The organism is Nitrospirota bacterium, from assembly GCA_040752355.1.
Classification (GTDB): Bacteria; Nitrospirota; Thermodesulfovibrionia; order Thermodesulfovibrionales; family Dissulfurispiraceae; genus JBFMCP01.
Genome location: JBFMHE010000011.1, coordinates 1 through 112843, shown reverse-complemented (window position 1 = coordinate 112843; position 112843 = coordinate 1). Strand labels below are relative to the sequence as shown.

At 59.9% G+C, this 112843-nt stretch carries 117 protein-coding genes, 1 tRNA gene and 1 riboswitch (1 of these 119 cut by a window edge); of the genes, 81 read left to right on the top strand and 37 right to left on the bottom strand.

The window, feature by feature from the left end; all coding sequences use genetic code 11:
• The 3 genes in view from AB1805_09810 to AB1805_09800 are tightly spaced (at most 12 nt apart) and all read right to left on the bottom strand, a layout consistent with a single transcriptional unit that may run on beyond the window.
• A protein-coding gene (locus AB1805_09810; GenBank protein ID MEW5745714.1) for a response regulator crosses the window boundary here: on the bottom strand, positions 1–319 show its 5' portion. 47 nt of this gene lie to the left of the window's left edge; only the first 319 of its 366 coding nucleotides appear in the window; its start codon is at positions 317–319; the stop codon falls past the left edge of the window.
• Positions 319–663 (bottom strand): STAS domain-containing protein, encoded by a 345-nt coding sequence (locus tag AB1805_09805; protein ID MEW5745713.1) that lies wholly within the window; start codon positions 661–663, stop codon positions 319–321. The genes AB1805_09810 and AB1805_09805 overlap by 1 nt, the downstream gene beginning before the upstream one ends.
• A gap of 12 nt (positions 664–675) precedes the next feature.
• Complete coding sequence (locus AB1805_09800) at positions 676–2577, bottom strand: methyl-accepting chemotaxis protein (protein ID MEW5745712.1); 1902 nt, start codon at positions 2575–2577, stop codon at positions 676–678.
• Positions 2578–2909: 332 nt separating this feature from the next.
• Here AB1805_09800 and AB1805_09795 point away from each other — a divergent pair, with 332 nt between their 5' ends.
• Positions 2910–3791 (top strand): isoaspartyl peptidase/L-asparaginase, encoded by an 882-nt coding sequence (locus AB1805_09795; GenBank protein ID MEW5745711.1) that lies wholly within the window; start codon positions 2910–2912, stop codon positions 3789–3791.
• Positions 3792–3824: 33 nt separating this feature from the next.
• On the opposite strand, the gene AB1805_09790 is transcribed toward AB1805_09795, so the two are convergent.
• Positions 3825–5267: a caspase family protein gene (locus AB1805_09790; GenBank protein MEW5745710.1), complete on the bottom strand. Its 1443-nt coding sequence runs from the start codon at positions 5265–5267 to the stop codon at positions 3825–3827.
• Between the two features lie 104 nt (positions 5268–5371).
• Positions 5372–5459, bottom strand: a riboswitch (cyclic di-GMP riboswitch).
• 295 nt (positions 5460–5754) lie between these two features.
• Here AB1805_09790 and AB1805_09785 point away from each other — a divergent pair.
• Both AB1805_09785 and AB1805_09780 read left to right on the top strand, forming a co-directional pair.
• A complete protein-coding gene (locus AB1805_09785; GenBank protein ID MEW5745709.1) occupies positions 5755–6396 on the top strand; it encodes an L-threonylcarbamoyladenylate synthase in 642 nt (213 codons plus the stop codon).
• Positions 6397–6535: 139 nt separating this feature from the next.
• Complete coding sequence (locus AB1805_09780) at positions 6536–7084, top strand: winged helix-turn-helix domain-containing protein (GenBank protein ID MEW5745708.1); 549 nt, start codon at positions 6536–6538, stop codon at positions 7082–7084.
• A gap of 257 nt (positions 7085–7341) precedes the next feature.
• On the opposite strand, the gene lpxC is transcribed toward AB1805_09780, so the two are convergent.
• A complete protein-coding gene (lpxC, locus tag AB1805_09775) occupies positions 7342–8226 on the bottom strand; it encodes a UDP-3-O-acyl-N-acetylglucosamine deacetylase (protein ID MEW5745707.1) in 885 nt (294 codons plus the stop codon).
• Between the two features lie 214 nt (positions 8227–8440).
• Complete coding sequence (locus tag AB1805_09770) at positions 8441–9829, bottom strand: TldD/PmbA family protein (protein ID MEW5745706.1); 1389 nt, start codon at positions 9827–9829, stop codon at positions 8441–8443.
• 260 nt (positions 9830–10089) lie between these two features.
• Here AB1805_09770 and AB1805_09765 point away from each other — a divergent pair.
• The 11 genes from AB1805_09765 to katG all read left to right on the top strand — a co-directional run bounded on the left by AB1805_09765 (position 10090) and on the right by katG (position 21601).
• Positions 10090–10177, top strand: a tRNA-Leu gene (locus AB1805_09765).
• 37 nt (positions 10178–10214) lie between these two features.
• The gene (gene galU / locus AB1805_09760) at positions 10215–11102 is read left to right on the top strand and encodes a UTP--glucose-1-phosphate uridylyltransferase GalU (protein MEW5745705.1); all 888 of its coding nucleotides are present in this window, start codon (positions 10215–10217) and stop codon (positions 11100–11102) included.
• A gap of 18 nt (positions 11103–11120) precedes the next feature.
• Positions 11121–11480: an Hsp20/alpha crystallin family protein gene (locus AB1805_09755; protein MEW5745704.1), complete on the top strand. Its 360-nt coding sequence runs from the start codon at positions 11121–11123 to the stop codon at positions 11478–11480.
• 75 nt (positions 11481–11555) lie between these two features.
• A complete protein-coding gene (gene lon, locus AB1805_09750; GenBank protein ID MEW5745703.1) occupies positions 11556–14120 on the top strand; it encodes an endopeptidase La in 2565 nt (854 codons plus the stop codon).
• Positions 14062–15120: a thiamine-phosphate kinase gene (thiL, locus tag AB1805_09745; GenBank protein MEW5745702.1), complete on the top strand. Its 1059-nt coding sequence runs from the start codon at positions 14062–14064 to the stop codon at positions 15118–15120. Before lon ends, thiL begins: the two co-directional genes overlap by 59 nt.
• A complete protein-coding gene (locus AB1805_09740) occupies positions 15107–15538 on the top strand; it encodes a DUF2062 domain-containing protein (GenBank protein ID MEW5745701.1) in 432 nt (143 codons plus the stop codon). Before thiL ends, AB1805_09740 begins: the two co-directional genes overlap by 14 nt.
• Positions 15531–16979, top strand: a complete 1449-nt coding sequence (rimO, locus tag AB1805_09735) for a 30S ribosomal protein S12 methylthiotransferase RimO (GenBank protein MEW5745700.1) — start codon at positions 15531–15533, stop codon at positions 16977–16979. Before AB1805_09740 ends, rimO begins: the two co-directional genes overlap by 8 nt.
• Positions 16976–17833, top strand: coding sequence for a site-2 protease family protein (locus tag AB1805_09730; GenBank protein ID MEW5745699.1), 858 nt, complete (start codon positions 16976–16978; stop codon positions 17831–17833). Before rimO ends, AB1805_09730 begins: the two co-directional genes overlap by 4 nt.
• A complete protein-coding gene (locus AB1805_09725) occupies positions 17830–18636 on the top strand; it encodes an RNA methyltransferase (GenBank protein ID MEW5745698.1) in 807 nt (268 codons plus the stop codon). Before AB1805_09730 ends, AB1805_09725 begins: the two co-directional genes overlap by 4 nt.
• A 193-nt stretch (positions 18637–18829) precedes the next feature.
• Positions 18830–19288 (top strand): Fur family transcriptional regulator, encoded by a 459-nt coding sequence (locus AB1805_09720; protein ID MEW5745697.1) that lies wholly within the window; start codon positions 18830–18832, stop codon positions 19286–19288.
• A 114-nt stretch (positions 19289–19402) separates the two neighbouring features.
• Positions 19403–21601 (top strand): catalase/peroxidase HPI, encoded by a 2199-nt coding sequence (gene katG, locus AB1805_09715; protein MEW5745696.1) that lies wholly within the window; start codon positions 19403–19405, stop codon positions 21599–21601.
• 198 nt (positions 21602–21799) lie between these two features.
• Here katG and AB1805_09710 read toward each other — a convergent pair whose 3' ends face one another.
• The 3 genes from AB1805_09710 to AB1805_09700 form a co-directional block, all read right to left on the bottom strand.
• Positions 21800–22444, bottom strand: coding sequence for a cytochrome b/b6 domain-containing protein (locus AB1805_09710; GenBank protein MEW5745695.1), 645 nt, complete (start codon positions 22442–22444; stop codon positions 21800–21802).
• Positions 22441–24279 carry a multiheme c-type cytochrome gene (locus tag AB1805_09705; GenBank protein MEW5745694.1) on the bottom strand — a complete coding sequence of 613 codons (1839 nt, stop codon included), beginning with the start codon at positions 24277–24279 and terminating at the stop codon, positions 22441–22443. Before AB1805_09705 ends, AB1805_09710 begins: the two co-directional genes overlap by 4 nt.
• A gap of 102 nt (positions 24280–24381) precedes the next feature.
• Positions 24382–24729: a hypothetical protein gene (locus AB1805_09700; protein MEW5745693.1), complete on the bottom strand. Its 348-nt coding sequence runs from the start codon at positions 24727–24729 to the stop codon at positions 24382–24384.
• Between the two features lie 305 nt (positions 24730–25034).
• Between AB1805_09700 and AB1805_09695 the strand changes: the two genes are divergently transcribed.
• The 27 genes from AB1805_09695 to AB1805_09565 all read left to right on the top strand — a co-directional run bounded on the left by AB1805_09695 (position 25035) and on the right by AB1805_09565 (position 46765).
• A complete protein-coding gene (locus AB1805_09695) occupies positions 25035–25694 on the top strand; it encodes a rhomboid family intramembrane serine protease (GenBank protein ID MEW5745692.1) in 660 nt (219 codons plus the stop codon).
• 216 nt (positions 25695–25910) lie between these two features.
• Positions 25911–26354 (top strand): 50S ribosomal protein L9, encoded by a 444-nt coding sequence (rplI, locus tag AB1805_09690; protein MEW5745691.1) that lies wholly within the window; start codon positions 25911–25913, stop codon positions 26352–26354.
• Between the two features lie 54 nt (positions 26355–26408).
• Positions 26409–27776, top strand: coding sequence for a replicative DNA helicase (gene dnaB, locus AB1805_09685; GenBank protein MEW5745690.1), 1368 nt, complete (start codon positions 26409–26411; stop codon positions 27774–27776).
• Positions 27776–28579 (top strand): AmmeMemoRadiSam system protein B, encoded by an 804-nt coding sequence (gene amrB / locus AB1805_09680; GenBank protein MEW5745689.1) that lies wholly within the window; start codon positions 27776–27778, stop codon positions 28577–28579. The genes dnaB and amrB overlap by 1 nt, the downstream gene beginning before the upstream one ends.
• Positions 28576–29262, top strand: a complete 687-nt coding sequence (locus tag AB1805_09675) for a molybdenum cofactor guanylyltransferase (GenBank protein ID MEW5745688.1) — start codon at positions 28576–28578, stop codon at positions 29260–29262. The genes amrB and AB1805_09675 overlap by 4 nt, the downstream gene beginning before the upstream one ends.
• Positions 29263–29274: 12 nt before the next feature.
• Positions 29275–29496 carry a twin-arginine translocase TatA/TatE family subunit gene (locus AB1805_09670; GenBank protein ID MEW5745687.1) on the top strand — a complete coding sequence of 74 codons (222 nt, stop codon included), beginning with the start codon at positions 29275–29277 and terminating at the stop codon, positions 29494–29496.
• Positions 29497–29567: 71 nt separating this feature from the next.
• Positions 29568–30680, top strand: coding sequence for an alanine racemase (alr, locus tag AB1805_09665; GenBank protein ID MEW5745686.1), 1113 nt, complete (start codon positions 29568–29570; stop codon positions 30678–30680).
• Positions 30681–30703: 23 nt separating this feature from the next.
• Positions 30704–31093, top strand: a complete 390-nt coding sequence (locus AB1805_09660; protein MEW5745685.1) for a PA2779 family protein — start codon at positions 30704–30706, stop codon at positions 31091–31093.
• Positions 31094–31234: 141 nt separating this feature from the next.
• Entirely contained in the window at positions 31235–32785 is a 1551-nt protein-coding gene (locus AB1805_09655; GenBank protein MEW5745684.1) for a tetratricopeptide repeat protein, read from the top strand.
• Positions 32786–32803: 18 nt separating this feature from the next.
• The gene (locus AB1805_09650) at positions 32804–33496 is read left to right on the top strand and encodes a Crp/Fnr family transcriptional regulator (protein ID MEW5745683.1); all 693 of its coding nucleotides are present in this window, start codon (positions 32804–32806) and stop codon (positions 33494–33496) included.
• Positions 33497–33615: 119 nt separating this feature from the next.
• A complete protein-coding gene (locus AB1805_09645) occupies positions 33616–34899 on the top strand; it encodes a FecR domain-containing protein (protein ID MEW5745682.1) in 1284 nt (427 codons plus the stop codon).
• Between the two features lie 107 nt (positions 34900–35006).
• The gene (locus AB1805_09640; GenBank protein MEW5745681.1) at positions 35007–35618 is read left to right on the top strand and encodes a C39 family peptidase; all 612 of its coding nucleotides are present in this window, start codon (positions 35007–35009) and stop codon (positions 35616–35618) included.
• Entirely contained in the window at positions 35615–36112 is a 498-nt protein-coding gene (locus AB1805_09635) for a tetratricopeptide repeat protein (GenBank protein ID MEW5745680.1), read from the top strand. Before AB1805_09640 ends, AB1805_09635 begins: the two co-directional genes overlap by 4 nt.
• A 72-nt stretch (positions 36113–36184) precedes the next feature.
• Positions 36185–37375 (top strand): pyridoxal phosphate-dependent aminotransferase, encoded by a 1191-nt coding sequence (locus AB1805_09630; GenBank protein ID MEW5745679.1) that lies wholly within the window; start codon positions 36185–36187, stop codon positions 37373–37375.
• 35 nt (positions 37376–37410) lie between these two features.
• Positions 37411–38295: a GTPase Era gene (gene era / locus AB1805_09625; protein MEW5745678.1), complete on the top strand. Its 885-nt coding sequence runs from the start codon at positions 37411–37413 to the stop codon at positions 38293–38295.
• Positions 38296–38748, top strand: coding sequence for a bifunctional nuclease family protein (locus AB1805_09620; protein ID MEW5745677.1), 453 nt, complete (start codon positions 38296–38298; stop codon positions 38746–38748). It abuts the gene before it with no gap.
• Positions 38749–39002: 254 nt separating this feature from the next.
• Positions 39003–39806: a DNA repair protein RecO gene (gene recO, locus AB1805_09615; protein ID MEW5745676.1), complete on the top strand. Its 804-nt coding sequence runs from the start codon at positions 39003–39005 to the stop codon at positions 39804–39806.
• Positions 39807–40044: 238 nt separating this feature from the next.
• On the top strand, positions 40045–40464 hold the full coding sequence (locus AB1805_09610) for an Hsp20/alpha crystallin family protein (GenBank protein MEW5745675.1): 420 nt from the start codon (positions 40045–40047) through the stop codon (positions 40462–40464).
• Between the two features lie 19 nt (positions 40465–40483).
• Positions 40484–41587, top strand: coding sequence for an inositol-3-phosphate synthase (locus tag AB1805_09605; protein ID MEW5745674.1), 1104 nt, complete (start codon positions 40484–40486; stop codon positions 41585–41587).
• Positions 41588–41615: 28 nt separating this feature from the next.
• Positions 41616–42191 (top strand): CDP-alcohol phosphatidyltransferase family protein, encoded by a 576-nt coding sequence (locus AB1805_09600; protein ID MEW5745673.1) that lies wholly within the window; start codon positions 41616–41618, stop codon positions 42189–42191.
• A 153-nt stretch (positions 42192–42344) separates the two neighbouring features.
• Positions 42345–42635, top strand: coding sequence for a hypothetical protein (locus AB1805_09595; GenBank protein MEW5745672.1), 291 nt, complete (start codon positions 42345–42347; stop codon positions 42633–42635).
• Entirely contained in the window at positions 42632–43486 is an 855-nt protein-coding gene (locus AB1805_09590; protein ID MEW5745671.1) for an HDOD domain-containing protein, read from the top strand. The genes AB1805_09595 and AB1805_09590 overlap by 4 nt, the downstream gene beginning before the upstream one ends.
• Before the next feature lie 70 nt (positions 43487–43556).
• Positions 43557–43979 carry a DUF948 domain-containing protein gene (locus AB1805_09585; protein MEW5745670.1) on the top strand — a complete coding sequence of 141 codons (423 nt, stop codon included), beginning with the start codon at positions 43557–43559 and terminating at the stop codon, positions 43977–43979.
• Positions 43969–44277 carry a YtxH domain-containing protein gene (locus tag AB1805_09580; GenBank protein MEW5745669.1) on the top strand — a complete coding sequence of 103 codons (309 nt, stop codon included), beginning with the start codon at positions 43969–43971 and terminating at the stop codon, positions 44275–44277. The genes AB1805_09585 and AB1805_09580 overlap by 11 nt, the downstream gene beginning before the upstream one ends.
• A 163-nt stretch (positions 44278–44440) precedes the next feature.
• Positions 44441–45349, top strand: coding sequence for a tRNA adenosine(34) deaminase TadA (tadA, locus tag AB1805_09575; GenBank protein ID MEW5745668.1), 909 nt, complete (start codon positions 44441–44443; stop codon positions 45347–45349).
• 50 nt (positions 45350–45399) lie between these two features.
• Positions 45400–45714 (top strand): hypothetical protein, encoded by a 315-nt coding sequence (locus tag AB1805_09570; GenBank protein MEW5745667.1) that lies wholly within the window; start codon positions 45400–45402, stop codon positions 45712–45714.
• Positions 45715–45871: 157 nt separating this feature from the next.
• Positions 45872–46765, top strand: a complete 894-nt coding sequence (locus AB1805_09565; GenBank protein MEW5745666.1) for a diguanylate cyclase — start codon at positions 45872–45874, stop codon at positions 46763–46765.
• Here AB1805_09565 and AB1805_09560 read toward each other — a convergent pair.
• Positions 46762–48246, bottom strand: coding sequence for a DUF438 domain-containing protein (locus AB1805_09560; GenBank protein MEW5745665.1), 1485 nt, complete (start codon positions 48244–48246; stop codon positions 46762–46764). The genes AB1805_09565 and AB1805_09560 overlap by 4 nt on opposite strands.
• A gap of 114 nt (positions 48247–48360) precedes the next feature.
• Complete coding sequence (locus tag AB1805_09555; GenBank protein MEW5745664.1) at positions 48361–49122, bottom strand: 4Fe-4S dicluster domain-containing protein; 762 nt, start codon at positions 49120–49122, stop codon at positions 48361–48363.
• A 234-nt stretch (positions 49123–49356) separates the two neighbouring features.
• On the opposite strand from AB1805_09555, the gene AB1805_09550 reads away from it, so the two are divergent.
• On the top strand, positions 49357–50043 hold the full coding sequence (locus AB1805_09550; GenBank protein MEW5745663.1) for a Crp/Fnr family transcriptional regulator: 687 nt from the start codon (positions 49357–49359) through the stop codon (positions 50041–50043).
• Between the two features lie 92 nt (positions 50044–50135).
• On the opposite strand, the gene AB1805_09545 is transcribed toward AB1805_09550, so the two are convergent.
• The 5 genes from AB1805_09545 to AB1805_09525 all read right to left on the bottom strand — a co-directional run bounded on the left by AB1805_09545 (position 50136) and on the right by AB1805_09525 (position 53522).
• Positions 50136–50300 carry a DUF1328 family protein gene (locus tag AB1805_09545; protein MEW5745662.1) on the bottom strand — a complete coding sequence of 55 codons (165 nt, stop codon included), beginning with the start codon at positions 50298–50300 and terminating at the stop codon, positions 50136–50138.
• Between the two features lie 276 nt (positions 50301–50576).
• Entirely contained in the window at positions 50577–51233 is a 657-nt protein-coding gene (locus AB1805_09540) for an ATP-binding cassette domain-containing protein (GenBank protein MEW5745661.1), read from the bottom strand.
• Positions 51230–51937: an ABC transporter permease gene (locus AB1805_09535; GenBank protein MEW5745660.1), complete on the bottom strand. Its 708-nt coding sequence runs from the start codon at positions 51935–51937 to the stop codon at positions 51230–51232. The genes AB1805_09540 and AB1805_09535 overlap by 4 nt, the downstream gene beginning before the upstream one ends.
• Positions 51938–52230: 293 nt before the next feature.
• Complete coding sequence (locus AB1805_09530) at positions 52231–53049, bottom strand: substrate-binding domain-containing protein (protein ID MEW5745659.1); 819 nt, start codon at positions 53047–53049, stop codon at positions 52231–52233.
• Positions 53046–53522, bottom strand: a complete 477-nt coding sequence (locus tag AB1805_09525; protein ID MEW5745658.1) for a helix-turn-helix domain-containing protein — start codon at positions 53520–53522, stop codon at positions 53046–53048. Before AB1805_09525 ends, AB1805_09530 begins: the two co-directional genes overlap by 4 nt.
• Positions 53523–53633: 111 nt before the next feature.
• Between AB1805_09525 and AB1805_09520 the strand changes: the two genes are divergently transcribed.
• Together AB1805_09520 and AB1805_09515 are read left to right on the top strand one after the other, a co-directional pair.
• Positions 53634–54026 carry a response regulator gene (locus AB1805_09520; protein MEW5745657.1) on the top strand — a complete coding sequence of 131 codons (393 nt, stop codon included), beginning with the start codon at positions 53634–53636 and terminating at the stop codon, positions 54024–54026.
• Between the two features lie 74 nt (positions 54027–54100).
• The gene (locus AB1805_09515) at positions 54101–54304 is read left to right on the top strand and encodes a zinc ribbon domain-containing protein (protein ID MEW5745656.1); all 204 of its coding nucleotides are present in this window, start codon (positions 54101–54103) and stop codon (positions 54302–54304) included.
• Positions 54305–54378: 74 nt separating this feature from the next.
• Here AB1805_09515 and larB read toward each other — a convergent pair whose 3' ends face one another.
• From larB to bioF, 4 genes are all read right to left on the bottom strand, one after another.
• A complete protein-coding gene (gene larB, locus AB1805_09510) occupies positions 54379–55140 on the bottom strand; it encodes a nickel pincer cofactor biosynthesis protein LarB (GenBank protein ID MEW5745655.1) in 762 nt (253 codons plus the stop codon).
• 98 nt (positions 55141–55238) lie between these two features.
• Positions 55239–55874, bottom strand: a complete 636-nt coding sequence (locus AB1805_09505) for a YkgJ family cysteine cluster protein (protein MEW5745654.1) — start codon at positions 55872–55874, stop codon at positions 55239–55241.
• A 297-nt stretch (positions 55875–56171) separates the two neighbouring features.
• Positions 56172–57176 (bottom strand): NAD(P)H-dependent glycerol-3-phosphate dehydrogenase, encoded by a 1005-nt coding sequence (locus tag AB1805_09500; protein ID MEW5745653.1) that lies wholly within the window; start codon positions 57174–57176, stop codon positions 56172–56174.
• Positions 57177–57219: 43 nt separating this feature from the next.
• On the bottom strand, positions 57220–58377 hold the full coding sequence (gene bioF, locus AB1805_09495) for an 8-amino-7-oxononanoate synthase (GenBank protein ID MEW5745652.1): 1158 nt from the start codon (positions 58375–58377) through the stop codon (positions 57220–57222).
• A 173-nt stretch (positions 58378–58550) separates the two neighbouring features.
• On the opposite strand from bioF, the gene mraZ reads away from it, so the two are divergent.
• From mraZ to AB1805_09400, 19 genes are all read left to right on the top strand, one after another.
• Positions 58551–59006, top strand: coding sequence for a division/cell wall cluster transcriptional repressor MraZ (gene mraZ, locus AB1805_09490; GenBank protein MEW5745651.1), 456 nt, complete (start codon positions 58551–58553; stop codon positions 59004–59006).
• Between the two features lie 3 nt (positions 59007–59009).
• Positions 59010–59879: a 16S rRNA (cytosine(1402)-N(4))-methyltransferase RsmH gene (rsmH, locus tag AB1805_09485; protein MEW5745650.1), complete on the top strand. Its 870-nt coding sequence runs from the start codon at positions 59010–59012 to the stop codon at positions 59877–59879.
• Positions 59876–60229, top strand: coding sequence for a hypothetical protein (locus AB1805_09480; protein MEW5745649.1), 354 nt, complete (start codon positions 59876–59878; stop codon positions 60227–60229). The genes rsmH and AB1805_09480 overlap by 4 nt, the downstream gene beginning before the upstream one ends.
• Before the next feature lie 26 nt (positions 60230–60255).
• The gene (locus AB1805_09475; GenBank protein ID MEW5745648.1) at positions 60256–60405 is read left to right on the top strand and encodes a hypothetical protein; all 150 of its coding nucleotides are present in this window, start codon (positions 60256–60258) and stop codon (positions 60403–60405) included.
• 16 nt (positions 60406–60421) lie between these two features.
• Positions 60422–62143 (top strand): penicillin-binding protein 2, encoded by a 1722-nt coding sequence (locus AB1805_09470; protein MEW5745647.1) that lies wholly within the window; start codon positions 60422–60424, stop codon positions 62141–62143.
• Between the two features lie 29 nt (positions 62144–62172).
• Positions 62173–63843, top strand: a complete 1671-nt coding sequence (locus tag AB1805_09465; GenBank protein MEW5745646.1) for a UDP-N-acetylmuramoyl-L-alanyl-D-glutamate--2,6-diaminopimelate ligase — start codon at positions 62173–62175, stop codon at positions 63841–63843.
• A 23-nt stretch (positions 63844–63866) separates the two neighbouring features.
• Positions 63867–65354: a UDP-N-acetylmuramoyl-tripeptide--D-alanyl-D-alanine ligase gene (gene murF, locus AB1805_09460; GenBank protein ID MEW5745645.1), complete on the top strand. Its 1488-nt coding sequence runs from the start codon at positions 63867–63869 to the stop codon at positions 65352–65354.
• Entirely contained in the window at positions 65351–66433 is a 1083-nt protein-coding gene (gene mraY, locus AB1805_09455) for a phospho-N-acetylmuramoyl-pentapeptide-transferase (protein ID MEW5745644.1), read from the top strand. Before murF ends, mraY begins: the two co-directional genes overlap by 4 nt.
• A 149-nt stretch (positions 66434–66582) precedes the next feature.
• The gene (locus AB1805_09450) at positions 66583–67638 is read left to right on the top strand and encodes a D-alanyl-D-alanine carboxypeptidase family protein (protein MEW5745643.1); all 1056 of its coding nucleotides are present in this window, start codon (positions 66583–66585) and stop codon (positions 67636–67638) included.
• Between the two features lie 100 nt (positions 67639–67738).
• Positions 67739–69148, top strand: a complete 1410-nt coding sequence (gene murD / locus AB1805_09445) for a UDP-N-acetylmuramoyl-L-alanine--D-glutamate ligase (GenBank protein ID MEW5745642.1) — start codon at positions 67739–67741, stop codon at positions 69146–69148.
• Positions 69145–70455: a putative lipid II flippase FtsW gene (ftsW, locus tag AB1805_09440; protein ID MEW5745641.1), complete on the top strand. Its 1311-nt coding sequence runs from the start codon at positions 69145–69147 to the stop codon at positions 70453–70455. Before murD ends, ftsW begins: the two co-directional genes overlap by 4 nt.
• The gene (gene murG / locus AB1805_09435) at positions 70452–71558 is read left to right on the top strand and encodes an undecaprenyldiphospho-muramoylpentapeptide beta-N-acetylglucosaminyltransferase (protein MEW5745640.1); all 1107 of its coding nucleotides are present in this window, start codon (positions 70452–70454) and stop codon (positions 71556–71558) included. The genes ftsW and murG overlap by 4 nt, the downstream gene beginning before the upstream one ends.
• Before the next feature lie 34 nt (positions 71559–71592).
• A complete protein-coding gene (gene murC / locus AB1805_09430) occupies positions 71593–72960 on the top strand; it encodes a UDP-N-acetylmuramate--L-alanine ligase (protein ID MEW5745639.1) in 1368 nt (455 codons plus the stop codon).
• A gap of 77 nt (positions 72961–73037) precedes the next feature.
• Positions 73038–73988 carry a D-alanine--D-alanine ligase gene (locus tag AB1805_09425; GenBank protein MEW5745638.1) on the top strand — a complete coding sequence of 317 codons (951 nt, stop codon included), beginning with the start codon at positions 73038–73040 and terminating at the stop codon, positions 73986–73988.
• An 18-nt stretch (positions 73989–74006) separates the two neighbouring features.
• Entirely contained in the window at positions 74007–74804 is a 798-nt protein-coding gene (locus AB1805_09420) for an FtsQ-type POTRA domain-containing protein (GenBank protein MEW5745637.1), read from the top strand.
• Entirely contained in the window at positions 74782–76086 is a 1305-nt protein-coding gene (ftsA, locus tag AB1805_09415) for a cell division protein FtsA (protein ID MEW5745636.1), read from the top strand. Before AB1805_09420 ends, ftsA begins: the two co-directional genes overlap by 23 nt.
• A gap of 62 nt (positions 76087–76148) precedes the next feature.
• Positions 76149–77468, top strand: coding sequence for a cell division protein FtsZ (gene ftsZ, locus AB1805_09410; GenBank protein ID MEW5745635.1), 1320 nt, complete (start codon positions 76149–76151; stop codon positions 77466–77468).
• A gap of 266 nt (positions 77469–77734) precedes the next feature.
• Positions 77735–79426: a radical SAM protein gene (locus AB1805_09405; protein MEW5745634.1), complete on the top strand. Its 1692-nt coding sequence runs from the start codon at positions 77735–77737 to the stop codon at positions 79424–79426.
• Positions 79427–79604: 178 nt separating this feature from the next.
• On the top strand, positions 79605–79832 hold the full coding sequence (locus AB1805_09400) for a hypothetical protein (protein ID MEW5745633.1): 228 nt from the start codon (positions 79605–79607) through the stop codon (positions 79830–79832).
• Positions 79833–79880: 48 nt separating this feature from the next.
• Here the strand turns inward: AB1805_09400 and AB1805_09395 are convergent, their stop codons facing one another.
• On the bottom strand, positions 79881–80393 hold the full coding sequence (locus AB1805_09395) for a RidA family protein (protein MEW5745632.1): 513 nt from the start codon (positions 80391–80393) through the stop codon (positions 79881–79883).
• A 3-nt stretch (positions 80394–80396) separates the two neighbouring features.
• Positions 80397–81656 carry a 3-isopropylmalate dehydratase large subunit gene (gene leuC / locus AB1805_09390; protein MEW5745631.1) on the bottom strand — a complete coding sequence of 420 codons (1260 nt, stop codon included), beginning with the start codon at positions 81654–81656 and terminating at the stop codon, positions 80397–80399.
• Positions 81657–81771: 115 nt separating this feature from the next.
• Between leuC and AB1805_09385 the strand changes: the two genes are divergently transcribed.
• Positions 81772–83007 carry a GGDEF domain-containing protein gene (locus AB1805_09385; GenBank protein ID MEW5745630.1) on the top strand — a complete coding sequence of 412 codons (1236 nt, stop codon included), beginning with the start codon at positions 81772–81774 and terminating at the stop codon, positions 83005–83007.
• A 42-nt stretch (positions 83008–83049) separates the two neighbouring features.
• Here AB1805_09385 and AB1805_09380 read toward each other — a convergent pair whose 3' ends face one another.
• A complete protein-coding gene (locus AB1805_09380) occupies positions 83050–83364 on the bottom strand; it encodes a c(7)-type cytochrome triheme domain-containing protein (protein MEW5745629.1) in 315 nt (104 codons plus the stop codon).
• 275 nt (positions 83365–83639) lie between these two features.
• Between AB1805_09380 and AB1805_09375 the strand changes: the two genes are divergently transcribed.
• Positions 83640–83840 (top strand): 4-oxalocrotonate tautomerase family protein, encoded by a 201-nt coding sequence (locus AB1805_09375; GenBank protein MEW5745628.1) that lies wholly within the window; start codon positions 83640–83642, stop codon positions 83838–83840.
• A 16-nt stretch (positions 83841–83856) separates the two neighbouring features.
• Positions 83857–85320, top strand: coding sequence for a D-alanyl-D-alanine carboxypeptidase/D-alanyl-D-alanine-endopeptidase (gene dacB / locus AB1805_09370; GenBank protein MEW5745627.1), 1464 nt, complete (start codon positions 83857–83859; stop codon positions 85318–85320).
• A gap of 112 nt (positions 85321–85432) precedes the next feature.
• Here the strand turns inward: dacB and AB1805_09365 are convergent, their stop codons facing one another.
• Both AB1805_09365 and AB1805_09360 read right to left on the bottom strand, forming a co-directional pair.
• Positions 85433–85819 (bottom strand): YbgC/FadM family acyl-CoA thioesterase, encoded by a 387-nt coding sequence (locus AB1805_09365; GenBank protein MEW5745626.1) that lies wholly within the window; start codon positions 85817–85819, stop codon positions 85433–85435.
• A 77-nt stretch (positions 85820–85896) separates the two neighbouring features.
• Entirely contained in the window at positions 85897–86952 is a 1056-nt protein-coding gene (locus AB1805_09360; GenBank protein MEW5745625.1) for a hypothetical protein, read from the bottom strand.
• A 181-nt stretch (positions 86953–87133) separates the two neighbouring features.
• Between AB1805_09360 and AB1805_09355 the strand changes: the two genes are divergently transcribed.
• The 3 genes from AB1805_09355 to AB1805_09345 all read left to right on the top strand — a co-directional run bounded on the left by AB1805_09355 (position 87134) and on the right by AB1805_09345 (position 88771).
• Positions 87134–87385, top strand: a complete 252-nt coding sequence (locus tag AB1805_09355) for a type II toxin-antitoxin system PrlF family antitoxin (GenBank protein ID MEW5745624.1) — start codon at positions 87134–87136, stop codon at positions 87383–87385.
• Complete coding sequence (locus tag AB1805_09350) at positions 87382–87777, top strand: type II toxin-antitoxin system VapC family toxin (GenBank protein ID MEW5745623.1); 396 nt, start codon at positions 87382–87384, stop codon at positions 87775–87777. The genes AB1805_09355 and AB1805_09350 overlap by 4 nt, the downstream gene beginning before the upstream one ends.
• Positions 87778–88105: 328 nt before the next feature.
• Entirely contained in the window at positions 88106–88771 is a 666-nt protein-coding gene (locus AB1805_09345; protein ID MEW5745622.1) for a PEP-CTERM sorting domain-containing protein, read from the top strand.
• Positions 88772–88960: 189 nt separating this feature from the next.
• On the opposite strand, the gene AB1805_09340 is transcribed toward AB1805_09345, so the two are convergent.
• The 8 genes from AB1805_09340 to ilvC all read right to left on the bottom strand — a co-directional run bounded on the left by AB1805_09340 (position 88961) and on the right by ilvC (position 95148).
• Positions 88961–89452, bottom strand: coding sequence for an N-acetyltransferase family protein (locus AB1805_09340; GenBank protein ID MEW5745621.1), 492 nt, complete (start codon positions 89450–89452; stop codon positions 88961–88963).
• Between the two features lie 17 nt (positions 89453–89469).
• On the bottom strand, positions 89470–89709 hold the full coding sequence (locus AB1805_09335) for a nuclear transport factor 2 family protein (protein ID MEW5745620.1): 240 nt from the start codon (positions 89707–89709) through the stop codon (positions 89470–89472).
• A gap of 22 nt (positions 89710–89731) precedes the next feature.
• Complete coding sequence (locus AB1805_09330; protein ID MEW5745619.1) at positions 89732–89857, bottom strand: nuclear transport factor 2 family protein; 126 nt, start codon at positions 89855–89857, stop codon at positions 89732–89734.
• Between the two features lie 3 nt (positions 89858–89860).
• Entirely contained in the window at positions 89861–90619 is a 759-nt protein-coding gene (locus AB1805_09325) for a class I SAM-dependent methyltransferase (GenBank protein ID MEW5745618.1), read from the bottom strand.
• A 436-nt stretch (positions 90620–91055) separates the two neighbouring features.
• Positions 91056–92561: a 2-isopropylmalate synthase gene (locus AB1805_09320; protein MEW5745617.1), complete on the bottom strand. Its 1506-nt coding sequence runs from the start codon at positions 92559–92561 to the stop codon at positions 91056–91058.
• Complete coding sequence (pssA, locus tag AB1805_09315) at positions 92558–93370, bottom strand: CDP-diacylglycerol--serine O-phosphatidyltransferase (GenBank protein ID MEW5745616.1); 813 nt, start codon at positions 93368–93370, stop codon at positions 92558–92560. Before pssA ends, AB1805_09320 begins: the two co-directional genes overlap by 4 nt.
• A gap of 6 nt (positions 93371–93376) precedes the next feature.
• Complete coding sequence (locus AB1805_09310) at positions 93377–94027, bottom strand: phosphatidylserine decarboxylase family protein (protein MEW5745615.1); 651 nt, start codon at positions 94025–94027, stop codon at positions 93377–93379.
• Positions 94028–94134: 107 nt separating this feature from the next.
• Positions 94135–95148 (bottom strand): ketol-acid reductoisomerase, encoded by a 1014-nt coding sequence (gene ilvC, locus AB1805_09305; GenBank protein MEW5745614.1) that lies wholly within the window; start codon positions 95146–95148, stop codon positions 94135–94137.
• 191 nt (positions 95149–95339) lie between these two features.
• On the opposite strand from ilvC, the gene AB1805_09300 reads away from it, so the two are divergent.
• The gene (locus AB1805_09300; protein ID MEW5745613.1) at positions 95340–96218 is read left to right on the top strand and encodes a DMT family transporter; all 879 of its coding nucleotides are present in this window, start codon (positions 95340–95342) and stop codon (positions 96216–96218) included.
• Positions 96219–96299: 81 nt separating this feature from the next.
• On the opposite strand, the gene AB1805_09295 is transcribed toward AB1805_09300, so the two are convergent.
• The gene (locus AB1805_09295) at positions 96300–97223 is read right to left on the bottom strand and encodes a histone deacetylase (protein MEW5745612.1); all 924 of its coding nucleotides are present in this window, start codon (positions 97221–97223) and stop codon (positions 96300–96302) included.
• Between the two features lie 98 nt (positions 97224–97321).
• Between AB1805_09295 and trxB the strand changes: the two genes are divergently transcribed.
• The 10 genes from trxB to AB1805_09245 all read left to right on the top strand — a co-directional run bounded on the left by trxB (position 97322) and on the right by AB1805_09245 (position 108427).
• Positions 97322–98968, top strand: a complete 1647-nt coding sequence (gene trxB, locus AB1805_09290) for a thioredoxin-disulfide reductase (protein MEW5745611.1) — start codon at positions 97322–97324, stop codon at positions 98966–98968.
• Positions 98969–99131: 163 nt separating this feature from the next.
• On the top strand, positions 99132–99713 hold the full coding sequence (locus AB1805_09285; protein ID MEW5745610.1) for a TetR/AcrR family transcriptional regulator: 582 nt from the start codon (positions 99132–99134) through the stop codon (positions 99711–99713).
• 46 nt (positions 99714–99759) lie between these two features.
• Positions 99760–101127 (top strand): TolC family protein, encoded by a 1368-nt coding sequence (locus AB1805_09280; GenBank protein MEW5745609.1) that lies wholly within the window; start codon positions 99760–99762, stop codon positions 101125–101127.
• Between the two features lie 43 nt (positions 101128–101170).
• A complete protein-coding gene (locus AB1805_09275; protein MEW5745608.1) occupies positions 101171–102157 on the top strand; it encodes an efflux RND transporter periplasmic adaptor subunit in 987 nt (328 codons plus the stop codon).
• A 174-nt stretch (positions 102158–102331) separates the two neighbouring features.
• Positions 102332–103255, top strand: coding sequence for an ABC transporter ATP-binding protein (locus AB1805_09270; GenBank protein ID MEW5745607.1), 924 nt, complete (start codon positions 102332–102334; stop codon positions 103253–103255).
• On the top strand, positions 103252–104178 hold the full coding sequence (locus AB1805_09265) for an ABC transporter ATP-binding protein (GenBank protein MEW5745606.1): 927 nt from the start codon (positions 103252–103254) through the stop codon (positions 104176–104178). The genes AB1805_09270 and AB1805_09265 overlap by 4 nt, the downstream gene beginning before the upstream one ends.
• A 79-nt stretch (positions 104179–104257) precedes the next feature.
• Positions 104258–105367 (top strand): ABC transporter permease, encoded by a 1110-nt coding sequence (locus AB1805_09260; GenBank protein MEW5745605.1) that lies wholly within the window; start codon positions 104258–104260, stop codon positions 105365–105367.
• Between the two features lies 1 nt (position 105368).
• Positions 105369–106490, top strand: a complete 1122-nt coding sequence (locus tag AB1805_09255) for an ABC transporter permease (protein ID MEW5745604.1) — start codon at positions 105369–105371, stop codon at positions 106488–106490.
• Between the two features lie 36 nt (positions 106491–106526).
• Positions 106527–107147 (top strand): DUF6448 family protein, encoded by a 621-nt coding sequence (locus AB1805_09250; protein ID MEW5745603.1) that lies wholly within the window; start codon positions 106527–106529, stop codon positions 107145–107147.
• A 68-nt stretch (positions 107148–107215) separates the two neighbouring features.
• Positions 107216–108427: an anaerobic nitric oxide reductase flavorubredoxin gene (locus AB1805_09245; GenBank protein MEW5745602.1), complete on the top strand. Its 1212-nt coding sequence runs from the start codon at positions 107216–107218 to the stop codon at positions 108425–108427.
• Between the two features lie 11 nt (positions 108428–108438).
• Here AB1805_09245 and AB1805_09240 read toward each other — a convergent pair whose 3' ends face one another.
• Positions 108439–108783: a cupin domain-containing protein gene (locus tag AB1805_09240; GenBank protein ID MEW5745601.1), complete on the bottom strand. Its 345-nt coding sequence runs from the start codon at positions 108781–108783 to the stop codon at positions 108439–108441.
• A 393-nt stretch (positions 108784–109176) separates the two neighbouring features.
• Here AB1805_09240 and AB1805_09235 point away from each other — a divergent pair, with 393 nt between their 5' ends.
• Entirely contained in the window at positions 109177–110280 is a 1104-nt protein-coding gene (locus AB1805_09235; protein MEW5745600.1) for a PEP-CTERM sorting domain-containing protein, read from the top strand.
• 106 nt (positions 110281–110386) lie between these two features.
• On the opposite strand, the gene AB1805_09230 is transcribed toward AB1805_09235, so the two are convergent.
• Both AB1805_09230 and AB1805_09225 read right to left on the bottom strand, forming a co-directional pair.
• A complete protein-coding gene (locus tag AB1805_09230; protein MEW5745599.1) occupies positions 110387–112243 on the bottom strand; it encodes a hypothetical protein in 1857 nt (618 codons plus the stop codon).
• Positions 112244–112313: 70 nt separating this feature from the next.
• Complete coding sequence (locus AB1805_09225) at positions 112314–112688, bottom strand: hypothetical protein (GenBank protein ID MEW5745598.1); 375 nt, start codon at positions 112686–112688, stop codon at positions 112314–112316.
• Positions 112689–112843: the final 155 nt, after the last annotated feature.

Sequence of the window (112843 nt, the reverse complement as noted above, 5' to 3'; positions counted from 1 at the left end):
AGGGCTTGACGATCCAGCCCGTGGCGCCGGCGGCCTTTCCTTCCTGCTTCTTGCCATCCTGCGACTCGGTAGTCAGCATGATGACGGGCGTGAACTTATGGGCAGGGTTCCCCCTCAATTCACGGATGAGGCCGATGCCGTCGAGGTTGGGCATGTTGAGGTCGGTAATGACCATGTGTATGGAGGCCCCGTTGAGCTTCGAGAGAGCGTCCCTGCCGTCCACCGCTTCGATCACCTCGTAGCCGGCCTCTTTAAGCGTAAAGCTCACCATCTGCCGTATGCTCGCCGAATCATCCACGGTCATGATGCTCTTTCCCATCAGCCGTTACCTCCTAACCAGATACAGTTTCTGTAGGTATCAAAGGAACACCCGATATGCCGTCCATACCCTGCTGCGGCGACCGCCTGGCGGAATGCCTCGGGACGGCTGTTGGCTACCGTCAGCTGCTTGTTGAGCCGCGCCGAGGTGCGGTGGGCGGAGCAGAGCAGCTGGAGACAGGAGAGGTCGACCTCGCCCACCCCTTCGAGATCGAGCACCAGGTGGTCCACCTTTTCGAGCGAATTCATCAGCGCCGACTTGAGCGCCCCCGAGGTTATGACGGTAAGGTCTCCCGCGATCTTCAATACCCCGACTGCTCCCGACTGCTCCAGAGTGCATTCCATACGTACCCCCTCCTAGAAGAGCTCCACGTTGCTCCCGAGGTCTGCAGACGCCTTTTCCCTGCCCGCGCCGGAAATCCCGGAAGTCCCGTTGCCGTTATCGTTATGTGCTTTCAGCGTCGTCTCGTGGACCGCACGCTCGCTCTGCATGGTGTACCGGTGGGTCAATGCATCGACGCCTGAAGAGAGGGCCATCGTTCCGGGGAGAGCATTATCCCGGGTATGCATACTGATGGCGGCCTGCATCGCCTCGAGATCGCCGATCCCCCGCTGGAGGCTGCTCCTGACGAGCGAGTCGAACCGTATGCTCTGTATAATGCGCGTGATCTCCGCCTCGAGCTCTCTGGTCTTGTCCGATAACGCCCCGAGGGCCTCCCTCATCGCTGTATCCGCCTGCATGAGCTCCTTTGCGGTCTCCTGCGTCCTGCCGAGTATCGCATCGGTTGAAGCGAGCTTTTTATTGAACTCCTCGGAAAGGGACTGCTTGAACTCTTCCGCAGCGGCGAGGACGGCGGTTATGGTCTCCGCACCTTTCCCGATTTTCTCGTTGGCGCTGACGGCGAGCTTGCGGATCTCGTCCGCGAGGACCCCCAGCCCCCGTCCGGCCTCACCGGTGCGGGAGACCTTGATGATGGTATTGAGCGCCAGGAGATTGATGTTTTCGCTGATGGATTCTATATTCGCCACCTGGCGGGACATGACGCCGATATTTTCGCCCGCTGCGGATACGGCATTGACCATCTCGGTAATCATCTCCCTGCTCTCGGAAAGCAGCCGTGAAAGCGATTCGAGATTGCTTCCTATGTTCGTGATGCGGTCGCCTCCTGAAACGTCGCCGCTGAGGAGCGCCGTCACCTCCCCGGCTTGGGCCCGGGCGAGTGAGGCGATGGAGGCGAGGTGCTCGGATATCCCCCGCGCCGAAGCGTCGGTCTCGTTGATCACATGCCTGAGCTGGGAAATCTGGATGCGGAGCGCATCGGCGACCCAGGCGCCAAGCGCCGCCTGCTCGGCGCTGCTCAGGGCGCGGTACGCGGCGACCTTCGCCGCTGCTTCCTGGAGCACCTCGGCGACATGCTCGATCTGCTGACGGCAGATATCGTGGTATTGAAGGGCCGCGACCACGCTGCCCGTCTCAGGAGCAATACGGCCGACGCGCTCTTCGATCTGCCGGCATGCTCCTCTCGCCTGCGCCGCCATCGCATCCATCTCTTTGAGGACGTTCTGTATCTGCCCGCGGTTGGCTGCGAGCGCCTCTCCGAACGTAGCGAGCCCCGCCGTCATCCGGTCGCTGATAGCCGTCAGCCGCAGCTTCACCGCCTTGGCAATGGACGCGATCTCGGCATTGTGCGTCTCGATCTCCTGGGCGAGGGTATCGACGACAGAGGTCATGACGGTGAATTCGCTCTCGCCGACGCGGGCGGTCTCGATGCGCATGACTGTGCCGAGGATGGTAATGGAGCGGGAGAGCTTCCGGAGAAACTCCTGCAGGCCGACGATATCCTCGATTTTCGCATTCAACGCGCCCACTCCTGCAACGCCCCCGGCAATGGCCCGTGCGCAGGACTCGACCTCCGCATGGGCCTCTTCGAAGAGACGCTTGAAGGCCGCGGCATCGAAGCCGCTGCCGCCGTCGATCATCGAGACGATCGAGGTTGCGGCAGCGGAGCTCCGGGTACACCCCGAGGAAAAGGTCTGGAGGCTCATGCCGAGGGAGAGGAACTCGTCTTCCGTGCTCTTCGAGACGCTGCTCAAACCTTCCGCTGCCGCGGTCAGCCGGGATGGCCACTCCTGCAGCGCGCTGCCGAGGGCAGCGAGCGCCCGCTCCCGGCTCCCATCGACGGGGTCGGCTGCCGGGATGCCGGCTCCGCCCGGCGGCTCCTTTCTTTCTTTCCTCAAGAAATGCGCTAAAGTTATCATTATCACCTTATCTGTTATCGTCGCTTTTATTCATTTGATGAGCACTGCACCGATTGCGGCAGTAGAGGCGCCTTATTGAAGAGTGCAGGCTGCTAAAGGCATATGAGAAAACGCAAGAACAATGCCAACGGTCAGGATGCTGATTAACAATCAGAATTCAAACAGGAACAGCCCCGCCGTTCTGGAATGGATTCCATAGGTATGGAATTTTTTCCAGACACTATGCCCCGCCCCAGGCCATCAATCATTATTAGAGAGCTTTGCTCGTGAGCAGGACCGGTTACGAAGCCCTATAATTAAAAGAGGAAAACAGGCACGAAGGGAGGGAAGTTATGATACTCGTCGTTCACGGAGGCGCCGGAGACCGCGCACCGGGGCCGCGGGCGCTGAATATGCTCACCCGGGCGCTTACCGCCGGCTATCGGCTGCTCGAGCAGGGCGGAAGCGCCCTGGATGCGGTGGTGGAAGCGATCGTTCTCCTGGAGGATTCGGGCGTGTTCAATGCAGGAAGGGGCGGCAGGGTGCAGCTCGACGGAACGAGAAGACTGGATGCCGCTCTCATGGAAGGAAAGCAGTCAGGGGCAGGAGCGGTCATAGGGCTCGAAGGGATACGGAACCCCATCCGCGCCGCCCGCGTCGTAATGGAGCTCCCCAACATCGTCTTTACCCATATCGGTGCGCGGAGGATTGCCGAGGCTGAGGGGCTCGAGCTCCTGCCCGAGCCGGAGAGGGAGGACCTCGCCATGGCGGCTCGCGACAAGAAGAGACGGAAAGAGGCGGCGGCGCTCTTCGAGAAGTATTTCTCCACGGTCGGCGCCGTCGCCTGCGACCTGCAGGGGACCGTTGCCGCAGGCTCTTCCACCGGGGGGGTCGCTGCCATGCTTCCGGGGAGGGTCGGGGATACGCCGGTCATCGGAGCGGGAATCTATGCGGAGAACGGCGCCGGCGCGGTCGCCTGCACCGGTACCGGAGAGGCCATCCTCCGGCGCGCCCTTGCAAAGGAGCTCTGCATGGAGCTCCGGCAGATGACGGCGCGCAGGGCAGCCGCGCTCTCGCTCAAACGCCTCGGCGCCCTCGGCGGGAGCGCAGGCGTTATCGTGCTCGACCATAAGGGACGCCCCGAGCTGGCCCACACGACGGCGTATATGGCCTCGGGCTATATCAGCGAGCGGGGAATGAGGGTAGGGGAGGCGTTCAGGAGGATAGCGACCTGAAACGGCACGCCGTTTCAGGTCGTGAGTGCTGCCCTATTTCGCCCCCAGAAGAAAATCGCTGCCCCGGATGAGGCTGTTGGGCGCCTGGGTCTTTCCCCGGTAGTGCTTTATCAGCTCGGGCACCTTGGCGGTGAGATACGCCTCGAGCTCACGGACGGTGATCTTTCCGTCCGGCGTCGCCGTGCTGTCTGCCTCGCCCCCCAGTCCCTTCAGAAGAGCGTAGGTGAATACGCCGTGGCCGAGCTGCCTGAATTCGGTAGCGGGCTGCCAGGTGCCGGCTGCCGCGAGGACGGTTATCCCCTTGTCCTTTCCTTTGAGCTGGCCCGAAGTCTCCTCCGGCGCATGCTGCAGCGCGAAGCTCTCGAGCGCGCCGCCCGAGTGGCAGGTGTCGAGCACGATGAGCTGCTTCTGCGCCTTTATGGATGAGCTGAGCTCTCTCAGCAGCCGGGCGGGAAGTCCCCGCTCCTCCAGCATGCGGTTGTCGCCGTTGAGCTTGGTGACCTCGGTCAGCGCCATATAGAATTCAGGCGTCCTCTGCTCCTCGCGCTGGCTCATGACCCCGTGTCCTGCGTAGTAGAAGACGAAGACATCATCGGGCCGCACCTCGGCCGCTATCCGGGCGAAGGCGGCCTCGATATTCTGGCGCGTGGCCTGCGTATCGAAGATGGTCTGTTTGACGATCTGCTTGAAGACCTTCTGTCCGTGCTGCTCGACCGCCTGCACGAAGGCTTCCGCATCCGACCTGCCGTATTTGAGCCGCAGCTTCGCGTTCTTGTATTCATTGATACCGACTGCGAAGATGTACAGGCGCGCCTCGTCCGATACGGCGCCGTCGGTGATCCCCGCTATAGCATCGATCTCCCTGCCGGTCCTCACATCCCACCGTTTCATCACCGTCCCCTGTTCCCCTTCGGTGAAGAGGTAGCCTTCGGGGCTGAAGGCCACCGACGAGACCCTCCCGGCCATCCCGGAGCGGTCGGTGATCGTGCGCACCTCGCCGCCGGTCCTGAGATCCCAGAGTTTGATCGTATAGGCTCCCTTTTCCGCCGTTACCGGATCGGCGATCGATGCGGAAGCGAGCAGCGTCCCGTCGGGACTGAAGGCCGAGGAGGTGATCCAGCCGGGCATTCTGGAGAGAGTGCGGACCTCTCTTCCCGTACGCACCTCCCAGAGCTTAACGGAACGGTCGCCGCTGCCCGAGGCGAGGTGGGCGCCGTCAGGGCTGAAGGCGAGCGAGGTGATCCATCCGGTGTGGCCCGCCAGGGAGCGCAGCACCTTGCCCGAGGCGATGTCCCAGAGCTTAACGGAGAAGTCGCTGCTGCCGAAGGCGAGTACCGTGCCGTCGGGGTTTACGGCGGTCGCCTGCGCGCCGATGTAGTGGGGAGGGGCGCTGGGCGGTGACTTTTGTGCGAGCACGTCCTGACCCGAAGCGAAAAGGATCGCGACCGCTACGAGTGCTCTGCATAAACGCTTCATTATCGTTAGTCCTCCTTGTGCACGGGTTCGACAAACAAAAAGCCCGTTTCCGCGAGGGGGAAACAGGCTTCCGTCACTAGAGGACTAACGACGTGTACTGCTTCTTCGGCAACCCGGCTATCCCCTTCTTCTCATAGAACGGGATCCGTGGCTTTGTGTCCCCTGGTCACCCAGGGTTTACCCTTTCGGAAACATCAGAGCGTTTCTGCTGTCAAATAGCTTGCGTCGGGGAGCGCTCTCCGCGAAGGCGCGGAGCCGCCGGTCGAGAGGAGTAGAGAGGCATTGGTAATCACAGGAGAACAGCGCGAGGAGTACCACCGGAGACGAAACCGTAATCAACATCCACGACAGGTGTATTATAATGGGTAGAGCATCGCGTTTGCAACCTTCGCAGAGAGCGCCTGCAGAGAGAGCTCGTGACGAAACGCGGTGCGTACACGACCCGGCCCCCACTTGTCCGGCTGCCAGGAGGCGAGGAGGAATCACGGTGACCACGACGATAGTGAAACTGACCCCTGATACGGCGCAGGAGGCCGTGAGCGCCGCGCTCTCGGTGCTCGAGCGCGGCGGGGTCATCGCCTACCCTACCGAGACCTTTTACGCCCTGGGCGCCTTCTACGACCGCACGTCCGCCCTGGAGCGCATCATCGCCCTGAAGCACCGGCCGCACGAGAAGGCCATGCCGCTCATCATCGGCCGCCCCGACCACCTGCCGCTGCTCACCACCCGCATCAGCGCCGCCGCCGCCGCGTTGATGGCGTGCTTCTGGCCCGGGCCGCTCACCCTGCTCTTCCCCGCCCGGACGGACCTCCCCGGGCTCATCGTCTCCGGGGGGACCGTCGCCGCGCGCATGCCCGGCGAGTCCTTCGCCCTGCGCCTGGCTCAGGCGTCCCCCCTTCCCCTGACGGCGACGAGCGCGAACGTCTCGGGACAGCCCCCCGCGTCGAGCGCGGCGATGGTGCGGGCCGCGTTCGGTGACCGTCTCGATTTGATTGTTGACGGAAGTGAAACAAAAGGCGTGCTGCCGTCGACGATCGTGGATGCGTCGGGAACGGCGATCGCGATCGTCAGGGCGGGCGCGGTGCCTCCCGACGCCGTTCACGAGTGTCTCTCCCGTCCTGCTCGGTAATCCCGGAACAGATATTCACTAATCAGGAACGACCGTTCACTAATAGTGAATGTTCATAAGAAGGCAACTTTCGTTCTAAAAAGTAAATTATCTGTTGACAAAAATAAAATTATCGTTTATAGTTTACCCAAGGAACCGGATGATGCTGAAGAACCTCTTTTCCTCATCGATACGAGCCGACGTGCTGTCGCTGCTGCTGAACAGCCCGGATGAAAGGTTCTATGTACGGGAGATTGCAAAGCTCCTGCGGAAGAATCCCTCGGGGGTGAAGAGGGAGCTCGACCGCCTGGAAGAGATGGGGATCGTGGTCAGCGAGAAGATCGCGAACCTGAAATACTTCCAGGCCAACAGCGACTCGCCCCTTTTCTCGGAGCTGAAGAACCTGATCGCCAAATCGCTCGGCCTGCCCGGGGCACTCAAGAGCCTCCTGCGCGCGAACGACATAAAAACCGCGTTCATCTACGGGCCGTATGCCGAAGGTGAAGACCCTCCGCTTGTCGATCTGTTTGTGATAGGACCGTCCACACCGGCCCTCCTCATGGGGCTGCATGACATCGAGAAGAAGTTTTCGAAGAAGATAAACTGCACGGTGATCGAGGAGTCCGAGTACAAACTGAAGAAGAGGAAGGATTCGAACCTGAAGCGCATCCTTCAGGAGAAAAGGATTACGCTGCTGGGACGGGCGTAAGAGCACATCTTCCCGCGGACCAGAGGGAGTACGCAGGGGTTGCGGCGGGAGCGAAAGGAGGTGAAGGTCATGGCAACAGCAAAAAAGGCTCCGGCGAAGAAGACTGCAGCGAAGTCTTCCGCGAAGAAGACAGCGAAGAAGAAGTAAGGAACGCTGACGAAGACAGTAGCAGTATAAGGGAATACCCAAAATAGTAATGACCGCTCATTCATTACCATCGAGATTTTGGGTATTCCCCTTTTTTTTGTCGGTTAGCGTTAGCGGTAGGTGAGGGCCTGCGTGCCCACCAGATCGACATCCGAGACGATGCGGTAGCAGTCGACGGAGGCGAGGAGCTTCTTCAGGAACCTGAAGTTCGCCGTGTGCCCGGCCTTTTCGAGCAGCAGGTGCCCCTGGAGGGGGAGGCCGAGAATCGAGAGGTCTCCGACGGTGTCGAGGATCTTGTGCCTGACGAACTCGTCGGTAAACCTGAGGCCGCTCGCGTTCAGGATGCCCTCGTCGCCGATGACGACGGCGTTGTCGAGCGAGCCGCCTTTGGCGAGCCCGTTGGCCCGGAGCATCTCCACATCGCGCAGGAACCCGAAGGTCCGCGCCGGAGCGACCTCCTTGAGGAACGTCGTCTCGTCCAGGTCGAGGGTCAGCTCCTGCTGTCCCAGGAAGTGGTGGCCGAAGTGTATCGAAAAGGATATCCGCATGCCGTCATAAGGGAGGGCGACCACCCGGGCGTGAGCGTCTTCGTAAATCACCGGCCTGGTGATCTTCACGAAGGATATTCTCTTGCCCTGTTTCGCGATCCCCGCCTCGAGCATCATGCCGACGAGCTCCGTGGCGCTGCCGTCGAGTATCGGGATCTCGGGGCCGTCGACCTCGACGAGGAGGTTGTCGATGCCGAGCCCCGCAGCCGCCGCGAGGAGGTGCTCGACCGTCCTGATCCTGACGCCGTCGAACCCTATGGTGGTAGCGAACGCGGTATCGAGGACCGCGCCTACGTTCGCCCGAACGATAGCGCCTTTATCGACCCGGTAAAAGACGATCCCCGTATCGCGCGAAGCGGGCTTCAGCCTCACCGTCGCATGCCGTCCGGTATGGAGACCGATGCCGCTGAACTGGACCTCTTTCTTTAGAGTGCGTTGCAACCTCATGACAGCATCGCTAATGCAAAAAGAATACCACTTTAAAAGCTGCGATAAAACAATGACGTCTCCAGGGAGGGGTGTTGTTTAATTGCGAGGTTGTGTGATATTTGCTACACCCGAAGCGATAAGCCCGAAGAACGAATAGCTGAGTTTCGAGCAAAAGTGTCTTTGAAAACACGCCTGTCCTGCGGGGAGGCGCTCGTGGTTGGAGCTGAGCAGCTCACTCCCTGACTTCCCCTCCCACTACCATCTCCGGTATCCGCAAGGTCGGCATGGCGTCGGACACCGGGGCTCCCTGTGAATCCTTGCCGCAGGTGCCTATCGAGAAGCCCAGGTCCGAGGCGACCATATCGATGGACTGCAGCACTGCGGGGCCGCTCCCCGTCAGCGTCGCGCCGCGCACGGGTTCGAGGGCTGCGCCGTTCTCGATGAGATATCCCTCCTGTACGTCGAAGACGAAATCACCGGTCACGGTATTGACCTGGCCGCCCCCCATCTTCTTCACCAGGAGCCCGCGGGGGACCGACCTGATGACCTCCTCCGGCGACACGGCGCCGGAGGCGATATAGGTGTTGGTCATCCGGGGAATGGGCTTGTGCTCATAGGACTCCCTCCTGCCGTTTCCCGTGGATACCGTACCGTCGACCGCCGCCGTGGCGCGATCGTACATGAACTGCTTGAGCACCCCCTCCTTTACGAGGACATTCCTCTGCGCCGGCGTCCCTTCATCGTCGAAGCGGAAGGAGCCGCGCTTGTTGGGGAGGGTGGCGTCATCGAGTACGGTAATCACCGGCGACGCGACCCTCTGGCCGAGCTTCCCGGAATACACCGACAGCCCCCGCTGCGCCAGGTCCGCCTCGAGGCCGTGGCCTATAGCCTCGTGGATCATGGTCCCTCCTGCTTCGGAGGAGATGATGACCGGCATCCTTCCTCCCGGCGCCCTTCGCGCGGTGAGCATGAGCACCGCACGCCGCGCGGCTTTGACCGCCGCCTGTTCCAGGGCGTGCCCCTCGAACAGCTCATAGCCGATATGGCCGCCGAGCGGCTCGTACCCTGTCTGGATGCGCGCCCCGTCCGCAGCCACGACCTGCACGATGCCCATGGTATGCACCCGGTTGTCCTCGGCGACCGTGCCGTCGGAGGCGGCGATCGTGACGCTCTGTACCGAATCGCGGTAGAGGACGGTAACCTGCCTGATCCTCTGATCGACGGACCGCGCCGCTTCGTTTGCCGCGCTGACCAGGGCGACCTTGTCAGCGAGCGGAACGGCCTCCGGCGGCATCGCGATAGTGAAGGAGACCTCCGGGTAGCGCCGCTTCAGGTCGACGGCCGGCGCTCCCGAGGGGAGGGTAGCCGCCTTGCTGACGGTTTCGGCAACCGCGAGGAGGTTGCTCTCGGAGAAATCATTGCTGTAGGCGTACGCCGTTTTCCCCTCATGGATGAGCCGTATGCCGACGCCGGCGAGAGAGCCGCTCAAGACCCTCTCGATCCTGTTGTCTTCCATCTGTACGGCGGTCGTCAGGCGGCGCTCGACGAAGATATCTGCATACGCGCCGCCGTTCGACAGGGTCCGCTGCAGCAGACGCTGCAAGAGCTCATCATTCATCATGCGTTCCTCCCCGGCATATCCTTCTCACCCGGCGTTTCCTTCTCTCCCGGACTCGTCCGTACTGCGCAGGGGCAGTGTACGGACCCCCTCGCATCGCTTTTTTTAAATTATACCACCGGCCCCGAGTAGCTTATATCATACCAGATACACCAGGCCAGAATGCTCCGGCCCAAGTTGCACTTTCCTTTGTTTTCTAGTATCTTATTTATGTAACATCGTTTTTTTGCTCTGCACGACTGTCGTGTCGAGTCCAGCACGCTGCCGGAGTGGCGGAATTGGCAGACGCAAGGGACTTAAAATCCCTCGAAACCGAGTTTCGTACGAGTTCGAGTCTCGTCTCCGGCACCAGTCACGCTCACGAACAATGCAACAGTGAGGTGTCACAATGAAACGAACGATCAAAAAGGCTATCTTTCCCGCTGCGGGTCTGGGCACGCGGTTTTTGCCGGCGACGAAGGCGTCGCCGAAGGAGATGATGCCCATCGTCGACAAGCCGCTGATCCAGTATGCGGTAGAGGAGGCGATCTCCTGCGGCATCGAGGAGCTCATCGTCATTACCGGGAAGCACAAACGGGCGATCGAGGACCACTTCGATTCCGCCTTCGAGCTCGAGGAAAAGCTGCGCATAGCCGGGAAGAAGAAGATCCTCGAGGAGATCAACAAGCTGAACGAGATCAATTTCGCCTATATCCGCCAGAGGGTCGCCCTCGGGCTGGGCCACGCGATCCTCTGTGCGCAGCCCTTCGTCAAGGAGGAGCCCTTCGCGGTCATCCTGAGCGATGACGTCGTCGATCCCGACTATTTTCTCCTGCGGGAGATGATCAGGGTGTACGAGGAGCTGAAGTGCCCGGTCATCGCCCTGGAGGAGGTCCCGCGGGCGGAGGTCTCCCGCTATGGCGTTATCGACGGCGTTCTGGACGGCGATGTCTACCGGATCAAGAATCTCGTCGAAAAGCCGAAGGCCGAAGAGGCGCCTTCGAATCTTGCTATAATAGGAAGATATATACTGACGCCGGACATCTTCGATATTCTCGAGAAACAGAAGCCCGGGGCAGGGGGCGAGATCCAGCTGACCGACGCGCTCCGGGAGCTGTTGAACCGGCGGGTTATTTACGGGTATCTTATAAAAGGGAACCGCTACGATGCGGGCGACAAGCTGGGCTACCTGAAGGCAACGGTCGATTTCGCCTTGCGGAATGAAGAGTTCGCGGAAGACTTCCGTACCTTCCTCCTCGACCGGTTGAAGATCCGCACGATCAAGGACGTGGCGTAAGATGTTGTGAGGAACAGGGTGAAGGAACTGTTTTCGTACCGGGTGGAGACCACCGCCTGGCCGCTGATCGACTCCTACGAGACCGAGGACGACTTCGTCTTCGAGATCGATCTCCCGGGAATGAGCCTCGACGAGGTGTCGATCACGGTCGTCGGGGACCTGCTCGTCATCGAGGCGCTGCGGCGGTCGCTGAAGGATGCGTCGAGGGTCAATTATATATGCATGGAGCGGAATGTAAAAGGGTTCAGGCGTGTCGTCAGGATCCCGGTGCCGGTGAATACGGCGGCGGCCGAAGCGACGTATGCTCACGGCGTGGTGACCGTCACGTTTCCGAAGGTGAAGAGCAGGACCATTACCATCGCGATCCAGAGGCGATGAGCGGTTCCGGACACGAAGAATTCCTGATCAGGGGCAGGAGACGGCGCAGAGAGAGAGAGAGGGAGGGCTTACTACATGACAGAGATTGCCGATAAAGAAGGCGTAAAAGAAGAAGTGAAAGAGGTCGAGATTCCGGACTCCGTACCGGTGCTGCCGGTGAGGGATATCGTGATATTCCCCTATATGATTCTCCCCCTGTTCGTCGGACGGGATGTGTCCATACGGGCGATCGACCATGCCTTGAATACCAACAGGATGGTGCTGCTCCTGGCCCAGAAGGACCTGAATGTCGAGACGCCGAAGACCGAGGACCTTTACCACGTCGGCACGGTCTGCATGATCATGCGGATGCTGAAGCTCCCCGACGGACGGGTAAAGATCCTGGTGCAGGGATTGAGCAAGGCGCGGGTGACGAGGTTTTCGCAGGATGAGCCTTTCTTTGTTGCCGATATCGAGAAGGTGGTCGAGGAGAAGCCTGCCGAGCCGTCGCTCGAGACCGAGGCGCTGATCCGGAACGTGAAGGAGCAGATGGACAAGGTCGTCTCGCTCGGCAAGACGATCCTGCCCGACGTCATGGTGGTGATCGAGAATATAGAAGAGCCGGGCCGTCTGGCCGACCTCATCACCGCCAACCTCGGCCTGAAGACCGAGCAGGCCCAGGAGATACTCGAGATGACCGACCCCCTCGAGCGCCTGAGGCGGATCGGCGAGGTGCTGAGCCGCGAGGTGCAGCTGCTCACGATCCAGCAGAAGATCCAGACCGAAGCGCGGGGAGAGATCGACAAGACGCAGCGCGAGTACTTCCTCAGGGAGCAGCTGAAGGCGATACAGCGGGAGCTCGGGGACATCGACGAGCGCGGCGAAGAGGTCAGGGAGATGCGGAGGAAGATCGAGGAAGCGAAGATGCCCGAGAAGGTCCTCAAAGAGGCCGAGAAACAGCTGCGGCGCATCGAGAAGATGCATCCCGACAGCGCGGAGGCCGGCACTATCCGCACCTACCTCGAATGGCTGACCGAGCTCCCCTGGTCGAAGAGCACCAAGGATCAGCTCGACATCAAGAGGGCGGAAAAGATCCTCGACGAGGACCACTACGATCTCGAGAAGATCAAGGAGCGCATCCTCGAGTACCTCAGCGTGCGAAAGCTGAAGGAAAAGATGAAAGGGCCGATCCTCTGCTTCATAGGGCCTCCCGGCGTCGGCAAGACCTCGCTCGGCCGCTCGATCGCGCGCGCCCTCGGCAGGGAGTTCGTCCGGATGTCGCTCGGCGGCGTGCGCGACGAGGCGGAGATACGCGGACACCGGCGGACCTATGTCGGGGCGCTCCCCGGAAGGATCATCCAGGGCATACGCCAGGCCGGATCGAACAACCCCGTCTTCATGCTCGACGAGATCGACAAGCTCGGCATGGATTTCAGGGGCGACCCGTCTTCGGCGCTGCTCGAGGTGCTCGACCCGGAGCAGAACAACTCGTTCATGGACCACTACCTGGCGGTGCCTTTCGATCTTTCGAACGTCATGTTCATTACGACGGGAAACCTCGCCGACCCGATCCCCGGCCCCCTGAGGGACCGTATGGAGATTCTCTATCTGTCCGGGTATACGGAAGAGGAGAAGCTCCAGATCGCCAAGCGGTATCTCCTGCCGAAGCAGCTCGAGGAGCACGGCATTACGGCAAAGGTGCTGAAGGTCCAGGACTCCGCAGTCCGGCAGATCATCACGCACTATACCCGGGAGGCGGGCGTCAGGAACCTCGAGCGCGAGATCGCCAACCTCTGCAGGAAAGTGGCGAAGCAGATAGCCGAGGAGAAGGCGAAGAGCTTCGAGGTGACGGGAGACACTATCGACAAATTCCTCGGCGCCCCGCGCTTTCTCCCCGAAGAGGAGATGAAGACGAACGAGGTCGGCGTCGCGACCGGCCTCGCCTGGACCGAGGCGGGGGGCGACGTCATCTATGTCGAGGCGACGATGATGAAGGGCAAAGGGAGCCTCACCCTGACAGGACAGCTGGGGGATGTTATGAAGGAGTCCGCCCAGGCCGCGCTGAGCTACGTGCGCTCGAAGGGCGGCGACCTCGGCATAAGCGAGGACCTCTTCTCGAAGGTCGACCTGCATATCCATGTCCCTGCCGGCGCCATCCCCAAGGACGGCCCCTCCGCGGGAATCACCATGGCTACGGCGATCGCCTCCGCCCTGACCGGCAAGCCGGTGCGGAAGGATGTGGCGATGACCGGCGAGGTGACCCTCCGCGGCAGGGTGCTCCCCATCGGCGGGCTCAAGGAGAAGACGCTCGCCGCCAAGCGGATGAAGGTCACCACCGTGATCGCGCCGCGGCGGAACAAGAAGGATCTGGACGAGCTGCCCAAGTATGTCAAGGAAGGCATGAACTTCATCCTGGTCGATACGATGGACGAGGTGCTGAGGAAGGCGATCCCGGGCATCGGGAAGCAGGCAGAGAGAGAACGGAAACCCGCAACCGCCACGGCTTCCGCGGGCGCTGCTAAGAAGGCATCGAGCCGTACGCGCGCGAAGAGCGGCGCCGGACGGAATGACTCGGGCAGTGCGAAAGGGCCAAAGGGCAGCCATGCAACTCCGGCAGGTAGGAGAGCTCGCTCTTCTCAGAGAACTCCAAAAAAAGTTTAGCCGCGCATCGCACCAGGACCGCAGCGTCATCGTCGGCATCGGCGATGACGCTGCGGTCATCGCTCCCGGAAGAGAAGACCTCATGATCACCACCGATATGATGACCGAGGGCGTCCACTTCGACCTCGGGTATTGTGCGCCCTTTCACCTCGGCTTCAAGCTGGTGTCGGTGAACGTCAGCGATATCATGGCAATGGGGGGAGCGCCGCGGTATCTCTTCCTGAACATCGCCGTAAAGGAAGATGCCGACGAGGCGTTTTTCTGGGAGCTCTACGAGGGCATTGCCGAGGCGATGACGTTGTACGGTGTGGCGCTGCTGGGAGGCGATCTTTCGGCGACCCTGCACGATATGGCGCTCTCCGCGACCGTGATCGGCAGCGGGGAGAGGCCGGTCACGAGGGCGGGCGCTTCCCCGGGAGATAAAATCTATGTCACCGCAGCGACGGGTGACGCGGCCTGCGGTCTCGCCCTGCTCACGAGGCTCGCCCCTGAATCGAGGGCCCTTGTCAAGGGATGGCGGTTCAGGGAGCGGGAGGGGCTCCCCGCTCTTTCGCTGCAGCAGAACGACCGGCAGGTGACGCTTCCGGGCGAGCGCATTGCGCCGCTGCTCAGACGGCATCTCATGCCGGTGGCGAGGGACGCGCGGCCTTTCCGCGGGCTGGTGACCGCGATGCTCGATGTGAGCGACGGCCTGTTCATCGACCTCGGCAGGCTCTGTGACGCCAGCGGGGTCGGCGCCAGGGTTTACCGCGACCGGATACCGGTCTCGGATGCAGTACGGTATGCCGCGGGGCTCCTCGGGCTCGACCCGTTCGCCTGCGCGACGGCCGGCGGCGAAGATTACGAGCTGCTGTTTACCGCGTCGCCGGAAGCGGCGGATGAGGCGATCGATGCGATCTGCATCGGTGAGATTACCGGGAACGAGAGAACGCTCGTCGATGCCGGCGGAAGGGCATCCGAGCTGAAGATAGAGGGGTATCAGCATTTTGCCGATTCGTGAGAAGCTCAGTTCCATTGTCAAGGTAAAGGATTCACCGAGAAAGGTCGCCCTCTCGTTTGCAGCCGGCGTCTTTATCGGCATGTCGCCCGTCCTGGGGCTGCATACCGTGCTCGGGATCATTGCGGCGTGGATTTTCAGGCTGAACAAGTTCGTCACCATCGTCGGCGTCTACATCACCAACCCCTGGACGATCATCCCCATCTACACGTTTTCGACCTGGGTAGGGGCGCAGATGCTCGGCATAGAGAGGATACTCCCGAAGGTCGATTGGAACCAGGTGAGCGTTTCCGCGCTCCTCGGAGAGATGAGGCCGCTCCTCTGGCCCTTTATCCTCGGCACCACCCTGGTGGGCCTGCTGTCCGCTGCCGCGAGCTACGTGATCGTCTACCGGGCGGTGCGGAGGGAGCGGCATGATTAAGGTGCATATAACGACGCTCGGCTGCCCCAAAAACCAGGCGGACTCCGACCACCTGGCGCGCGCCTTTCTCGATGAAGGGCTCGTTCCGGTCCAGGAGAGCGGCGATGCCGATATCCTGCTCGTGAACACCTGCGGGTTCATCAGGGATGCGAAAGAGGAGTCGATCGAAGAGATCCTCCGGCTCTCGCAGGAAAAGAAGGGACAGCAGGGCGAAGAGAGAAAGCTCCTCGTCTTCGGCTGCCTCAGCCAGCGGTACCGCGAGGAGCTCCTGAAGGAGATCCCCGAAATCGACGGGCTCTGGGGCGTGGGCGAGGAGCGGAAGATCGTCGACTACTGCAGGAGAGCGGACCTGCAGAAGCGGAGCAGCGCTGAAGAGAAGATCAGGGCGGAAGCCCGGAAGGGCAGGAGCACGGAAGCCGGGAGACGCAGAGGAGGCCATAGCGACCTCCCTGCACCGTCGCTCCCGGGCTCCCGCGCTTCGTACGCCTATCTGAAGATCGCCGAGGGGTGCGACAAACGGTGCACGTTCTGCGTCATTCCCTCGATCAGGGGCAGATTCAGGAGCATTCCCCGGGAGACGATTCTGGAAGAGGCGCGGGAGTATGTGGCGCGGGGAGTGCGCGAGCTGATCCTCGTGGCCCAGGATATCACCAGTTACGGCAAGGAATACGGAAACTATGGCCTGGCAGCGCTGCTGCGGGACCTGGCCGCCATCGAGGGGGACTTTTACCTCCGCCTGCTCTATCTCTACCCGACGGCAATCACCGATGAGCTTATCGATATCGTTGCCGGTGAGGATAAGATCCGGAAGTACCTCGACATCCCGCTCCAGCACTCGGAGGACAGGCTCCTCAGGCTCATGGGAAGAAGGGGGACCCGGAAAGAGTACACCAAGCTGATACGGACCCTGCGGCGCAGGGTCCCCGAGGTCGCCCTGAGGACCACCTTCATCGTCGGCTTCCCTTCCGAGACCGAGGACGAGTTCAACCGTCTTATCGATTTCATAGAGGAGATACGCTTCGACCGGCTCGGCGTCTTTCCCTTTTCGCAAGAGGAGGGGACCCCGTCGGCAACCCTCAAGGGGCAGCTCCCCGGGAAGACGAAGCAGCGGCGGGTCGACGAGATCATGCAGCGGCAGGCGCTGATCTCGCTCGAGAAGAACAAGGAGCTCGTCGGCAGGCGGTACCCGGCGATCGTCGACGAGATCGACGGGCCGGTCATCATCGCCCGGCTCTATTCCCATGCCCCCGAGATCGACGGCGTGGTGATTATAGAGACCGCAGACGCCCAAGCGCCCGGACTGACGGTCGGGGAGGTGGCGCCGGTCGAGATCACCGGCGCCTTCGACTATGACCTGAAAGCAACGATCGTTGACGAAAAAGCACCATCACGGAAGCGCATACCGCCGAAAGGGCAGTTGAGGATCATCACCCCGCAATGAAGAAAAAGCTCCCCTGGCTCCATCTGGTGCTGTTTGCGCTGACCTTCCTGACCACGCTCGCTGCCGGGGCGCTCCAGCAGGGGATCAATATCATCAGCGAACCGGGCCGCCTTGTCGAGGGGCTTCCTTTTGCGGGGACGCTGATGTCCATCCTGCTCTGCCACGAGCTCTCGCATTATATCGCCTCGAAGCGGCATCATACCCGGGCGACGCTCCCGTACTTCATCCCCGCGCCTTCGATAATCGGCACCTTCGGCGCGTTCATAAAAATGAAATCGCCTATCATCACGAGAAAGGCGCTCATCGACATCGGCGCGTCGGGCCCGATCGCGGGCTTCGTGGTCTCGGTGGCTGCCTGCATCGCGGGGCTCAGCATGTCAAACGTGGTGCCCGTGGCAGGAGCCGAGGGCGCGTTGACCCTGGGAGATTCGCTCCTCTTCTCTTTCCTTGCGGAGCTCGTCCTCGGCGCGGCGCCTGCTCACCACGATATCCTCCTCCATCCGGTCGCTTTCGCCGGATGGATAGGACTCTTCGTGACCTCTCTCAATCTCATCCCGATCGGTCAGCTCGACGGCGGCCATATCGCCTATGCGATCCTGGGAGACCGGCACCGGTATCTCTCGATAGTGCTGGTAGCCCTCCTGGCAGTGCTCGGCATTTCAGCTCTTCTGGGCGCTTCCGGATGGGAGGGGTGGCTCGTCTGGGCGGTGCTGATGCTGGTCCTCGGCATCAAGCATCCCCCGGTGCTTTACTGGGAGGCGCCTCTCGATCCGAAGCGGCAGGCGATCGGCTTTCTCTCCCTTATCATATTCATTATCACCTTTATCCCCTCGCCGTTCATGCTATCGCTGTGAAATACACCACCCTCACCAGCACCTCGAATCCCCTCATAAAAGGGACGCTGAAACTCAAGAGCAGTCCCGACCGGAGCACCGGCTTTCTCATCGAAGGCCCGCACCTCGTGGAGGCGGCACTCGCTGCCGGAGTGGCGTTCAAAAGAGTCTTTTTTACCGCGGAGTTTATCTCTAAAAAAGAGGGTAAGCGCCTCCTGCATCTCCTGGAGCGGAAGGCTTCACTTCTCGTGGAGCTCTCCGGAGCGGTGTTCTCCCGGCTCTCGGATACCGAGACGCCCCAGGGCATCATAGCCGTCGTCTCGTGGCCGGCGATCGGTCTCGAGGGGCTGCAGTTCAAAGCAGCGCCCTTCCTGGCCGTCTGCGACGGCATCCAGGACCCGGGAAACCTGGGGACCATCATCCGGAGCGCCGATGCCGCAGGGGCCGATGCGGTGGTCGTCATGCCCGGCACCTGCAACGCCTTCAGCCCCAAGGCAGTGAGGGCCACGGCAGGGAGCATCTTCACTATTCCCGTCGTGCATGCCGCGCCCGATGAGCTGAGGGACTTCCTCTCCGAACGGGATATTCACCTGTGGGGGACCGATAGTCGTGCCGAACGGTCTATATACGAGGCGGATCTGAGCCGCCCGGTCGCCATCGCCCTCGGCAACGAGGCGCATGGGCTGAGCGGGCCGCTGCGAAGGATCGCTGCCGGATTCATGAGCATCCCTCTTGCGGGTCGGGCTGAAAGCCTTAACGTCGCCATGGCAGCGACCGTAGCATTTTACGAGACGCTGCGGCAGCGGAGATTCAGCGGAAGGTAGAGGATAGATGCTCTTTCTTGTCATTGCGAGCATAGCGCGGCAATCTCTCCTTTCCAAATCTCCAGATTCACGTAAACCAGTCTGACCACTCTTCTATGACTCTCTTCCATGACACCTATCCGGACGAGACCGGCCGATTGACTTGACAAGGCACACGATATGCAGTAGGTTTCAAGAAGGAATCATTCCTGTTATGAAAGACCAGAGAACGCCGCGGGATCCACGGAATAGTGAAGAAAGGCTGATCACGACTCTGCGTGATAAGGGATACAAGCTTACCCCTCAAAGGCGTGAGATCATCAAGCTTCTTGCGCGTGATGTGTCGCATCCGGGGGCGAGGGATATTTTAAGGAAAGTCAGAAAGGCCGTTCCGCGGATAAGCATGTCAACGGTCTATTACACCCTCGACATGTTGAAAAGGGAAGGCCTGATACAAGAGCTCGAATACTATAACACGGACAACCGTTATGATAGTAACGTAGCGGACCATATCAACCTTGTCTGCACACAATGCGGTAAGATAACCGACTTTATGGGTGACTTGCCTTCATTGTCGAAGACTGTCGAAAAGAAGACCGGCTTTAAGCCTGCACGTATGCGATTTGAATATTACGGCATCTGCAGGGATTGCGCAGACGTTACGGGCCGTTAATTTTTTTGTTCATTCTTAGGAATGATTCCTGATTGGATTCATCGAAAAATGGATTGGCCCGCGGGCTGCAACGGTAGCGGTTTAACAGTTCACTCATAGCAAGGAGTAAATACCATGAACGAAGAGAGCACGTGCCCGGTAACGGGCAAGTCCGGCAGAACCACTCCCCGAGGCGCATCGAACCGTGATTGGTGGCCGAACCAGCTGAACCTGGGCCTTCTTCACCAGCATTCCCCCAAGTCCGACCCGATGGGTCCCGGCTTCAACTACGCCGAGGAATTCAAGAGGCTCGATCTCGCCTCCCTGAAGAAAGACCTGCACGCACTGATGACCGACTCGCAGGACTGGTGGCCTGCGGACTGGGGCCACTACGGCGGGCTCTTCATCCGCATGGCCTGGCACAGCGCCGGCACGTACCGCACCGGCGACGGACGCGGCGGTGGCGGCACCGGCAACCAGCGTTTTGCACCGGTCAACAGCTGGCCCGACAACGGCAACCTGGACAAGGCGCGCCGCCTGCTCTGGCCGATCAAGAAGAAATACGGCAACAAGATCTCCTGGGCCGACCTGATGATCCTGACAGGCAACGTGGCCCTGGAGTCCATGGGCTTCAAGACCTTCGGCTTCGGCGGCGGCCGCGTGGACATCTGGGCGCCCGAGGAAGACATCTACTGGGGCTCCGAAGCCGAGTGGCTGGCCGACAAGCGGTACAGCGGCGACCGCGAGCTGGAGAACCCGCTGGCTGCCGTGCAGATGGGCCTGATCTATGTGAACCCCGAAGGCCCCAACGGCAACCCCGACCCCGTGGCATCGGGCCGCGATGTGCGCGAGACCTTCGGCCGCATGGGCATGAACGACGAGGAGACGGTCGCGCTCGTCGCCGGCGGCCACACCTTCGGCAAGGCGCATGGTGCAGGCGACCCGAAACTGGTCGGCCCCGAACCTGAGTCCGCCCCGCTGGAGGAAATGGGCCTTGGCTGGAAATGCAGCTTCGGTACGGGCAAAGGCTGCGACACGATCACCAGCGGTATCGAAGGCGCATGGAAACCCAACCCCACAAAATGGGACATGGGCTACTTCGCTATGCTGTTCGGCTACGAATGGGAGCTGACCAAGAGTCCGGCCGGCGCTCATCAATGGCTGGCAAAGGACGTGAAGCCGGAACATATGATCCCGGATGCCCACGACCCCTCGAAAAAGCACCGGCCCATGATGACCACGGCCGACCTGTCGCTGCGCTTCGACCCGATCTACGAGCCCATCGCGCGCCGCTTCCATAAAGACCCGCAGGCCTTTGCCGACGCGTTCGCCCGCGCCTGGTTCAAGCTGACCCACCGTGACATGGGGCCCAAGGCCCGCTACCTCGGCCCTGAAGTCCCGGCTGAAGACCTGGTCTGGCAGGACCCGCTTCCCGCTGTCGATCACCCCCTGATCGATACCGGGGACATTGCCGACCTCAAGGCCACGGTTCTGGCCTCGGGCCTGTCGGTGGCGGAGCTCGTTTCCACTGCCTGGGCTTCGGCGTCCACGTTCCGCGGCTCGGACAAGCGCGGCGGCGCAAACGGCGCGCGCATTCGCCTGGCACCGCAGAAGGATTGGGAGGTCAATCAGCCTGCCCAACTGGCGAAGGTGCTCAAGACCCTGGAGGGCATCCAGAATGCTTTCAACGGCGCACAGTCCGGCGGCAAGAAGGTCTCCCTGGCGGACCTCATCGTGCTGGCCGGCTGCGCAGCGGTCGAAGCGGCGGCCAAGGCTGCCGGTCACACGGTGGAGGTAACCTTCACCCCTGGTCGCACCGACGCCTCGCAAGACCAGACCGACGTGAAATCGTTCGCCGTGCTGAAGCCCGAGGCCGACGGTTTCCGCAATTACCAGAAGAAGGCATTCACCATGTCGGCCGAAGACATGCTGGTGGACAAGGCGCACCTCCTGACCCTGGGCGCGCCCGAGATGACTGTGCTGGTGGGCGGTCTGCGCGTGCTGGGCGCCAACACAGGCCAGTCGCAGCATGGCGTGTTCACGAAGCGGCCCGGGACGCTGACCAATGACTTCTTCGTCAACCTGCTCGACATGGGCACTGTGTGGAAGCCCACGTCCGATGCCAGGGACATCTTCGAAGGGCGCGACCGCACGACAGGCGAGCTCAAGTGGACCGCCACCCGGGTCGACCTGGTTTTCGGCTCCAACTCGCAGCTGCGCGCCCTGGCAGAGGTCTATGCCCAGGACGATGCGAAGGAAAAGTTCGTGCGCGACTTCGTCGCAGCCTGGAACAAAGTTATGGACCTCGACCGCTTCGACCTGATGGCGGCATGAGTGGCTTTACGAGCAGCGCCTCTATAATTGGGCAATGCAAGAGCCGAGCGCTTTTGAGGGAAAGCAGCTCTTTTACGGATAGTGCAAAAACCGGACAGGCAACATCGGCTGACCCTAAGGCAGACCCCAAGAACGTGAAGCGGGGGAGGAGATGAGATGTCTCCTCCCCCGCTTTCGTATCGATGAGCAATCTGTTGCCTAGTGGGCGTGCTCCTTTTCTGCCTCCTCGTAGCCGGTGAACATGGCTTTTATGTGCGCGAGCGGGGTATGCCCGAGGGTCGCCAGGTAGACGTGGACGAAGATGAAGGCGGTGAAGAAGAGGAAGAGGAATACATGCACCGAATCGACCAGTCTCAGCCCGCCGGCGAGGCTGATCCACTTCTCGAACCGCTTCACGTCCCAGAGGAGGACGCCGGTAACGACCTGCAGGGGGATGAGGAGCACCATGATCGCGAGATAGAGCGTCTTCTGCATGGCGTTGAACTTGTTGTCGGGCGTCGGGTGGTGCGGGTTCTCGTCGCCGACGAATATCCCGTAGCCGTAGTACCGCGCCTGCACGACCATCTCCTTGACGAGCTTCACCAGGTTCAGCGTCGGCAGGTAGATCCTGATCTTGCCGGTGGCGAGATAGTAGGCGAACCATATGACGAGATTGCCGGTCAGGATGAAGCCGAAGATGTTGTGAATATCGACGGCGGTCCTGAAAGACATGAGGCTGAAGATATCCTTGTACCTGAGCTGCATGCCGGTGGCGATCAGGACGATGAAGCTCGCGGCATTGATCCAGTGCCACACCCGTACCGGAAGCGGATGGAGATCTATTCTATGCAGTGTATGACTCATGACCTGCCCTCCTTTCTGTTCTTCCTGATCGGCGCGGTAAGCGCCCTGATGGCGAGATGCGCCAGGGGGAATGTCGCACCGCCGATGACCATGAGAATGCCGACGAAGTCGAGCATTCTGAGCCGTGTGCCTCCCAGGACATAGAACTGCCCTGCGGGTATTACCGAGAAGAGAGAGCCGAGGACCTCCTGTTGGGCCTCGATGCGCACCATCTTCCCGTTGCTCTTGCCGATAGCCACGGTCACGTTCCTGAAGAACGGGGAGTCGGCGTTGTGGCACTGTTCGCACTCTTTCACCGCTTTGCCCTTCAGGGCGAGGTCATGGGCCTTCGTACCGCCCGTGACCGCCATGGCGCCGCGGAAGGACACCCTCATCGTCGAGCTCTTGTCGTTGATGAGGTTCACGATATTCTGCAGGCCCCGGTCGTCGATCACGGAGCTGCGCGAACTTGCCAGGGTTATGAGCTCCCGGTAGTTGCCGCCGAGGATCGCTATGAGCTGCTCCTCGGTAATGGGCTTCCCCGTATTCCTGTCGATGAGGGTCAGAGAGACGCCGCGATCCGCCTCGGGCGAATGGCAGACGGCGCAGGCTATGGAATCGAGGTGGAGCGCGGTGTTGGGGAGCCACCGTTCGTGGAGCGCCGGCGCATTGGCATGGCAGCCGAGACAGGCGTCCTTGATCGCGCTGTTCAGCGCCGTCGCCTTGATATCATGGGCGCGGTGGCATGATGAACAGAGAGGGGCGTGCTTCCCGCTGCCGCTTATCTTGGCCCTGCCGTGCACGCTCTTCGCGTATTCGGCAAAGACGTCCTCATGGCATTTCTTGCAGGGAACGCCGCTGACCGTTGCATAGGCCGCCTTGGGGGTAACGTCATGGAAGCCGTGGCAGTCGGTGCAGACCGGGGCATTGCGGTTCTGCTTCAGCATCGAGGCATGGATGCTGCCGTTTACCTGCACCAGCTTGTCGGCATGGCAGCGCTCGCAGGTCGCGGAGAGCGCGATGACGTGCTCCCGTACATGGCCGTACTTCTTTATGGGGTGCTGCTCTTTCGAAAAGCCGGCGTGGCAGTCCGCACACCGGTGGTTGCTATGCACTGAGCGCTTGAGCTGCTGCTCGCTGATCGATGTTACGGCGTTGGTCGAGGTGATGGCAAGCTCTTTCTGATGGCAGGTGAGACAGTACTGGTTGTCCGATTGGGCTTTCTTGACCGAGGCGATGTTCTTTACCGCATGCCCGCTGTGGCATTCGGTGCAGGGCGGCGCATTGGCCCGGGTCGCTGCCTGGAAGTGCATCGGCTGTTTTTTGAGCGCCTGGTCGCTGTGGCATGTTCTGCACGCAGCGGACATCTTCTCCTCGAACTCTTTTTTGCTCCGGTAGACGCTTCCCGCCGGGTGGTCCGACGCTGCAATCGACTGGTGGCAGTCAGTACACTCGAGGAAGCTGTGTGCCGATTGCGTGAGCTGCCGCGCGTCGACCTGGAGGGAGATCGTCTCCTTGCTGGCGAAGGTCTTGGTCATCCCCTCGGCTGCGTGGCATCCCATGCATACCGCCGATTTCCCCTCGAGGGTGACCGCTTCTGTCTTTGCGAGGAGTATGCCGGGCAGCATCAAGAAGCCGAGAAGGATGAAGATGAAGGGCATGAACATGATGTACAGGAGCCCCAGAAGGGGACCGAAGATGAGCGCGCCCAATGAACCGTACCGCAGGACGCCTGCTGCGCCGCTATTTTTTCTGAGTCTTGGCCCGATCCCTGGAATGACTGCCCCTGCCGCTCCGGCTCGTGGACCGATGAGCAGGGGGCCGGCCGCGTTCTGTACCGTGCTCTGGATCGACATAGTGTTTCCTCCGTTACGACGATAGTTCTCTTGATCGTGCGGGGATAGTTCACGAGGTGAGCTCCCCGTCGCCCTCACTGCTTTGCTCTCAGCGCTTCCTGGTTACTGCTTCTCTTCCGGGCGATCCTTCTTCTTTTTGCCGCCGAGATACGCCTCTCCCGGCCTCCAGCCGAAGGATATGCCCCTGCCGACCGTTTCAGCGGCCCTGCCGAATGACTTCTGCCCCAGCATCTTCGCCATCATGGCGAGGCCGATGAAGGGAAGCATCGCCGCATAGAGCAGCCCGAAGAGAGGCCCGAGGACGAGAATGCCTATCGGCGAAAGCTTGTAGTAGGCAGTCCCGCTGTCTCCCGGGAGCACGTCGTGGTTGACGATCCGGATCCGCTTCCCTGTCGAGAAATTCCAGTAGGTACCTCTCTTTACTCTTTCTCCTCCACTGTACCTGAACATTGTCTGTACCCCCTTTCTTCTGTTTTCTTGATTCTAGAATATCGCAAAGCAGCGGCACATACAATTGGAAGGATTTCCTATTTTCTATCGGAAAAATGTCCTAACCGCCCTGCAAACGGGGAGGAGAGGCAGGGGCATCTCCCGTCAAGAGGATGGCCAGGGGGAGGTCGACCGCCGGATCCTTAATGCAAAGCTGAGCTATATCAAGTGCTTGCAATGTGCAGTTGCGGTCACGGCGGTCATGCCTTGACAGAACAGCCGCAGCGGCTTAATGTACTTCTATGCTCATCCCGTATAAAGATGATATGCCTTTCAGGAAGGTCCCGGCAGTAACGCTCCTCATTATCGCCGTCAATCTCTATGTCTTTATTCATATTTCACTGCTCGCTCAGGGAGGGAAGGGCCTTTTCATACAGTATGGCGCTGTTCCCTACAAGCTCCTCCACCAGGTAGCGGAGCAGCCCTTCGGTGTGCTGGCGACCGTCGCCACCTCTCTTTTTCTCCATAGCGGATTTCTCCATCTCCTGGTCAATATGTTTTATCTCTGGCTCTTCAGCCATCGTATCGAGCATGAGCTCGGGCCGCTGCGCTTCCTGCTCTTCTATTTTTTCTGCGGCCTCTGCGCCGACTATATTTATGCATTCACTGCACCGAATTCCTTAAGGCCGCTGGTCGGAGCGAGCGGCGCGGTGTCGGGCGTCATCGGCGCCTACATACTGCTCTTCCCCCAGGCGAAAGTGCATTCGCTCCTCTTCCTGGTGGTGTATATCAAGAAGCTCTCGATCCCGGCCTTCCTGATCATCGGCGCCTGGGCGTCCTTCCAGTTCTACGGGGGGCTCGTGAGCCTGCTGCTCATAAAGAACAATAATACCGCCTGGTTCGCCCATCTCGGCGGATTCCTCGTCGGGCTCTCCACTATCAGGCTCTGGATGCCGGAGAGGGAGCATCCCGATAATGATGATTGATGAGCAGGGCCAGCGCATGGAAAGGAGAGGTTCAGAGGCGAGTCATTTGCGCTCATTCTCGGTCGATGCGACCTCCGAGGCGGGGCAGCCGCTCCAAATGACCCGCCTCTGAACCTCTCCTCTTTTGGTGCACTTGTTCCGCCACCACGATTTCCCATTTTTGCCCTTAATTGTATATACTAGTAAGAAATTGTAATTGAAAGGAGATTTTATTATATGAAGGTTATTCTCAAGGAAGACGTTAAAGACCTGGGCAATATCGGGGAAATGGTGACGGTGAAGGACGGCTATGCGCGCAACTTTCTGCTGCCCCGCGGGCTCGCGGTAGAGGCGAATCCGAAGAACGTACGGGCCTTCGAGCACGAGAAGCGCCAGGTGCAGGAGCTGATAAAGAAGAAAAAGGCCGGCGCAGAAGAGTTTGCCGCCAGGCTTTCGGCGACGGCGGTTACGATTGCGGCCAAGGCGGGTGAGGAGGAGAAGCTCTTCGGAGCGGTGACCGCCATGGATATTGCCGGGGCGCTCAAGAAGGAGGGCATCGAAGTAGACCGGAAGAAGATCCTTCTCGATGAGCCGATCAAGAGGCTCGGCAGCTATACGGTGAATGTCAAGCTCCACCCCGAGGTGACGGTGCCGTTGCATGTCCAGGTCGTGGGCGAGTAGGGAGCTCACCGGAGCGCTATTCTCTGCCTTTTTCGTCGTCGTACGGGAGGAGTGGTGAAAGAGACCGACGTCAATATTGATAAACTGCCTCCGCAGAATATCGAGGCGGAGCAGTCGGTGCTCGGCGCCGTTCTCTTCGACAACGAGGCGTTGACGAAGGCGCTCGAGCTGCTGTCGCCCGACGACTTCTATAAAGAGACGCATCGGCGCCTCTTCCGGTCGATGATCGACCTCTTCGACAAGAACGAGCCGATCGATATCATAACGCTCACCGACCTCCTGAAGCGGAACGGCGAGCTCGACGGCGTGGGCGGCATCGCCTATCTTTCCCTGCTCGCCAACAGTATTCCCACCTCGGCGAATGTACGCTACCATGCGAAGATCGTCAGGGAAAAGGCCCTGCTCAGGGCATTGATACAGACCGCGACCCAGATCACCGCCAAGGTCTACGAGGACAGCCTCGATGCGGATGAGATGGTGGATCATGCGGAGCACATGATCTTCGAAATAGCGGAGAAGCGGACCAAGACCTCCTTTGCGACCATGGACAGCGTGATCAAGGATTCGATAAGGATCATCGAACAGCTCTATGACAAGAAGGAGGCGATCACCGGCGTGCCGACGGGGTTCAAGGACCTCGATGAGATGACCTCCGGGTTCCAGCCCGGCGACCTCATCATCATCGGCGGGAGGCCGGGCATGGGCAAGACCGCCTTCGCCCTCAATATCGCCCAGCATGTCGGGGTCGAGCTGAAGGAGCCGGTGGCGATCTTCAGCCTCGAAATGTCGAAGGAGCAGCTCGCCATGAGGATGCTCTGCTCCGAGGGTATGGTCGATTCCTCGCGGGTGAGGAAGGGCTTCCTGAGCAGGGAGGACTGGCCGAAGCTGACGAGCGCCGCAGGCCGGCTCGCCGAGGCGCCCCTCTTCATCGACGACTCTTCGGCCATCTCCGTGCTCGAAGTTCGTGCCAAGTGCCGGCGGCTCAAAAAGGAGCACCGCGGCCTCAGCCTGGTGGTGGTCGACTACCTGCAGCTCATGCGGAGCAGGGGAAATTTCGAGCGGCGGGAGCAGGAGATCTCCGAGATGTCGCGCTCGCTGAAGGCGCTGGCGAAAGAGCTGCGCGTTCCGGTGATCGCCCTGAGCCAGCTCAACCGCGCGGTGGAGCAGCGGAGCGAGCGGAAGCCCACCCTGGCGGACCTGAGGGAATCGGGCGCCATCGAGCAGGACGCGGACGTGATTATCTTCCTCTACCGGGACGAGGTGTACAACAAGGCCACGCAGAAGAAGGGGATCGCCGAAGTGATCATCGCAAAGCAGCGGAACGGGCCCACCGGCACGGTGAATGTGTCGTTCCTGTCCCATATGACGCGGTTCACCGATCTCTCGACCATAGGCTACGAGGCGGAGGAGGAGGTCTTCTGATGAGGCGGCCCCCGGCGGTCGCAGGACAGTTTTATAACGGTTCGGCATCCCGCCTGAGGAGCCAGGTCGAGCAGTACCTGGTGAAGGGGGCGGCCAAGGAGAAGGTGATCGGCCTCGTGTCGCCCCATGCGGGGCTCATGTATTCGGGGCACGTGGCCGGCGCGGTCTACTCGTCCCTCCAGGTCCCCCGCACCTTTGTCCTCGTCGGTCCCAACCACACCGGGCTCGGCGCGCCGCTCTCGATCATGACCTCGGGCGAGTGGGAGATCCCGACCGCGACCATCGCCATCGACGAGCCCCTCGCCCTGGCTGTTCAAAGAAGAGTTCCCGGCATGACGGACGATGCCCGGGCGCAGCTCTTCGAGCACTCTCTCGAGGTGCAGCTGCCCTTCATCGCCTCGCTCTCACCGGAAGCGGAAATCGTGCCTATTACGATGGGGACCGCTTCCCTCGAGGAGTGCCGCACGGTCGGAACGGCCCTCGCGGAATCGGTCAGGGAGGCCGGGTATGAAGTGGTCATCGCAGCGAGCTCGGATATGAGCCATTATCTTCCGGACAGTACGGCGAGAAGCGTCGATATGCTCGCCATACGGGAGATCCTGGCGCTCGATCCCGAGGGCCTGTACAGGACCGTGGTGCAGGAGCGCATTTCGATGTGCGGGTTCATTCCCGCTACGGTCATGCTCTACGCTGCACGTTTGCTGGGCGCCCGTGAGGCGCGGCTTGTGAAGTACACGACCTCGGGCGACGTGAGCGGCGATTACGAGCAGGTCGTCGGCTACGCAGGAGTCATCGTAGTATGAAAAGAGCCGGAAAGGGCTCCGGCGAGGAGGTTGCCACCGCTGTCATCCTCGCGGGGGGAGCGAACAAGAGGTTCCCCACGCTCAAGGGGTTTATCAAAATAGGGGAGACGACGATCCTCGAGCGGAACCTCGCCCTGCTGCGCACGCTCTTCCCCGAGGTCATGGTCAGCGCCAACACCCCCGAGCTCTATTTTCGCTTGGGCGCACCGCTTGTCGGCGATGTGCTGCCCTCGAGGGGGCCGATGGCCGGGATACATGCCGCGCTGCTCAACGCGAAGGGCGACGCGGTCTTTGCGGTCGCCTGCGATATGCCCTTCATCGCTCCCGCGCTGATAACCGCTCTCGTGGAACGCCACCGGAAGGCGACGCAGCAGGAGCCGGTCGATGCAACCGTCCCCCGCTGCAAGGGCGCGCTCCAGCCGCTCTTCGGCATCTATTCCAAGGAAGTCCTTCCCGTGCTCGAAGAGCATATCGTGAGCGACCGCTGCTCGCTGAAGCCTTTCCTCGATGAGGTGAGGACCTGCATCATCGATGAAGCGGCGATACAGGCACTGGATAGTGAGGGCAGGTCATTTGTTAATATAAATACGGTCGAGGACTACCGGGCCGTGCTGGGCCCGGGCGCACCGGAGAGGAACGCGGCGCTGCCGCAGGGTGCGCGTGAGGGTCCTCACCGACTCTAAGGAGGATACTGTATGTTGGGTCTTGGAATGCAGGAACTGATTATTATACTGGTGATCGTGCTGGTGCTCTTCGGAGCGAAGCGCCTGCCGGAGCTCGCCAGCGGCATGGGCAAGGCGATAAAGAACTTCAAGAAGGCGACCAGCGAGCCTGACGAAATCGATGTTACCCCCCAGCAAAAGAATGTGTCCGAGAAGAAAGAGGAGACTGCCGAAGGAAAGGACAGCAAGCAGTAAGCGCCGGGCAGCATCAGCAAGACAGGGGGGGCGAGCCCTGTGCTGCTTGCCCGCTACTGCTTACGTGCTCTATGAACAGGGGAACCGTTGCTGAAATAGATCTCGACGCCCTCTCGGGCAATCTCGCCACCATAAAGCGGCTCACCCATAACCGGCCCGTTATCGCGGTCGTCAAGGCAGACGCCTATGGGCATGGCGCTCTCGAGATTTCCCGCCGCCTCTCCCGCGACGGCGTTGCCGCTCTCGCCGTCGCCTTTACCGGAGAGGCGAAGATGCTGCGGGAGGCGGGCGTCACCGGGCCCCTCCTGGTCCTGTTCGACCCGGATGTCGACGATATTCTGCGGTACGATCTCACTCCCGTTATAGCGGACAGGAGGACGGCGGAGCTCCTCGCGCGGGAGGCGGAGCGGCGCAGCCGGACCATCGGCGTCCATATAAAGCTCGATACCGGCATGGGAAGGCTGGGCCTTTCCGGGAGCGGTGCGGTCGGGGAGATCCTCGCTATCGCCGGCCTGCGAGGGATCGTTATCGAGGGAATGATGAGCCATTTTTCGGAAGCGGACCTGGCCGATGTCTCGTTCGCGACGATGCAGATCGAGCGGTTCAACAGGGTGCGCAGCGAGCTTTCCGGGAAGGGAGTAGCGGTGAGGATCGCGCATATGGCGAACAGCGCGGCGGTAATGACCCTTCCCGAAGCGCACCTCCACGCAGTGCGTCCCGGCATCATGCTGTACGGCTATTCGTCGATCGAGTCTCCCGCGGCTCCCGATGCCGCGCTGTCCCCCGTCATGACGGTGAAGGCGAGGATCGTCGCGCTCAGGCGCCTGCCGGCAGGCACGCCGGTGAGCTACGGCCGGACTTTTGTCACCAGGCGGGAGAGCCTTATCGGCGTCATCTCGGCAGGGTATGCGGACGGTTTCAGCCGGCGCTGTTCGAACAACGCCGACGTGCTGGTGCGCGGACGGAGGGTACCTGTCGCAGGCCGCGTCTGCATGGACCTCACGATGGTCGACCTTACCGACCTCCCGGACATCGATGAGCGGGATGAGGCCGTGATCATCGGCAGGCAGGGAGACGAAACGATCGACGCCGCGGAAGTCGCCCGTCGTATCGGCACGATTCCTTACGAAATTCTCCTCTCCCTTGGAAGCAGGGCGAAAAGAGTTTATAATACTTCTACCTAGAACGAGAAAGGAGGTGAGAGGCTATGCGGTTTCCCTTTATGCGGCAGATAGCGTGGTATCTCGTAGGTGCGATGTTCATCATAGGGATCGCCCCGCGGGCGGAGGCGGGCTTTACTCCTTCCGAGATCATCGCCCTTTCGCATGCGGACAGGACGGCTGATATCGAGAAGATACGGCAGGTCCTCGAGACGAAGATGGTCAGGGAGCGCCTGGAGCAGCTGGGGCTTACCCAGGACGAGATCAACAGCCGCCTCGCACAGCTCAGCGATCAGCAGGTGCATGAGCTCGCGCTGCAGCTCGATGAGCTGCAGGTAGGCGGCGACGGTCTGGGGGTGGTCATCGCACTCCTGGTGATCGCGATACTGGTCGTCATACTGCTTCAGCTCACCGGGCATAAAATTATCATCAAGTAGCTTTCTTATCTGTTTTTTCGTGCCGGGCAGGGAGGCGCCTCCCTGCCTTTCATTTTGCGGCACTTTTACCCTTGCATATATCATAATTCTTTATATAATATCTCTTGAAGGCTCATTTCCTGCAGGCTTCGGAGGGGAGAGGTGAAGAGAGGGATTTTCCTTGCATTTGCAGCATATGCCTTGTCGCTCCTGTCGCCGCATGCCGCCTGTCCCGCTCCGTCCAAGAGCCTCCTCGAGAAGGGGATCGCCGAGTACCATGCCGAGAATTACGATGAAGCGCTGGAGCTCTTCAAAAAGGTCCTGCGGCGCGACCCGTCGTCGGCACAGGCCCTGCTCTACCTGGGAGCGACGTATAAGCAGATGGGCCAGTACCGGGATGCCGCCGGGGTCTACCGCGCCGCGGCAGCGCTCGATCCGCCTGTCAGGGACGCTTACCCGGAGCTGATCGAGACGCTGTATATGCTCAACCAGCTCGATGAGGCAAAGCAGTGGCTGGCGAGAGCGGAAAAGGCAGGCCCTGTCTCCGGCCGCGTTGCGTATTTCAAAGGGCTGATCCTTGCGAAGGAGGGGAAGAGCGCTGAGGCGATCGCCTCTTTTGAGAGGGCGAAGGCTCTCGATGGAGCGCTTGTCCAGATCGGCGACTACCAGATCGCCGTACTCCACGCGACTGAGCGCAGATGGAGCGAGGCGAAGAAGAGGCTCCGGGCGGTGATCGCCGTCGACCCTGCCACCGCTGCCGCCTCGTATGCCAGGGAATACGAGGCAGCCCTCTCCAGAAGCCTGGCAGCCTATAAACCGTGGCAGCTCAGCATCAGCGCGGCATACCAGTATGACGATAACGTTGTCCTCGAGCCGTCGGCGTTTATCTCGCCGAACTACCAGGAGTCGGTCCGGAGGGGAGGAGGGACCGGCGACAGCGCCCTGGTCAACTCGGTCAAGATAGCGTATGAGCCCTTGCTCGAAGGCGCCTGGTCCCTCTCCGCTCACTACGGCCTCGACAGCACCGTCTACCGCGAGATCAACGAGCTCACTTATCTCTCGCAGTCGATCTTCCTGACGCCGGGATACGCCTTCGAGCGCGGGGCCGTCTCTCTCTCCGCCGGTTATTATTACTCCTGGCTGCATGAGCGCGAGTACATGGGTGTCCTCTCGCTGCTGCCGACCGTGAGCGTGATCGTCGCGCCCCGTCATATCGTCCAGTTCGGATTCGGCTACTCGAAGAGAGACCTGCGCCCGCAGACGGCTCCCGATGATAACAGGGACGCCGATCTGTATACCGTCTCGTTGGGGTACCTCTACCAGTTCGCGAAAGAGCGCGGTCTCGCCAGCCTCCGCTACGAGTATGCCGTCGAAGATGCGGAGGGAAACAACTGGGAGAATCTCGGCAACAGGATCGGCGTCAGCATGCTCCTGCCGCTCGCCGAAAAGGTGAGCGTCACGACGGCCGGAGAGGTGCTCTGGCAAGACTACCGGAATATCGACAGCGCCACCCTGTCGGGAGCCGAAGGCTTCCCCGGCACACCGACCAAGCGGAAAGACAGGATATATTCTGGCTCCGCAGGAGTGGATTGGAAACCCTCCAAGGGGCTTACCGTGCGGGTGCAGTATTCCTATACCAGGGACGACTCCAACTTTACGATTTATGATTTCGAACGGAACCAGTATACGGCAGGGCTCGAATATGTCTTCTAAAGGAGCGGCGCAACGGGTGTGACTACGCTTATCGACTACCTCAAAAGGGTCCCCCTCTTCAGTCATCTCGGCGAGGCGCACCTGGCAAGGGTCGCCTCCCGATGCAGGCGAAGCGCCTGCAAGAGGGGCGGAGTGCTTTTTTATAAGACCGATACGGGCACGGAGCTTTATGTGGTCCTTTCCGGGAGGCTGAAGGCGGTACTCATTGACGAGGACGGCGACGAGATGGTGCTTGCGCATTTCGAGAGGGGCGCCTTTTTCGGCGAGCTGAATCTCCTCGACGGCAAGGGGCGTTCCGCCACGGTCGTCGCCGACGAGACCGCCGAGCTCGCGGTGCTCGGCCGCGATGCCTTCCTCGAGATGCTCGCAGAGGATCCGAAGATCGCCGTCGCCCTCATGGGTACCCTTGCAGGCCGCCTGAGGAGGGCGAACGAGACGATCGAAGCCCTCGCCTTCCTCGAAGTGAGTGAACGGCTCGTACGGGTCTTTCTCGAGGAAGAGAGCGGAGAGGCCGGCGCCGGCGAGCCGTTCATCAAGAGGAACAAGCTCACGCACAAGGAGCTCGCCTCGCTGGTCGGGGCATCCCGGGAGGCGGTCTCGAAGGGGATGAAGGTGCTGGTCACCAAGGGGATAGTGAAGGAGGGAGCCGACCATCTCCTGGTCGCCCGGAATGCCCTGGAGCTCCTGAAATCTCCTGTCCGCGGATACTGATGCCGGTGTTCCGGCCCCGTGAATTTTACCTTTACTTCCCCGTAAAAGAGCGTATAAATAAAATGAGATAACGAAAAGAGCGCGGCTGGATTCCCGGGCTCTTTTCGTGGGAGCGTATCATGCGGCAGAGAGTGAGCCATAAAGGAGCGGTGATGTTCCTCCTGCCATGGGGCCGGGTGCTCATGGCAGCGCTCTCCCTGCTGCTGCTCAGTGCGCCTGCCGCTGCCGCGAAAGCGGTCGGAACCGTCACCGTTACGGAAGGGAAGGTCGAAGTCCTCAGGGCGGGGAAGCTCCCGGCGCGGCCGGTGAAACCCGGCGATCCCCTCTATGTCGGCGACCTCATCAGGACAAAGAGCGGCGCTCGGGCCGTGATCGTCTTCGGTGACGGCAACAGGCTCAACGTGGCCCAGCGTACGCGGCTCGCTATCCGTGAATACGTATCCGCTAAGGGCGTGATCACGCTGCCGGTCGGCACGGTCGAGGCGGTCGTCAGAAAGAGGAGCTCTCCGGCAGCGGCCGCCGCCAAAGGGCGAAACCGCTTCGAGATAAACACCCCGAATGCCATCGCCGGGGTGCGGGGGACCGACTTCTTCGTCTCCCATAGCGGCGGTACAACGAGCGTCGTGGTCAAGGAGGGCAGTGTATATACGTATAACCTCTCACTGCCCCGGGAGCATGTTGCAGTTACGGCGGGCTCTATGACCGTGGTCGAGGCGGAGCGGCCTCCCCAGCAGCCGCGGCATGTTGAGCGGAGCGAAATGGACCGGTATGAAAGAGAGGTGAAGCCGGAGCGTGCAAAGAGCGGAACGCCGCACCCGGCGCTGCAGCGGACATCCTCGCAGGGCAAGGCGAGCGTCTCGAAGCAGCCCTCCGCCGTGAAGTCGCGCCTGTCGCATACCAAATCAGCGGCAAAGTCCTCGATGAAGCAGTCAGGGGCAATGAAGGTGAAGACGCAGCCCGAGAGCGTTCGTACGAGCAAGGTGTCTGCTCCGACGGCATCGGCAAGGGCAGCTGCAAAAGGCGGCCCTCCGGCAAAGGGAACGGTTCACCCCCCAGGCGGACAGCGTACGGCGAGGCCCGATAAGACGACTCCTTCAGTCAAGGCAACCCAGGCGCCTGCCGGCCGGCTCGGCATGTCTCAACAGAGACCGGGCAGAACGATGCCCCTATCCGCAGTGAATCCCTCTGTCGCAGGACCTGCAGCTCCTGCGGGATTGGCGGCGGCGCCCAGGGCCGCAGGACCGTCTGCACCGACCCCGTCACCGGCTCTGCCGGCGCCTCGATTCAATCCCCCTTCGCCCCGGCACGGACCGCCAAAGACCGTCGCACCTCCCAACGGCAGGATCCCGACCGCACCGGCAGAAACCATCGGCACTAACAGAAAGCCGAAAAAACCCACGTAAGAGGATCGCAGGCAGGCTCCTTCTCCGGAAGAGCGGACAATGGTATAATCTTACTACCGTGTCTGCTCTTCTCGATTTTGTGGCGCTCAACGGAATGATAATCATTTATGATCAAGAGGCATAGTTACTACCGCATCCCGGGATTCTTTTGGGGAGTGCTGCTCGCGCTTTTGTGCTCTTGCACAGTGGCGCCCGTCCACACCGATTCGCCGGTCGGCATGCAGGCCGATTCGCGGCCGGTAGTGATCGAAGAGGTGCCGTTCTACGCCCAGGAGATCTACCAGTGCGGGCCCGCATCCATGGCAGGGGTGCTGAACTACTGGGACATCGCGGTCACTCCCGAAGAGATAGCCCGGGATATCTACAGCCCCTCGGCGCGGGGGACGCTTACGCTCGACATGGTTCTCTACGCGCAGAGAAAGGGCCTTGCGGCAAAGCACTATTCGGGAGGCTGGGACGACCTGCGGCAGAAGGTAGCTGCGCAGCAGCCGCTTGTCGTTCTCGTCGACAACGGCATGCTCTTCTACCAGCTGCACCACTTCATGGTCGTCGTCGGCTACACGGGCAGCCAGGTGATCGTGAATTCCGGCGGTACGGAGCGCATGCGGCTCGATAGAGAGAAGTTTCTCGCCTCGTGGGAGAAGACGAAGTTCTGGACCCTCTGGGTGCATGGCAACGCAGAGGCCGGGCATGGCGCGCCGGGGGCGGAGGGCAGATGAGGGGGGATGGAGAGGGGAGCGCTCGCCTGCGGTTCAGGCTGCCGTTTCCGCGATTTGTCCCCTTGCTGCTCTGCCTTTTCGTGCTGTCGGGCTGCTCGCTTCCGCGGTTCATTATCCTCGATGACCCCCTGACCCCTGAAGAGCACATCAATCTCGGCGTTGCCTACGAGCGGAGCGGCAAGCTCGAGAACGCGATAAAGGAGTACGAGCTGGCATCGAAGAGGATGCCCGTCGCCTACCTCTATCTCGGCAATGCCTATCAGCAGCTGAACCGGCCCCGGGAGGCGGAGAAGTACTACCGGAAGAGTATCAAGAAGGCGCCGGCAGCCGCCGACGCCTACAACAACCTTGCCTGGCTCTTCTATACCGGGCGGGATCGCCTCCACGAGGCCGAGGCGCTGGCGCTGAAGGCGGTCGAGCTCGACCCGGCCCGTGAGGATTATCGCGACACCCTGAATAAAATAAGAGAACTCAGGGCGAAAAATGGGCTATAATAAAGGCCGTAATTCGTAACCCGCCGTGTTCACGTGTTATCCGTGACGATTTCAAAGAGGAGGAATTTCGCGATGGTTGCTGAGAGAGCCCGGAGAATCAAACCGTCACCCACCCTTGCCATGGACGCCAAGGCCAAGGCGATGAAGGCCGAGGGCGTCGATGTCGTCAATTTCGGCGTGGGGGAGCCCGACTTCGACACGCCCGAGCATGTGAAAGAGGCTGCGGTCAAAGCGCTCAGGGACGGCTTTACGAAATATACGCCGGTGGGCGGTATCGATGAGCTGAAAGAGGCGGTCGTGGGTAAATTCAGGGCCGACAACGGTCTTGAATATGCGAAGGACGAGGTGCTCGTCTCGTGCGGGGCGAAGCACAGCCTCTACAATAGTGCGCAGGCGCTCTTCAATCCCGGTGACGAGGTGATCATCCCGTCCCCCTACTGGGTCTCCTACCCGGACCAGGCCCTGTTGAACGATGCGATCCCGGTCTTCGTCACTACATACGAGAAGGACAGCTTCATGATGAAACCGGAGGCGCTCGAAGCAGCGATAACGAAGAAGACCAAGGCACTGGTGCTCAATTCCCCTTCGAACCCGACGGGCTGGGCGTATGATAAGAAGACCCTCGAGGCGGTCGCCGAAATAGTCCTGAAGCACGACATGTATCTGATCTCGGACGAAATTTACGAGAAGCTCGTCTACGACGGGGCACGGCATGTCAGCATCGCCTCGCTCGGCAAGGAGATCAAGAGCAGGACCATCGTGGTGAACGGGCTCTCCAAGTCGCATGCCATGACGGGCTGGCGTATCGGGTATGCGGCAGGACCCAAGGACCTCATCAAGGCGATGACCAACATCCAGAGCCAGTCCACCTCGAATCCGACCTCGATCGCCCAGAAAGCGGCCGTGGCCGCTCTCACCGGGCCGCAGGAGTTTATCGAAACGATGAGGACCGAGTTCGACAAGAGGAGGAAGTTCCTCGTCGATGCCTTGAATGCGGTCCCGGGCGTCTGCTGCCTCAAGCCGAACGGCGCCTTTTATGCCTTCCCCAATGTCTCCGCGTTCTACGGCAGAAAGGCCGGCGCACGGCAGATCAACTCCTCCCTGGACATGGCGCTCTACCTGCTCGAAGAGGCGAAGGTAGCGCTGGTGCATGGAGAGGCCTTCGGCGACGACCAGTATATCAGGATCTCCTATGCCACCTCGATGCAGAACATCGAGAAGGGGCTCGGCCGTATAAAAGGAGCGCTGGGCGCATTGCAATAAATCACCGGTCGCACTATGAGATTCGGAGCTCGCCCTTGACGGTGTTTCGCAGCGGATATGTCTCTCTGACCGGCCGGCCCAATGTCGGTAAGTCCACCCTCCTGAACACGATTCTCGGGCAGAAGGTCGCCATTGTCACGCCCAAGCCGCAGACCACGAGGAACAGGATCGTCGGGATAAAGAACCTGCCCGAGGCGCAGATCGTCCTCGTCGATACCCCGGGGATACACAAGCCGAAGCACCGGCTCGGCGAGCTGATCGTGAGGGAGGCCCGGAATGCCATCAGGGAGGTGGATCTGATCCTTTTCATGGTCGAGCCCGAGCCGCCGGGGGGCGGGGACCGGTTCATCATCGAGATGCTCAAGGAGGCGGACAGGCCGGTATTCCTTCTGATCAATAAGGTCGATATCGTCGGCAAGCCCCGGCTCCTCCCGGTCATCCAGGCGTACAGTACGTTGTTCCCCTTCAAGGAGATCATCCCTCTCTCTGCTCTGACCGGCGAGGGAGTCGACGACCTTCTCAAGGCCATCGTGAAGTACCTCCCCGAGGGGCCGAAGTACTATCCCGACGATCTGGTGACGGACCAGCTCGAACGGGCGATCGTTGCCGAGATCATCAGGGAAAAGGTGATGGAGCAGACCGAAGAGGAGGTGCCCTTCGCCGTCGCCACCGAGGTGCTGCAGTGGGAGGAGCGGGAGGACGGTGTTATCCTCATCACGGCGAATATTTATGTTGAAAGAAAAGGGCAAAAGGGTATAATAATAGGAAAAGAGGGCGCCAAGCTCAAGGAGATAGGTACGCGCGCACGGCACGATATCGAGGCACTGCTCGGCGCCAGGGTCTTTCTCGAGCTGTGGGTGAAGGTGAAGAAGGACTGGCGCAGTAATAATCGCATGTTAGGCGAACTGGGGTTCAGATAAATGTTCATACAGATGAAAGTAGAGGGTCTCCTCTTCGACCCGAGGAGCGGCATGTATATCCTGCTGCTGCAGCAGGTCGACGGCAACGAGACGCTGCCGATCTGGATCGGCAAGCCCGAGGCGGATGCCATTGCGCTCGCCCTCGGCAAGGTCATCACTCCCCGACCGCTCACCCATGATCTCATAAAGAACGTGTTCGACGGATTGGGCGTCAAGGTAACGAAGATCGTTATCACCGAGATCGTCGACAACACCTACTATGCGCTGATTCACGCGGGCGACGGGAAGAGAGAGGTGACCATAGATTCGCGGCCGTCCGATGCGGTGGCCGTTGCGCTCAGGGTGCAGGCCCCCATCTTCGTGGAAGAGAGCGTCCTCGAGGTGCGGAGAGCCGATGAGCTCGAAGAGTGGCTCAAGAACCTGAGGCCCGAAGATTTCGGCAATATCATGTAGCGCTCCCCCGTTGTGGCCGGCGGCGCGCCTCATGCCGCATGCGGTCCGGTCCTCATTCTCCGCTCCGTGCTTCGATGCCTCTGGCGCCTCGCTGGTGAGCATGCCTCGCGCCCGTCACTGCCCCGCTGCCGCCCCTTACCGCCTATCGCCGGACCGCCGCCCTGTCCGCCGCCGTGCTGCAGGTTGCTTTTCGGGCGGCTCTTGGTTATTATCAATACGGCGGGGAGCACTGCGAAGGGAATGAGAGCGGTCCTATGCTGAAGAGAACGCGAGGCATTGTCCTTAAGAGCACGGTCTTCGGAGAGGCCGACCTCATCGTCGCCTACCTGACTTTCGACTACGGCCTCATGAGCGTCTTTGCGAAGAGCCCGCGGAAAGTGAAGAGCAGGTTCGGGAGCAGCCTCGAGCCGCTCACCTATTCACGGATATCTTTCTTCGGAAAAGAGGAGAGCACGCTTCCCCGCCTGACCCAGTCGGATATCGTGAGGCCTTTTCAGTCGCTCAGGGAGGACATGACGTGCCTCCTGAACGTTTCGGAGATGCTGGAGCTGACGCTCACCCTGCTGCCCGAAAGAGAGCCGAACCAGGAGTTCTTTCACCTCCTCCTGACGATGCTGGCGAAGCTCGAATCGAACCGCAGCAGCCGTCTCTACCACCTCTTTTACAAGATGCAGCTCCTGCACCGGGCGGGCTATGCGCCGCGGCTCGACGCCTGCGGCAGGTGCGGAAGACCGGCAGCAGGCCGCCAGCCGGCAGCACCCGCAGCGCGCCAGTACCATTTTTATGTCTCCCACGGCTCGCTGCTCTGTCCCCGCTGCAGCGATGCTGCCGGCGCATCGATCCGGCTCACCGGCGGAGCGGCACGCTTCTACCAGAGCCTTCTCAAGTGGAATCCGGCCGCTATCGACCGGGTCTCCCCCCCGCCGTCGTTCATCACCGAGATAACCGAGATCGTCGACGCCCATATCAGGTATACGCTCGGTTCGCTCAAGTGCACCCGCATGAAGTTCCCCCTCTCGGAGAGCGCTCCCTCCGTTCCCGTACAGCAGGCCTCCTGAGAGGCCCCCAGCAGCGCAGCGCCTTGCACGCTTGACATCGGGATAGAAAAGAGTAAACTTAAAAGGTAAATACCCGGCGCACTGATGCATCAGTGCCCGGCGTGCCCGTCTACCAGGGCTCCTCATGCTCCGGCCCGTACGGTATCCGTGTATTCCCGTGCAAAGTACGTCTTGACATAAGAGGATGAATTACTTTATATATTCAACTTACCTTTGTTCAGGAAGGCAGGTGCGGCACATGGATCGATGGGATCCTTTTCGTGACATACTCTGGCTGCGGGCCCGCGGCAACCGGCTCTTCGAAGAAACGTTCCCGCAGCCCGGCGAGCAGGCATCCGCCCTCTGGGTGCCGGCGATCGATATCTGCGAGACGCCGGGGGAATTCGTCGTCATGGCCGAGCTTCCCGAGGTGAGCGAGTCGGACATCGCGCTTACCGTTGAAGACAATACGCTCAGGATCAGCGGCAAGCGGAGGTCCCGGAGGGAGGGAAGGAGCTACTACCAGATGGAGCGCCAGAGCGGCGTCTTCTCCCGCTCCTTCATTCTCCCCGCAATCATTAACAAAAACAATATAAAAGCGACCCTTAAAGATGGTATACTGAATGTCGTTCTTCCCAAGAAGGCTGAGGCCATGCCGAAGCAGATCGAGATAACATAGCAAGGAGACAGGGACGGTTATGGGCAGGATACGTATTGCGGTTGCGGGAGTCGGCAATTGTGCGAGCTCCCTGATACAGGGGATAGCATATTATTCATCGCTGGCAGAAGGGAGCCCCGACCTGTCGCTCGGTCTCATGCATCACAACCTGGGGGGCTATCTCCCGGGTGACATAGAGGTGGTGGCGGCATTCGATGTCGATGTGCGCAAGGTGAACAGGCCGCTCCGCGAGGCGTTGATCGCAAAGCCGAACTGCACGACGCTTTTCTACCCGGAGCTGCCCGATTATGCCGTAACCGTACGGATGGGCGAGGTGCTCGACGGCGTGGCGCCGCATATGGTCGATTACCCCGACGACCGGCGGTTCATCGTCGCCGATGAAAAGCCCTGCGATATCGCCACGGTACTGAAAGACAGCGGCGCCGATATGCTGCTCAATTACCTGCCCGTCGGCTCGGAGCAGGCGACGCGCTACTACGCCCAGGCTTGTCTCGATGCAGGAGTGGCGTTCGTGAACTGCATCCCCGTTTTCGTCGCGTCCGACGATGCGTGGGTACGGCGCTTCGAGGAGAGGGGGATCCCGCTGGTCGGGGACGACATCAAGGCCCAGGTAGGGGCTACCATAGTCCACCGGGCGCTCACCAAGCTGTTCATGGACCGGGGAGTGAAGATACGGCACACGTACCAGCTGAATGTCGGCGGCAATACCGACTTTCTCAATATGATGAACCACAGCAGGCTCAAGTCGAAAAAGATATCGAAGACCGAGGCCGTTCAATCCCAGATCACCCACCGGGTTTCGACCGAGGATATCCATATCGGGCCGTCCGACTATGTCCCCTGGATGAACGACAACAAGGTCTGTTTCCTGAGAATCGAGGGAGCGGGGTTCGGCAACGTGCCCATGCATCTCGAATTGCGGCTCTCTGTCGAGGACTCGCCCAACAGCGCCGGCGTGGTCATCGACGCCATCCGGTGCTGCAAGATCGCCCGTGACAGAAACGTCGGCGGCGCGCTCCTCGCTCCCTCCGCGTACTTTATGAAGCACCCCAGGGTCCAGTTCTCCGATGAGGAGGCGAGGAGCATGGTGGAGGCCTTTATTGCAGGGCAGAGGGAACGGTAACAGGAAGCGGTAAGGGGAAGCGGCGACGGTGATCGGTGCGAAGCTCGGACATTTTCTCGACAGGCCTCTTGCACCCCTGGCAAAGAGAATCTCTGTCAGCCCGAATGCGCTGAGCATACTCGGCTTCCTGATTACGGCCGTTGCGGCCCTCCTCATCCCGTTCGATATCCGGCTCGGGGGGCTTCTCATCCTCCTCGGGGGCTTCTTCGACATGCTCGACGGCATCGTCGCCCGGACCAACGGGAAGAAGACGGTCTACGGGGCCTTTCTCGATTCGACCCTCGACCGCTATTCCGACGCGCTGCTCTTCCTCGCCGTGGCGTGGTACTTTTTCGATCGCGGTCACCCGACCGGGATGCTGCTCACCGGCGGCGCGCTCGCGGGAGCCCTGCTCATCAGTTATGTCAGGGCACGGGCCGAGGCGCTGGGCATCGATTGTCAGGTAGGGCTCATGGAACGGCCGGAACGGATCGTCCTGCTCGCAGCCGGCTGCATCCTCGGAGGGTTGCTGTATCTCATGATTCTTCTCTTCCTGCTCAGCCATATCACCGTGATTCAACGTATCGCCTATGTCTACCGCCGCTCCCGGCAGAGCTCCTCATAGTCGCTCTCTTCCTCTCTCAGCGTCGGCGGTAATCTTTTATCGATTTCCTCCGAAAATAAATGAACGGCGGGCGTATTCCCCGCGGTCCTGCCGCCGGGAGGGTCAGCAGATATATGCTCCCGGGCAGAGGGGGGACGGAAGGAGCATCAGCATATGCAAAAAATCCCTATCACCCTAGCGCAACCCCGCATGGTTATTGCATCGACCGTCCGTGACAATAACGGCGATATCATATTCATGAGGGGAGTCGAGCTGACGGAGCGGCATATCGCCATGCTCGATAACAGGAACATCAAGGAGATCGTCGTCGAGGGAGAACCGGTCCAGCAGGAGAAGGCGAAGGACGAATCGCTCTCCAAGGAGATCGACCGGAGATTCGGCACCGCCGGTCCGCACCCCGCCGTGCTCAAGATCCGCTCGATCGTAAAGGAGCTCCTCGCATGACGCCCGCTGAAGCACCCATAAAGGAGCGGCTTTTCAAGGTCAAGGACCTCCCTACGATCCCGACGACCCACGGCCAGATCCTGAAGCTCATTGCCGACGTGAACTATTCGGTCGATGAAGTGAGCAGGCTTATCGAGCGCGACCAGGTGCTCTCGACCAAGGTGCTGAAGCTCGTCAACTCACCCTTTTACGGGCTCTACAGCGAGGTGGCGGCAGTGCGCCGGGCGGTGATCCTCCTCGGGGCAAACCTCATCAGGGGCATCGTCCTGAGCACGTCGCTGTTCGACCTCGCCGAGGAAAAGCTTCCGGGCCTCTGGGATCATTCCTACTGCTGCTCGCTCGTCTCGGGCTTCCTGGCGAAGCGGTTCAATCTCATCACCATCGAAGAGATCATGACCGGCGCGCTGCTCCACGATATCGGGAAGATCCTTATCAAGAAGCAGCTCCCTGCCGAATCCCGCTCGATCGAGGAGACGGTGAGGACCTCCGGGATCACGGCGCTCGAGGCCGAGAAAAAGGTCATCACCTTCGGCCATGACTATGTGGGGTTATGGCTGGCCGAGACCTGGAACTTCCCGAAGATCATCCAGGATACCATCTCGTATCACCACCGGCCGAGCCTCTGCGCCGCCCATTTCAAGGAGGTGATGATCGTCCATCTTTCCGACGTGGTGGTGAAGGGAGTCGGCGTGGTCTCTTCCGGCGATCCGTTCGTCCCCCTCTTCGACGGCGCGGGCTGGGATAAGCTGGGGCTTCCGGAGGGCGATCTCGTCGATCTGATCGTCGAGGTGGTGGATATCATTCAGGGAGACCCCTTGCTGTCGCGCTATCTCGGGAGGGGAGCGCTATAATATTGCCTGAAGAATAAATGTGATATACTTATGATAAGCTTGTGGAAAACGGCGGTGAGAGGGAGGGTGAATGGAGAGCAATTCATGGCTGATCATATTAAGCGTGGGCGTGTTTATCCTGGTGCTCGGCATCGTGGTCGCTATCGGCTTCCTCGTGTATGCGATCATGGAGATACGGCGGTTGGCCATGACGGTTAATGAGTTCGTAAAGACCACGGAGGAGCGGCTCACTCCGGTGCTCCTCGAGACGGAACTGTCGCTCCGGAGCGTGCGGAAGATCACCGATGACGTCGGCGTCGTGACCGACAATGTGCGTGACCTCTCGGACGCGATGAAAGAGGTGTCGCTGAACGTGAGGGCGCTGAGCACCGTCGTCGGGAATGTGGGCGAAGGGGTGTCGCTGCGCGCTGCCGGGGTTAAAGCGGGCGTCAGGACCGCGTTGGGCGTTTTGATAAATCAGATCAGAGAAAGGAGGTCGGACTATGAGAGATGAAGAAGGGTTCAGCGCCGGATCGGTACTGCTTTCCTTCCTGCTGGGAGGAATGGTGGGCGCCGGTCTCGCACTGCTCCTCGCACCGCAGTCGGGAGAGGAGACGAGGAAGAAGATAAAGGAGTTTGCCGATGACGTCAAGGAAAAGGCCGAGGACTACATGACCCACGCAAAAGAGGGCGTCACCTCGACCGTAGAGCGGAGCAAACACTATATCGATGAGAAGAAGTCGGTCATCACCGCTGCCGTCGAGGCGGGTAAAGAGGCGTATCAGCGGGAGACGGGCAAGCAGCAATCATAAGCATTCTTAGGATTCGCCCTGTTACCGGTAAGGCCTCCGGAATGCCCGGAGGCCTTACCGCGTTTTGCCGCCTCAGACCCGGCAGGGGAGGCGCGCTCTTCGCCGTGAGCGGATTCCCGCCCTCGGCACCGCGGTACGGTTCAGGGAGAAACGAGGGCACTGCATGGAGAGAGAACGGAACGATTCGGATAGAGCGTGCATGCGCCTCGCCCTGGAGCAGGCGGAGCTCGCCTTTGCCAAGGGCGAGGTGCCGGTCGGCGCGGTCGTCGCTCTCGGGGGCGAGATCGTCGCCGCGGCCCACAACCTGCGGGAGACCACCTTCGACCCCACCGCGCATGCCGAGACTCTCGCCCTCCGGGCCGCTGCTCTCGAACTGCGGAGCTGGCGGCTGTCCGATGCCGCCCTTTATGTCACCAAAGAGCCCTGCATCATGTGCTCGGGCGTGATGCTCAATGCCCGCCTGGGCAGGCTCGTTTACGGCTGCAGCGACCCTAAGGGAGGCGCGGTCAGGAGTCTCTACCACCTCCTCTCCGACCCGAGACTCAATCACCGGGCAGAGGTCGTGTCAGGGGTGCTCGAAGAAGAGAGCGCAGCGCTTCTGAGGCGCTTTTTCAAGGGGCTGCGGGAGCAGGGGAAAGAATCGATCAAGGAGGTCACCGCAGCGGTCATCGAGAAGGACGGCCGTATCCTGATCGCCCGGAGAAAGGAGGGCATGCAGTGCGGCGGCAAATGGGAGTTTCCGGGCGGCAAGGTCGAGCCCGGCGAAACGCCCGAAGCGTGTCTCCGGCGCGAGCTCAGGGAGGAGTTCGGCATCGAGGCGGGGATCGACGGTTTCATCGCCGCGAGCGAGTTCGACTACGGCACGATCCATATACGCCTTTTGGCGTATCGGGCGCACTATTGTTCCGGGGAATTCTCTCTCACCGATCATGCCGAGGTGAAGTGGGTTGCGAGGTCCGAGCTGCTGCAGCACGACTTTGCCGATGCCGATATCCCCATTGTGAAGAAGCTCGTCGAGAGCGATGAGACCGGAGGCCGGCCTTCAATCCCGGGCAGCTGGTGTGTGGTATAATTCCTAGATGAAAGGATGAACCCTATTATCCAGAAAGAGGAGCGTGTACAATGAAAAGTCTCTCAGCAGCAGTAGCGGTGATGGCAGCGCTGGCGATCTTGTTCGTGGGGACCGCAGGGAGCCTCGGGGCTCAGGAGGGCGCATCGCTCTCCGGCAAGGTCGTCGAGACCATGGACAGCGGCGGGTACTCCTATGCCCTCATCGAGAAGGGCGGAAAGAAGACCTGGGTAGCGGTGCCGCAGACGAAGATAACGAAGGGCAAAACCGTTACGTTCCAGCCGGGAATGGAGATGGTTAACTTCGAGAGCAAGACCCTCAAAAAGAAGTTCGACAAGATATACTTCTCAGGAGGCATCGTCAAATAGCGCAGCCCGGCCGCGGCTATCGAGTACTGCCGAAGGGCCCCGCAGGGGCCCTTTCTTTCGGCGCTCCGGCAGTGCCGTGCGATTCCTTCCACGGCACGTCTCCTCTCGTTTCCTCAATTTTTTCCTGCTTCCGTCGATAGTGTATATAATCCTTGCGATGAAAGTACTTATAGCAGAGACGACCGCTGAGACCAAAGGTATCCTGGGGCGAATGCTCCAGGACGAAGGGTATTCGTGCTGCTTCGTCCGGAACGGCTGCGATATCATCGACAGGGTTTATCACGAAGCTCCCGATGTCATTTTCCTTCCTGCGCACCTTTCCGATGCCTGCAGCCTGAAGATTCTCGAGAAGCTGAAGTCCGCTCCCTCGACGCGGGATATCCCGGTGATTCTCATCAGTATGAGGAGAGGGCAGAAGACTCTCGCCCGCGGCTATCAGCTCGGCGCTTACGACTACATATCCCGGCCCTACTTCAAGGAAGAGGTCATCGCGCGTCTCAGGAATATCCTCTACCTCAGGCGGAAGTCCAAGGAGATCGAGGAGATGATGGACCACGACTATCTCACCGGCCTCTACAACCGGAACTTCTTCACGGCGCGGCTGAATGAGGAGCTGTCGTGGTCGGCCTGCTACCATGAGCCCCTTTCGGTGATGATGCTCGACATCGACCATTTCAAGCGGATCAACGATACCCACGGCCACCGCTGCGGGGATGAGGTCTTGCGGCACCTCGCGGAGATCCTGCTCATAACTGCCAGAAGAGAGGACATTACGGGAAGATACGGTGGAGAGGAGTTCATCATCCTCATGTCGAATACCGGCCGGGATGCCGCTGCCGCGCTGGGCGAAGAGCTGCGGAACGCGGTGCAGGGCGAGCGGTTCTTCTGCCGGGAGGAGCGGATTCCCGTTACGATCAGCATCGGGATCGCGACGTCTCCCGGGCTGGAGGAGCTCCAGCCGGATACGATCATCGGGCAGGCTGACCGCGCGCTCTATGCAGCGAAGGAGAGCGGGCGGAACAGGGTCTGCTTTTTCGATACCCTTGGCTAATCCCAATCGAGCAGCCGCTTCTGGCCGGTGAGAGTGCGGATATCTGTCGCATCCTGCACGACCTCGAGCGTCCCCCGGTAGGCGCCCCCGGCGTCGCGAACCGCAAAGTACCTGATATGCACAAACCTGCCGTTCATTTCGATCCAGAAATCGGCGACATCTCTCGTGCCCGCCCTGAATGCATCGATAATCTTCTGGACCATGTGGAGGCTCTTCGGAGGATGACAGTTCTGGACCTTCCTGCCGATCACGGCGGGGCTCCGCGGGAATATCTTCTCCTTCACCTGGGAATAGTACCTGACTTCGTCATGCTCGTCCACGAACGAAAGCTCCACCGGCAGATGGGTCAGTATCAGGTCCGCCTGCTCCGGCGTCAGCCGGCCCACACTGAGGTCGAGGAACCCCGGAGCAGCAGCCGTTGCAGGCGGAGCGACGGCTGCATCGCCCGAAACCCACCCCTCCTGGGGCGTGATCCAGGCGTAGCCGATCTCCTCCTCTCCCCTGCGCACTCTCTGCCAGTCGGCATCCGAGAGCGTCTTCATTGCGAGGGGAAAGAGGATGTGCTCCTCTTTGTAGATCATGTCCCCTATCGCTTTCACAAGGCCCTTTATGGTGGTGAGCGCATCGCGGGCCTGGAGCGTTTCGAGCTGCGCTGCGGCCTTCTTGAGCTCGTCCCGTATATCATCATGGATAGCCCACATGACTTCGGTAGGTCCTTTTATAGCGTGGGCCTCGAGGAGAGGGAAGAGCTGGTTCTCTTTTCTCAGGTAGTGCAGGTCGATCCGGGAGAGCTTATGGATGAGCTCCTCCAGGTTGCCCTTGTACCATGCGAAAAACTCTTCCTCGCCGGCGGTGCATATCTTGTCGAGAAGCGCGGTGAGCTCGTGGAGTATGTCTTCGGCCGCCCGGTTTTCGAGCATGAACGTATGCACCGGGTGCCCGGGGGGAGCGAGGAGCGGCTCCTTCTTGTCGAGAGATGCCTTGAATACGTCTACATGCAGGTCGCAGAGGCGTTTTATCTCGGTCTCCGGCATCCCCTCCTCGATGAGGCGTTGCTCCATCTGTGCGATATCGGAAGGTTCGACATCCTTCACCAGATCGTGAAACCGTTGTTTGAGGATGGCGACATCCACCCCCCTGTGGAGGTCCCTGATGATCTCTTTGAGCAGCGCCTGCCGCTCTGCCGCGGAGTGAGGCGCCTTTTCGGATGCCGCTCCCCCGGCCTCGGCGCCGTCACCGGCTATGGCGACGCTCTCTCCCGTCTTGTCCTTGATCTCGGCAGCAATGCCGCGCAGCAGCAGAGCGGGATCGATGCCGCCGATGGCCGCTGCCTGGCTTACGGTAGCCACTTTGCCGACGGTTTTTCTCATCACCGAGCTCTGCAGAAGCCTGAACTGGGGGGATTGCCCGAGGAGAAAGTCCAGGAGAAAGGGATAGGCGCTCAGCAGGTCGTCGATCTTTGTTCCCGGACCGAGCTGCATGGCAGACCTCCTTTGGAGCGGCCAGCGCTCAGCATTCAGTGATGGAATGAAGAATCCGATATGCCTGGAACGCGAGAGCGTGCGATGCTGAATGCTGACCGCTAAAAGCTACACCTATACCGCCGCCTTTTTCCGGTTGATGATCTCTCCCCGTGTGCTGATGACGACCTCTTCAACGGGGATGCTCTTCCCTGCGATCGCCATGGCCCGTTCGACGATATGGGGGAGCCGTGAGCAGCAGGGGACCTCCATGGTGACGATCGTGACGCTCTTGACGCCCGCCGTCCTGAAGATATCGGTAAATTTCTGGATATACTGATCGGCGTCGTCGAACTTGGGGCAGCCGAGCATGACTACTCTGTCTCTCAGCAGCTCGCTATGGAAGCGGGGATACGCCACCGGCGTACAATCCGCAGCGACCAGGAGGTCTGCTCCCTTGAGGAACGGCGCTGCAGGCGGCACCAGCCTGATCTGCACCGGCCAGTGGGAGAGCGCCGATGCGCCCGGACCCTGTGCAACCGGCCTGTTCGCCTCGCTGCAGGGCGAGCCGCCGAACATCTGGATGCGGCTTCCGGGGCAGCCCCCCTGCACCGGAGCAGGGTGGGGGGAGTGCTTCTGGCCTGCCGTCTCCTGCTGCTTCAGGTGCTCTTCGACCGCCTTCTCGTCGAACTCGTCCGCATCCCGCTCGATGATCTGCAGGGCGCCGGTCGGGCAGCCGCCGATGCAGGCCCCGAGGCCGTCGCAAAAAACTTCCGCTACGAGGCGCGCCTTGCCGTCGACTACCTTGAGCGCCCCTTCGGCGCAATCCGTGACACACTGCCCGCAGCCGTTGCAGAGCGCTTCGTCAATCTCGATGATCTTTCTCTTCGTCTTCATGAGTCCCTCCGGGCTACTTTAATTATAAAGCACGCTTATTCGCTTTGCCATATGCGGGAGCGCCGCACGATTTTCTTGCCGCTCCCCTTAGTGTTATTCTATCGGAGGGCCGTTTCACCCTGCATTGACTTAAATCAAAGGGCTCTTTTTCTCGTTGCAGGGAGGCGCCGGTATGCCGGGCTCGGGACTTTTCGACAGGCCTATCGCCGCGAAGAGCCCGCAAGGAGGGATAGCATGGGCATTACGGATATGGTTGCAGCGATTCCGCTGTTTCACGGCCTGCAGGAGGAGCAGCTCGAAGAGGTGGTGACCATGATGGTCGACCAGGTCTTCGGCAAGGGGCAGGCGATATTCACCGAGGGCGAAGAGGCGACCGGCTTTTACGTGGTCGCCTCGGGGCGGGTCAAGATATTCAAGATATCTTCTGAAGGAAAAGAGCAGATCCTCCATATCATGGGACCGGGAGAGACCTTCGGCGAGGTGCCGATGTTCGCCGGCGGCCATTATCCCGCTCATGCGGAGGCTATCGAGAAGAGCCGCGTCTTCTTTTTCCCCCGGTCGGGCTTTCTCGATCTCATCAAAAAAGACCCCTCCCTCGCCATGAACATGCTCGCCGAGCTTTCGCGGCTGCTCAGGCAGCTGACCCGTCTCGTCGAGGAGCTCTCCCTCAAAGAGGTGCCGGGCAGGCTGGCAGCCTACCTGCTCTATCTGAGCGATCGCGAAGACGGCTCGGGTGAGCTGGAATTGACCATCACGAAGGGCCAGCTGGCGAGCCTTCTGGGGACCATTCCCGAGACGATATCGAGGATCCTCGGCAAGCTGAGCAGCCAGGGAATAATCCAGGTCCAGGGGCGGCGCATTACCCTTCTGGACCGGAGGGCCCTGGAAGGGCTTGCTGCTGAGGGCAAGCGCGCCGAATAGGAAATGACCATTAACCCCCAGCCGGGTTAATGGTCACTCAGGATACCGATTGCGGATATGCCCCGGCGCGCAGGTGCGAGAGGCGGCGTCGGTCATATGCGCGATCTCCGGCCGAAGATGAGGGATACCAGGAAGAGGACCAGAAAGATGACGAACAGCACCTTTGCGATCCATGCCGCGGTGCCGGCGATCCCGCCGAAGCCGAATATCCCTGCAATGATGGCGACGATCAGGAAGATGATGGCCCATGACAACATAGCGTACCTCCTTGTTGTGGTGGCTTGGTGAGGGGAAATTCTTCCACGTTCCCGGTTACTACTCGCAGTGAGGGGAGGAGCGGGTGCTCTCCTCCGGAAGCCGTGCTCGAAAATGCTGCCATAGCGCCAAAGGCGCTGCCGAGTTGTAGCAGCAGTGCTGTTCAGACCTGAGCGGGGCGGTGACAATGAACGAGAAGCGGTATGTGCGCTGCCTGCCGAAGGGATGTTCCAAGAAGCCTTCTCCTACTTCATATATAGCAAATGAGCAGGGGGGTGTCAACTTCGGCGCTGTATGGCGCCCCCGTCCATAACGAGCAGGGAGTCGGCGAGACGCGCGGCCTGCGCCCTGTCGTGCGTGGTCATGATGACCAGTACCGTACGCTGCTGCTTCATGGTGAGTATGAGGTCCTCGATGAGGACGGTATTTTTCTGATCCACCGAGGCGGTCGGCTCGTCGAGGAAAAGGATCTCCGGTGAGAGTGCGAGCGCCCGGGCGATGCCGAGCCGCTGCGTCTCACCGCTCGAAAGAGTAAGGGCGTTCTGGTTCCTCTTATGCGCGAGCCCGACGAGCTCCAGACACCTCCCGACCCGCTCCTCGATCACCGTTCCCGTCGCTTTCCTGACCTTCAGACCGTAGGCGGCATTATTGAAGACCGAGGTGTTGAACACACCGACTTTCGGCAGCACGAGCGTCATGCGCCGTGTGAGGTCGAGACCGGGCGCGACCGGGTCGCCGCCCGAGAAAAAACGCACCGCGCCTCTGTCCGGGGGCTCCACCATGGCGCAGATCCTGAGAAAGGTCGATTTGCCGCAGCCGTTGGGGCCGGTGAGGACATAGGTCCCGACCTTGTCGAACGTGAACGAGCAGTCCCTGAGGATGTCCCTGCCGTTATGGCTTTTCCAGAGATGGTCTGCCGAGAGGATAAGGCTCATCGCGTAGCCGGGATCGCTCCTTTCTTCTGGACGATATGCAGCGAGGCGTTGATGAGCAGGGAGAGGAGCAGCAGGAGCATGCCCAGGGCGAGGGCGAGCTCGAAATTCCCCTTGTCCGTCTCGAGGGCGATGGTAGTGGTCATCACCCTTGTGTAGCCCGCTATGTTCCCCCCGACCATGAGGATCGCTCCCACCTCGGCCATCACCCTTCCCAGGGCGGCGATGACCCCGGACATGATGCCGTACCGCGCCTCTCTGATAACCGTCGCCGCCACCTGCAGCGGCGTGGCGCCGAGGGTGCGGGCAGCCTGCTTGATGACCGGATCGACATTGATAAGAGCGGAGTGGCAGAGGGCCGTGACAATGGGAAGAGCGAGGATGGTCTGGGCGATGATCATGGCGCCGGGTGAATAGAGCAGTCCCATGAAACCGAGGGGCCCGCGCCTCGAGAGCATGAGGTATACGAAAAGACCCACCACCACCGGGGGGAGTCCCATGAAGGTATTCACGATGCTGACGAGCAGCCCCCGGGCCGGGATGTTCTTCAGCCCGAAGAGCGCGCCCAGCGGAAGGCCGATCAGGGTCGCTATGACGAGGGCCGTGCCCGAGACCGCCAGCGAAAGGAGGATGATGCGGAGCAGCTCGGGATCGAGACCGACGATGAGCTCAAAGGCTTCGTGAAAACTTTTGAGGATAAAATCCATAGATCACTATTATAACGGAAACACAGAGCGGAGAGGGTCTGTTGCAGAGGGCCTCGCTCCCTCTCCGGGCTCTTTTGTGCAATTGCCCTATGTGAGCAGGGGGGGCTATGCGGTTTTGAGGGGAATTATTCTTCGTTTGCTCCAGAGCAAAGGGTGTTGAACTCGATCCTCGTAGATACCCCCGCACTGGTGGTTCGCCCCAAAGGCTCCGCCTTTATGGGCTGCACCAGAGCCAGGAATTCCCCTCAAAACCGCATAGCCCCCCCTGCTCATCACCAGCATCAGCTCCCCTTTTACCGTGCGTTCGGAATGAAGAGCGGGTTGCCGTTTTTATCCCTGAAGGAAGCGACCGCCTGCTGTCCCTCTTCAGAAACGATCCAGTTCACGAAGGCCATAGCCTCTTTATACTTCACGTGCTTGTGCTTCTGCGGATTGACCGCCATCACGCCGTACTGGTTGAAGAGGAGCGGGTCGCCTTCGAGGACGATGACCATATCGAGCTTATCTTTATCTTTCGTTGCAAGCCAGGTGCCCCGGTCGGTAAGCGTGTAGGCACGCTTCTCGTCGGCGATCCTCTGGGTCTTCTCCATGCCCTGGCCGACTTCGAGATACCACTTCTGTCCCTTCGGCTCTGTGCCGACCTTTTTCCAGATGGCTAGTTCTTTCGTATGCGTACCGGAGTTGTCCCCCCTTGAAACAAAGGCGGTCCCGCTTTCAGCTATTTTCCTGAAAGCATCGGCAGCCGATTTAGTGCCCTCGATCTTTGCCGGATCATTGGTCGGCCCGATGATGACAAAATCGTTGTACATGACATCGTGGCGGTTCACGAACTCCCCTTCCTCGACCGCCTTCAGCTCCTGCTCTTTTGCATGGACGAACACTGCATCGGCATCGCCCCGCTTGCCCATCTCGATGGCGGCTCCGGTGCCCCGGGCGACAACCTTCACCTTGATGCCGGTCTTCTTCTCAAAGAGCGGCAAGACATAACCGAAAAGGCCGGAGTTTTCGGTACTCGTCGTCGAGGCGAGGATGATCTCCGCTTCGGCAGGGCGTGCCGGTACGGCGCCGAACAGGAGTATTACTGCAAGCAACAGGCCGGGTATCCGACTCATGGCATGCTTTCCTCCTTGTGGAAACGAGAGTAGTAGAGTGCGTTGCAGTATACCACGATTCCGCGAGGAGCTACGGGGCGGGAGACAGTCGGGCTCTCGAAAACGGCCTGCCGGCTGGTCACTTCGCTATGGACCTGAGAAACTCGAGCAGCGCTCTCTTCAACCTTATTGTCCCTGATCTCCCTGAACATCTGGAGCAGCTGCTGCTCGTCATCGGTCATCTTCCCATACGGCGCCGGTGTTTCGGCAACGACATCACGATCATTCATGAAAAAGGAGCTTGTCGGCACGTTGAGGGCCCGGGCGATCTGTTTCAACCGGTCCACACTGATACTGCTGACGCCTTTTTCGTACTTCTGGATCTGCTGGTAAGAGACGTTGATCTTCTCGGCGAGCTCCATCTGGGATATGCCCCGCACCTTTCTCAGCCCCTTTATGGTCTGGCCGATGCCTTTTTTCGAATTTTTAGTCATAAGACACTCTAAACGAGCGCGTGCCAAAAATCTAGCAAGCTCTGGTTGCAGCATATTGACAAATACAACTGATAGTAGTAAAAATACATGATTATCTTTTTGGGGGAATTTATGACAGAACAGAGAACGGTGCTGGTGGTTGATGACAATGAAGCAGTGATCGAGCTCCTGAAAGAATTCCTGCATATCGAGGGGTTTATCGTCCACGGCGTCAATAACGGGAGGCAGGCGCTCGACTTTTTGCAGAAGCAGCACTGTGATGTTGTTATCAGCGATTATGTCATGCCCGAGCTGAACGGAGCGGAGCTGGTCGCGATCCTCCGTGAGCGCTATCCGCACCTCTTCATCATCGGGATCAGCGCTTATTGCGAAGCGGGCGAGCTCCTCAGGGCGGGAGCGCAGGCTTTTCTCTCGAAGCCGTTCAGGCTGCATGACCTCCTCTCCCTCTTCCAGAACGGGGAATATCGGCGGCATGTCGAAAGACTTAATAAATTCAACGAGTAAGGAGAGGCCTGTTTGACTTTGATTTCGAAAATGTGCAATTATTAGGCAACAACGGTTAAGGAGGTGCGTGAAGGATGCCGATTTATGAATATGCCTGCACGCGGTGCAAGGAGTCTTTTTCTGTCTACCAGAGCATCACTGCACGGGAGAGCGATACAAAGTGCCCGAAGTGCGGTGCGAACGAGGTAAAGAAGAAGCTGTCTTCCTTCAGCTGCTGCCCCACAGGCGGCGGCTCGTCTCTCGGTTCGGGGTTCGGCAGAGGCTTCGGCGGCGGCTGAGGACCTGCCTGCTAAACGGTCGTTTAGCGAAAGAGACAGTCAAACAGTAAGACCGAAGGGGTTTCCCTTCGGTCTTATTTTTTTGCGCGCTGGTCCGGCCGTCCCATTATGTTGATCTTATGGGCGAGGCATCCGGCGCCGAAGCCGTTGTCTATATTGACCACCGCCAGGCCGGGCACGCAGGAATTGAGCATGGCGAAGAGCGCGGTGAGCCCCCCGAGGCTCGTGCCGTACCCGACCGAGGTCGGTACGGCGACGACCGGCTTGTCCGTCAACCCTCCTACTACCGAGGGGAGGGCGCCTTCCATTCCCGCCACCACGACGATGACCCGTGCCTTTTCCATGACCGCCCTTCTGCTGAGGAGGCGGTGTATGCCCGCTACCCCGACGTCGACGAGCCGCTCCGTCCTGCTGCCCAGGAACGAGGCGGTCACCTCCGCCTCTTCCGCAACAGGAGCGTCGGAGGTTCCTGCTGAAATGACGAGCACCTGTCCCTTCCCGGCGCGCGCTGCGCCGCAGGCGATGACCCGGGACGCAGGGTAAAAGACCGCCTTCTCCATGGCGAGGGCGCGATGCATCTCTTCCGAAGCCCGGGTGATGAAGAATCGGCCGGCCCGCCTGAGCATGGTGCGGGCGATGGCGACGACATCATCGACGCTCTTGTTCTGGGCAAAGATGACCTCCGGGATATTGTTGCGCAGGCTCCGGTGGTGGTCGACAGTGGCGACCTCGATATCCTCATAGGGAAGGTGCTTGAGCGCCTCCACCGCCTCACCGACCGGCAGCGTGCCCTCCCGTACCTTTTTAAGCAGCCGCTCTATCTTTTCTCTCTCCATGTCTCCGCACCAGTAGAACGCGCACTATCACGAGCGCAAGAATGAAACATAAGCAATTGTAGCAGGGGCGGGGACGCGATGGCAAACGGAAGACCGCCTCAGCGGTGCTTGAAATCGAAGTCGTCCATTCTGGCGGCGAGCTCGTGCCAGGGGAGGGACTGGAGAACGCGGGCATGGGTGTGGATGAGGTTGTTTTTTATGACATGCGCCTTATTGGATTCATCCGTCACGCCGTAAAAGGGGAGCGTGATGAAGAAGGCCTGGTGGACATACTCCTCGATCGGCGTGAGGACATCTCCCCGCCTGGTGTGATAGGGGTCTTCTCCCTCCTCACAGCGTTTATTGAAGACGTTGAACTGCCGGCATGCCATGGGCCGGAGCGGGTGGAGGGAGCAGAGCCCGTGCAGCAGAAAGGGGCAGGCTGCCCACCGGGCGTGGTTCAGGAACTGCTTTTTGAGCAGCGCCCGGTCGGGGCCGGCGATCTTTTCGATCGCGAACCAGTAGATGCCGACGAGCTCGAGCGGGTAGACAGGAATATCTTTGAGGACACGGCAGCAGACGTTGCACCCCTGCCCGCAGGCGAGCGCTGCAGCCTGCTCACGCTCTCTTTTCCGCACCGCGGCAGAGATTCCCTCGTCGACGACGGCGTACGCATCGAGGAGGAGGGGAAGCCAGGAGAGTCTTTTCTCGTCGTCGGGAAATCTGTGGCGATCGGGGATCGGGATCTTTTTCATTGCGGTCGTTTCATGCAGGGAGACGCGCAGTGCTTTCGTATCCGAAAACCGTCAGCACGGGCCGCCCGGGCCTTCAGCTCGGCCCTCACGTGCCGACGGACAGGCCGTAGAACTCGTCGTCCGAAAGGACAGGGACGGCAGCGGCTGAAGGAGCCGCATCACAGGCTTCGCTGCCCGGTGTGCTCTCGTGGCCGTCTGTACGGCGCTCTTGCACTTGTTTCTTCGACGGGTCCATTCTATGCCTCTGTTCTTATTATACCGATAACCGAGGCCTATTGACAGGAGAAAGCGCGGGCATCAGTAGAACTCTGTCTTCAAGGAGCGGTGCATGAGATCCCGCACCGCAGCTGCCGGCGACTTGTCCTGGTAAAGGGTGAGGTGCACCTGTTCGACAATGGGCATATCGATACGCCTCTTCCGCGAAAGCTCATGCGCCGCAAGCGTGGTGGTGACGCCCTCGGCCACCGACGCCGTCTCCGCGGTGATCTCCGCCAGCCGCTTGCCCTGGCCGAGCTTGTACCCCACCGTATAATTCCTCGACAGCGAGCCGGTGCAGGTAAGCACCAGGTCGCCGAGGCCGCTGAGCCCGGAGAAGGTGACGGCTTTGGCGCCCATGCTTACGCCGAGCCGCGCCATCTCGCTCAGGCCGCGGGTGATGAGCGCCGCCCGCGCGTCGTGGCCGAGCCGCAGCCCGTCGCAGATGCCCGAGGCGATCGCAATGACGTTCTTGAGCGCGCCGCCGATCTCGACGCCGATGAGGTCGTCATGGGTATAGACCCTGAAGTAATCGGTGGTAAAGATTTCCTGGAGCAGCAGCCCTGTCTTCTTGTCGTCCGTTGCGAGCGTCACCGCGGTGGGCAGGTGCGCGATGACCTCTTGCGCGAAGCTCGGACCCGAGAGGGCCGAGACCGGCTTCCCCGTGATCTCCGTGAGTATCCGGGAGGGGGTCAGGAACGTGTCGATCTCGATGCCCTTCGATGCGCTGACGATGACCGCCTCGGTACGGAGGTGAGAGGCGAGGGGAGTGAAGACAGCGCGGATATACTGGGTAGGCACGACGCTGACGATATAGCGGGCTTCGGCCACGGCCTCGACGATGTCTGCCGTTGCGCGTATCTGCGCAGGAAGGGTGACGCCGGGGAGATGGAGGGTGTTGACCCGCTTCTCGTTTATATCCCTGACGAGCTCCGCCTCGCGCGCCCAGAGGACCACGTCGTATCCCTTTTCCGCGAGCAGGGCTGCGAGCGTCGTCCCCCAGCTCCCTGCGCCTATGACCGATATATACCCTGCGGGATAATTCATAAGAGACTATAGCAGAAAAATAATTTCAGAGTAAATTCGCCGCTCAGCGGAACCGCCCCAGGCTTTCGAGCAGCGCATCGATGTCCGCCGGCTCGTGTGCGGCGGTGACCGTTACGCGCAGGCGCGCCACGCGCACGGTCGGCGGCCGTATGGCGGGCGCGTAAACACCGCGCTTCCGCAGCGCCTCAGCGCACTGCACCGTCATGGCCAGATCGCCCACGACGACCGGGACGATAGGGGTTTCGCTCTGCAGGATATCGAATCCCTGCTCCTGTACGCCCCTCACCAGCGCTTCGCGGTTGCGCCAGAGCGCTGCGACTAGGTCGGCCCGCTCCTCGACGAGCGACAGCGCCGCATGCGACGCCGCGGCAGCAGCGGCTGGCAGCGCCGTCGAGAAGATGAATCCGCGGGCGGTGTTGATGAGCCACTCGATGCAGTCGCTTCCCGCTGCGATGAAGGCGCCGAACGAGCCGAACGCCTTCGAGAAGGTCCCCATCTGAACGATCCACGGTGCGGCAGGGATGCCGAAATGGGCGAGGGCGCCCCTGCCTGTTCCCAGCACGCCGGTGCCGTGCGCGTCATCGATATAGAGCAGCGCGCCATGGGTGCGGCAGAGGCTGCAGAGCTCCGGGAGCGGCGCGATATCGCCGTCCATGCTGAATACGGAGTCGGTGATGATAATGCTCCTTCGCCCCTTCTCGCGCTTCAAGAGCGCATCGAGGTGGTCCATATCCCGGTGGCGGTAAACGACCACTCTCGCCCTGCTCAGGCGGCATCCGTCGATGATGCTCGCGTGATTCAGCTCGTCGCTGAACAGGACGTCTCCCTCGCGGGCGAGTGCGGGTATGGCGCTGAGGTTCGCCGTATATCCCGAATTGAAGAGCAGCGCCCGTTCCGCTCCCTTGAACCGGGCGATTGCCCGCTCCAGCTCCGCATGTGCCTCGGTGCCCCCGGCGAGAAGCCGTGATGCGCCTGCCCCGAACCCGTACGTATCAACCGCCTGCTTCGCCGCATCGCCGAGCGCCGGGTGAAGGGAGAGACCCAGGTAATCGTTGGACGCGAAATTAATGTACTCCCTCCCGCCGAGGGATATCCGCGACGGGCGTTGCATGCTTCGGGCCGGTCCGCGGTCCTCGATGCGCCGGAACAGGTGCTCCCGCCGCAACCGGTCCAGCTCTTCGGTCAGATCATCGGAAAACACTTTAATTATTCCCTATTTCTGAGCTTGATGCGCAATATTTAGTGTTTTATCCCATGGCGATGCCACAAGATATGGAAGCTTTAAAAAAAATTAATTTTTTCCTTGACACCGCCGATAACGAACACATAATATGGAGTGGTAAAAAGTGGTAGAAAGTGGAGGAGAATGGATCGGTGACCTCGTTTTTAGGTAAATACCACTACTCATTGGATCCGAAAGGGAGACTCATCATCCCTGCTCCTTTACGCGATATCATCCTTACAAAATACAATAATTCCAAACTATATATCACCAATGCTGCCTTTGACAAGTGCCTCCATATCTATCCCCTCGACGAGTGGAACCGGCTGGAGGAGAAGATACGGGCAATGCCCAGGATGGAGGAGGCGGTGAAGTATTTTCTCAGGCGGGTCATCGCCTCGGCCCTCGAGTGCGAGGTCGACAAGCAGGGAAGGGTCCTTATCCCCGCATCGCATCGAGAGGACGCCGGCATTGCGGCCGAGGTGGTCATCGTCGGGCAGCTGGATAAGATCGAGGTCTGGGACAGGAGCGAATGGGATACGGTGACCGATCCCAAAAAGGTGGATGCCAGGGCCTTCGAATCGGTGCTTGCCGGATACGGCCTCTAGGAGATGATCCATACACCGGTCTTGTTGAGGGAAACAATGGAGATGCTTCAAGTCAGGGACGACGGAGTTTATGTGGACGCGACGGTAGGGCTCGGAGGCCACTCCGCTGAAATCCTCGGGCGGCTCGGCCCGACGGGCAGGTTGGTCGGCATCGACCGGGACGACGACGCCCTCGCCGCTGCCCGCGAGCGGCTCGGCAATGGCCGGGTCCGCCTCGTCAAAGGGAGCTTCTCGGACCTCAAGGATATTCTGCAGGCCCTCGCTCCAAGCGCCGTTGACGGCGCCCTTTTCGACCTGGGCGTTTCGATGCTCCAGCTGAAACGGCACGAGCGGGGATTCAGCTTTCTTTCGGAAGAGCGGCTCGACATGAGAATGGATACCTCCCAGGCGCTCGACGCGTGGCAGGTGGTGAACAGATATTCCGAGCGGGACCTGGAAAGGATCCTGCGCGAATACGGCGAGGAGCCCGCAGCGAGGAGAATAGCAAGGGCGATCGTCGCCCGCAGGAAGAAGGCGCCGATTGCCACCGGGAAAGAGCTCGCCGATCTCGTCCTGGAGGTGTACGGAGGAAGGGGCAAGACGCACCCTGCTACGAGGACATTCCAGGCGTTGCGGATCGAAGTGAATAAGGAGCTCGATGAACTGAAGGAGGGGCTTTCGTCGGCCCTGGAGGTGCTCGCCTCCGGCGGAAGGCTCTGCGTCATTTCGTACCACTCCCTCGAGGACCGGATCGTGAAGAACCTGATGCGCGACCGCGCCCGGGAGGGGCGGGTACGGCTGCTCACCAAAAAACCGGTGAGCCCCGGACCCGACGAAATGAGGGCGAACCCCTCGTCGAGAAGTGCGAAACTGAGGGGGGTCGAAAAACTATGAGAGGCAGGAAGAGGAGCTGGATCGTATGTCTGCTCAAACCGGTAATGCTGCTCGCGCTGCTGGTCATGATATTCAGCGTCGTCTGGCTCCGCTCGAGCGTCGTCTCGATGGAATACACGCTCAGTCATCTCGAAAAAAAGAGGGCGGAGCTTACGAAGGACCGCAAGGGGCTGCTCGCCGCACGCGCGAACCTGCTCTCTGTCGGCAGGCTCGAGCATGCGGCAGCCGACGGCACGGGTTTCGCCTTTCCCGACAGGGTCAAGGTGGTGTACGTCCAGGAGCAGAAGGACCGCAAGGCCTACAAGACGTCGCTGGCGGCCCATGAGGCCGGCGCCCGGAGGACACACTGATGCGCCCGGCGGATGCGGAGAGCGGGATGAGGAGACCGGACGCGCCCGAGGAGAGCGGGGAGCGTACCGTGCAGAAAAGCGAAGAGAGAGACGCCCGGTTCTTCGAACTTTCGCTGGCAGCGATCTCCTGCGGGCTGGCGCTCTGGGGCATTGCAGTATGGTTTTTCTCGAAGTAAGGGAAGCGGGGAATCGATGAAGGCGAGACCGATCATACTGAGCGTGCTCATCACCGCCGGCTTTATTGCGGTGATCGCCCGGCTTGTCGACATCATGCTCATCAACCACCAGTGGTTCCTGGCAAAGGCGAAAGGGCAGCAGCTCAAGAAGGAGACGATCCCGGTCAAGCGCGGCGTCATCTTCGACCGGAGGGGCCGCGAGCTCGCCATCAACGTCGAGACAGAGTCCATTTACTGCGATCCGGCAGAGGTCAATGACCGCGAGCGCCTTGCCGCCGCCCTCTCCCAGGCGACCGGCAAGAGGCCCGAGGCGATCCTCGCAAAGATGGATAGCAAGGGAAGGTTCAGCTGGATCGAACGCAAGGTGGGCATCGACGAGACGAGAAAGCTGCGCGATATGAAATTGAGAGGCATCGGCTTTGTCGCGGATGCCAAACGCTTCTATCCCAAAGGGAGCCTCGCCTCGCAGGTCATCGGCTTCGTGGGTATCGACAATAACGGGCTCGAGGGCGTGGAGCAGAAGCTCGACCGCGCCCTCTCGGCACAGGGCGGAGAGACAAAGGCCATACTCAGGGACGCCAGGGGCAACGTCCTTTCCGACGGCGTCAGCAAGGAGCTCCGCGGCAACAACGTCGTGCTGACGATCGACGAGGGACTGCAGTATATCCTCGAGAAGAATCTCGATGCCGCTGCCGAGCACTGGAGGGCCGCCTCGGCTACCGCGGTCATGATGGACCCCTACACCGGCGAGATCCTCGCCATGGCGAACAGGCCCACCTTCGATCTCAACGACCCTTCCGAGGTCGGCCCGGAGCAGCGGAGGAACAGGGCCATCACGGACTGCTACGAGCCGGGCTCCACCTTCAAGGTGGTCGTCGGCATGGCGGCGCTCGAGGAAGGGATCGTGGCGCCGTCGACGAAGTTCGACTGCAGCGCCGGGCATATCGAAGTCGGCGGCAGGAAGATCAAGGACGCCCACCGCCACGGCGTGCTCTCCTTCAAGGAGGTTATACAGAAGTCCTCGAATGTCGGTACAATAAAAATCGGTCTTGCGCTGGGCCGCGAGAAGGTCTACGACTATATCAGGCGCTTCGGGTTTGCCGAAAAGTCCGGCATCGATCTCGCCGGTGAGGTATCGGGGTGGGTGCGGCCGCCGGAGCGGTGGTCGGGCATGTCCATCGGCTCGATCTCGATCGGACAGGAGGTAGCGGTAACGCCGCTCCAGGTGCTGCGCGCGTACGCCGCGATCGCCAACGGCGGCTCCCTCGTCAAACCCTATGTCGTTGCCGCGGTCCTCTCTCCCGACGGTATCCCGGTCTACAGGGCTGTGCCGGAAGCAAAGAGGATCCTTTCCGAAAAGGCGGTGGCGACCTTCAGGAGTATCCTCCAGACCGTGACCGAGGAGGGAGGGACGGCGACGGGCGCGGCTGTCGACGGCAACGCAGTGGCGGGAAAGACCGGAACGGCGCAGCTGATGGATCCCAAGACGAAGCGGTATTCCAAGGACAAGTTCGTGAGCTCTTTTGTCGGGTTCGTTCCCGCCAATGACCCCAAGCTCGCGATGATCGTCGTGATCCACGAGCCTAAGGGCGCCCATTACGGCGGGGTCGTGGCAGGGCCTGTATTCAAGAAGATCGCCGATGAGTCCCTGTCCTATCTCAGTGTGCCCAGGGACGATGCAGCGGAGAAGCGGCTGCTGCTCGTTTCGACGGGCGGCAGCGCCATCGCAGGCAGATGAGCGTCACCATCGACGGGGGGAGCGTGCATATGAACAAAATCAGAGTGAGAGATATCATAGGGAAGGGCGATACGGTATGCGGAGACGACAGGCGGATCATCGCCGGGATAACCTGCGACTCCCGCAAAGCCGGTAAAGGCTGGCTGTTCGTTGCCGTAAAGGGCGAGCGGGTCAACGGCAATGACTTCATCGAGGACGCGTTCGAGCGCGGCGCCGCGGCTGTCGTGTACGAAAAAGGGAGCATTGATACGGGCCTGCAAGACCGCTTTCGCGATGCGGTCTGGATAGGCGTCGACGATATACGTGATGCGATGGCGCGGCTGTCGCATGCCTTCTACGGCAGGCCGTCCGAGCAGCTCACGGTCGTCGGTATTACGGGCACGAACGGGAAGACGACCACCTCCTACCTGATCAAGGCCATTCTCGAGCAGTGGGGCAAGGCGGTCGGCCTGATCGGGACCATACAGTACCTGATCAGGGATACCGTTGCGGCTGCGCCCCATACGACGCCGGAGGCCCCCGACTTCCAGGCCCTGCTCCGGGAGATGGCTGACCGGGGCTGCAGCCATATCGTTACCGAGGTCTCGTCGCATGCGCTGGCGCAGAAGCGGGTGGCGCATACGCGGTTCGCCGGCGCGGTGTTTACCAACCTGACGAGGGACCATCTCGATTTCCACAAGACAATGGATGCTTATTTCGAGGCAAAGGAGAGGCTCTTTACCGAGCTGCTCGCCGCCGGCGGCTTTGCCGTGGTCAATGCCGATGATGCGTACGGCCGCCGCCTTCTCGAGACGCTCAGGGAGCGGGGGACGCGCACGCTCTCCTATGCCGTCGAGAATGCCGATGCCGACGTTACCGTCAGCGGGGTGAAATCGACCTTCAAGGGATTATCTTTCACCGTAAGGCTCAAGGAGCAGGGGGATGCGGTGCTGGAGGCTGCAATGACCTCTCCTCTCGTAGGAACCACGAATCTCTACAACATTCTTTCCGCAGTGAGCGCTGCGCGAATGCTCGGAATACCATTTCCGGTAATAAGGGAGGGAATTGCTATGGCAGGATTGGTGAAAGGAAGGTTCGAAAAGGTCGACGTGGGACAGGATTTCCTCGCTGTCGTGGACTACGCCCACACCGAGGACGCCCTGGAGCGCCTGCTCCTGACCGCCCGTCAGCTGCTCGAGGCGTATCGTTTCGTCGAGAAAGCGGAGCGCATGCTGAAGGTGAAGCGCCGCCGGTTCTCGATGCCGGGCGAGGGTGAGCCCGGGAGAGCCGGGAACGGGAAGATCATCACCGTCGTCGGCTGCGGCGGCAACCGGGACAAGGGAAAACGTTCGAAGATGGGCGCCATTGCCGCCGCACTGAGCGACTTCGTCATTATCACGTCCGACAACCCGCGCAACGAGGACCCCAAGGCGATCATACGGGATATAGAAAAAGGCATAAAAACCGATAATTATATAGTGATACCCGACAGGCACGTGGCGATAAGCATGGCGGTCGAGCTGGCGTCCTCCGGCGATATCGTGCTGGTGGCAGGGAAAGGGCACGAGGATTACCAGGAGATCAAGGGCATCCGTCACGGCTTCAGCGACCGGACCGCCCTCGAAAACGCCATACGGAGGACGATCAGCAGGCCGGCGTTCGGCGGCGGGTCGACCTATGACGGGCTCTATTCCGCCCGGTCGAAGGAGTGCTCTTGCTGAACCGGGAGGTAACAGGCTTAATCATGATCAAGGCGCAGGATATCGCCGAAGCAACGGGGGGAACGCTCATCCCTCTCACTATCGCTCCCGGCGGCATGCCGGATTTCTCCCCGGCGGAGATCGTATTCCCGGGCATATCCATCGATTCGAGGACAATCAAGGAGGGGGAGCTTTTCCTGGCGCTCAAGGGAGACCGCTTCGACGGGCATGACTTTGTCAAAGATGCCCTGAAGGTCGCCGGCGGCGCCCTGGTACATCGTACTGCGCAGTGCGTAATGGAGGCGCTCTCACAGGAACCGTCATTGCATAGTGCGGATTACGACGGCAGGGCCGCCGCTCCTAAAGTTCTTATCGCGGTGGATGACACCCTGCGGGCTCTCCACGATCTGGCGCGCTTCCTGAGGAAGCGGTTTGCGGGCAGCGTCGTCTCTGTCGTTGGGAGCAACGGGAAGACGACCACTAAAGAGCTGATCTGCTCGATTCTCGAGACCCGCTGGAACGTGCTCAAGACCGCTGGCAATCTCAATAACCACATCGGCATGCCCCTTTCCATGACGCGGATCAGCGGGGATACCGACGCACTGGTTCTCGAGATGGGGACCAACCGGCCCGGGGACGTGGACCAGCTCTGCAGCATCGGCCTGCCGGATATCGGCGTGGTCACCAATATCGGCTACGAGCATATCGAGGGGTTCGGATCGATCGAGAGGGTGAGGGCAGCGGAGCTCGAGATCGCTCCGTACGTAACGAAGCTCGTCGTCAATGCCGATGACGCTTTTCTCATGGAAGGGGTGAACGAGACGTTCAAGGGAACGGTGGTGACCTTCGGCATCGAGCAGCCGGAGGCGACGGTCAGGGCCGAAGATACGGTGTTCAGCGACGAGGGGACGAGGTTCTCCCTGGTCGCGCGAGGTGAACAGATAGCGGTGCAGCTCCGGCTTGCAGGGCTGTTCAATGTGTACAACGCCCTCGCCGCAGCCGCAGCCGCCTCTACGATCGGGTTTGCCCTGCAGGAGATCAAGGCAGGACTCGAGGCCTTCGGCGGCGTTGCGCTGCGATTCGAGATCAGGCGGATCGGCGGGGTGACCTATCTGAACGACTGCTACAACGCGAATCCCTCATCGATGGAGGCATCGGTAAAAGAGCTGGTGCGGCGCGTTCAGGCATCGGGCCCGGGACAGCAGGGCTCCCGGCGGGCGATAGCCGTGCTCGGCGATATGCTCGAGCTCGGCGACTTCGCCGTCGAGGCGCACCGGAAGCTCGGGGCCTGGATGGCGGAGCTGCCTGTCGCTGTCGTCATCGGCGCCGGTCCCCTCATGGCGCACGCCGTCGCCGCATTCACGGGCACGGCGCTGCACGAGGATACCGCGGAGAATGCTGCTGCGGCGCTGGTCTCGATCGTGAAAGAGGGAGACATCGTCCTCATCAAAGGGTCCCGCGGCATGCGGATGGAAAGGGTCCTGGCAGCGGTCGAGGCGGCTCATCGCGGACCGGGGAGGGCGCAGCAGTGATCTTCGAGCTCCTCTACGGTATGCACGGCTATCTCTCCGCCTTCAATGTTTTTCGGTATATTACGTTCAGGACGTCGCTCGCGGCGCTCACGGCACTGCTCGTCTCGTTTTTCATCGCGCCGCCGATGATCAGGTGGCTGCGGCGCATCAGCATGACCCAGCAGATACGCGAGGACGGGCCGAAGACGCACCTCTCGAAGGCAGGGACGCCGACCATGGGCGGCATCATCATCCTGACCTCGCTCACCGTCGCCATGCTCATGTGGGGCAACTTCAGGAACATGTACGTCTGGATGGTGATGATCGCGCTGCTCGGGTTCGGCGCCATCGGGTTCATCGACGATTATCTCAAAGTGGTCAAGCGGAACCCGAAGGGGTTGCGGGCGTGGTATAAATTCGGAGCGCAAATGGCTATCGCCTTCGCCATCGGCGTCTTCCTCTATGCCAACCCGCACGACCCTTATAATACGGTGCTCAGCATCCCCTTTTTCAAGCGGTGGCTTTTCGATCTCGGCGTCTTCTACATACCCTTTGCCGTGTTTGTCATCGTAGGGTCGTCCAATGCCGTCAACCTCACCGATGGCATCGACGGCCTCGCGATCGGCCTCGTCGCGATCGCGGCGATTGCGAACATGGCCCTCGTCTACCTTTCGGGGCATGCGCAGTTCGCCCGGTATCTGCAGGTGCTCTATCTGCCGGGCATCGGCGAGCTCACCGTGTTTTGCGGAGCCCTTTTGGGGGCCTCCCTGGGGTTCCTCTGGTATAACGCCTATCCTGCCGAGGTCTTCATGGGCGACGTCGGCTCCCTCGGTCTGGGCGGCGCGCTGGGCACGCTCGCGGTGGTGACGAAGCACGAGATCGTGCTGGTCGTGGTCGGCGGTATTTTCGTTATCGAGACCATATCCGTGGTGCTGCAGGTCGCCTCGTACAAGTCGACCGGCAAGAGGATCTTCAGGATGGCGCCCCTGCACCACCATTTCGAGCTCAAGGGATGGCAGGAACCGAAGGTGATCGTCCGGTTCTGGATCATAGGAATAATACTTGCATTATTCAGCCTGGCATCTTTAAAATTGAGGTGACAGGAGCAGAGTACCTCCGTATAGTGGTTAGCGTACGCGTATTGTTATAATAGTTCCTTCTGAGGTGATATATGAACGTACTATGCCGTACTGCCTGTCGAATAGTGTCCCGCGCCGCATCACGGCCTGCATTCCGCATCGTGCAGGGAGTGGCGGCATTCTTCCTCTCCCTGGTCCTCTTCCAGGGCCCGGCGGTCCGCGCTGAAGAGATAACCGCACGGGCTGCCATTGTCATCGACGGCGTAACGGAAAAAATACTCTATGCGAAGAATCCCAACTGGAAGCTTCCTCCGGCGAGCACGACCAAGCTCGTCACCGCCATGGTCGCCCTCGACCGGCTCCACCCCGAAACAATCATAACAGTGAGCAGGAATGCGGCGAACACCCCTTCCGTGTCTCCCTATATCCGGGCGGGTGAGCGGTATACGGTGCGGGAGATGCTTTCGCTCGCGCTCATGAGGTCCGTCAACAGCGCCGCCGTCGCCCTCGCCGAGGCGACTGCGGGCTCCGAGGCGGCGTTCGTGGCGCTCATGAACGAGAAGGCCGCGCAGATGGGCGCCGAGAATACCCGTTTCGCCAATGCCTCGGGCCTCCCGGGACCGAATCAGTACATCACCGCCTTCGACCTCGCCAAGGTCATGAAAGAGGCGTTGAGCTATCCCCTCATCAAGGAGATCCTCAATACGAGGACCAAGGAGGTGTCCTCTCTCGACGGCAGGCGCCTCTTCGTCAAGAACACCAACCAGCTCCTCTGGACCGATGATGAGTTCATCGGCGGAAAGACGGGCTACACGAGGGCGGCCCGCCACTGCTTCGTCTCCGCTGCATCGAGGGACCAGAGCACGCTGATCACCGCGGTCCTCGGCGAGTCGGTGCGGGATGACCTCTGGCAGGACTCGAGGATGCTCCTGGTGAAAGGCTATGAGGTGCTTGCGCAGCAGGCCGAACCCATGATCTACTTCACCAGCGCGAATGAAAGCCCCATCGTACTGGCGTCGTACACTGCTCCCTCGAAGAAAAAGTACAAAAGCGCGAAGCTCGCCAAGAAGACGGGCGTGAAGAAGACGGCGGTCAAAAAGGCGAGCGTGAAGAAAGCCAAAGCGAAAAAGGTCAAGACAGCGGTCGCCAAGAAGCCCAAGAAGAAGAGCTCCGGCGTCAATCTTGCCAACGAAGGGAAGAAAGCGGCGGAGAAGGGCGTTTCATGAGCGGCTTCCGCAAAGAAAATCCTCGTGATCGCCGCAGTTCCCCCGTAGACGTCTGCGCACGGCGTGCTGCGTATCGGGTTATGCTGGCAGCGCCGGGCGGATGGTGCGGGATCTGAACGGTAAACGGGCGACCGTTGTCGGCCTTGCGCGCAGCGGCGTCGGCGCAGCGAATCTGCTCTCCCGGCTCGGCGCCGCCGTAACCGTCACCGATAAAAAGAAGCCGCAGGAGCTCGCCGGATTTCTCGATCATCTCGACCCCGCCGTGAAGAAGGAGCTCGGTCATCATCCCCTCTCGCTCTTCGAGGAGACCGATCTCATCGTGATCAGCCCCGGTGTGCCCCTCACGATCGCTCCCTTGCGGCAGGCTGCGGCACGAGGGATTCCCGTCATCGGTGAGCTGGAGCTCGCTTATCAGCTGATAAGCGAGGACGCCCTCCCGCAGGCGAAGAGACCGCTGCTGCTCGCCGTCACCGGCACCAACGGAAAATCGACGACCGCCTCCCTCGTCTACGCAATGATGAAGAACGGCGGGTTCAGGACCCTCTTCGGCGGCAATATCGGTACGGCCCTTACCGAGGTGCTCTCCGGGAGCACGGAACAGGGGGGCCGTGCGGAGTGTTTCGTCGTGGAGGTCTCGAGCTTCCAGCTCGAAACGATCGAGACCTTCAGGCCGACCTGCGCTTCGATCCTGAACATTACCCCCGATCATCTCGACCGCTACCACTCCCTTGAGGAATACACCGGGGCGAAGTGCAGGATAGCGCTCAACCAGCGCGAGGGCGATGTTCTCATCCTCAATGCGGACGACGAGATGACGGAGGAGGTGCTGAACCGTATCAAGGGCTCCCCCCGCATCCTCTATTTCAGCAGGAAGCGGCCCGTCGAAGGGGCGTATTACCGCGAAGGGCGTATCGTCTTCTCGATCCCCCGCCTGCAGGGTGTTACGGCGCCGCCGGACTTTGCGGTCCCTGGCTCCGCCATCGCCATCAAGGGTGTCCACAACATCGAAAACGCGATGGCCGCATCGCTGATGGCCCTGGTGTCGGGCTGCGGCGCCGATGCCGTGGCAGAGACGCTCCGGAGCTTTCCCGGCCTCGAGCATCGTCTCGAAGCGGTGCGCGAGCTCGACGGCGTGACCTTCATCAATGACTCCAAAGGAACGAATGTGGGAGCGGTCATCAAGTCCCTCGAGAGCTTTTCGGAGCCGGTGGTGCTTATCGCAGGAGGCAGGGACAAGGACAGCGACTTCGCCGTGCTGCGGCCGCTCGTAAAGGAGCGCGTCAAAGCGCTCGTCCTCATCGGCGAGGCCCGGGAGAAGCTGCGGAAGGCGCTCGGGGACGTTGCGCAGACCGTGATGGAAGACGACTTTCAGAGCGCCGTCGCGCGGGCGAAACAGCTCGCCGCTCCGGGCGATGTGGTGCTCCTCTCCCCGGCGTGCGCCAGTTTCGATATGTTCAAGGATTTTGAGGACCGGGGCAGGCAGTTCAAAAAACTGGTGAACGCGCTATGAAACAGGCCTCGTATGATCGCTGGATCGTGGTGCTGGTCTTCCTGCTCATCCTCATCGGGCTTACCGCCGTCTACAGCTCTACGTCGGTCATCTCTCCCGACGTGATCGAGAAATACCGCAAGAAAGGAGTGGCGGTAAGCCAGTTCGGCTTTCTCGGGAAGCAGCTCTTCACCGTGGGGCTGGGCCTCACGATCATGCTGGTCGCCTGCAGGGTTCCGCGCGAATGGCTGAAGAAGCTCGCGATTCCCCTGCTCGTCCTGTCGTTCATCTGTCTGTTGATGGTCTTTACGCCCCTCGGCGTCACCGCAGGGGGCGCGCGGCGGTGGATACGCGTCTGGCCGTCCACCTTTCAGCCATCCGAATTGGTGAAGCTTTGCATGGTGGTCTTTCTCTCCTACTACATGAGCCTGGCGAGCTTCAGGAGAGACCGGTTCCTTTCGTTCTTTATTCCCGTCGTCATTATGGGCGCGTTCCAGGTCGTCTTCCTCAAGCAGCCCGATTTCGGCGCGGTAATGAGCCTCGCCATCCTGACCATGGCGATGCTCTTTCTGTCGGGCATCCGTCTGCGGTATCTCTTTTCCCTCGGCGTCCTGGGCATTCCCGTTGTCATTAAGCTGGTGTCCGAACCCTACCGGATGAAGCGCGTGGTGGCCTTTCTCGACCCCTGGAAAGATCCCCAGGGCAGCGGCTTCCAGCTCGTGCAGTCCTTCATCGCCCTCGGCAGCGGCGGGCTTACGGGAGTGGGGCTCGGCGAGGGGATGCAGAAGCTCTCGTTCCTCCCGGAAGTGCATACGGACTTCATCTTCTCGCTGATCGGCGAGGAGCTGGGGTTCGTCGGCGCTGTCGGCGTGGCGTTTCTCTTCTTCGTGCTCTTCCTGAGGGGGATTACCATCGCCCGGAGGACGCAGGACAGCTTTTCCTATTATCTCGCCTTCGGCATCGCCATGATGATCGCCATTCAGGCGGTCATCAATTTTGCCGTGGTGACCGGGATGGTGCCCACCAAGGGATTGCCGCTGCCGTTCATCAGTTACGGAGGCTCGTCGCTCATGGTGAACATGCTCGCCATAGGGCTGCTGCTCAATGTCTCGCGAACAGGAGAGCAGGGGAAGCAGACGCCCGTTCCGGCGGGGGCAGGCCAGAGCAGGAGCCAGAAGAGGAGCACGCCCTCTCCGGCCGCTGCAGGCGCCGGGGCATCGCGGTCTATGGCATCCCGTCCGGCATCGCAATGGGGAAGGGGCTACGGGTATCGCCAGGCTGCACAGAAGGCTGCGCAATACCACCGATCGTTTGGAAAGAGAGAATGAAGATTATCATCGCCGGAGGAGGGACGGGAGGACATCTGTTCCCCGGCATCGCGATAGCGGAAGAGTTCAAAGACAGGGGGAGCGCCGACGGGATCGTCTTCGTCGGGACCTCGCACGGCATCGAGGCGCGGGTCATCCCCCGCGAGGGATATCCTCTGAAGCTCCTCAAGGCCGAGGGGCTGATCGGAAAGCCGTTCACCAGAAAGATCCGCGCGCTGCTGCTCTTCATCGTCTCGATATTCGACTCCCTGCGCATCCTGAAGGAGGTCAGGCCCTCGCTGGTCATCGGCGTCGGCGGCTATGCGTCGGTCGGTATGGTGCTTGCCGCCTCCCTCAAGGGGATTCCGACGCTGATCCACGAACAGAATTCCGTTCCGGGGTTCGCGAATAAATTCCTCGGGAAGTTCGCCGATGCCATTGCCGTGACCTACCAGGAGAGCATCTCCTCCTTTCCCCAGGAAAAGACCTTCCTCACCGGGAACCCTATACGCAAGCATATCCTGAACAGGGATGAGCGGAAGGCCTTCGCCCTCTTTCCCCTCAACGAGCATAAGTTCACCATTCTCGTCTTCGGCGGCAGTCTCGGCGCCCACCGCATCAACCAGACCATGCTCGAGGCATTGAATTACCTCCTGGATTTAAGGCACAATATCCAGTTCCTTCACCAGACGGGTGAGCGGGACGCTGAGCGGGTGACCGAAGGCTACCGGAGCAAGGGCTTCCACGGCATTGTCGTCCCTTTCATCTACCAGATGGCGGAAGCGTATACCGCCGCCGATATGGTCATCTGCAGGGCAGGGGCGACCACCCTGGCGGAGCTGACGGCGATCGGCAAGCCGGCCCTCTTGATTCCGTTTCCGTACGCTGCTGCCAACCACCAGGAGCACAATGCGAGGAAGCTGGAGGACATGGGAGCCGCGCGGGTCATTCTCGAGAGCAGGCTCAACGGCGAGACCCTCGCCGGGGCCATACGGGAGCTCGTCCGCAATGCCGAGGCGCGGAGGGAGATGCAGAAGGCGGCGGTCGTCTTCGGCAGGCCCGATGCGGCGGAGCGGGTGGTCGATATAGCCGAGAGCCTGATCAAGCAGCAGACGGCCAAATAAGCGTACTCTACGATATAACGGAGCATGGGGAGCGATGTTCAACAAGTATAAAATCATCCATTTTGTCGGCATCGGGGGGGTCGGCATGAGCGGTATCGCCGAGGTGCTGCATAATCTCGGCTACGAGGTGACCGGCTCCGACATGCGGGAGTCGGATACCACCGCGCGCCTGCGGGCGCTGGGCATAAAGGTGTATATCGGGCACGGCGCGGAGAATGTCGACCGCGCTCACGTCGTCGTCATCTCCTCGGCGGTGGCCCCGGACAATCCCGAGGTCATCGAGGCAAAGCATCGCGCCATCCCGGTCATCCCGCGTGCGGAGATGCTCGCCGAGCTGGGGAGGCTCAAGTACGGCATACTGGTTGCCGGCGCTCATGGAAAGACGACGACCACCTCGCTCATCGCCACTACCCTCGGCGAGGGCGGTCTCGACCCGACCGTGGTCATCGGCGGCAAGCTCAATGCCATCGGCAGCAACGCAAAGCTCGGGCAGGGCGTCTACCTCGTCGCCGAAGCCGACGAAAGCGACGGCTCCTTCCTGAAGCTCAGCCCGACCATCGCGGTCATCACCAATATCGATAAAGAGCACATGGATTATTTCAAGGATATCGAGGCGCTCAAGCAGGCCTTCATCTCCTTCATCAACAAGATACCGTTTTACGGCCTGGCGGTGGTCTGCATAGAGAACAGCCATGTCCGGGAGATCCTTCCGTCCATCCAGCGCAAGGTGCTGACCTACGGGTTTTCCCCCAAGGCGGATATCTATGCGCGGAATATCAGGAATCTCGGCACCAGGATGAGCTTCGAGCCGGTCTTCAAGGGCGGCTCGCTGGGCACCTTTGCCATCCCCATTCCGGGCGAGCACAACGTGCTCAACAGCCTCGCTGCGATCGCCACCGCCATCGAGCTGCAGATCCCCGTCGCGAAGGTTGCGCGGGCCCTCGGCAATTTCAGCGGCATCCATCGCCGGTTCGAGCTCAAGGGAGAGAAACGGGACATCAAGGTCTTCGACGACTACGGCCACCATCCCTCGGAGGTGCAGGCGACGCTGAAAGCGGCGCGGCAGTGTTTCGACGGCCGCCGGGTCCTGGTCCTGTTCCAGCCCCACCGCTATACGAGGACCCGGGACGCGCTCGACGAGTTTGCCGTGAGCTTCTGTGATGCCGATCGGCTGTTCCTGATGGACATTTATCCTGCCGGCGAGAGGCCGATCGAGGGCGTTACCGCCGCGGCGCTCGCCGAGGCGATAGAAAAAAGCGGCTTCAAGAGTATAGACTACATACCTGAGCGGAAGGACATGATCGCCCATATAACGGCGCACCTTTCACCCGGAGACGTACTCATCACGCTCGGCGCGGGCGATGTCTACAAGATGGGCGAAGAGATTCTGAAGGCGTTGTAAGAGGCAGGGGAGCACCGGGGGGCAGCGCCGGTGAGTGTGTAACAAACGGTCGAGAGAAACGAGAGGACGGGAGATTCATGATAACGGCGAAGCGTATCGGCGTTCTTGCCGGAGGGACCTCGGCGGAGCGCGAGGTCTCCCTCAGAAGCGGCAGCGCGGTGCATAAGGCGCTGTTGAGCCGCGGCTATGATGCGGTATTCATCGATGCGGGAGAGGACCTCTGCGAGGTCCTGAAGCGCGAGCGGGTGGAGCTCGCTTTTGTGGTGCTGCACGGCGGAGCAGGGGAAAACGGCGCTGTGCAGGGACTCCTCGAGGTGCTCGGCGTTCCCTATACCGGCTCGGGCGTCATGGCGTCAGCGCTCGCCATGGATAAGGAGGCCTCGAAGATGGTCTTTTCCTATCACGAGATACCGGTGACTCCCTTCATGGTGGTGCGGCGGGGGCAGCTCGGCAGCGGCAGCCGGATCAACCTGCAGCTCCTCATCACCATGGTCGGCATCCCGCTGCCCTGGGTCGTAAAGCCCGCCACCGAGGGGTCGAGCATCGGGGTCAGCATCGTGAAGGAGGAGGGCGAGATAGAGGACGCGGTGAGGGACGCCTTTGCCTACGGAGACCGCATCATCATAGAAACGTTCGTGAAGGGCAAGGAGGTGCAGATCGGCATTCTCGACCAGCGCGCCCTCGGCGGCGTCGAAGTGAGGCCGTCGCGGGAGTTCTACAGCTACGAGGCGAAATATACCCCCGGCCTCACCGAGTACATCCTGCCCCCCGAGATCGATAGCGCCGCGTACACCGTGCTCGAAACACTCGCGCTCCGCGCCCACCGCGCACTGGGATGCAAGGGGGCTACCCGCGTCGATTTCATCCTCGATGAGGCGAACAACCCTTACCTCCTCGAAGTGAACACCATCCCGGGGATGACGGAGACGAGCCTCCTTCCGAAGATAGCCCGGCTCGCGGGCCTCGAATTCCCCGACCTGATCGAGGAGATACTCGCCTGCGCGGCAGGAGAGCGAGCTCACTCATGACCGGCATCGGTCGTTGAAATGAAGAGGAGGAATCTCAGATCGTTACAGCGAAGGAAGGAGAGAAGGCGGCTGCGCAGCGTGGTGCTCCCGCTCTCTCTCATGCTGATCATCGGTCTCGGCTTCTCCCTGCTGATCAAGCACCTGGTGACCGTAAAGGATATCGTGTTCATCGGTAATCATCATTTGAAGAACGAGGAGCTGAAATCCCTGATCAGGGTCAGGACGGGCGACGAGCTCTTCGCGCGCTCCGGCAGAGAGCTTTATGGAAATCTCAAGCGGTCGCCCTGGATCAAAGAGGTGGCGGTCCGCAAGGAGCTCTCGGGGAGGGTGCTCGTCAAAGTTACCGAGAGGGTCCCTGTCGCGATCCTGAGCCTCGCGGGCGCGCCGTATCTTATCGACAATGATGGCCGGATACTCGAGCAGCTCAGGGAGGGCGCCCTGCTCCTCCTGCCGGTCATCAAGGATATCGATCCCTCGGTCAACAGGGCGACCTATGCGGAGGCGGTGCGCTTCATGGGCGTGCTGCGGGCGAGGAATGTCGTCGCCTATGACGGCGATATCGTCATCACCGGGGCGCGGCCCGAGGACCTCACGCTCACTGTCGAAAATGTAGCGGTGAAAGTGGGGATGGGGGACTTCGAAAAGAAGCTCGAGCGGCTCGAGTTCGTCAAGGACGAGATCCAGAGAAGAAACATGCAGGTCGATTCCATCGATCTGCGCTTCGCCAACAAGATCGTAGTGAAGCCGGTAAGCCAGGCATCCCCGGATGTGCAGCCGCAGGGGGAAGAGCAGCATGGAAAGAAGAAAAAGAGATAACCCGGTCGTCGTCGGTCTCGACGTGGGCACGACCAAGGTATGCGCCATCGTCGGAGAGCTCGGGGCCGAGGGCGTCACCGTACGCGCGGTGAGCTCGCATCCCTCCTCGGGGCTGAGGAAAGGGGTCGTCGTCGACCTGGAGGCGACGGCCGCGACGATCAAGAAGGTGATCGCGGAGATCGCGGAACAGGCGGGTGTCGGGACCAGGGAGGTCTACGTCGGCATCGCCGGGAGCCATATAAAGAGCGCGAGCAGTTACGGGGCGGTCGGTATCAAGGGAAAAGAGGTCACCCCCGAGGACGTTGAGCGGGCGATTGATGCGGCGAGCGCCATCTATGTCCCTCTCGACCGGGAGATACTGCATGTGCTCCCCACCGACTTCATTCTGGACGGGCAGGACGGGATCAAAGACCCCGTGGGCATGGCGGGCGTGCGGCTCGAGGTCAAGGTCTGTATCGTCACCGGCGCGGTCACTTCGGTGCAGAACCTGATCAAATGCTGCGAGCGCGCCGGCCTCGAGGTTGCCGATATCATCCTGCAGCCGCTCGCTTCTGCCGAAGCGACGCTGACGCCCTATGAGCGCGAAATGGGCATCATGCTGGTCGATGTCGGCGGCGGTACGACAGATATGGCGATGTACCAGGATTCGTGGCTGCGGCATACCGCGGTGCTGGGGATCGGCGGCAACCATTTTACCAACGACCTCGCGGTCGGGCTGCGGCTTCCCTTCCATGAGGCGGAGCGGGTGAAGAAGCATTACGGCTCTGTAATTCCTTCCGATCTCACGCCGCTCCCTGCCGGTACGAATGGGGACGCCGAAGTCGAGGTCGTCTCCCTCGACGGGCAGGTGCGCGGCATTCCGAAAAAGTATATCGAGGAGATCCTCCACCCCAGGGCCGAAGAGCTGCTGGAGCTCATCAACGAGGAGATGCGGACCGTGCAGGGGGGCGGTATCGCGATTGCCGGGGTCGTCCTCACCGGCGGCTCGTCGCTGCTTGCGGGGTTCGATCGGATGGCTGAAGCGGTCCTCTCGATGCCGGTCAGGATCGGGTATCCGGGCAGGGCGCTGGACCGTTTCCCGGATGATGCTCCTGCCCCGCTCCCGGTCAACGGGCTCGAGGAGGCCTTCGACAGTCCTCTGTATGCCACCGGCATCGGCCTGGTCCTGCACGGCGCCGAGGTGCTGCTGCCCGCTGAAAACAGTGCGGTTTCTTCGGCGGTGTTGAGCAGGATCGTAACGAGGATGACGGGCTGGTTCAAAAAAATCATAAGGAAAAAGTAGGAAGTAAACGGAATAAATCATTTCGACCTCTTACTTTTTATTTTTTGCCAAAGGGGGTTATCATGTTTGAGCTCCAGGATGTGGGAAGGCTTATCGCGAAAATAAAGGTGGTGGGCGTCGGCGGCGGCGGCGGTAATGCGATCAACAGCATGGTCGCCGCCAACCTGTTCGGCATAGAATTCATAGCGGTGAACACCGACAGCCAGCACCTCGACGCCTCGCTGGCCCCGGTGAAGGTACAGATCGGCGCCGACCTGACCAAGGGACTCGGCGCCGGCTCGAACCCCGTCATCGGGAGGGAGGCGGCGTTCGAGGACAGGGACTCTCTCCTGGGCTGCATCGAAGGCGCCGATATGGTCTTCATTACCGCAGGCATGGGAGGCGGCACCGGCACCGGCGCTGCCCCGGTCATCGCGAGCATGGCGAAGGAGCTGGGCATCCTCACCGTGGGCGTGGTGACGAAGCCGTTCTACTACGAAGGGAGAAAGCGGGCGATCAATGCGGAAGAGGGCATCCGTGAGCTCAAAAAGCAGGTCGATACCCTCATCGTGGTCCCCAATGACCGGATCCATCTCGTCGTCGAGAAGGGGACGCCGCTGCTGAAGTCCTTCTCGGTAGCGAACGATGTGCTGCGCCAGGCCATACAGGGCATCTCCGACCTCATCCTCATCCCCGGCCTCATCAACCTCGATTTCGCGGATGTGAAGTCGGTCATGGAGAATGCGGGGAAGGCGGTGATCGGCGTGGGCTGCGGCGAGGGAGAAAACGGCGCCTTCGAGGCCGCGAAGCGCGCGATATCGAACCCCCTTCTCGAGGAGTCGTCGATCGAAGGGGCGAAGGGCATTCTCATCAATATCACCGGCGGTCTCGACATGTCGCTCGACGCCGTTCAGCAGGCGGCCTCGCTCATCCACGACTCGGCCCACGACGATGCGAATATCATCCTGGGCGCGGTCATCAACCCGGACATGGAGAGCGGCGTGCGGGTGACGGCTATCGCCACGGGGCTCGAGGACAGGGTGGAGAAGGCCGAGCTGCCGCAGATCAGGAAGTGGACGCCGAAGAAAGAGCCGGTCAGCCTCAAGGGTTCCGAGAGAATATTATCGAAGAGCATGCCCCTGCCCCCGGCTCGGGAGCCGCTGAAGGAGACGGTGAGCGAGACGGGAGAGAGCTACAGCGCTTCGCCGTCGAGGCGCGAGGAGCTGCCGCTCGAGCCGCTCGAGAGGGTTTCGGAGAGCGCGCCGCATCAGCAGCAGAAGCGCCCGGCCGACGCCCCGGGCTCCTCTCCGGACAAGCAGCTCTCGCTGAACGATGCCGCGGCTGGAGCAGAGGACCTCTACGATATTCCTACCTTCCTGCGTCGGCAGTCAGGGGCCTCGTAAGCAGAGCACGTGCAGGGGATCGGAGGAGCGAGGCGAGTCATTTTCGCTCATTCTCGCAAGGCATCCACGCCTTGCTCCGAGGCGGGGCAGCCCGCTCCGCCATCCTGGCTTCGCCCGGGCTGCCCAAGCCGCTCCAAATGCCTCACCTCGCTCCTCCTCCGGCTCCTCGTTTGCAGCACGCCGGCCCGCGTGATGAGTTACAATAGGAGTATGATTGCTTCCGCATACTCATCACGCGTTGCGCGTCGCGCAGCGCGGTCGTTGCCGTGAATCGACGGCTTCTCGAAAAGGCCGCTGCCCTCCTTGCCAGGGAAAAGGGTACGATCTATAAGGACCCGGGGGGCAGGATACGGATATGCCTCGTCTATCCCAATACCTACCGTGTGGGGATGTCGAACCTCGGCTTCCAGGGCATCTACGGGCTCCTGAACAGCCGCGATGATGTCGTCTGCGAGCGCGCCTTCCTCCCTGATGAAAAGGACCTCGAGGAGCACCGCAGAACAGGGACGCCCGTCTTTTCCCTCGAGTCGCGGCGGCCTCTCGATCAGTTCGACATCGTCGCTTTCTCGGTCTCCTTCGAAAACGACTATCCCCATCTCATCCGTATCCTCGACCTCTCCCGCATTCCCTTCCGCACTGCCGCGCGTACGCGGTATCATCCCCTGCTGATCGCAGGAGGGGCGTGCATGTCGTTCAACCCCGAGCCGCTCGCGCCCTTCCTCGATGTCGTCTTCATCGGCGAGGCAGAGGAGGCGCTCGGGGAGTTTCTGGATTGTTACCGCCGGCAGGCGGACCGGGATGTTCTGAAGAGAGCGCTCCTGATGCTGCAGGGAGTCTATGTCCCCGAATTTTACGATGTTGCCTATGATGCCGAGGGCAGGGTCGCCCGGAGGAGCGCACAGGGCGGCGTGCCGGAACGGGTGGAGCGGCGCATCCAGCGCGACCTGTCGCGCATGCCGATGTCGACCGCCGTGGTCACCCCCGAGGCAGAATTTTCGGGGATGTATCTGATCGAAGCGATGCGGGGCTGCCCCTGGAGCTGCCGCTTCTGCCTGGTCGGGCATACCTATAATCCACCACGGAAAAAAGATATCGCTGCCATCACCGGCGAGATCGAGCGGGCAAAGGACCATGCGGCTGATACAGGCGAGGCGGCGCGGGCCGGTCAGACGAAGGCAGGCCAGACCAGGATAGGCTTAATCGGCCCCTCGCTCTCCGATTACCCCTACGCGAAAGAGGTCCTCTGCATGGAGGGCGTCGAGTTTTCGATCACCTCGCTCCGCGCCAGTGCGAAGAGCGCCGGGCTCGTCGAGCTGCTCAAGAGGCATAAGAGCGTCTCTATCGCGCCCGAAGCGGGTACGGAGCGGATGAGAAGCGTGATCGACAAGAGGATCACCGAACAGGATATCCTGGAGACGGCGCAGCTCATCTTGACTGCCGGCATCGAGACCCTGAGACTCTACTTCATGATCGGGCTGCCGACCGAGACGGAGGAAGATGTCGCCGGTATCGCCGGACTGGTGAAGAAGATACGGGCGCTCTCCGCAAGGGGCTCTCTCGTAGCGAGCATCAGCACGTTCGTCCCGAAGCCCTTTACCCCTTTTCAATGGCACCCCATGGAGGCGCTTGATTCGGTGAAGAGAAAGATGAAGACGATAAAGGATGCGGTAAAGAATGAGCGGGGTATCAAGGTATTCCACGATGTCCCGAAGTATGCCTTCATGCAGGGGCTCTTCAGCCGGGGCAGCCGGCGCATCGCCCCGGTGCTCGAAGCGATGGCTCATACCGACGACTGGAGGGCGGCTTCTGCTGCAGCGGGGATATCTCCGGAACCCTGTCTTTTCCGGGCAAGAGGGTTTGACGAGGTCCTGCCGTGGGATTTCATCGATGCCGGCATCTCCAAAGAGAAGCTCTGGTCCGCGTATAACGAAGCGCTGGCAGGCGAAAGGATATCCTGAGTTGCTGAATAAAAACATGCTTCAAACCTTAAAAAGGGGCATAATATATATAAGAAGAGGGCGGGATACCCGCTCTGTGGAAGCCGGTATGCAGGAAGAAAACGGTTTTTTGGTAACAGCTACTGCCGGATGGCCGGCTGGAAGATGGCCGGAGAGAAGATGGCCGGAGGAGGTTCCCATGAATGATGATGATAGGAGGGGAGACACCTCTACCTTGTCGTTATGGACTGATTTCAGGCGATACCATATCAAGGAGAACTGGTGCTGCCTTGCCATCAAGGAGAGCGGCATCGATTTCCTGCCTCTCGAAGAGGTCTATCCTGACTTCAGCCTGCACCGGATCAAGCTGAACTTCTGCCCTCACTGCGGGCAGCGGCTGAGAACGAGCAGTGAATGGTATGTGTAAGCACCTGTCGTCCTGTACACCACGAGTGGTGTCCCGCCCTCTTTCCCGTTAGAAACGCATCTCTGCCGGCTGCGAGACAGTGGCCCGATCCGAGGAGACCTGCGGCGCAATTTCGAAGATGAAATCGATTTCCAGAGGCGCATCGAGCGGGAGGACGGCCACGCCTATCGCTGTCCGGGTGTGTCTCCCCGCGTCTCCGAGTATCTCGAAGAGCAAGTCCGATGCTGCATTGAGCACCTTCGGCTGCTCCGCGAAATCGGGAGCGGAAGCCACATAGCCGTTGAGGCGGACGCACCGCTTGACCCGTTCGAGGCTCCCCAGGAAGGATGTCACGACGGCGAGAGCGTTGATAACGATCTGTCGGGCATCCTCCCGGGCATCTTCCGGCGATACCGTATCGCCGACCTTGCCCCTCCTGGCGAGTGCGCCTTCGCGCAGGGGGAGAATTCCGCTCACATACAGGAGGGTTCCTGTCTGGACACAGGGAACATAGGCGCCGAGCGGCTGCGGCGCTTCCGGCAGCGTGATGCCGAGTGACTTCAGTCTCTCTTCAGGTGTCATCTCCTATAGCCCCAGCTCTTCCGGCACCCCGATCTTGCCGAGTACCGCTGAAGCTGCGGCTACGGCCGGGTTGGAGAGGTAGACTTCGCTCTCGGGATGGCCCATCCTGCCGACGAAGTTCCTGTTCGTCGTCGCCAGCGCACGCTCTCCCTTCGCCAGGATACCCATGTGGCCGCCGAGGCAGGGACCGCAGGTCGGGGTCGAGACCACCGCCTCTGCGTCGATGAAGATATCGATGAGCCCCTCCTGCATCGCCTGCTTGTAGATCAGCTGCGTTGCGGGGATCACGATCATCCTGACATTGGCATTGACCTTTCTGCCCTTGAGCACCTGCGCTGCCTCGCGCAGGTCCTCGAGCCTTCCGTTGGTGCAGGAGCCGATCACGACCTGATCGATGGTGATATGGGCGAGCTCCGCCGCCGGCTTGGTATTCGAAGGCAGATGAGGGCAGGCGACCGTGAGCGGTATCCTCGAACAGTCGTACTCCCTGATCTCCGCATAGCGCGCCCCGGAGTCGGAGGTGTAGAAGGTATAAGGTCTCCGTGTCCTCCCCTTTACATAGTCATCGGTAACGGCATCGGGCACGATGACGCCGTTTTTTCCGCCGGCTTCGATCGCCATGTTGCACATGGTGAGACGGCCGTACATGGGGAGGCTCCGTATCGCCTCGCCCTCGAACTCCATCGCCCGGTAGAGCGCACCGTCCACACCGATATCGCCGATGGTATGGAGAATGAGGTCCTTGCCGCCGACCCACTTGCTCAGCTTCCCGCGGTAGACGAACTTCATCGATTCGGGCACTTTGAACCAGCACTCCCCGGTCGCCATGGCGGCTGCGACATCGGTCGAACCGACGCCGGTCGCAAAGGCGCCGAGGGCGCCGTAGGTGCAGGTATGGCTGTCGGCGCCGATAACGAGATCGCCCGGCCCGACCAGCCCCTGCTCGGGCAGGAGCGCGTGCTCGACGCCCATCCTGCCTACCTCGAAGTAGAGGTCGAGGCGCTGCTCGCGGGAAAAGTCCCGCAGCATCTTGCACTGCTCGGCAGCCTTTATATCCTTCTGGGGAGTAAAGTGGTCGGGGATGAGCGCCACCCGCTCCTTGTCGAAGACCCCCTTCGCGCCGGTCTTCTTGAACTCCTGAATGGCTATGGGAGCGGTGATGTCATTGGCAAGGATCAGATCGACCTTTGCATTTATCAGCTCGCCGGGGGATACTTCCTTTTTGCCGGCATGGGCTGCAAGAATCTTCTCGGTAATCGTCATGGTCCCTCCAGGATGAAATCATTGAAAAAGCTATTATATCGTTATGAAAGGGGGATTGACAAGGGCGGGGTGCGTCGATTGACGTGGGTAGGGCAATATGCTATGGTATTCCACCATGGCAGAACCGCTGACCTCCATCAGCAGCAGAAGGAATCCCAAGCAGGTATTGCGGGTATTCACGGTGTTCTCGGTCCTCTCGGTTATCTCCATCCTCCTGCTCGTGAGCGGCGGTATCTACCGCATACTTTCCTCCCATATAATCCGCGAAGCTGAAATGAACTCGATGAGCGTTGCCTATGCGATATACGAGCGGGAGCAGGAGAGGCTGGTTTCAGCAGGAGCGGACGGCAAGCAGACCTTTTCCATTTCCCCGGAATATCTCCCTGAGCTTGACCTGAGGATGAAACGATACCTTCACCCCTTCAATATGTATAAGATCAAGCTCTTCGATGCCGGCAAGAGGGTTGTTTACAGCACTGATCATTCGATTGTCGGAAGAGTGGATGCCAAGAACGAATTGCTGGCACGGGCGCTCAAGGGCGAGATTGCTTCCACAATATTGAAAAAAGACGGCATCCTCGACCTCGAGGGAGAAAAACGCTTCAATGTCGATGTGGTTGAAACATACCTGCCGATTATCAATGACGATCATGAGGTGATCGGGAGCTTCGAGGTATATATCGACATCACCCGCTATAAGAACGAGATCAAGAAGGTTATGCTGTCGCTTTCCCTCATCCTCTCCGCCGTGCTGTTCTTTGTGTTCGGCATCCTTTTCGGGCTCATGAGCAAATCGACGAAGGAATTGACCGAGACACAGAAAGAGCTCGAAAGAATGGCAAAGACCGACGGTCTGACCGGTCTGTTCACCAGGGGCTACCTGATCACGAGGGCGGAGGAAGAGTTCTCGAAGGTGGTGAGGCACAGCGACGGCAGGATTATAAAGAATTTCCTGGGATTCATCATGGTCGATGTCGATCATTTCAAAGACATCAACGACCGGTACGGACATCTTGTCGGGGACGAAATACTGAGGAATCTATCGAGCCTTATCAGGAGCTCGATTCGTGTCTACGACTTTGTGGGCCGCTATGGCGGTGAAGAGTTTCTCGTGGTGCTGCCGAATACCGACTTCGAGGAGACCCTTACTATCGCACAGCGCATACTGCGGATGGTGAGGGAGACCCCCTTTACCGTGCCCGGCGGGCAGACAATAACCATTACGGTGAGCCTCGGTATCTCCTGTGTCTCCGGCAGTGACAAGGACATGGACGCCGCCCTGAAAAAGGCGGATGACGGCTTATACAAGGCGAAAAACTCCGGGCGCGACCAGGTCGCCTGGATAGCATAGCATTCCCGGCCGTGCGTACCTGAAACTGGGCCGGCCGTTTCCCTAACGGTTATGGCACCGTAAGCAGTTGAGCCCGTCGCTTGCCTTGAACGCCCTCTCCCCGTTGTGGCATGCCCCGCAGAACTTTCCTGCCTTTATATCGGACATTTTGAATCTGGCGGCGCCCTTTTTTTGATCGAAAACCTGCGGGTGGCAGTCGACACAGGAGACCCCATGGTCTGCATGAACGCTGCCGCTGAAGACCACGGCGCCCATCGCTGTCTTCCACGTCACCTTCTTGCCGGGTGGAACTGCGGTTGCACTGCCCGATAAAGCGAGATGCAGGATAAGAGCCGAAAGGAAAATAGGCATCCTCATAAGATCGGTGCTGCAGCCCTCCTCGCGTCCGACGCGGACACCGGCTGCCCCCCTTTGATGATTGATCCCCAGGGCCGGAGACCTTGGGCTCCATTATAAACAAAACGGCCCCCCTGTTTTCAATCCCCCGAAGTGTCTCATCAAAAATCTGTTCGAAGTGGATCCCTCTATCAGGTCCCCTGTTCAGGGCCTCGGGCGAAAGTCTCCTCTTTCAGGTGTCCGGGGGAACTAATGGTATAATCATAAAGGTGATTTCTCGTACACGGAGGAGGCGTATGCCCTATGTCAACATCAGGATAACCAAGGACGGAGCGACACAGGAGCAGAAGGCGCAGCTCATCAGCGGCGCTACGAAACTGCTGGCCGAGGTGCTCGGAAAGAACCCCCAGACGACGATGGTCATTATCGACGAGGTCGAGACCGATAACTGGGGGATCGGCGGGGAGTCGGTGACCGTCCGCCGGCAGCGCGGCTGACCGTCGTGGAGCAGCGGTGGGGAATATCGTCGAGAGGATAGGGGAGAAGAGCTGGAGGGCGGGTCTGGTTGCCCTCCTGTTCCTCTCCCTCGTCGCCTGCGCTTCAGTCCCGCGGGATACCGGGTTCGATGAGCTTTTCGATGCTCCCGCCTTTGCCGCTGCGCGGTGGGGCGCGGCCGTGAGGTCGACCGAGACCGGCCGGGTCGTCTACCGGCGTGATGAACAGAAGGCGTTCACTCCCGCCTCGAGCATGAAGCTGTTCACCACCGCCGTCGCCCTCGTAAAGCTCGGCCCCGAGTTCAGGTACACCACCGAGCTCTCGGCGGTCGGCGAAGCAAAGGACGGCATACTCCACGGCGACCTCGTGGTGCGCGGCAGCGGCGACCCCACGCTTTCGGCGGCGGTGTTCGAAGCATGGATTGAGAAGCTTATCGCCGGAGGCATACGGGAGATCAGGGGCAGGGTTATCGGCGACGATACCGCCTTCGACGACCAGCTCCTGGGAACAGGATGGTCCTGGGATGACGAGACCTTCGGCTATGCGGCGCAGATCAGCGGTCTCACGTTCAACGACAACAGCATAACCGTCCACATAACGCCGGGACCCCATGCCGGCGACCCGGCGACGGTGAAGATTACTCCTGACACCCGGTACGTGACCGTCATAAACCAGGCTGTCACCGCTCCGGCAGACCGGCCCAACGCGCTCCGTTTTGTTCGCGAGCCCGGCGCTAATCGCATCAGGATTTCGGGCTTCATAGCAGCGGCGTCGCAGCCGCTCTCCCAATCCATCAGCGTTCATAACCCGACACACTTCGCGGCCACTGTTTTGAAGGAGATGCTCGAATCGAAGGGTATTGCTGTTTCGGGAGGCGCCCTCGACATCGGCGAGCTGCGTACGTCGCCTGAGTACGCCTCCTCGAAGACCGTCGCCGTTTATACCTCGCCGCCGTTATCCGACCTCATCAGGATCACCAACAAGCTGAGCAGGAACCTCTATGCCGAACAGCTCTTCAGGACCATAGGAAAGGTCATCGGTGGGGAGGGATCGACGGCCCGGGCGTCAGCGGTGATGAAAGATACGCTTGCCGCGATGGGGATACCTCCCGAAGCGGTCGCCATACACGACGGGTCGGGCCTCTCCCGGCTCAATCTCGTGACGCCGCTCCACACCGTGATACTGCTCGATGCCATGGCGAAGCACGAGCACTTCAGCTATTTCTATGACTCGCTTCCGGTTGCGGGAGTCGACGGCACGCTCGAACGGAGGATGAGAAGCACGGGAGCCGAGAGCAATGTCCGCGCCAAGACCGGCTATTTCAGCCAGGTGAGGGCGCTCTCGGGCTATCTCGCGACACGTGAGGGCGAGCTGCTCGCCTTTTCCCTCCTGGCGAACAACTATCTCGGCTCTCCTGCCGATACGCGCGAGTTGCAGGATCGCTTCTGCGACCTGCTCTCGACCCTTTCGCGCCAGCGCTAAGCGCAGCTCTCCTGCTCCGTAAGAGACCGAATCTCCGGAAAGACGAGGGCCTCGTGAGTTGAGCACGGGTAGCCGGCAGCCGGCCGCGGCAGAAATACCCTGCCCGCGGAATCTAGGTCCCCAGATCCTTCAACTCTCCGGGCAGCCTCTTCGGCCTGCCGTCTTTATCGATGCAGGCGAAGGTGACGTGCGCCTCGGCGAGGAGAGCGTTATCGCGCAGGACCTGGTTCTTCAGGGTCATCGAGGCGTTGCGGATTTCGGTAACCTCCGTGGTGATGTCGATGAGGTCGCCGAGGCGGGCGGGTTTTTTATAGGAGATGTCGACGCGGGTGACGACAAGAAAGAGTCCCCGGTAATGGAGGTCGGCGACGCTGATGCCGCGCTCTGAGAGGAATTCGGTGCGCGCGCGTTCGAGGAGGCCGAGATACCTGCCGTAGTAAACGACACCGCCTGCATCGGTGTCTTCGTAGTAGACTTTTATTTTTATGCTGTGGGGCATGATACGAAAATAAGTATAACAGTTTTTCCGGTGGAAGAAGAACGTTTTTTGCCTGAAAGAAGAGGGAATATCTGCGGCTATACGGTTAGATCGATCTGCTGCAGCGTTCCGGCGCTGCCGCTTTCCGTGAGATAGACGCCGGCGCTCTTTGCTTCTCCCCTGGATGTATTCGAGGCATCTTTCATATCGAATTTCGTTGTGATGCTGCCCAGGAAGAGCGCGCCGATGTTCTTTTCATCGAGCGTGGAGAGCGTATCTTCCCCTCCCGCGTTTTTCATCCAGATGCGGAGCTGTGAATAGACTGCGTCGGCCTCGTCGATCCAGTTATTACCGTCCTGATCGAATGCCGCCAGCTCGGTGAATCCGTTGCCGCTTGCCGGACCGAAGAGCTCGCTGCCGCTGCTGATGACGCCGTCGCCATTGCTGTCGAGTGCGAGAAATCCGCTTCCCGGCTTGAGGAGCGCGATATGCTCTTTTTTACCGTCACTGTTCAGGTCGAACTCAAAAGAGGTTTCAGCCAGCTCGACTGCTTTCCCATCGAGATTGATAACGAGCGGGTCGATCTTCCTGGCGTCTCCCTCCCGTATGCTCAGGCTGTTCTCGACTACGAACGATCTGCTCATGGCAAGCGCCGTGCTGAAGCGCAGCTCGGCGCCGTCGGCAGTCTTTACTGTTCCCTGCGCACGGAAGACCAGGGTCTCATCTTCACGAAGCGATTCGCGGCGGTCGTACTCGACGCCCCATCCCGCACCCTGCTGCGCCGGAACCGCTTGGTCCGGCGCAGCGACCTGCACGTCTATGACAGCTGATTTAGGGTCGTGCAGCTCGGGGAGGGAGATATCGATATCCTTGCCGGTCAGCGCTTTTATCAACGCCTTGATAAGCAGCATATTCATCCTCTCTTTGGGGCCGAGGCGGATATGGCCGTCTTCGGTAGTACCCCCTTGCGAGGCAGACACTTCTACGGCGGTTGTGCTCACAGTAACGGAGACCGGGAGAGACCGGTTGGGGGGAGTAGTGCCGGAGCCGGGCCTCTCGTTACCGATCCAAACATTCAGCGTCTCTTTGCGGGAGTATGCTTTCCCCGAAGAGCTGCTGCTGTGCATGACGATGTCCGAGCTGCCTATTTTCATGGTGCGGTACTCTCCTCCGTACAAGATGAACGGCTGGAACGGGCGTCGCACCCGTCGAATGTCCTGCTCTTTGGTTCAGTTATCGGTGAATCGGGCTGAAACTTTGGAGCTGCCGCTTGACGGGAGTTATATTCTTACTATAAAGTAAGGATAGATATTATTTGTAAGGAGGTATGCACCTATGCCTGTCTCCCTGATTACCTCGAAAGGGCAAACCACTATCCCCAAAAGGATAAGGGAACACCTGCATCTCAATCCCGGCGATAAGATCAATTTTGTTATACAAAACGACGGCAAGGTCGTGCTGCAGCCGGCTACCGTTGATATCAAAGAGCTCGAAGGAATCCTGCACCGGCCTGGAATGAAGCCCGTCTCTACCGAGCAGATGCAGGCAGCAATCAAAAAACGTTTTAAAGGCGCCGGCACGCGATGAGCGGTCTTGATACAAATGTACTGGTTCGCTATCTTGTCAGGGATGATGAAAAGCAGGCACAAAAAGCGTCTGCCTGCATCGCGAAAATCATTTCAGCAGGCAAGAGCTGCTTTCTGAGCCATATAGTCCTTTGCGAGCTGGTATGGGTGTTGGAATCTGCGTATGGGTACGACAAGAAGGAAATAGCCGGCGTACTCGAAAAAATACTCGCCACAAAACAGTTCGAAATCGAAATGAAAGATCTCGTTCATCAGGCGGTTCATGATTACACGACCGGCGCTGGGGATCTAGCCGATTACCTCATTGGCCGGAATAATCATAGCGAGGGGTGTGACACTACCTATACGTTCGACCGCGCTTTAAAAGGCAGTTCTCTTTTTTCATTGCTGTAATTACGGGGCGAGATCAGAAGGGCGACCAGGCAGCTTCCGGTTGTTTTGAACAAACCCTGAACAGAAGGTAAAAGTCTGTACTTGGTTGGTCTCCCAGGCAGTGTACGATAACGCCCCATTCATCAGTTCTCGCATATTCTCCCCTGTGAAACGCATTGGCAGTACCGGACTATCCTGCTCTATTCCTATTAAATCGTACAGTTTTCCGACACCGTGTCGGAAAACTGTACAGTTTCCTAAAGACTAATGTCACATAATCAATAACTTATGGAGTGGCTTGGAAATTGCTTGCAATAGACCATCTTAAATACTAGAACAGGGGTAAGTAATGAGACGGACAATTGTTTTACTTATTGCAGCAGTGATCATTGCCGCACTTTCGGCGCAGGCGCAGGCTACCTTGATTACCCGTGGAACGGATACTCTCGGTAATAAGCTGATCTACGACACCGATCTGAACATCACCTGGTATGACTATACGAATGCTCCTGCCTCATGGCAGAATCAGATGGCCTGGGCGTCCGGCCTGACAGTTACCTTCAACGGCACCATTTATGATGACTGGCGTCTGCCGTCGACAGTGGATGGCCTGGCTGTTTACGGTTATGACGGCACAACTACGGTGGGCTACAACATCACCAGCAGCGAGATGGGGCATCTGTTTTATACTGAGCTAGGGAATAATGGGTGGTTAGACACTTCAGGCAAAATTCAAAATAGCATGGGCTTACTCAATACCGGAGACTTTGTGCACTTGACCTCTTCCTTCTACTGGTCTGGTACGACGTATTCAGCCGGTACGTATGACGCGTGGGGTTTCGATACCCCCGTGGGCGCTCATGGAGTGGGCGGTAAGTTCTACAACTTCTCCGCGCTTGCCGTGCGTCCCGGAGATGTTGCGGCGGTGCCTGAGCCGGGCACAGTGCTTCTGTTTGGCTTAGGGCTGGTGGGGTTGGCAGCGAGGACAATGATGTCAAAGCGGCGACGCGGGTAATTTGATGATGTGAGTAATCTGGTCTTTGGAGGGCAGGGGGAAGTTCCCCCTGCTTTCCTTTTTTCGTGATGTGCAAGAAAGTCGGTTAGGGTAAAATCTTGTGGAAATCGGGGATGTGTCCCGCATTTCTACCGAGAGTTCGTCAGGAAATCGGGGATGTGCCCCGCATTTCTAAAGGGAAGCGGGCTCCTACAGCATCTTCTGCATCCATATGGTATCGAATGCCTGCCCGTTCTTCCTGCCCACGCCCTTGAACCGGCCGCATTCGACAAAGCCGTTCTTCCTATGGAACAGGATGCTCCCGGGGTTCAGGGAGGATATGTGGGCCAGGATAATACGTATGCCCTTTTTCCTTCCCTCGGCTTCGAGGTAGCTGAGCAGGGAGCCTCCGATGCCTTTTCCCGTATGCGCTGGGTCCATAAAATACGTAATCTCCGCTGTTTCTGAAAAGGTATCTATGGGATTATGCGCGCGGAGCAGGCCGAAGCCGACTACCTTCTGCTGAGGGTCTCTTACCGCTGCAGCAGGATATCCCTCGCACATCTTCATGAAGTGGTCGAATGCCTCATAGGGCAGCTTGTTCTGCGGATATGCCGCAAAGGAGTGCTCAACGTAGTAATTGAAAATATCGATAATTGCTGTCCGGTCTTCGCTGGTAATCGGAGAAATAGTATAGTCCATATTCAACCCCTCATCTATCAGCTGTAGTGGGCAATCACCCTGCATACTTTACCCTGCGGATCGAAGAACATCGTCTCGATCGCCATCTTCCCCATGACGGATTTATAGTAGAGCGCAAGAGATTCTACACTGCGGGTCACATCGACCAGGGTGAACGTGAGGTCCGGCACCTTCCGGAGGGCGGCCTGCCAGTACGTCCGGACATGGTCCTTCCCTTTTATCGTCCCAGAGTCGAGGCCAAGGGCCACTTTAATCATCGGGCTTGTCACCTCGACGTCTTCAACTGTAGTGGTTGAGAATCCTGTCAAGATCGTGCGAGTTCCATGCGTTGATCCATTCTTGTGCAAATACCGCCGGCTCGGGAATCATGTTCATCTCCTCCTGCGCATTATTCACCTTTTCCATCTCTCAATCGATTTTGTACCTCGGCATCAGCGCGAACACACCCCAGCCCAGGTATTCACGAGTGTAAGCGGCGTAGCGCTCGGGTTCCGAGGTCAGTTTGGCTCGGACATCTTTGGCTAACTCGTCGTCGGGATTGGCTTCTAGCCATCGGCGCATGGTGAGCCATTTGGCCGCCTCGTATCTGTCCCAGCCGTCTTGGTCTGCCAGAACCATCTCAACTACGTCGTAGCCGAGGTGGCCGAAAGACGCGAGAAGTTCTGGAAGCATGAGAAAGTCGGAGATTGAGTTGGCAAGACACCCCTTGGCAACATCTTCCGTCGGCGGTAACTGCCGCCAGTAGGGTTCGCCGATGAGGATGATCCCTCCGATGCGGAGGCTCTGCGACAGAAGCTCGATAGTGCCGATGACTCCCCCGGCAATCCAAGTGGCGCCGACACAGGCTGCCACACCGACCTTCTCGTCAGAGACGTAGCCGGCAGCATCGCCATGGATGAACTTGACGTGATGGGCAACGCCGAGTTCTTCAGCGCGGAGTTTCGCTTGCTCGGTGAACAACTGGCTCATGTCAATGCCGGTTCCGATGACTCCGTAATCGCGTGCCCAGGTGCACAGCATCTCACCCGAACCGCTGCCGAGGTCGAGCACTCGGGTCCCCGTTTCCAGACGCAGCGCTGCGCCGAGAGTGGCGAGCTTTTCGGGTGTGAGTGGGTTATGGATGCGGTGAGCACTTTCGGTGATGTTGAAGATCCGTGGAATGTCCATTTCGGGAAATCTCCTTATGGGTGTGAATAGATTCGGTCACGGCCTAACCAGCTATCAGATAGTTTCTCGATACTACCAGACTGCCTGTGCAAGTTCAAGAAAAAAGCTTGATGTAAAAGGTTAGACTTAATCTGACATTGACTGCCAGGACGAGTTCCGGCTTTCATGTAACGGCCGGCAGGCCGATGCATTCGGCGATATAGTACTTTTCACTTATTACGGTTCCGTTACCTTGCACGCACCCATCCCTTCGGCTTTTCGGACGAGCTTGCGGTCGAAGGTCAAAAACGACCGGCATTCCTGGCATACCGCATAATCAAATAGACTGTCAATGAGCCGGGAGCAAAATAAGCCGGATAGGTAGGGACATACTGACCAGCGAAGAGGCGGGGGATACGGCTTCGCCTCTTCCTCTGAGCTGTTTTCGCGCAAGCCTCTACTGCTGCTTCCGTGCTGCCAGCTTGTTGAGGGCGTTGATGTACGCCTTTGCAGCGGCGACGATGATGTCCGTGTCCGCGCCGTGGCCGCGGACGGTCCTGCCGTCTTCCTCGAGTGTTGCAAAGACCTCGCCGAGGGCGTCCGTACCGCCGGTGATGCTCTTTATCTCGAACTTGAGGAGATTGCTCTTTGTCTGCGTAATGGCCGAGATGGCCTTGTAGACCGCATCCACCGGGCCGTCGCCGTGCTCCATCCTGTCGACGACCGTGCCGTTCATCTTCAGGCGGAGGGCTGCCGTAGGCTTCACGTTCGTTCCGCTCGAGACCGAGAGGTCGACGAGACTGTAGGTCTCGGGGATCTTCGAGACCTCTTCGGAGATGATCGCCTCGAGGTCCTCGTCGAAGATATCTTTCTTCTGGTCGGCGAGGTGCTTGAACTTCTGGAAGGCCGTCTCGATCTCGTCGCTGCTCAGCTCGTACCCCAGCTCCTGGAGCCGTGTCTTGAAGGCGTGGCGGCCCGAATGCTTTCCGAGGACCAGCTCGGTGCGGTGCAGCCCGATATCCTCGGGCCGGATGATCTCGTAGGTCATCTTTTCTTTCAGCAGGCCGTCCTGGTGAATGCCCGACTCGTGGGCGAAGGCGTTGGCGCCGACGATTGCCTTGTTGGGCTGGACAGGGATGCCGGTGATCCTCGTGATGAGCCTGCTGGTGCGGATGATCTCTTTCGTGTTGATGGCGGTCTCCGCATCGTAGAAGTCCCGCCGCGTCCTGAGGTTCATGACGACCTCTTCCATGGAGCAGTTGCCTGCCCGCTCGCCGATGCCGTTGACCGTGCACTCCACCTGTCCCGCGCCGTTGAGGATCGCGGCGAGGGAGTTGGCGACCGCCAGGCCGAGGTCGTTATGGCAATGCACCGAGATCACGGCGCTGTCGCCGATCTTGTCCTTGATCGCCCTGATGAGCGCGCCGAACTCGCCAGGCGTCGTATACCCGACGGTGTCCGGGATATTGACGGTCGAAGCCCCGGCTTCTATGACCGCCTGGACAACCTCGATGAGGTAGGGGATTTCGGTCCTCGTCGCGTCCATGGGCGAGAACTCTACATCCTCCGCAAGGCTCCGCGCGAGCGTGACCATCTCTACGGACCGCTTGAGCGCCTCCTCGCGGCTCACCCTGAACTGGTACTTCAGGTGGATGTCGGAGGTGGAATGGAAGGTGTGTATCCGCCGCTGCGGCGCATCCTTGATCGCCTCGTAGGCGCTCTTGATATCCGCCTCCTTGGCCCGGGCGAGGCCGACGATGGTGGCGCCGGGCACTTCGTTCGCAATGCGCCTTACCGCCTCGAAGTCTCCGGGCGACGCGATCGGGAATCCCGCTTCGATGCAATCGACCCCCAGTTTGACGAGCTGCTTCGCGACCTGCAGTTTCTCATCAACATTCATTGACGCGCCGGGAGACTGCTCGCCGTCGCGGAGCGTGGTGTCGAATATCCTGATGGTCCTCATTCCTTCTTCTCCTTGTCTTCTGCTCTCCTCATGGGGTGGGGAGGCGCGCCCTGCTGTTCCGCCAGCTTCATTTTCCTCTTCTTGATGAGAAGATAAATGTTCTCAATTATACCCCAAGCAAGGTAGATCATTGCAAAGATGAAGATCGCCGTCGACGGGTGAATGAGGAGCACGAAGAGGATGAGCACAAAGATGATGAGGGCCCAGAAGGGCTTCTTCTCCCTGAAATCGACCTCCTTGAGGCCGTGGAACTTGAGCGTGCTGACCATGAGCAGCGACAGGAGGATGACGATCACCGGGAAGAAGACATGCTTCTCGGGAATTCCCTCCCAGAACTCATAGTAAAAGATAACGATCGACGCCAGGACCGTTGCGGCGCCGGGAATGGGGATGCCCTTGAAGGCCTTCGAGCCCGAGGTCCCGGTCTGGACATTGAAGCGCGCGAGCCGGAGCGCGCCGCAGGCGACAAAGAGGAACGCCGCAGCCCACCCGAGCCTCCCGAAGGGGAAGAGCGCCCATTTATACATCATGATCGAAGGCGCGACACCGAAGGCGATGACATCCGAAAGAGAGTCGAGCTCGATGCCGAAGCGGGTGCCGGTATTGGTGAGCCGGGCGATCCAGCCGTCGAGACCGTCGAAGATATTGGCGATGATGATCGCCCACGCCGCGTGAAGGAAATTGCCGTTGATCGCCGCCATGATCCCGAAAAAGCCTGCGAACATGCCGCAGAGCGTCAAGGTATTCGGCAGCAGGTAGACGCCCTTCTTCGGCTTTCTCTCTCCCTCGTGCCGCTGTTCAAAGGTCATGTGGCATTACCCCCTGTCGTTCCCCATAGCGCCGAGGATCGTCTCCCCCGCTGTTACCCTATCCCCTAATTTTACTTTAATTTCCGTGTTTTCAGGAAGATAAATATCGAGGCGGGAGCTGAACTTTATGATGCCGTACCGCTCTCCTTTTTTGAGCCGGTCGCCCGGCTTCACCCTGCAGACCGCCCGGCGCGCTATGGCGCCCGCCACCTGGCGCACCAGGACCCTGCTCCCGGTCCCCTTCAGGATCATGGTTATGTTTTCGTTCTGGAGGGACGCCTCGGGCTTGAATGCCGAGATGAATTTCCCCGGTGTATGCACCACCGATTCCACGACGCCGTCGCAGGGAGCCCTGTTCACATGGACATTGAGGGGAGACATGAAGATGCTGATCTCGGTGGAGCGATCGGCAAAGCAGGCATCGCCGCTGACATTCTGTATGAGAATGACCCTCCCGTCCGCAGGAGAGAGGAAGAGGTCTTCTCCCCCGGGGATGTTCCTCTCGGGATCCCTGAAAAAGTAGAGCATGAAAAGGGTGAGGAGAAGCGGCAGGAGCGCAGCCCAGACCCCTCCAACGAGATAGAGAAGTAACGTAAGAATGCCGAACCCGGCGATGAACGGATACCCTTCTGGGGCGAATTTGATCGGTGCGTTCATAGCGTTTATAGCGTTATAGCGTTATAGCGTTTATGGCGCCATAACGTTTTAATGAACACTTCTCTGTGCAATAAACGCCACAACGCTATGAACGCCACAAACGAAACTTACGCTTTCGACTTATCGACGAGCTTGCCTTTCTTGAGCCAGGGCATCATCGCCCTGAGCCGGGCGCCGACCTCTTCGACCGGGTGCTCTTCTCCCTTCCTGGTGAGCGCATTGAAGACCGGCTTGTTCACCCTGCACTCGAGCAGCCATTCGCGGGCGAACTTGCCGTCCTGTATCTCGGAAAGGATCTTCTTCATCTCCTTCTTGGTCTCGTCGGTGATGATCCGCGGCCCCCTCGTCAGGTCGCCGTACTGCGCGGTATTGCTGATGGAATAACGCATGTTGGTAATGCCGCCCTCATAGATGAGATCGACGATGAGCTTCACTTCGTGGAGGCACTCGAAATAGGCCATCTCCGGGGCGTAGCCCGCTTCGACGAGGGTCTCGAACCCCGCCTGAATGAGCGCCGAGACGCCGCCGCAGAGGACCGCCTGCTCGCCGAAGAGGTCGGTCTCGGTCTCTTCTCTGAAATTCGTCTCGATGATGCCGGCCCTGCCGCCGCCGACGCCAGAGGCATAGGCGAGCGCAACGTCCTTCGTAGTGCCCGACGGGTCCTGATGGACGGCGATAAGGCAGGGAACGCCGCTGCCCTTCGTGTATTCCGACCTCACGAGGTGGCCCGGGCCCTTGGGCGCTGCCATGAAGACATTGGCGTCAGCCGGGGGCACGATCTGGCCGAAGTGGATGTTGAAGCCGTGGGCAAAGGCGAGAGAGACGCCCTTCTTCATATTCGGCGCGATCTCCGCCTTATAGACATCGGCCTGGAACTCATCGGGGAGCAGGATCATGATAATGTCCGCGATCTTCGCCGCCTCGGCAGGCTCCATGACCTTGAAGCCCGCCGCCGCCGCCTTGTCCCAGCTCGAGCCTTTCCTTACACCGATAGTGACATCCATGCCGCTGTCCTTGAGGTTATTCGCATGGGCGTGGCCCTGGCTCCCGTATCCCATTATGACGATCTTCTTGCCTTTCAGAACTTCCGGCCTGGTGTCCTTGTCGTAATAAATCGTGATCACGTCAGTCCTACCTCCTGCGGTATTAAACCTTCAACTCCGGCCCAAAGGGTGAAGCATATATATTACATATTTTACAAAATAATTTCAGGCACTCCCAGCGAAAAGAGAATCGGGACGCGCCATCGGGGCATGAAAAATAAACGGATCTGAGCTCAACGTATCTGCTTCATTTGCGATAGAATGGAGGGATGGAAAACGCATGGGTAGGGCTCTCCCTCCTGGCAGCCTTCTCTCTCGCCACGAGCGACGCTTTTGCCAAAAAGGCGCTCGCCGCGCATAATGAGTACCTCATCGCCTGGCTCCGGCTGGTAGTGGCGCTCCCCGGCCTCTTTGCGATCCTCTTGTTCATCCCCATCCCCCCGCTCGACAAAGAGTTCTTTGCCGCGTCGCTGATTGCGCTGCCCTTCGAGATCGCCGCCATGGTGCTCTACATCAAGGCGTTGAAGGTGTCGCCGCTCAGCCTTACGCTCCCTTTCCTCTCGCTCACGCCGGTCTTCCTCATCGCAGTACCCTATCTCCTGCTGGGGGAGGAGATTTCCGTACAGGGGGCGCTCGGCGTGCTGCTCATTGCGGCTGGCGGCTATGTGCTCAACCTGAAGGAGTTCAGGAAAGGGGTCCTGGAGCCCTTCCGTGCCATAAAGCGGGAGCGCGGGTCGCTGTACATGATCCTCGTGGCGCTCCTCTTCAGCATCACCTCGACCCTCGGCAAGAGCGCCATCGAGCATTCGTCGCCGCTCTTTTTTGCCGCAGCCTACTACACGGCGCTGGTCATGCTCTTTACGCCCATAGCGCTCTATAAAGGAAGAGAGGAGGCGAGGGGGCTGCTCCGCAACGGCACGCTCAAGGCCGCCCTGCTGCCCGGACTCTTTCACCTCTCCATGATCATCGCGCACATGATCGCGATCAGCCTCACCAAGGTCGCCTACATGATCTCGGTGAAGCGGCTGAGCCTGCTCATCGGCGTGCTCTACGGCTCGCTGTTCTTCGGAGAGCCGAACGTGCGGGAGCGGTTGGCGGGAGCGGTGATGATGCTGGCGGGCTTTGCATTAATTGTGCTGTCGCGATAAAAGAGGCAGAATGCAGAAGTGAGGAGAGCCCTAAGAGAGGTCCTTTGTTCTGGATTCTGACTCCTGAATTCTGGATTTGTTCTACTTCATCATTTCTTCGATGGTAACGGTGACCCCCTCGGCGAGCGCCCTCAGGTTGTAGCCTCCTTCGAGAGCGAAAAGGTGCGGCACCGGGAGGCCGATGGGACAGCAGAGGATGCTGTAGACGATGTTGCGGATGCCCTCGGTGGTGACCTGTATGCCGGAGAGCGGGTCGCTCGCGTGGATATCGTATCCGGCGGATACGAGCACCAGGTCGGGACCGAAATTCCTCATGAGGTCGGGGAGGACTTCGCTGTAGGCGCTGAAATACTCTTTGTCGCCCGCCCCGTATTCCATGGGGATATTGTAGGTGAACCCTTCTCCTCTGCCCCTTCCGCGGTCAGCGGCGCGTCCGGTGCCGGGGTAATGCGGGAACTGGTGGGTGCTGAAGTAGAACACCGTGTCGTCCTCTTCGAACATATGCTGGGTCCCGTTGCCGTGGTGGACATCGAAGTCGATGATGAAGACCTTCCGGTACCCTCGCCTCTGCGCATACCGCGCGCCGACGGCGACGTTGTTGAAGATGCAGAATCCCATCGCCCTGTTCGCTTCGGCATGGTGGCCGGGCGGCCGCACTGCACAGAAGGCGCGGGAGATCTCGCCCGTCTTGCAGCGCTCGACTGCTTCGATGACCGCACCCGCTGCATAGAGCGCAGAATCGAGGCTCTCTTCGGACAGGTAGGTATCGGGATCGAGATACCCGCTTCCGGAGCTCCGGATCGACTCTATATACTTCGGCGTGTGGACGAGAGCGATATCATCGTACGACGCCTTGCGGGGAGAGAGCTGCACCAGGTCATTCCAGAAGGGGGCGGCACGGAGCGCATCGACGATGGCGATCAGCCGGTCCTTCCGCTCGGGATGGCCCGGCGGCGTCTCGTGCCTGAGAAAGATGGGATCGTACACAAACCCTGTCGCGTGCACATCCTAATTATACGGTATTCTTCCGCAGGTGAAAAGATGCTGATATAATTTGATATAATTTGGTTACACGTCCTGGTGGGCCCGAGAAAGGAGAGTCCGTGAAGAAGCAGCCGTCGCTGATACCCGAAGAGACCCGCAGTGTGCTGCGGGACACCTTCAAGCATATGCATGACAAGGTCCTCGTCGAAGTGTATACCGGCGAGCAGAAGACGCAGTTCACCGAAGCGACCGTGGAGCTCGTCAAAGCGATCGCCGAGCTCACCGACAAGGTCGAGGCGAAGTTTTACACGGTGAACAGCGAGCAGGCGAAGCAGCGGGGTATCACGCGGTCCCCTGCTCTCGTGATCGCCCCGGACAGATTCAAAATACGCTATATCGGCGCACCGGTCGGCGAGGAGGGGCGCACCCTCATCATGATGCTCCTGCTCGCCTCGACCAGGGGGACGCTCCTCTCCGATGAGGCCCTGAAACGGCTTTTCGAGCTGAAGGAGCCGCGCCATATCCAGATCTTCGTCTCTCCCACCTGCCCCTACTGCCCGCAGCAGGCGCTCAACGCCGTATCCGCTGCCATTGCGCTGCCCGGGCTCATCACCGCGGAGATCATCGAAATGTACGAGAACAGGGATTATATGGAAAAGTACCATATCGTCACCGTCCCTTTCACCGTGATAAATGATGTCCCCATAGGGACCGGCGTCAGGACCCCCGAGGTCTTCATAGAGGAGGTGATCGGCCTCGCGTCGGCCGAGATCATGTCGGCGGCTTTTGCGGGCGAGACGGTCGAGCTCGACCTCGTCATCGTGGGCGGCGGCCCGGGAGGCCTCTCCGCAGGCATCTACGCAGGCCGGAGCGGGCTCAAGACCGCCGTGCTCGAGAAGGCGACCGTCGGCGGACAGGTGCTGATAACCCCGGTGGTCGAGAATTATCCCGGCTTCAGCCAGATCGCCGGGAAGACGCTCGTCGATATCATGTACCAGCAGGCGCTCCAGTACACCTATGTTTTCGAGGGAGAGCCGGTGCTCGAGGCGAAAAAGACAGACGAAGTGTTCGAGTTGAAGACGAACCGGAAGACCTACCGCGCGAAGGCGATCATCCTCGTCACCGGGGCGGAGCATAAGAAGCTCGACGTTCCCGGCGAGCGGACGCTTTACGGCAGGGGCGTAAGCTATTGCGCTACCTGCGACGGCTACTTCTTCAAGGACGGCAGGCGGGTGATAGTCGTCGGCGGCGGCAATTCCGCGGCAACGGACGCCCTCTATCTCAACAGCATCGGGGCGCAGGTCATCATGGTGCACCGGAGAGAGTCGCTGCGGGCTGAGCAGTTTCTCCGGAAGAGCCTCGAAGACCGGAAGATCCCGATCCTCTGGAACACGGTCGTGGAAGAGATCGCCGGCAAGGAGCAGGTCGAGCGGGTGAGGCTCCGCAATGTGAAAGATAACTCGATCAAGGAGCTGCCGGTCGAGGGAGTATTCATCGCGATCGGGTACGAGCCGAACAACGAGCTGGCGAAGATGCTCGGGCTCGCCCTCGATGACGAGGGATACGTCAAGGTCGACGGCAGGCAGCGGACATCGATGCGCATGGTCTACGCTGCCGGCGATGTGACCGGCGGCATCAAGCAGATCGCTACCGCTGTCGGACAGGGTTCCATAGCCGCCCTTACCGCGTTCGAAGACCTCTCGAGCCCGTACTGGAAAGAGCGTCCGGAGAAAGAGGCATGGTGGGCGAGCGAACCGTCGAGATGAGCTTCCTGATCCCGTTATAGACTTTAAAGCGATTTCCGAGCGGGTAACTCCTGAAATATTTTTGACAAACCTCTTGACAGGCGATTTTTTTTCGGCTATTATGTAAGTGATTATTCACTTACAAGGAGCGCGGGTGAAAAAGGCGGTAAAAACAGGAGGGAGAATGGCGAGGGGGGTGCGGCGTGCGCAGATCGCCGAGGCTGCCCTCAGGATCATCGCCCAGCGGGGCGTCAGGGCGCTCACGACCGCCGCGCTCGCGGAGGAGGTGGGTATCTCGGAGGCGAACCTCTACCGCCACTTCAAGAACAAGGAAGAGATCCTCGCCGAAACAGTAGAACGGATCGGCGCCGGCCTCAGGGAGAACCTCGAATCGGCGTTCAGGAGCAGCGCCTCTCCCCTCGCGCGCCTCAAAAAGGTCTTCCAGCTCCATCTCGAGTACATAGAGAAGAACGAGGGGATCCCCCGGCTCGGCTTTTCGGAAGAGATGCACATCGGCAGCAAAGAGCTCGGGGAGAAGCTCCTGGGTACGATCACGGCCTATCGGGAGCGGCTCGAGGCGCTCATCAAAGAGGGGAAAAAGGCGGGGCTCATAAAGAAGGATATCGAACCGCACGCTTCCGCCCTGATGGTTATCGGGATGATACAGGTGACGATCTTCTTATGGTCCCTGAGCGGCTTCTCCTTCCCGCTTATGGCAGAGGGGATGAAAATGTGGGACAATTATGAAAGATGCATCAAAGCCTAGTCTCCTTTTTAAAACTGCACGTGAGCACTCACAGGGAGGATCGGCAATGATGAGAGTGCTGGCCGTCGTCTGTCTCTTGTTTCTTCCGGCCGCTGTTCATGCGGAGAGGGGCGCCGGTGCGCCCGGCAGCACTGATACCTATACCCTTTCCGAGGCGCTCGAGATCGCGCTCAGGGATAACCCGGGGATACGGGCGTCCGGAGCCGACGTGGCGATCGCGGATTACGGGATTGATGCAGCGAGGGCGGAAAAGATGCCGAAGATCGATTTCTTCAGCAATGCGGTGCGGTACCGCTATCCCGCTCCGGTAACGCCGATATCGGGGTCTCCCCTCGAGGGCGCCGGCTTTCCGGAGTTCGATACGACGATATACGATCTCGGCGCTTATCTTACGCTCCCGCTCTACCGGGGCGGCAGGCTCGACAGGGCGGTGACCATCGCCGAAATAGACAGAGCCATTGCGCAGGACATGTTCCGCATGAGCCGCCAGGACCTTGTCTACAACGTGACCAGCGTCTTTTACAAGATCTATCAGCTCGAAGAGCTCCTCGAGGCGAACAGGGCATCGGTGCGGCAGCTCGAAGCGCATCAGCGGGACGTAGCGCTCTTTTTCGAGGCGGGGACCGTACCGCGGATCGAGCTCCTGAAGACCGAGACCGAGCTTGCGCACGCGCGGCAGAATGTGCTCGCCATCGAGAACAGCCTCGAGAGCGCTTTTACGCTCTTGAAGGCGCTCATGGGCATCGAGGAGATGACGAGGACTATCTCCGTTGTCCGGGAGACGGCGGTGGACGAGGCGTATCCTCCCCTCGAAAAGGGCGTGGAAAGGGCCTTTTCCCAGAGGCCCGATTACCGGGCGATGCTGAAGCGGCTGCGGGTGGCGGAAGAGCAGATAGCGCTCGCCCGGGGAAGACGGCTCCCCTTCGTCTCTGTGAGCAGCGAGTATGCGGGACGGTCGGGAGACGAGCTCTCGTTCAAGGAGAACTGGAACCTCGCGCTGCGGCTCACCATGCCTCTCTTCGACGGGGGAGCCATAAAGGCCGATGTAGGCAGGCGGCAGAAGGAGCTCGAGAGGACCAGGGAGGAGCAGCAGTCGCTGAGGCTCGCTATCATCCGCGAGGTCAAGGATGCGTACCTGGCGATAGAGAATGCCCGGAAGAGGATAGGCGTCACCGAAAAGGCGCTCGAGAGCGCGCAGGAAAACCTGCGTATAGAACGGCTGAAGTTCGAGGCGGGAGGAGGCACCAGCACGGATGTCATCGACGCCCGGACTACCCTCCTGCGCGCTGAAACGGACTACTACCAGGCGCTGTTCGATAAGCGGCTGGCCGCGGCCGCCCTGATGAGGGCAATGGGAGAAGAACGCTTCGCAAAGCCTGCGGATAAGGACCGCAGGCCGTCTGAAGAGAGCTGAGGTCTTCGCGGCAGGAGAGTAATCGGTAAAGGAGAGTCGAGCAATGAGAAAAAAGGTGGTTGCAGCCGGAATCCTTGCTGTCGTGGTCGCGCTCGCGGTCTTCCTGGTGTACCGTTTCGGCGGCAGGCAGGAGAGGAGCTTTATCCCGGTCTCGGGCAACGTCGAAGTTACGGAGGGCAATATCGGGTTCAAGTCCTCCGGAAGGATCGTCGCGCTCCCGGTTGAAGAGGGCGACAGCGTCAAAGAGGGCGACAGACTCGCGGTGCTCGACAGCGCCGAGCTCGAGAGCCAGGCAGCGCAGCAGAGGGCCTCCCTGCAGGAGACGAGGACCAAGCTCCAGGAGCTGCGGGCCGGCTCGCGACCCCAGGAGATCGAGCAGGCGCGGGCAGCGGTGAGAGCAGCCGAGGCGGAAATGGTCAACGCCAAGAGAGAGCTCGGGAGGGCCGATCTCCTCTACAAGAACGGCGCGATCTCGGCCCAGCAGATGGATAGAGCGCAGAAGGCTTACGACACTGCCGTTGCCGGCTACAGAAAGGCGCTCGAGTCGTTGAGCCTCGCCAAGGAGGGACCGAGAAGGGAGGAGATCAGGGCCGCGCAGGACCGCGTCCAGCAGGCGGAAGCATCATTGAGCGCAGCGCAGGAGCGGTTGAAGGACACCGTACTCTACGCGCCGATCGCCGGCGTGGTGCTGAACAAGAATGTCGAGCTCGGCGAGACGGTCGCCCCGGGCACGCCGGTCTATACGATCGGCGATCTCGCGAACCCGTGGGTAAAGGTCTACATCAGGGAGCCGGACCTCGGCCTCGTGAAGCTCGGGCAGCGGGCGGAGATCACCACCGACTCCTATCCGGGAAAGGTGTACGAGGGCGTCGTGTCATACATAGCTTCCGAGGCGGAGTTCACCCCGAAGAACGTGCAGACGCAGGAGGAACGGGTGAAGCTCGTCTTCGGGGTGAAGGTGCGGGTGAAGAACGAGAAGAACGAGCTGAAGCCGGGCATGCCGGCGGATGTGAGGATAATGCTCCAGTGAGCCGGAATCGGACCAAAATAGGAATAGTATGGTACATTCGCTCATTCTCGGCAAACATCCCTGTTTGCCTCCGAGGTTTTTGCCGGCAACTCATGCATCCGGCATGAACTGCCGGCAAAAAAAGCCGCTCACGTACCATACCATCCCGATTCCTGTTGGACACAGAACGTAAATATGGATACGCCCGGGGCAGTTACACTATTAGGCCTCACCAAACGATTCGGCGATATCGCTGCCGTCGACGATCTCACGCTCGAGATCAGGAAGGGAGAGCTCTTCGGTCTTGTCGGCCCTGACGGCGCAGGGAAGACGACGACCCTGCGGCTCCTCACTGCCATCATGGAGCCGACCTCGGGCGAGGCGCGGGTTGCGGGACACTCCATTGTCAAAGAGGGGGAGCGGCTCAAGGAGAAGATCGGGTACATGGCGCAGCGGTTCGGCCTCTACGAGGACCTTACGGTGTACGAGAATATCATCTTTTACGCCGACCTCTACGAGGTGCCCCGGAGGGAGCGGCCCGCGCGGATCGAGCGGCTTCTCGGCTTCAGCAATCTCACCCCTTTCAAGGGAAGGCTCGCGGGAAAGCTCTCCGGCGGCATGAAGCAGAAGCTCGGGCTCGCCTGCGCCCTGATCCATACTCCCGACGTGCTCTTCCTCGACGAGCCGACGAACGGCGTCGATCCTGTGTCGCGGCGGGATTTCTGGAAGATACTTTACGATCTCCTCAAGGACGGGATGACGATTGTCGTCTCGACCGCCTACCTCGACGAGGCGGAGCGGTGCACGCGGGTAGGGCTTATGCACCGGGGGAAGCTCCTCATGGTCGATGAGCCGGCAAAGGTCAAGACGTCGCTCGGCCTGCGCATGGCCGAAGTCTGGGTCGATGACGCGCGCTCCGCCGCCGCCGTGGCCAGGGAGGCGCGAGGCATCAGGGAGGTGAGCATATACGGCGATAAGCTCCACATTACTCTCGAGCCGGAGACGACAGCGGACGGCCTCGCCGGGGCGCTCCGTGATAAAGGGGTGACCGTGAAGAGCCGGAGGGAGATCGTGCCGTCGCTCGAGGATGTATTCATCGCGATGGTGAAGGAACGATGAACGGGGAAGGTAATGCGGTAGAGGTCGAAGGTCTGACGCGCGTCTTCGGCGACTTTGTCGCGGTAGACCACGTGAGCTTTACCGTCAGGAAGGGGGAGATCTTCGGCTTTCTCGGCCCGAACGGCGCAGGGAAGTCGACGACCATAAAGCTGCTCAACGGCCTGCTCGTCCCGAGCAGCGGCAGGGGCACTGTGGGCGGATACGATATCATGACGGAGACCGAGAAGATAAAGGAGACCATAGGCTACATGTCGCAGAAGTTCTCCCTCTACGACGACCTGACGGTCGAGGAGAACATAAACTTTTTCAGCGGCGTCTACAACGTGCCGAGGGAGAAGGCGGGCGAGCGCAAGGCATGGAGCCTCGCCATGGCAGGGCTCGAGGACAGGAAGGGTGCGCTGACGAGGACGCTTCCGGGCGGGTTCAAGCAGCGCCTCGCCCTCGGGTGCGCCGTGCTCCACGAGCCGCCGATCCTCTTCCTCGACGAGCCGACCTCGGGGGTCGATCCCCTGTCGCGCCGGAATTTCTGGAACCTCATCTATGAGATGTCCCAGGGAGGAACGACGGTCTTCGTGACGACGCACTACATGGACGAGGCCGAGTACTGCGACCGGCTTGCGCTCCTCTACCGGGGGAAGATCATCGCCAAGGGCACGCCGGATGAGCTCAAGCAGGAATATATGCGACGCGATATCCTGGAGGTCGACGCAGACCGCTTCGTCGACGCCATGGAGCTGCTCGATCAGAAGGGCTTTGAAACGGCCCTGTTCGGCAGCATCCTCCATGTCACGGTCGAGGACGCCGGGCCGGCGATCCCCGAGATCGGGCGGCTCCTCGGGGCGGCGGGTATACGGGTAACAAGGATCGAGAAGATCGTGCCCTCGCTGGAAGATGTGTTCGTCACGTTGATAGAAACAGCGTAAAGGCCGTAATGCGTGATGCGTAATCAGCAAAAGACAACAATTTGCATACTCATCGCGCGTTACGCGTTACGAGAATGATATGAAACTGCTCAGAGTTAAAGCCATCGCCAAGAAAGAGCTCATTCAGATCCTCCGCGATCCCCTGAGCCTCGCCATGGCGTTCCTCATGCCGGTGATGCTCCTCTTCATCTTCGGCTACGCGATAACGCTCGATGTCAACAACCTCAAGACCGTGGTCTATGACAGGGACAGGAGCAGCCTCAGCAGGGGGCTCGTCGAGCGGTTCAGCGCCTCCGACTATTTTACGGTGATCGACCATGTGAGCGAGCCGGGGGCGATCGACGCCTATCTCGATTCGGGTAGGGCGGTACTCGCTCTTTCGGTGCCCGGCGATTTTTCGAGGAACGTGCTGACCGGGAAGCAGGCGGAGTTCCAGGTGATCGTCGACGGGAGCGACTCGAATACCGCGACGATCGCCCTGGGATACGTCACTGCAGTGACCGAACGCTACTCCCGGGAGCTCCCCGCGAGCACCGTCGTCCCCCTCATCGAGACCCGCGTCAGGGCCTGGTACAATGCCGAGCTCGAATCGCGCAACTATATCGTCCCCGGGCTCATCGCCGTGATCATGGCGGTGATCGCAGCGCTCCTCACCTCGCTCACCATTGCCCGTGAATGGGAACGGGGCACCATGGAGCAGCTGATCTCCACGCCGGTGAAGACGCCCGAGCTGATCACGGGCAAGCTCGTCCCCTATTTCTTCATCGGCTTCATCGATGTGGCGCTCTCGGTGCTCATGGCGGTCTTCATCTTCAGCGTCCCCCTCCGCGGGAGCGTCCTCCTTCTCGCCGCGCTCTCCTCCCTCTTCCTGTTCGGGGGGCTCAGCCTCGGGATACTGATCTCGATCGCCGCAAAGTCGCAGCTCGTGGCGAGCCAGGTCGCGATGGTGGTGACCTTTCTTCCCGCCTTCCTGCTCTCCGGGTTCATGTATACCATAGCGAACATGCCGCCGCCGCTCCAGGCGGTGACCTACTTCATACCGGCGCGCTACTTCGTCACCATACTGAAAGGTATCTTCCTGAAGGGGAGCACGCTCCCGTTCCTCGTTACCGAGTCGCTCCTCCTGGCGGTGTTCGGCCTCGGCGTCTTCTTCCTGGCGAACAGGAAGTTCAAAAAGAGGGTGGCCTGATATGCTCGAGCGCATAAGACAGCTCGTCATCAAGGAGTTCATTCAGGTGCTGCGCGACGCACGGATGAAGGCCGTTGTCTTCGTCACGCCCCTTCTCCAGCTCATCATGTTCGGCTATGCCGTCACGACGGATGTCACTGACATCACGACCGCGCTCTACGATCTCGACCGGTCGTACGAGAGCAGGGAGCTCGCACGGCAGCTCGAGGCTTCGGGGTACTTCACGATACGGTACCGTCCGGACTCGCCGGGAGAGCTGGCGATGCTGATCGAGCGGGGCAAGGCGCTCGCCGCGCTCCAGATCGACAGGGGATTCGGGAGCGATCTGAAGAGGGGCTTCCCGACCGAGGTGCAGGTGATCGTCGACGGGACCGATTCCAATACCGCGACCGTTGCTATGGACTACGCGAACAGGATCATCGCGCGCTATGCGCAGTCGTTCGATACGAGAGCGGAGGTGCAGCAGACGGCCGTTCCGGGACGGGTCGACCTGCGGACGAGGGCCTGGTACAATCCCGACCTGAGGAGCAGGAATTACTATGTGCCGGGCGTCATTGCGATCATCATCATGCTCACCGGCCTTCTCCTCACCTCCATGGCAGTGGTGCGCGAGCGCGAGATCGGCACCATGGAGCAGCTCATGGTGACGCCGCTCAGACCGATCGAGCTCATGCTCGGCAAGACGATCCCCTTTGCCGCCATAGGCTTCTTCGACATGGCGCTCGTCACGACGGTGGGCGTCTTCTGGTTCTCGATCCCGATACAGGGCTCGCTGCTCCTCCTCACCGGGAGCACGGCGATCTATCTCCTCTCGGTGCTCGGGTTCGGGCTCTTCATATCGACCGTATCGAAGACCCAGCAGCAGGCCCTGATGGCGACCTTCCTCTTCTACCTCCCTGCGGTCCTGCTCTCGGGCTTCATGTTCCCGATCGACAACATGCCGGAGATCATACAATATGCGACCTACCTGAACCCGCTGCGGTATTTTCTCGTCATCATCAGGGGTGTATTCCTGAAGGGCATCGGGCCGGGCATCCTCTGGCCGCAGATGGCGGCCCTCTTCACGCTGGGAGTGGTCGTGATCGCGTTCAGCTCGCTCCGGTTCAAAAAGAGGCTTGGATAACGAGGTCGTGTGCACGACCTAATAAAGGAGGCTATCATGAAAGGTAAGACGTATCTGAAGACGGTTTTGATTGTCCTCGCCGCCTGGCTCGTCCCGGCAGGCGCGGGTGCGCACTGCGACACGCTCGACGGCCCGGTCGTAACGACGGCAAGGGCTGCGCTCGAAAAGGGCGATGTCACGCCGGTGCTCAAATGGGTGAGGAGGGAGGACGAGCCGGCGATCCGCGAGATGTTCAAGAAGACCCTCGCCGTACGGAGCAAAGGGCCGGAGGCGCGGGAGCTTGCCGATACGTATTTCTTCGAGACAGTGGTAAGGATTCATCGTGCGGGAGAGGGCGCCCCGTACACCGGGCTCCAGCCTGCCGGTTCGGTTGAGCCCTCGATAGCGGCTGCGGATAAGGCGCTCGAGACCGGCTCGGCAGACGGGCTCGCAGCGATGATTACCGGTGCAGCGGCGAAGGGCATACGCGAGCGCTTCGCGCGTGTTGCCGAAGCGAGGAAGCATGCCGATGAGAGCGTCGAGGCGGGCCGGAAGTTCGTCGAGGCGTATGTCGACTACACCCATTACGTAGAGCGGCTCCACAACGATGCGGTGGCAGGGCATGCGCACCACGGCGAGCCGAAAAAGGCTGAAGCAGGGGAGGGACACCATCATTAAGAGTCATTTAGAGCATCTAATGGAATGAGGAGGGTGGATCATACATATTCGGTAAGGAGGTGCGTGCGATGGGAATCAAGGTAAAGGATAATGTGGTGTGGGTCGGAAAGGTGGATTGGGAGCTGAGGAAGTTCCATGGCGAAGAGTACTCGACGCACAGGGGGTCTACGTACAATTCCTACCTGGTACGGGACGAGAAGACGGTCCTGATCGATACGGTATGGGCGCCGTTTTCCTCCGAGTTCGTGCAGAATCTCGCGAAGGAGACGGACCTGCATCGGATCGATTGCATTATCGCTAACCACGCGGAGATCGACCACAGCGGGGCGCTGCCCCGGCTCATGGAAGCGATTCCCGATACGCCGATCTACTGTACCGCCAATGCAGTGAAGTCGCTGAAGGGCCATTTTCACCGGGATTGGAATTTCAGGGTGGTGAAGACTGGAGACCGGCTGAATATCGGGACAAAGGACATCGTCTTCATCGAGGCGCCGATGCTGCATTGGCCGGACAGTATGTTCTGTTACCTGACCGGCGACAACATACTCTTCAGCAACGACGCTTTCGGGCAGCACTATGCTACGGAGCGCCTGTTCAACGACCTGGTCGACCAGGGGGAGCTCTACGCGGAATGCATCAAGTACTATGCGAATATACTGACCCCCTTCAGCGCGCTGGTCGATAAGAAGATAAAAGAGGTGGTGGGGCTGAACCTGCCCGTCGACATGATCTGCACCAGCCACGGCGTCATCTGGCGCGACGACCCGCTCCAGATCGTGAACAAGTACGCCGAGTGGGCGAACGCGTACCAGGAGAACCAGATAACGATCGTTTACGACACCATGTGGAACAGCACCCGCAGGATGGCGGAGGCGATAGCGGAGGGGATCGGGTCTGCGGACGAGCGGGTAACGGTAAAGCTCTTCAACTCCGCGCGCTCGGATAAGAACGACATCATCACCGAAGTCTTCAAATCAAAGGCCGTACTCGTCGGCTCGCCCACGATCAACAGGGCGATTCTCTACTCGGTCGCCGGCATTCTCGAAGAGATGAGAGGCCTGAGCTTCAAGAACAAAAAGGCGGCTGCCTTCGGCGCCTACGGCTGGAGCGGCGAGTCGGTGAAGCTGATAACCGAGCGGTTGAAGGAGTGCGGGTTCGAGCTCATCACCGAGGGGCTGCGGCTCTCATGGAGTCCTGACAGCCACGGCATCGAGCAGTGCCGGGCCTTCGGAAAGGAGTTCGCCCTGCAACTGCAGGAGCCGTCGCTCGCCGCCCGCTGAGCTGCGGGTGCTTACGACCGTATCATGACGAGCAGCATTTTGAACCGCTGCACCGCCTTCAGCGCATGCGGCTGGTTGGCGGGCATGACGATCATCTCGCCGCTCTTGAGACGATAGGGTTTCTTGGCGATGGTGATCTCCGCCTCGCCGTCCAGGACATGGACCATCGCGTCGAAGGGCGCGGTGTGTTCGCTCAGCCCCTCCCCCTCGTCGAAGGCGAAGAGGGTTACTGTCCCCGTATCTTTCTTGAGGAGCTGCTTGCTGACCACCGAGTGGTCCTGGTAGCTTATCGCGTCGGCAAGGTGAACGGCCTGCGGTTCGGCGGATGCAATCTTGATCTCGCTGCTGAATCCCATGACACACCTCCGGGCTTTCGGTAAGATGGTACCTAAATACTATCCGAGGCCGGAGCGGAAATCAATACGGCCGGCAGCGGCACTTGGTCAATATTGAGGGCCTATTGATTCCTCTGCCTCTTTTGGCACGAGTGATCGAGGATAGCTATTCCGGTATATTGTCATCATTTCCGACGGTTATTTGTTTCAAAGCTCATTGAAAACGTCGAGCTGATTTACAGTCCCTCTCGAGGAAGTAAAAATCAGCTTGAAATCAAGTGCCTACATGCCTGGTACATTGTATGCATATCATCATGTATCATCACACAGAAACATGGGCGGTGAGCGTTCGCTCGGCTACCGGCGAAAGGGTACGTTAATCTCTAACGATCTTGAGTTGTCGAGGGGAAGACCATGAAAAAAGTCTGGCAGAAGCTCAAAGCAACACTACCCATATCACTTTTCTATCTCGCGATGAATGTCCTTTTAGCCCCGGCAGCCATAGGTGGAGAGTATACCTATACCAAAATCATTCCTCCGGGATGGGCTGCTATAGCCCCTGTGTCCTTTGGCGATATTAACGGTTATGGAGATCTTGTGGCCTCGGGCTTCGATGGAACCTCTCAGAAAAGTTTCGTATACAGCAAAGGCTCTTATACTCCTTTGCTCCCTCCTGGAAGCAGTATGGTCGGAGCGACAGGCATTAACAATAAGGGGATCGTCGTAGGAGGAGCATTTAACGGCTCTTCCTCACGGGCCTTTCAATATGACAAAGGAAGCTATAAAGAACTATTGCCTCAAGGCTGGTCAAGCTCATTTGCTAACGGCATTAACAATAATGGTGATATCGTGGGTTCCGGCACGAACGGATTCTCTTCAAGAGGCTTCCTTTATAGCGGAGGGAGCTACACGGAAATACTGCCTCAGGGCTGGTCAAGTGCAAATGCAAGTGGTATCAATAATAACGGAACCGTAGTAGGAGGAGGCTTCGACAGGATAGGCAAGGGTTTCATGTACAGCAATGGTACTTATATTGAGCTACTGCCTCCAAGGTGGAGCTCCGCCCATGCTAATAGCATAAACGACAGTGGGATGGTGGTTGGCCGCGGCTACCAGGGTACCGGTAAAGGTTTCATATACATCGATGGCACTTATATTGAGCTTTTACCGCCGGGCTGGGACTATGCCTTTGCAATTGACATTAACAACAAAGGAGAAGTAGTCGGCTACGGAAATGATGGGGTGGGTTTGGGTACCAAGGGGTTTATTTACAAAGATGGGGATTACATCGAGATACTGCCTACGGACTGGCAGTACTCCCATCTCTTCGGCATCAACGATAGCGGAGAAATAGCAGGAGGCGGCTACGACGGGCTCACTTCGAAGGCCTTCATCGGTATCCCCAAGGAGGACTCCCCTGCCCCCATTCCCACTCCTGAGCCTTCGACATTTTTTCTCCTGGGGGTAGGTCTTGCAGGCGCAGGACTGCTGAGAAAGAAAATCTGGCGTCAGACCTAATCTTGATTTAGGCCTGGATGTGCAACGTGCCCTCTCGCTAGGGAGAGGGCGCCTCCGAGGAAGGGCGCCCTCAGTCCTCCTAAGCCCCTTTTACAGCGAACCCCTCTCAAGGGGCGTACACGAACCGCACCGCATCCGCGCAATAGCTATAGCTGGAGGGTGCCGGAGAGATAATCGTCACCTTCCCGCCCGCTGTCGTGTCAAAGGCGAACTTGCCCAGGTAGTTCCACTTGCCTCCGTTGATCTGCTGATTGACGTTGATCGTCTGTGAGCCCCCGCTGTACTCTATGGTTACCGGGGCGCTGGAGGTACGGGACGTGTACTCCGTCCACCACATGTAGACCTCGTAGTTGCCCGTGCGGGGAAGCGCGGCATGCCAGGTGTAGCTTCCCGTCTCGCGGGTGTACAATGAATCGACACCGTACGGATTGGCGCCGCCTGATACTGCCCAGGGGCCTGTATACGAGGTGCCGGGTCCGCCGTTGTCCACGATAACCTCTATGGACGGGACGTAGGCAAACTTTACCGCATCCGCACAGTAGCTTGTCGGCTCGGGATCAGGGGCGGTAAGCTTTACGGTCCCGCCCGAGGTCGCATCGAATGTAAACGTCCCCAGGTAGTTCCATTTGCCTCCGTTCGTCTGCTGGTTCACAGTAATCGTCTGCGTACCCCCGCTATAGGTAACCGCCACCGGAGCGTTGGTCGAACGGGAGCTGTATTCGGTCCACCACATATAAACCTCGTAGGTCCCCGTCTGGGGAAGAGCAGCACGCCAGGTGTAGGTTGCCCCGTTGCGGCTCCACAACGAGTCCGCGCCATAGGGATTAACTGCTCCCGATACGTTCCATATCCCCGTGTACGAAGTGCCGGCCCCTCCATTGTCGATGATGATCTGATCCGTGCTCTGGTTGACCGTAAGCGTTTGGCTCACCTCGGTCGACCATGCCCCGGCATTGTCCTGCACTTTGAAGTAGATCGTGTGGGTGCCTGCGGAAAGAGATGAGCTGCTGAAGGAGGCCGCTGTGCTCAGTTGCCCATCGATGCTCGATATCCAGCTGTATCCGGCTATGGTGCCGTCGCTGTCCGTGCCATGCCCGCTGAAGCTCACCGGCTGTCCCACCGAGGCAGGGTTGGGCGTGATGGAATCGATAACCGCCGAAGGGGCCACGTTTGCCGGAGCCCCGACATAAACGAATCTTACGGCATCAGCACAGTAGCTGTAGCTGGAGGGTGCCGGAGAGATAATCGTCACCTTACCTCCTGCTGCAGCAGTGAAACTGAAGGTCCCCAGCTTGTTCCACCTGCCTCCGTTGATCTGCTGATTGACGTTGATCGTCTGTGAGCCCCCGCTGTACTCTATGGTTACCGGAGCGCTGGAGGTACGGGAGCTGTACGCAGTCCACCACATATAGACCTCGTAGGTGCCGGTCTGGGGCAGAGCAGCATGCCATGTATAGGTCGCTGCCTCGCGGGTATATAACGAATCCACACCGTACGGACTGGTCCCGCCAGACACCGCCCATAGACCGGTGAATGATATGCTCGAAGAGGACTGCCCTGCCGGGGCGTTATCGACGATGATCTCTGTCGTAACAGGCCCGAACTGTGCCTCGATGGTGCGGTTATCAATGACATTGCTGAAGGAGTAGCTCGATGGCGTTCCCACCGATCTGCCATCGACAAGCACATTGGTAACCGCGTACCCGGCATCAGGAGTAATCGTAAAGGTCTGGCTGCCGCCGGAGGGCACCGAGACCGTGCCGGCAGGGGAGATGGCTCCGTTGCTTCCTGCTATTGCAGTGATGGTATAGGAAATGGCGCTTCCGGACTCCTCCTTTTTCAGGCGGTTCAATTCATCATAATAGTACCGGGTCGTTCCGGCGAACGAGGAGGTAAGGGGAGCAATGATAAATGCCAGGGTAAGATACAGCAGTAAGACTGCACAGCTCCGATCACGTTTCATCTCTCTTCTCCCCCTCCCGACTCTTTGTATGGAATGAGAACCATCCCGGTTTTCTACTACTGGTAATCTCTCAACTTCTTTTTTTATATAAATATAGACCACATAAACCAAATACAACAGCACCAATAAGTCCAATCCATCTGCCTTTTTGAATGAAAACCATCATGCCTCCAGCTACAAAACTAAAGCTTACAAAAATTAGAACATTATTAGCTATCTTCTCAATGGATAAAAGTGCTTTCAGTGAAATTCTTTTATTGAGCAGGAAACCAATCAGATCGCCGACAATGCCACCTATAAAAGTGCCAATAACAATGTAAGTAGAGCTCCCTGTTATCGCAGAAAAATATCCACCGATGCCAGCACCAATCATTAAGCCAATACTGCCTAATATCCAAGCTTTTTGATGGCGTTCTGGCGCTCTCTTCACTAATCTCTTATCCATAGATCATCTGTTTCAAAAATAATGGACGTTAATAGGGACAGCGACCATTTATTCCCTTCTCCTCGGCCTGCCTCTCGGCAAAGCAACAAGTTTCCTGCCGACAACTTGCTCTATCTTGTGTATGAACCCCTCATCACCGCAAGGGCGACCCGTTC

What these genes read in the sequence shown, in the direction of transcription:
- AB1805_09805 (MEW5745713.1), bottom strand. Translation starts at nt 663, where the DNA reads ATGGAATGCACTCTGGAGCAGTCGGGAGCAGTCGGGGTATTGAAGATC.
- AB1805_09800 (MEW5745712.1), bottom strand. Translation starts at nt 2,577, where the DNA reads ATGATAACTTTAGCGCATTTCTTGAGGAAAGAAAGAAAGGAGCCGCCG.
- AB1805_09795 (MEW5745711.1), top strand. Translation starts at nt 2,910, where the DNA reads ATGATACTCGTCGTTCACGGAGGCGCCGGAGACCGCGCACCGGGGCCG.
- AB1805_09790 (MEW5745710.1), bottom strand. Translation starts at nt 5,267, where the DNA reads ATGAAGCGTTTATGCAGAGCACTCGTAGCGGTCGCGATCCTTTTCGCT.
- AB1805_09780 (MEW5745708.1), top strand. Translation starts at nt 6,536, where the DNA reads ATGATGCTGAAGAACCTCTTTTCCTCATCGATACGAGCCGACGTGCTG.
- lpxC (MEW5745707.1), bottom strand. Translation starts at nt 8,226, where the DNA reads ATGAGGTTGCAACGCACTCTAAAGAAAGAGGTCCAGTTCAGCGGCATC.
- AB1805_09770 (MEW5745706.1), bottom strand. Translation starts at nt 9,829, where the DNA reads ATGATGAATGATGAGCTCTTGCAGCGTCTGCTGCAGCGGACCCTGTCG.
- galU (MEW5745705.1), top strand. Translation starts at nt 10,215, where the DNA reads ATGAAACGAACGATCAAAAAGGCTATCTTTCCCGCTGCGGGTCTGGGC.
- lon (MEW5745703.1), top strand. Translation starts at nt 11,556, where the DNA reads ATGACAGAGATTGCCGATAAAGAAGGCGTAAAAGAAGAAGTGAAAGAG.
- thiL (MEW5745702.1), top strand. Translation starts at nt 14,062, where the DNA reads ATGCAACTCCGGCAGGTAGGAGAGCTCGCTCTTCTCAGAGAACTCCAA.
- rimO (MEW5745700.1), top strand. Translation starts at nt 15,531, where the DNA reads ATGATTAAGGTGCATATAACGACGCTCGGCTGCCCCAAAAACCAGGCG.
- AB1805_09730 (MEW5745699.1), top strand. Translation starts at nt 16,976, where the DNA reads ATGAAGAAAAAGCTCCCCTGGCTCCATCTGGTGCTGTTTGCGCTGACC.
- AB1805_09720 (MEW5745697.1), top strand. Translation starts at nt 18,830, where the DNA reads ATGAAAGACCAGAGAACGCCGCGGGATCCACGGAATAGTGAAGAAAGG.
- katG (MEW5745696.1), top strand. Translation starts at nt 19,403, where the DNA reads ATGAACGAAGAGAGCACGTGCCCGGTAACGGGCAAGTCCGGCAGAACC.
- AB1805_09710 (MEW5745695.1), bottom strand. Translation starts at nt 22,444, where the DNA reads ATGAGTCATACACTGCATAGAATAGATCTCCATCCGCTTCCGGTACGG.
- AB1805_09705 (MEW5745694.1), bottom strand. Translation starts at nt 24,279, where the DNA reads ATGTCGATCCAGAGCACGGTACAGAACGCGGCCGGCCCCCTGCTCATC.
- AB1805_09700 (MEW5745693.1), bottom strand. Translation starts at nt 24,729, where the DNA reads ATGTTCAGGTACAGTGGAGGAGAAAGAGTAAAGAGAGGTACCTACTGG.
- AB1805_09695 (MEW5745692.1), top strand. Translation starts at nt 25,035, where the DNA reads ATGCCTTTCAGGAAGGTCCCGGCAGTAACGCTCCTCATTATCGCCGTC.
- rplI (MEW5745691.1), top strand. Translation starts at nt 25,911, where the DNA reads ATGAAGGTTATTCTCAAGGAAGACGTTAAAGACCTGGGCAATATCGGG.
- amrB (MEW5745689.1), top strand. Translation starts at nt 27,776, where the DNA reads ATGAGGCGGCCCCCGGCGGTCGCAGGACAGTTTTATAACGGTTCGGCA.
- AB1805_09675 (MEW5745688.1), top strand. Translation starts at nt 28,576, where the DNA reads ATGAAAAGAGCCGGAAAGGGCTCCGGCGAGGAGGTTGCCACCGCTGTC.
- AB1805_09670 (MEW5745687.1), top strand. Translation starts at nt 29,275, where the DNA reads ATGTTGGGTCTTGGAATGCAGGAACTGATTATTATACTGGTGATCGTG.
- alr (MEW5745686.1), top strand. Translation starts at nt 29,568, where the DNA reads ATGAACAGGGGAACCGTTGCTGAAATAGATCTCGACGCCCTCTCGGGC.
- AB1805_09660 (MEW5745685.1), top strand. Translation starts at nt 30,704, where the DNA reads ATGCGGTTTCCCTTTATGCGGCAGATAGCGTGGTATCTCGTAGGTGCG.
- AB1805_09645 (MEW5745682.1), top strand. Translation starts at nt 33,616, where the DNA reads ATGCGGCAGAGAGTGAGCCATAAAGGAGCGGTGATGTTCCTCCTGCCA.
- AB1805_09640 (MEW5745681.1), top strand. Translation starts at nt 35,007, where the DNA reads ATGATCAAGAGGCATAGTTACTACCGCATCCCGGGATTCTTTTGGGGA.
- AB1805_09635 (MEW5745680.1), top strand. Translation starts at nt 35,615, where the DNA reads ATGAGGGGGGATGGAGAGGGGAGCGCTCGCCTGCGGTTCAGGCTGCCG.
- AB1805_09630 (MEW5745679.1), top strand. Translation starts at nt 36,185, where the DNA reads ATGGTTGCTGAGAGAGCCCGGAGAATCAAACCGTCACCCACCCTTGCC.
- AB1805_09620 (MEW5745677.1), top strand. Translation starts at nt 38,296, where the DNA reads ATGTTCATACAGATGAAAGTAGAGGGTCTCCTCTTCGACCCGAGGAGC.
- recO (MEW5745676.1), top strand. Translation starts at nt 39,003, where the DNA reads ATGCTGAAGAGAACGCGAGGCATTGTCCTTAAGAGCACGGTCTTCGGA.
- AB1805_09610 (MEW5745675.1), top strand. Translation starts at nt 40,045, where the DNA reads ATGGATCGATGGGATCCTTTTCGTGACATACTCTGGCTGCGGGCCCGC.
- AB1805_09605 (MEW5745674.1), top strand. Translation starts at nt 40,484, where the DNA reads ATGGGCAGGATACGTATTGCGGTTGCGGGAGTCGGCAATTGTGCGAGC.
- AB1805_09595 (MEW5745672.1), top strand. Translation starts at nt 42,345, where the DNA reads ATGCAAAAAATCCCTATCACCCTAGCGCAACCCCGCATGGTTATTGCA.
- AB1805_09590 (MEW5745671.1), top strand. Translation starts at nt 42,632, where the DNA reads ATGACGCCCGCTGAAGCACCCATAAAGGAGCGGCTTTTCAAGGTCAAG.
- AB1805_09585 (MEW5745670.1), top strand. Translation starts at nt 43,557, where the DNA reads ATGGAGAGCAATTCATGGCTGATCATATTAAGCGTGGGCGTGTTTATC.
- AB1805_09580 (MEW5745669.1), top strand. Translation starts at nt 43,969, where the DNA reads ATGAGAGATGAAGAAGGGTTCAGCGCCGGATCGGTACTGCTTTCCTTC.
- tadA (MEW5745668.1), top strand. Translation starts at nt 44,441, where the DNA reads ATGGAGAGAGAACGGAACGATTCGGATAGAGCGTGCATGCGCCTCGCC.
- AB1805_09570 (MEW5745667.1), top strand. Translation starts at nt 45,400, where the DNA reads ATGAAAAGTCTCTCAGCAGCAGTAGCGGTGATGGCAGCGCTGGCGATC.
- AB1805_09565 (MEW5745666.1), top strand. Translation starts at nt 45,872, where the DNA reads ATGAAAGTACTTATAGCAGAGACGACCGCTGAGACCAAAGGTATCCTG.
- AB1805_09560 (MEW5745665.1), bottom strand. Translation starts at nt 48,246, where the DNA reads ATGCAGCTCGGTCCGGGAACAAAGATCGACGACCTGCTGAGCGCCTAT.
- AB1805_09555 (MEW5745664.1), bottom strand. Translation starts at nt 49,122, where the DNA reads ATGAAGACGAAGAGAAAGATCATCGAGATTGACGAAGCGCTCTGCAAC.
- AB1805_09550 (MEW5745663.1), top strand. Translation starts at nt 49,357, where the DNA reads ATGGGCATTACGGATATGGTTGCAGCGATTCCGCTGTTTCACGGCCTG.
- AB1805_09545 (MEW5745662.1), bottom strand. Translation starts at nt 50,300, where the DNA reads ATGTTGTCATGGGCCATCATCTTCCTGATCGTCGCCATCATTGCAGGG.
- AB1805_09540 (MEW5745661.1), bottom strand. Translation starts at nt 51,233, where the DNA reads ATGAGCCTTATCCTCTCGGCAGACCATCTCTGGAAAAGCCATAACGGC.
- AB1805_09535 (MEW5745660.1), bottom strand. Translation starts at nt 51,937, where the DNA reads ATGGATTTTATCCTCAAAAGTTTTCACGAAGCCTTTGAGCTCATCGTC.
- AB1805_09530 (MEW5745659.1), bottom strand. Translation starts at nt 53,049, where the DNA reads ATGAGTCGGATACCCGGCCTGTTGCTTGCAGTAATACTCCTGTTCGGC.
- AB1805_09525 (MEW5745658.1), bottom strand. Translation starts at nt 53,522, where the DNA reads ATGACTAAAAATTCGAAAAAAGGCATCGGCCAGACCATAAAGGGGCTG.
- AB1805_09520 (MEW5745657.1), top strand. Translation starts at nt 53,634, where the DNA reads ATGACAGAACAGAGAACGGTGCTGGTGGTTGATGACAATGAAGCAGTG.
- AB1805_09515 (MEW5745656.1), top strand. Translation starts at nt 54,101, where the DNA reads ATGCCGATTTATGAATATGCCTGCACGCGGTGCAAGGAGTCTTTTTCT.
- larB (MEW5745655.1), bottom strand. Translation starts at nt 55,140, where the DNA reads ATGGAGAGAGAAAAGATAGAGCGGCTGCTTAAAAAGGTACGGGAGGGC.
- AB1805_09505 (MEW5745654.1), bottom strand. Translation starts at nt 55,874, where the DNA reads ATGAAAAAGATCCCGATCCCCGATCGCCACAGATTTCCCGACGACGAG.
- AB1805_09500 (MEW5745653.1), bottom strand. Translation starts at nt 57,176, where the DNA reads ATGAATTATCCCGCAGGGTATATATCGGTCATAGGCGCAGGGAGCTGG.
- rsmH (MEW5745650.1), top strand. Translation starts at nt 59,010, where the DNA reads ATGATCCATACACCGGTCTTGTTGAGGGAAACAATGGAGATGCTTCAA.
- AB1805_09480 (MEW5745649.1), top strand. Translation starts at nt 59,876, where the DNA reads ATGAGAGGCAGGAAGAGGAGCTGGATCGTATGTCTGCTCAAACCGGTA.
- AB1805_09475 (MEW5745648.1), top strand. Translation starts at nt 60,256, where the DNA reads ATGAGGAGACCGGACGCGCCCGAGGAGAGCGGGGAGCGTACCGTGCAG.
- AB1805_09470 (MEW5745647.1), top strand. Translation starts at nt 60,422, where the DNA reads ATGAAGGCGAGACCGATCATACTGAGCGTGCTCATCACCGCCGGCTTT.
- AB1805_09465 (MEW5745646.1), top strand. Translation starts at nt 62,173, where the DNA reads ATGAACAAAATCAGAGTGAGAGATATCATAGGGAAGGGCGATACGGTA.
- murF (MEW5745645.1), top strand. Translation starts at nt 63,867, where the DNA reads ATGATCAAGGCGCAGGATATCGCCGAAGCAACGGGGGGAACGCTCATC.
- murD (MEW5745642.1), top strand. Translation starts at nt 67,739, where the DNA reads ATGGTGCGGGATCTGAACGGTAAACGGGCGACCGTTGTCGGCCTTGCG.
- ftsW (MEW5745641.1), top strand. Translation starts at nt 69,145, where the DNA reads ATGAAACAGGCCTCGTATGATCGCTGGATCGTGGTGCTGGTCTTCCTG.
- murG (MEW5745640.1), top strand. Translation starts at nt 70,452, where the DNA reads ATGAAGATTATCATCGCCGGAGGAGGGACGGGAGGACATCTGTTCCCC.
- murC (MEW5745639.1), top strand. Translation starts at nt 71,593, where the DNA reads ATGTTCAACAAGTATAAAATCATCCATTTTGTCGGCATCGGGGGGGTC.
- AB1805_09425 (MEW5745638.1), top strand. Translation starts at nt 73,038, where the DNA reads ATGATAACGGCGAAGCGTATCGGCGTTCTTGCCGGAGGGACCTCGGCG.
- AB1805_09420 (MEW5745637.1), top strand. Translation starts at nt 74,007, where the DNA reads ATGAAGAGGAGGAATCTCAGATCGTTACAGCGAAGGAAGGAGAGAAGG.
- ftsA (MEW5745636.1), top strand. Translation starts at nt 74,782, where the DNA reads ATGGAAAGAAGAAAAAGAGATAACCCGGTCGTCGTCGGTCTCGACGTG.
- ftsZ (MEW5745635.1), top strand. Translation starts at nt 76,149, where the DNA reads ATGTTTGAGCTCCAGGATGTGGGAAGGCTTATCGCGAAAATAAAGGTG.
- AB1805_09400 (MEW5745633.1), top strand. Translation starts at nt 79,605, where the DNA reads ATGAATGATGATGATAGGAGGGGAGACACCTCTACCTTGTCGTTATGG.
- AB1805_09395 (MEW5745632.1), bottom strand. Translation starts at nt 80,393, where the DNA reads ATGACACCTGAAGAGAGACTGAAGTCACTCGGCATCACGCTGCCGGAA.
- leuC (MEW5745631.1), bottom strand. Translation starts at nt 81,656, where the DNA reads ATGACGATTACCGAGAAGATTCTTGCAGCCCATGCCGGCAAAAAGGAA.
- AB1805_09385 (MEW5745630.1), top strand. Translation starts at nt 81,772, where the DNA reads ATGGCAGAACCGCTGACCTCCATCAGCAGCAGAAGGAATCCCAAGCAG.
- AB1805_09380 (MEW5745629.1), bottom strand. Translation starts at nt 83,364, where the DNA reads ATGAGGATGCCTATTTTCCTTTCGGCTCTTATCCTGCATCTCGCTTTA.
- AB1805_09375 (MEW5745628.1), top strand. Translation starts at nt 83,640, where the DNA reads ATGCCCTATGTCAACATCAGGATAACCAAGGACGGAGCGACACAGGAG.
- AB1805_09365 (MEW5745626.1), bottom strand. Translation starts at nt 85,819, where the DNA reads ATGCCCCACAGCATAAAAATAAAAGTCTACTACGAAGACACCGATGCA.
- AB1805_09360 (MEW5745625.1), bottom strand. Translation starts at nt 86,952, where the DNA reads ATGAAAATAGGCAGCTCGGACATCGTCATGCACAGCAGCAGCTCTTCG.
- AB1805_09355 (MEW5745624.1), top strand. Translation starts at nt 87,134, where the DNA reads ATGCCTGTCTCCCTGATTACCTCGAAAGGGCAAACCACTATCCCCAAA.
- AB1805_09350 (MEW5745623.1), top strand. Translation starts at nt 87,382, where the DNA reads ATGAGCGGTCTTGATACAAATGTACTGGTTCGCTATCTTGTCAGGGAT.
- AB1805_09345 (MEW5745622.1), top strand. Translation starts at nt 88,106, where the DNA reads ATGAGACGGACAATTGTTTTACTTATTGCAGCAGTGATCATTGCCGCA.
- AB1805_09340 (MEW5745621.1), bottom strand. Translation starts at nt 89,452, where the DNA reads ATGGACTATACTATTTCTCCGATTACCAGCGAAGACCGGACAGCAATT.
- AB1805_09335 (MEW5745620.1), bottom strand. Translation starts at nt 89,709, where the DNA reads ATGATTAAAGTGGCCCTTGGCCTCGACTCTGGGACGATAAAAGGGAAG.
- AB1805_09330 (MEW5745619.1), bottom strand. Translation starts at nt 89,857, where the DNA reads ATGGAAAAGGTGAATAATGCGCAGGAGGAGATGAACATGATTCCCGAG.
- AB1805_09325 (MEW5745618.1), bottom strand. Translation starts at nt 90,619, where the DNA reads ATGGACATTCCACGGATCTTCAACATCACCGAAAGTGCTCACCGCATC.
- AB1805_09320 (MEW5745617.1), bottom strand. Translation starts at nt 92,561, where the DNA reads ATGAGGACCATCAGGATATTCGACACCACGCTCCGCGACGGCGAGCAG.
- pssA (MEW5745616.1), bottom strand. Translation starts at nt 93,370, where the DNA reads ATGACCTTTGAACAGCGGCACGAGGGAGAGAGAAAGCCGAAGAAGGGC.
- AB1805_09310 (MEW5745615.1), bottom strand. Translation starts at nt 94,027, where the DNA reads ATGAACGCACCGATCAAATTCGCCCCAGAAGGGTATCCGTTCATCGCC.
- AB1805_09300 (MEW5745613.1), top strand. Translation starts at nt 95,340, where the DNA reads ATGGAAAACGCATGGGTAGGGCTCTCCCTCCTGGCAGCCTTCTCTCTC.
- AB1805_09285 (MEW5745610.1), top strand. Translation starts at nt 99,132, where the DNA reads ATGGCGAGGGGGGTGCGGCGTGCGCAGATCGCCGAGGCTGCCCTCAGG.
- AB1805_09280 (MEW5745609.1), top strand. Translation starts at nt 99,760, where the DNA reads ATGATGAGAGTGCTGGCCGTCGTCTGTCTCTTGTTTCTTCCGGCCGCT.
- AB1805_09275 (MEW5745608.1), top strand. Translation starts at nt 101,171, where the DNA reads ATGAGAAAAAAGGTGGTTGCAGCCGGAATCCTTGCTGTCGTGGTCGCG.
- AB1805_09270 (MEW5745607.1), top strand. Translation starts at nt 102,332, where the DNA reads ATGGATACGCCCGGGGCAGTTACACTATTAGGCCTCACCAAACGATTC.
- AB1805_09265 (MEW5745606.1), top strand. Translation starts at nt 103,252, where the DNA reads ATGAACGGGGAAGGTAATGCGGTAGAGGTCGAAGGTCTGACGCGCGTC.
- AB1805_09260 (MEW5745605.1), top strand. Translation starts at nt 104,258, where the DNA reads ATGAAACTGCTCAGAGTTAAAGCCATCGCCAAGAAAGAGCTCATTCAG.
- AB1805_09255 (MEW5745604.1), top strand. Translation starts at nt 105,369, where the DNA reads ATGCTCGAGCGCATAAGACAGCTCGTCATCAAGGAGTTCATTCAGGTG.
- AB1805_09250 (MEW5745603.1), top strand. Translation starts at nt 106,527, where the DNA reads ATGAAAGGTAAGACGTATCTGAAGACGGTTTTGATTGTCCTCGCCGCC.
- AB1805_09245 (MEW5745602.1), top strand. Translation starts at nt 107,216, where the DNA reads ATGGGAATCAAGGTAAAGGATAATGTGGTGTGGGTCGGAAAGGTGGAT.
- AB1805_09240 (MEW5745601.1), bottom strand. Translation starts at nt 108,783, where the DNA reads ATGGGATTCAGCAGCGAGATCAAGATTGCATCCGCCGAACCGCAGGCC.
- AB1805_09235 (MEW5745600.1), top strand. Translation starts at nt 109,177, where the DNA reads ATGAAAAAAGTCTGGCAGAAGCTCAAAGCAACACTACCCATATCACTT.
- AB1805_09230 (MEW5745599.1), bottom strand. Translation starts at nt 112,243, where the DNA reads ATGAAACGTGATCGGAGCTGTGCAGTCTTACTGCTGTATCTTACCCTG.
- AB1805_09225 (MEW5745598.1), bottom strand. Translation starts at nt 112,688, where the DNA reads ATGGATAAGAGATTAGTGAAGAGAGCGCCAGAACGCCATCAAAAAGCT.